The 110,705-nt window shown below is 63.4% G+C and carries 116 protein-coding genes and 2 pseudogenes (2 of these 118 running past the window's edge); 65 read left to right on the top strand and 53 right to left on the bottom strand.

The genetic code is table 11. From position 1 onward, the window contains the following. From lon to XH83_RS26060, 4 genes are all read right to left on the bottom strand, one after another. Positions 1–1,873: the 5' portion of an endopeptidase La gene (gene lon / locus XH83_RS26075; RefSeq protein WP_194403552.1), read on the bottom strand. Its footprint begins 509 nt before the window's first position; 1,873 of the gene's 2,382 nt are visible here — the first part of the coding sequence; the start codon lies at positions 1,871–1,873; the stop codon falls past the left edge of the window. Positions 1,874–1,881: 8 nt separating this feature from the next. Next, the gene (locus tag XH83_RS26070) at positions 1,882–2,265 is read right to left on the bottom strand and encodes an Hsp20/alpha crystallin family protein (RefSeq protein ID WP_194403551.1); all 384 of its coding nucleotides are present in this window, start codon (positions 2,263–2,265) and stop codon (positions 1,882–1,884) included. Positions 2,266–2,443: 178 nt separating this feature from the next. Beyond that, positions 2,444–3,007 (bottom strand): ferritin-like domain-containing protein, encoded by a 564-nt coding sequence (locus tag XH83_RS26065; RefSeq protein WP_194403550.1) that lies wholly within the window; start codon positions 3,005–3,007, stop codon positions 2,444–2,446. 112 nt (positions 3,008–3,119) lie between these two features. Then, positions 3,120–3,326 (bottom strand): hypothetical protein, encoded by a 207-nt coding sequence (locus XH83_RS26060; RefSeq protein ID WP_091966675.1) that lies wholly within the window; start codon positions 3,324–3,326, stop codon positions 3,120–3,122. A gap of 87 nt (positions 3,327–3,413) precedes the next feature. On the opposite strand from XH83_RS26060, the gene XH83_RS26055 reads away from it, so the two are divergent. The 3 genes from XH83_RS26055 (at position 3,414) to XH83_RS26045 (ending at position 6,650) form a co-directional block, all read left to right on the top strand. Continuing rightward, positions 3,414–4,040 carry a MarC family protein gene (locus XH83_RS26055; RefSeq protein ID WP_194403549.1) on the top strand — a complete coding sequence of 209 codons (627 nt, stop codon included), beginning with the start codon at positions 3,414–3,416 and terminating at the stop codon, positions 4,038–4,040. 156 nt (positions 4,041–4,196) lie between these two features. Continuing rightward, positions 4,197–4,850, top strand: a complete 654-nt coding sequence (locus XH83_RS26050) for an L-fuculose-phosphate aldolase (RefSeq protein WP_194403548.1) — start codon at positions 4,197–4,199, stop codon at positions 4,848–4,850. A gap of 12 nt (positions 4,851–4,862) precedes the next feature. Continuing rightward, entirely contained in the window at positions 4,863–6,650 is a 1,788-nt protein-coding gene (locus XH83_RS26045; RefSeq protein WP_194403547.1) for a chloride channel protein, read from the top strand. A gap of 54 nt (positions 6,651–6,704) precedes the next feature. Here the strand turns inward: XH83_RS26045 and XH83_RS26040 are convergent, their stop codons facing one another. Continuing rightward, positions 6,705–6,962, bottom strand: coding sequence for a DUF2798 domain-containing protein (locus XH83_RS26040; RefSeq protein ID WP_194403546.1), 258 nt, complete (start codon positions 6,960–6,962; stop codon positions 6,705–6,707). A 291-nt stretch (positions 6,963–7,253) separates the two neighbouring features. Between XH83_RS26040 and XH83_RS26035 the strand changes: the two genes are divergently transcribed. The 5 genes from XH83_RS26035 (at position 7,254) to uraD (ending at position 11,528) form a co-directional block, all read left to right on the top strand. Next, positions 7,254–7,661, top strand: coding sequence for a hypothetical protein (locus tag XH83_RS26035; RefSeq protein ID WP_194403545.1), 408 nt, complete (start codon positions 7,254–7,256; stop codon positions 7,659–7,661). Between the two features lie 1,262 nt (positions 7,662–8,923). Further along, on the top strand, positions 8,924–9,199 hold the full coding sequence (locus tag XH83_RS26030) for a hypothetical protein (RefSeq protein WP_194403544.1): 276 nt from the start codon (positions 8,924–8,926) through the stop codon (positions 9,197–9,199). A gap of 88 nt (positions 9,200–9,287) precedes the next feature. Beyond that, positions 9,288–9,701 carry a DUF3830 family protein gene (locus XH83_RS26025; protein ID WP_194403543.1) on the top strand — a complete coding sequence of 138 codons (414 nt, stop codon included), beginning with the start codon at positions 9,288–9,290 and terminating at the stop codon, positions 9,699–9,701. Position 9,702: 1 nt separating this feature from the next. Continuing rightward, positions 9,703–10,638 (top strand): allantoinase PuuE, encoded by a 936-nt coding sequence (puuE, locus tag XH83_RS26020; RefSeq protein WP_194403542.1) that lies wholly within the window; start codon positions 9,703–9,705, stop codon positions 10,636–10,638. Positions 10,639–10,640: 2 nt separating this feature from the next. Then, positions 10,641–11,528, top strand: a complete 888-nt coding sequence (uraD, locus tag XH83_RS26015; protein WP_194403541.1) for a 2-oxo-4-hydroxy-4-carboxy-5-ureidoimidazoline decarboxylase — start codon at positions 10,641–10,643, stop codon at positions 11,526–11,528. Here the strand turns inward: uraD and XH83_RS26010 are convergent. The 3 genes and pseudogenes from XH83_RS26010 to XH83_RS26000 all read right to left on the bottom strand — a co-directional run bounded on the left by XH83_RS26010 (position 11,525) and on the right by XH83_RS26000 (position 16,490). Next, positions 11,525–12,923: pseudogene (locus XH83_RS26010) on the bottom strand (nucleobase:cation symporter-2 family protein). The gene uraD and the pseudogene XH83_RS26010 overlap by 4 nt on opposite strands. Positions 12,924–12,945: 22 nt before the next feature. After that, on the bottom strand, positions 12,946–15,669 hold the full coding sequence (locus tag XH83_RS26005; protein WP_194403540.1) for a molybdopterin-dependent oxidoreductase: 2,724 nt from the start codon (positions 15,667–15,669) through the stop codon (positions 12,946–12,948). Then, on the bottom strand, positions 15,666–16,490 hold the full coding sequence (locus tag XH83_RS26000; protein ID WP_194408404.1) for an FAD binding domain-containing protein: 825 nt from the start codon (positions 16,488–16,490) through the stop codon (positions 15,666–15,668). The genes XH83_RS26005 and XH83_RS26000 overlap by 4 nt, the downstream gene beginning before the upstream one ends. 178 nt (positions 16,491–16,668) lie before the next feature. On the opposite strand from XH83_RS26000, the gene XH83_RS25995 reads away from it, so the two are divergent. Further along, the gene (locus XH83_RS25995; RefSeq protein WP_194403539.1) at positions 16,669–18,018 is read left to right on the top strand and encodes an 8-oxoguanine deaminase; all 1,350 of its coding nucleotides are present in this window, start codon (positions 16,669–16,671) and stop codon (positions 18,016–18,018) included. 106 nt (positions 18,019–18,124) lie between these two features. Here the strand turns inward: XH83_RS25995 and XH83_RS25990 are convergent, their stop codons facing one another. The 4 genes from XH83_RS25990 to XH83_RS25975 form a co-directional block, all read right to left on the bottom strand. Continuing rightward, entirely contained in the window at positions 18,125–19,201 is a 1,077-nt protein-coding gene (locus tag XH83_RS25990) for a BMP family ABC transporter substrate-binding protein (protein ID WP_194408403.1), read from the bottom strand. 77 nt (positions 19,202–19,278) lie between these two features. Then, positions 19,279–20,196: an ABC transporter permease gene (locus tag XH83_RS25985; RefSeq protein ID WP_194403538.1), complete on the bottom strand. Its 918-nt coding sequence runs from the start codon at positions 20,194–20,196 to the stop codon at positions 19,279–19,281. After that, a complete protein-coding gene (locus XH83_RS25980) occupies positions 20,183–21,271 on the bottom strand; it encodes an ABC transporter permease (RefSeq protein ID WP_194403537.1) in 1,089 nt (362 codons plus the stop codon). Before XH83_RS25980 ends, XH83_RS25985 begins: the two co-directional genes overlap by 14 nt. Beyond that, positions 21,258–22,844, bottom strand: coding sequence for an ABC transporter ATP-binding protein (locus XH83_RS25975; RefSeq protein ID WP_371746149.1), 1,587 nt, complete (start codon positions 22,842–22,844; stop codon positions 21,258–21,260). The genes XH83_RS25980 and XH83_RS25975 overlap by 14 nt, the downstream gene beginning before the upstream one ends. A 529-nt stretch (positions 22,845–23,373) precedes the next feature. On the opposite strand from XH83_RS25975, the gene XH83_RS25970 reads away from it, so the two are divergent. Continuing rightward, on the top strand, positions 23,374–24,477 hold the full coding sequence (locus XH83_RS25970; protein WP_194403535.1) for a hypothetical protein: 1,104 nt from the start codon (positions 23,374–23,376) through the stop codon (positions 24,475–24,477). Between the two features lie 155 nt (positions 24,478–24,632). Here XH83_RS25970 and XH83_RS25965 read toward each other — a convergent pair whose 3' ends face one another. Further along, positions 24,633–25,115: a nucleoside deaminase gene (locus XH83_RS25965; protein WP_194403534.1), complete on the bottom strand. Its 483-nt coding sequence runs from the start codon at positions 25,113–25,115 to the stop codon at positions 24,633–24,635. 177 nt (positions 25,116–25,292) lie between these two features. Between XH83_RS25965 and XH83_RS25960 the strand changes: the two genes are divergently transcribed. Next, positions 25,293–26,666, top strand: a complete 1,374-nt coding sequence (locus XH83_RS25960) for a hypothetical protein (protein ID WP_194408402.1) — start codon at positions 25,293–25,295, stop codon at positions 26,664–26,666. Positions 26,667–26,719: 53 nt separating this feature from the next. On the opposite strand, the gene XH83_RS25955 is transcribed toward XH83_RS25960, so the two are convergent. After that, positions 26,720–26,941: a hypothetical protein gene (locus XH83_RS25955; protein ID WP_194403533.1), complete on the bottom strand. Its 222-nt coding sequence runs from the start codon at positions 26,939–26,941 to the stop codon at positions 26,720–26,722. 349 nt (positions 26,942–27,290) lie between these two features. Between XH83_RS25955 and XH83_RS25950 the strand changes: the two genes are divergently transcribed. Beyond that, positions 27,291–27,473 carry a hypothetical protein gene (locus XH83_RS25950; RefSeq protein WP_194403532.1) on the top strand — a complete coding sequence of 61 codons (183 nt, stop codon included), beginning with the start codon at positions 27,291–27,293 and terminating at the stop codon, positions 27,471–27,473. A 19-nt stretch (positions 27,474–27,492) separates the two neighbouring features. Here XH83_RS25950 and XH83_RS25945 read toward each other — a convergent pair whose 3' ends face one another. The 3 genes from XH83_RS25945 to XH83_RS25935 form a co-directional block, all read right to left on the bottom strand. Beyond that, the gene (locus tag XH83_RS25945) at positions 27,493–28,869 is read right to left on the bottom strand and encodes a VWA domain-containing protein (protein WP_194403531.1); all 1,377 of its coding nucleotides are present in this window, start codon (positions 28,867–28,869) and stop codon (positions 27,493–27,495) included. A gap of 5 nt (positions 28,870–28,874) precedes the next feature. Beyond that, positions 28,875–29,822: a MoxR family ATPase gene (locus tag XH83_RS25940; protein ID WP_027562443.1), complete on the bottom strand. Its 948-nt coding sequence runs from the start codon at positions 29,820–29,822 to the stop codon at positions 28,875–28,877. Between the two features lie 145 nt (positions 29,823–29,967). After that, positions 29,968–30,168 carry a hypothetical protein gene (locus XH83_RS25935; protein WP_194403530.1) on the bottom strand — a complete coding sequence of 67 codons (201 nt, stop codon included), beginning with the start codon at positions 30,166–30,168 and terminating at the stop codon, positions 29,968–29,970. 226 nt (positions 30,169–30,394) lie between these two features. Here XH83_RS25935 and XH83_RS25930 point away from each other — a divergent pair, with 226 nt between their 5' ends. Then, entirely contained in the window at positions 30,395–31,369 is a 975-nt protein-coding gene (locus tag XH83_RS25930) for a quinone oxidoreductase (protein WP_194403529.1), read from the top strand. Positions 31,370–31,407: 38 nt separating this feature from the next. Here the strand turns inward: XH83_RS25930 and XH83_RS25925 are convergent, their stop codons facing one another. Together XH83_RS25925 and XH83_RS25920 are read right to left on the bottom strand one after the other, a co-directional pair. After that, a complete protein-coding gene (locus XH83_RS25925; protein ID WP_194403528.1) occupies positions 31,408–31,683 on the bottom strand; it encodes a hypothetical protein in 276 nt (91 codons plus the stop codon). A gap of 100 nt (positions 31,684–31,783) precedes the next feature. Next, positions 31,784–32,392 carry a S24 family peptidase gene (locus XH83_RS25920; protein ID WP_194403527.1) on the bottom strand — a complete coding sequence of 203 codons (609 nt, stop codon included), beginning with the start codon at positions 32,390–32,392 and terminating at the stop codon, positions 31,784–31,786. A gap of 166 nt (positions 32,393–32,558) precedes the next feature. On the opposite strand from XH83_RS25920, the gene XH83_RS25915 reads away from it, so the two are divergent. Both XH83_RS25915 and XH83_RS25910 read left to right on the top strand, forming a co-directional pair. Then, entirely contained in the window at positions 32,559–33,089 is a 531-nt protein-coding gene (locus XH83_RS25915) for a GcrA family cell cycle regulator (RefSeq protein ID WP_194403526.1), read from the top strand. 48 nt (positions 33,090–33,137) lie between these two features. After that, positions 33,138–33,713: a hypothetical protein gene (locus tag XH83_RS25910; protein WP_194403525.1), complete on the top strand. Its 576-nt coding sequence runs from the start codon at positions 33,138–33,140 to the stop codon at positions 33,711–33,713. 46 nt (positions 33,714–33,759) lie between these two features. Here the strand turns inward: XH83_RS25910 and XH83_RS25905 are convergent, their stop codons facing one another. After that, positions 33,760–34,116, bottom strand: coding sequence for a hypothetical protein (locus tag XH83_RS25905; RefSeq protein ID WP_194403524.1), 357 nt, complete (start codon positions 34,114–34,116; stop codon positions 33,760–33,762). 641 nt (positions 34,117–34,757) lie between these two features. Between XH83_RS25905 and XH83_RS25900 the strand changes: the two genes are divergently transcribed. Further along, positions 34,758–34,943, top strand: a complete 186-nt coding sequence (locus XH83_RS25900) for a hypothetical protein (RefSeq protein ID WP_194403523.1) — start codon at positions 34,758–34,760, stop codon at positions 34,941–34,943. Positions 34,944–35,084: 141 nt separating this feature from the next. Beyond that, a complete protein-coding gene (locus XH83_RS25895) occupies positions 35,085–35,426 on the top strand; it encodes a phasin (RefSeq protein WP_094972645.1) in 342 nt (113 codons plus the stop codon). Positions 35,427–35,602: 176 nt separating this feature from the next. Here the strand turns inward: XH83_RS25895 and XH83_RS25890 are convergent, their stop codons facing one another. From XH83_RS25890 to XH83_RS25880, 3 genes are all read right to left on the bottom strand, one after another. Beyond that, positions 35,603–35,920 carry a cytochrome c gene (locus tag XH83_RS25890; RefSeq protein ID WP_194403522.1) on the bottom strand — a complete coding sequence of 106 codons (318 nt, stop codon included), beginning with the start codon at positions 35,918–35,920 and terminating at the stop codon, positions 35,603–35,605. A gap of 290 nt (positions 35,921–36,210) precedes the next feature. Beyond that, positions 36,211–37,041: an alpha/beta fold hydrolase gene (locus XH83_RS25885; RefSeq protein ID WP_194403521.1), complete on the bottom strand. Its 831-nt coding sequence runs from the start codon at positions 37,039–37,041 to the stop codon at positions 36,211–36,213. 153 nt (positions 37,042–37,194) lie between these two features. Then, positions 37,195–38,991, bottom strand: a complete 1,797-nt coding sequence (locus XH83_RS25880; RefSeq protein ID WP_194403520.1) for a ShlB/FhaC/HecB family hemolysin secretion/activation protein — start codon at positions 38,989–38,991, stop codon at positions 37,195–37,197. 130 nt (positions 38,992–39,121) lie between these two features. On the opposite strand from XH83_RS25880, the gene XH83_RS25875 reads away from it, so the two are divergent. Together XH83_RS25875 and XH83_RS25870 are read left to right on the top strand one after the other, a co-directional pair. Next, positions 39,122–40,429, top strand: a complete 1,308-nt coding sequence (locus tag XH83_RS25875) for a FecR family protein (RefSeq protein WP_194403519.1) — start codon at positions 39,122–39,124, stop codon at positions 40,427–40,429. A gap of 58 nt (positions 40,430–40,487) precedes the next feature. Continuing rightward, entirely contained in the window at positions 40,488–43,232 is a 2,745-nt protein-coding gene (locus XH83_RS25870) for an EAL domain-containing protein (protein ID WP_194403518.1), read from the top strand. 133 nt (positions 43,233–43,365) lie between these two features. Here the strand turns inward: XH83_RS25870 and XH83_RS25865 are convergent, their stop codons facing one another. The 4 genes from XH83_RS25865 to ligD all read right to left on the bottom strand — a co-directional run bounded on the left by XH83_RS25865 (position 43,366) and on the right by ligD (position 47,308). Next, entirely contained in the window at positions 43,366–44,448 is a 1,083-nt protein-coding gene (locus tag XH83_RS25865) for a hypothetical protein (RefSeq protein WP_194403517.1), read from the bottom strand. A 313-nt stretch (positions 44,449–44,761) separates the two neighbouring features. Beyond that, positions 44,762–45,427, bottom strand: coding sequence for an SOS response-associated peptidase (locus XH83_RS25860; protein WP_194403516.1), 666 nt, complete (start codon positions 45,425–45,427; stop codon positions 44,762–44,764). 15 nt (positions 45,428–45,442) lie between these two features. Further along, entirely contained in the window at positions 45,443–45,856 is a 414-nt protein-coding gene (locus XH83_RS25855) for a hypothetical protein (protein ID WP_194403515.1), read from the bottom strand. Between the two features lie 528 nt (positions 45,857–46,384). Next, positions 46,385–47,308 carry a non-homologous end-joining DNA ligase gene (gene ligD / locus XH83_RS25850; RefSeq protein ID WP_194403514.1) on the bottom strand — a complete coding sequence of 308 codons (924 nt, stop codon included), beginning with the start codon at positions 47,306–47,308 and terminating at the stop codon, positions 46,385–46,387. A gap of 134 nt (positions 47,309–47,442) precedes the next feature. On the opposite strand from ligD, the gene XH83_RS25845 reads away from it, so the two are divergent. The 6 genes from XH83_RS25845 (at position 47,443) to XH83_RS25820 (ending at position 50,333) form a co-directional block, all read left to right on the top strand. Continuing rightward, positions 47,443–47,631: a DUF3606 domain-containing protein gene (locus XH83_RS25845; RefSeq protein WP_194403513.1), complete on the top strand. Its 189-nt coding sequence runs from the start codon at positions 47,443–47,445 to the stop codon at positions 47,629–47,631. A 255-nt stretch (positions 47,632–47,886) separates the two neighbouring features. Continuing rightward, positions 47,887–48,111, top strand: a complete 225-nt coding sequence (locus tag XH83_RS25840) for a hypothetical protein (RefSeq protein ID WP_194403512.1) — start codon at positions 47,887–47,889, stop codon at positions 48,109–48,111. Between the two features lie 164 nt (positions 48,112–48,275). Continuing rightward, on the top strand, positions 48,276–48,635 hold the full coding sequence (locus tag XH83_RS25835; RefSeq protein WP_194403511.1) for a hypothetical protein: 360 nt from the start codon (positions 48,276–48,278) through the stop codon (positions 48,633–48,635). 552 nt (positions 48,636–49,187) lie between these two features. After that, a complete protein-coding gene (locus XH83_RS25830; protein WP_194403510.1) occupies positions 49,188–49,532 on the top strand; it encodes a response regulator in 345 nt (114 codons plus the stop codon). Between the two features lie 160 nt (positions 49,533–49,692). Then, entirely contained in the window at positions 49,693–50,136 is a 444-nt protein-coding gene (locus tag XH83_RS25825) for a hypothetical protein (RefSeq protein WP_371746146.1), read from the top strand. Continuing rightward, entirely contained in the window at positions 50,133–50,333 is a 201-nt protein-coding gene (locus XH83_RS25820) for a hypothetical protein (protein ID WP_194403509.1), read from the top strand. Before XH83_RS25825 ends, XH83_RS25820 begins: the two co-directional genes overlap by 4 nt. An 84-nt stretch (positions 50,334–50,417) precedes the next feature. Here the strand turns inward: XH83_RS25820 and XH83_RS25815 are convergent, their stop codons facing one another. Beyond that, positions 50,418–50,678: a hypothetical protein gene (locus XH83_RS25815; protein ID WP_194403508.1), complete on the bottom strand. Its 261-nt coding sequence runs from the start codon at positions 50,676–50,678 to the stop codon at positions 50,418–50,420. Positions 50,679–50,930: 252 nt separating this feature from the next. On the opposite strand from XH83_RS25815, the gene rocF reads away from it, so the two are divergent. The 6 genes from rocF to XH83_RS40250 all read left to right on the top strand — a co-directional run bounded on the left by rocF (position 50,931) and on the right by XH83_RS40250 (position 54,344). Further along, complete coding sequence (gene rocF, locus XH83_RS25810) at positions 50,931–51,908, top strand: arginase (protein WP_194403507.1); 978 nt, start codon at positions 50,931–50,933, stop codon at positions 51,906–51,908. A gap of 428 nt (positions 51,909–52,336) precedes the next feature. Beyond that, a complete protein-coding gene (locus XH83_RS25805) occupies positions 52,337–52,729 on the top strand; it encodes a response regulator (protein WP_194403506.1) in 393 nt (130 codons plus the stop codon). Between the two features lie 188 nt (positions 52,730–52,917). Continuing rightward, entirely contained in the window at positions 52,918–53,235 is a 318-nt protein-coding gene (locus XH83_RS25800; protein ID WP_194403505.1) for a PilZ domain-containing protein, read from the top strand. A gap of 255 nt (positions 53,236–53,490) precedes the next feature. Continuing rightward, positions 53,491–53,829, top strand: a complete 339-nt coding sequence (locus XH83_RS25795) for a hypothetical protein (RefSeq protein ID WP_194403504.1) — start codon at positions 53,491–53,493, stop codon at positions 53,827–53,829. Between the two features lie 180 nt (positions 53,830–54,009). Beyond that, a complete protein-coding gene (locus tag XH83_RS25790; protein ID WP_246776326.1) occupies positions 54,010–54,216 on the top strand; it encodes a hypothetical protein in 207 nt (68 codons plus the stop codon). Positions 54,217–54,221: 5 nt separating this feature from the next. Next, positions 54,222–54,344: a hypothetical protein gene (locus tag XH83_RS40250; RefSeq protein WP_256438853.1), complete on the top strand. Its 123-nt coding sequence runs from the start codon at positions 54,222–54,224 to the stop codon at positions 54,342–54,344. Between the two features lie 39 nt (positions 54,345–54,383). Here XH83_RS40250 and XH83_RS25785 read toward each other — a convergent pair whose 3' ends face one another. Next, positions 54,384–54,728 (bottom strand): nuclear transport factor 2 family protein, encoded by a 345-nt coding sequence (locus XH83_RS25785; protein WP_246776325.1) that lies wholly within the window; start codon positions 54,726–54,728, stop codon positions 54,384–54,386. Between the two features lie 65 nt (positions 54,729–54,793). On the opposite strand from XH83_RS25785, the gene XH83_RS25780 reads away from it, so the two are divergent. Continuing rightward, positions 54,794–58,090, top strand: a complete 3,297-nt coding sequence (locus XH83_RS25780; protein WP_246776324.1) for a LuxR C-terminal-related transcriptional regulator — start codon at positions 54,794–54,796, stop codon at positions 58,088–58,090. Between the two features lie 140 nt (positions 58,091–58,230). Continuing rightward, positions 58,231–58,515, top strand: coding sequence for a hypothetical protein (locus tag XH83_RS25775; RefSeq protein WP_194403502.1), 285 nt, complete (start codon positions 58,231–58,233; stop codon positions 58,513–58,515). Between the two features lie 28 nt (positions 58,516–58,543). On the opposite strand, the pseudogene XH83_RS25770 reads toward XH83_RS25775, so the two are convergent. Both XH83_RS25770 and XH83_RS25765 read right to left on the bottom strand, forming a co-directional pair. Then, positions 58,544–59,227, bottom strand: a pseudogene (locus tag XH83_RS25770) (enolase C-terminal domain-like protein); the annotation flags it as partial. Positions 59,228–59,404: 177 nt separating this feature from the next. After that, complete coding sequence (locus tag XH83_RS25765; RefSeq protein ID WP_194403501.1) at positions 59,405–60,691, bottom strand: NRAMP family divalent metal transporter; 1,287 nt, start codon at positions 60,689–60,691, stop codon at positions 59,405–59,407. 244 nt (positions 60,692–60,935) lie between these two features. On the opposite strand from XH83_RS25765, the gene XH83_RS25760 reads away from it, so the two are divergent. Next, positions 60,936–62,390, top strand: a complete 1,455-nt coding sequence (locus tag XH83_RS25760; RefSeq protein ID WP_194403500.1) for an HWE histidine kinase domain-containing protein — start codon at positions 60,936–60,938, stop codon at positions 62,388–62,390. Between the two features lie 130 nt (positions 62,391–62,520). On the opposite strand, the gene XH83_RS25755 is transcribed toward XH83_RS25760, so the two are convergent. The 3 genes from XH83_RS25755 to XH83_RS25745 all read right to left on the bottom strand — a co-directional run bounded on the left by XH83_RS25755 (position 62,521) and on the right by XH83_RS25745 (position 63,905). Continuing rightward, positions 62,521–62,706, bottom strand: a complete 186-nt coding sequence (locus tag XH83_RS25755; RefSeq protein ID WP_194403499.1) for a hypothetical protein — start codon at positions 62,704–62,706, stop codon at positions 62,521–62,523. Between the two features lie 225 nt (positions 62,707–62,931). Further along, on the bottom strand, positions 62,932–63,558 hold the full coding sequence (locus XH83_RS25750; RefSeq protein WP_194403498.1) for a hypothetical protein: 627 nt from the start codon (positions 63,556–63,558) through the stop codon (positions 62,932–62,934). Positions 63,559–63,584: 26 nt separating this feature from the next. Beyond that, positions 63,585–63,905, bottom strand: coding sequence for a hypothetical protein (locus XH83_RS25745; protein WP_194403497.1), 321 nt, complete (start codon positions 63,903–63,905; stop codon positions 63,585–63,587). A 260-nt stretch (positions 63,906–64,165) separates the two neighbouring features. Here XH83_RS25745 and XH83_RS25740 point away from each other — a divergent pair, with 260 nt between their 5' ends. Next, positions 64,166–64,357 carry a hypothetical protein gene (locus XH83_RS25740; protein WP_194403496.1) on the top strand — a complete coding sequence of 64 codons (192 nt, stop codon included), beginning with the start codon at positions 64,166–64,168 and terminating at the stop codon, positions 64,355–64,357. Positions 64,358–64,369: 12 nt separating this feature from the next. On the opposite strand, the gene XH83_RS25735 is transcribed toward XH83_RS25740, so the two are convergent. Then, positions 64,370–64,561 (bottom strand): hypothetical protein, encoded by a 192-nt coding sequence (locus tag XH83_RS25735; RefSeq protein WP_194403495.1) that lies wholly within the window; start codon positions 64,559–64,561, stop codon positions 64,370–64,372. A gap of 131 nt (positions 64,562–64,692) precedes the next feature. Between XH83_RS25735 and XH83_RS25730 the strand changes: the two genes are divergently transcribed. Further along, positions 64,693–64,920: a hypothetical protein gene (locus XH83_RS25730; protein ID WP_194403494.1), complete on the top strand. Its 228-nt coding sequence runs from the start codon at positions 64,693–64,695 to the stop codon at positions 64,918–64,920. A 202-nt stretch (positions 64,921–65,122) separates the two neighbouring features. Here XH83_RS25730 and XH83_RS25725 read toward each other — a convergent pair whose 3' ends face one another. Continuing rightward, positions 65,123–65,893, bottom strand: coding sequence for an EAL domain-containing protein (locus XH83_RS25725; RefSeq protein WP_194403493.1), 771 nt, complete (start codon positions 65,891–65,893; stop codon positions 65,123–65,125). A gap of 357 nt (positions 65,894–66,250) precedes the next feature. Between XH83_RS25725 and XH83_RS25720 the strand changes: the two genes are divergently transcribed. After that, a complete protein-coding gene (locus XH83_RS25720; protein ID WP_063202881.1) occupies positions 66,251–66,499 on the top strand; it encodes a hypothetical protein in 249 nt (82 codons plus the stop codon). A 114-nt stretch (positions 66,500–66,613) separates the two neighbouring features. After that, complete coding sequence (locus XH83_RS25715) at positions 66,614–66,883, top strand: hypothetical protein (RefSeq protein WP_194403492.1); 270 nt, start codon at positions 66,614–66,616, stop codon at positions 66,881–66,883. On the opposite strand, the gene XH83_RS25710 is transcribed toward XH83_RS25715, so the two are convergent. Further along, positions 66,877–67,104, bottom strand: coding sequence for a hypothetical protein (locus XH83_RS25710; RefSeq protein WP_194403491.1), 228 nt, complete (start codon positions 67,102–67,104; stop codon positions 66,877–66,879). The genes XH83_RS25715 and XH83_RS25710 overlap by 7 nt on opposite strands. Continuing rightward, a complete protein-coding gene (locus tag XH83_RS25705) occupies positions 67,101–67,301 on the bottom strand; it encodes a hypothetical protein (protein WP_194403490.1) in 201 nt (66 codons plus the stop codon). Before XH83_RS25705 ends, XH83_RS25710 begins: the two co-directional genes overlap by 4 nt. A gap of 411 nt (positions 67,302–67,712) precedes the next feature. On the opposite strand from XH83_RS25705, the gene XH83_RS25700 reads away from it, so the two are divergent. After that, positions 67,713–67,961, top strand: coding sequence for a hypothetical protein (locus XH83_RS25700; RefSeq protein WP_194403489.1), 249 nt, complete (start codon positions 67,713–67,715; stop codon positions 67,959–67,961). A 114-nt stretch (positions 67,962–68,075) separates the two neighbouring features. Here XH83_RS25700 and XH83_RS25695 read toward each other — a convergent pair whose 3' ends face one another. Then, a complete protein-coding gene (locus XH83_RS25695) occupies positions 68,076–68,321 on the bottom strand; it encodes a hypothetical protein (RefSeq protein ID WP_194403488.1) in 246 nt (81 codons plus the stop codon). Between the two features lie 456 nt (positions 68,322–68,777). Here XH83_RS25695 and XH83_RS25690 point away from each other — a divergent pair, with 456 nt between their 5' ends. The 4 genes from XH83_RS25690 to XH83_RS25675 all read left to right on the top strand — a co-directional run bounded on the left by XH83_RS25690 (position 68,778) and on the right by XH83_RS25675 (position 73,253). After that, complete coding sequence (locus tag XH83_RS25690) at positions 68,778–69,551, top strand: DUF4261 domain-containing protein (protein WP_194403487.1); 774 nt, start codon at positions 68,778–68,780, stop codon at positions 69,549–69,551. Between the two features lie 59 nt (positions 69,552–69,610). Next, positions 69,611–70,237 carry an imm11 family protein gene (locus XH83_RS25685; protein WP_194403486.1) on the top strand — a complete coding sequence of 209 codons (627 nt, stop codon included), beginning with the start codon at positions 69,611–69,613 and terminating at the stop codon, positions 70,235–70,237. Between the two features lie 363 nt (positions 70,238–70,600). After that, positions 70,601–71,245, top strand: coding sequence for an imm11 family protein (locus XH83_RS25680; protein WP_194403485.1), 645 nt, complete (start codon positions 70,601–70,603; stop codon positions 71,243–71,245). Positions 71,246–71,627: 382 nt separating this feature from the next. After that, complete coding sequence (locus XH83_RS25675) at positions 71,628–73,253, top strand: hypothetical protein (protein ID WP_194403484.1); 1,626 nt, start codon at positions 71,628–71,630, stop codon at positions 73,251–73,253. A 135-nt stretch (positions 73,254–73,388) separates the two neighbouring features. Here XH83_RS25675 and XH83_RS25670 read toward each other — a convergent pair whose 3' ends face one another. The 3 genes from XH83_RS25670 to XH83_RS25660 all read right to left on the bottom strand — a co-directional run bounded on the left by XH83_RS25670 (position 73,389) and on the right by XH83_RS25660 (position 75,787). After that, positions 73,389–74,933, bottom strand: coding sequence for an FAD-dependent monooxygenase (locus tag XH83_RS25670; RefSeq protein WP_194403483.1), 1,545 nt, complete (start codon positions 74,931–74,933; stop codon positions 73,389–73,391). Positions 74,934–75,160: 227 nt separating this feature from the next. Further along, complete coding sequence (locus tag XH83_RS25665) at positions 75,161–75,505, bottom strand: response regulator (RefSeq protein WP_194403482.1); 345 nt, start codon at positions 75,503–75,505, stop codon at positions 75,161–75,163. A gap of 63 nt (positions 75,506–75,568) precedes the next feature. Beyond that, positions 75,569–75,787 carry a hypothetical protein gene (locus XH83_RS25660; RefSeq protein WP_194403481.1) on the bottom strand — a complete coding sequence of 73 codons (219 nt, stop codon included), beginning with the start codon at positions 75,785–75,787 and terminating at the stop codon, positions 75,569–75,571. A 460-nt stretch (positions 75,788–76,247) separates the two neighbouring features. On the opposite strand from XH83_RS25660, the gene XH83_RS25655 reads away from it, so the two are divergent. The 8 genes from XH83_RS25655 to XH83_RS25620 all read left to right on the top strand — a co-directional run bounded on the left by XH83_RS25655 (position 76,248) and on the right by XH83_RS25620 (position 82,292). Then, on the top strand, positions 76,248–76,580 hold the full coding sequence (locus XH83_RS25655; RefSeq protein WP_194403480.1) for a hypothetical protein: 333 nt from the start codon (positions 76,248–76,250) through the stop codon (positions 76,578–76,580). Between the two features lie 468 nt (positions 76,581–77,048). Next, a complete protein-coding gene (locus tag XH83_RS25650; RefSeq protein ID WP_194403479.1) occupies positions 77,049–77,675 on the top strand; it encodes a M23 family metallopeptidase in 627 nt (208 codons plus the stop codon). Positions 77,676–77,693: 18 nt separating this feature from the next. Beyond that, positions 77,694–78,077 (top strand): phage terminase large subunit, encoded by a 384-nt coding sequence (locus XH83_RS25645; RefSeq protein WP_246776323.1) that lies wholly within the window; start codon positions 77,694–77,696, stop codon positions 78,075–78,077. Then, complete coding sequence (locus tag XH83_RS25640) at positions 78,074–78,373, top strand: hypothetical protein (RefSeq protein WP_194403478.1); 300 nt, start codon at positions 78,074–78,076, stop codon at positions 78,371–78,373. Before XH83_RS25645 ends, XH83_RS25640 begins: the two co-directional genes overlap by 4 nt. 64 nt (positions 78,374–78,437) lie before the next feature. Continuing rightward, a complete protein-coding gene (locus XH83_RS25635; protein WP_194403477.1) occupies positions 78,438–78,866 on the top strand; it encodes a GNAT family N-acetyltransferase in 429 nt (142 codons plus the stop codon). A gap of 240 nt (positions 78,867–79,106) precedes the next feature. Further along, on the top strand, positions 79,107–80,372 hold the full coding sequence (locus tag XH83_RS25630) for a CaiB/BaiF CoA-transferase family protein (protein WP_194403476.1): 1,266 nt from the start codon (positions 79,107–79,109) through the stop codon (positions 80,370–80,372). Between the two features lie 141 nt (positions 80,373–80,513). Continuing rightward, a complete protein-coding gene (locus XH83_RS25625; protein WP_371746143.1) occupies positions 80,514–81,719 on the top strand; it encodes an acyl-CoA dehydrogenase family protein in 1,206 nt (401 codons plus the stop codon). Positions 81,720–81,728: 9 nt separating this feature from the next. Further along, positions 81,729–82,292: a flavin reductase family protein gene (locus XH83_RS25620; protein ID WP_194403474.1), complete on the top strand. Its 564-nt coding sequence runs from the start codon at positions 81,729–81,731 to the stop codon at positions 82,290–82,292. A 25-nt stretch (positions 82,293–82,317) separates the two neighbouring features. On the opposite strand, the gene XH83_RS25615 is transcribed toward XH83_RS25620, so the two are convergent. Then, positions 82,318–83,226 carry an NAD(P)-dependent oxidoreductase gene (locus XH83_RS25615; RefSeq protein ID WP_194408399.1) on the bottom strand — a complete coding sequence of 303 codons (909 nt, stop codon included), beginning with the start codon at positions 83,224–83,226 and terminating at the stop codon, positions 82,318–82,320. A gap of 166 nt (positions 83,227–83,392) precedes the next feature. Between XH83_RS25615 and XH83_RS25610 the strand changes: the two genes are divergently transcribed. The 6 genes from XH83_RS25610 (at position 83,393) to XH83_RS25585 (ending at position 89,679) form a co-directional block, all read left to right on the top strand. Continuing rightward, complete coding sequence (locus tag XH83_RS25610) at positions 83,393–84,376, top strand: ABC transporter substrate-binding protein (RefSeq protein WP_194403473.1); 984 nt, start codon at positions 83,393–83,395, stop codon at positions 84,374–84,376. Positions 84,377–84,428: 52 nt separating this feature from the next. After that, positions 84,429–86,123 (top strand): dihydroxy-acid dehydratase, encoded by a 1,695-nt coding sequence (gene ilvD, locus XH83_RS25605; protein WP_194408398.1) that lies wholly within the window; start codon positions 84,429–84,431, stop codon positions 86,121–86,123. 82 nt (positions 86,124–86,205) lie between these two features. Next, positions 86,206–87,051 (top strand): ABC transporter ATP-binding protein, encoded by an 846-nt coding sequence (locus tag XH83_RS25600; RefSeq protein WP_194403472.1) that lies wholly within the window; start codon positions 86,206–86,208, stop codon positions 87,049–87,051. Next, complete coding sequence (locus tag XH83_RS25595; RefSeq protein ID WP_194403471.1) at positions 87,048–87,833, top strand: ABC transporter permease; 786 nt, start codon at positions 87,048–87,050, stop codon at positions 87,831–87,833. The genes XH83_RS25600 and XH83_RS25595 overlap by 4 nt, the downstream gene beginning before the upstream one ends. After that, positions 87,833–88,597, top strand: a complete 765-nt coding sequence (locus XH83_RS25590) for an ABC transporter permease (protein WP_194403470.1) — start codon at positions 87,833–87,835, stop codon at positions 88,595–88,597. The genes XH83_RS25595 and XH83_RS25590 overlap by 1 nt, the downstream gene beginning before the upstream one ends. A 35-nt stretch (positions 88,598–88,632) precedes the next feature. Next, positions 88,633–89,679 carry a peptidase M29 gene (locus tag XH83_RS25585; RefSeq protein WP_194403469.1) on the top strand — a complete coding sequence of 349 codons (1,047 nt, stop codon included), beginning with the start codon at positions 88,633–88,635 and terminating at the stop codon, positions 89,677–89,679. Here XH83_RS25585 and XH83_RS25580 read toward each other — a convergent pair. Genes XH83_RS25580 through XH83_RS25560 form a run of 5 tightly spaced genes read right to left on the bottom strand, consistent with a single transcriptional unit; the run spans position 89,676 to position 95,403 of the window. Then, on the bottom strand, positions 89,676–90,668 hold the full coding sequence (locus XH83_RS25580; RefSeq protein ID WP_194403468.1) for a 3-hydroxybutyryl-CoA dehydrogenase: 993 nt from the start codon (positions 90,666–90,668) through the stop codon (positions 89,676–89,678). The two genes, XH83_RS25585 and XH83_RS25580, sit on opposite strands and share 4 nt — an antisense overlap. A 3-nt stretch (positions 90,669–90,671) precedes the next feature. Beyond that, the gene (locus XH83_RS25575; protein ID WP_194403467.1) at positions 90,672–91,760 is read right to left on the bottom strand and encodes an NAD/NADP-dependent octopine/nopaline dehydrogenase family protein; all 1,089 of its coding nucleotides are present in this window, start codon (positions 91,758–91,760) and stop codon (positions 90,672–90,674) included. Continuing rightward, the gene (locus XH83_RS25570) at positions 91,757–93,283 is read right to left on the bottom strand and encodes a class I adenylate-forming enzyme family protein (protein ID WP_194403466.1); all 1,527 of its coding nucleotides are present in this window, start codon (positions 93,281–93,283) and stop codon (positions 91,757–91,759) included. The genes XH83_RS25575 and XH83_RS25570 overlap by 4 nt, the downstream gene beginning before the upstream one ends. A 2-nt stretch (positions 93,284–93,285) precedes the next feature. After that, positions 93,286–94,575: an acyl-CoA dehydrogenase family protein gene (locus tag XH83_RS25565; protein ID WP_194403465.1), complete on the bottom strand. Its 1,290-nt coding sequence runs from the start codon at positions 94,573–94,575 to the stop codon at positions 93,286–93,288. Positions 94,576–94,587: 12 nt separating this feature from the next. Next, positions 94,588–95,403, bottom strand: coding sequence for an alpha/beta fold hydrolase (locus XH83_RS25560; RefSeq protein ID WP_194403464.1), 816 nt, complete (start codon positions 95,401–95,403; stop codon positions 94,588–94,590). Positions 95,404–95,596: 193 nt separating this feature from the next. Here XH83_RS25560 and XH83_RS25555 point away from each other — a divergent pair, with 193 nt between their 5' ends. The 4 genes from XH83_RS25555 to XH83_RS25540 all read left to right on the top strand — a co-directional run bounded on the left by XH83_RS25555 (position 95,597) and on the right by XH83_RS25540 (position 100,975). Beyond that, positions 95,597–96,358: an SDR family NAD(P)-dependent oxidoreductase gene (locus XH83_RS25555; RefSeq protein WP_194403463.1), complete on the top strand. Its 762-nt coding sequence runs from the start codon at positions 95,597–95,599 to the stop codon at positions 96,356–96,358. Between the two features lie 28 nt (positions 96,359–96,386). Continuing rightward, on the top strand, positions 96,387–97,223 hold the full coding sequence (locus XH83_RS25550; RefSeq protein WP_194403462.1) for an enoyl-CoA hydratase family protein: 837 nt from the start codon (positions 96,387–96,389) through the stop codon (positions 97,221–97,223). Between the two features lie 98 nt (positions 97,224–97,321). Beyond that, positions 97,322–99,673 (top strand): bifunctional salicylyl-CoA 5-hydroxylase/oxidoreductase, encoded by a 2,352-nt coding sequence (locus tag XH83_RS25545; protein ID WP_194403461.1) that lies wholly within the window; start codon positions 97,322–97,324, stop codon positions 99,671–99,673. Positions 99,674–99,724: 51 nt separating this feature from the next. Beyond that, positions 99,725–100,975 carry a flavin-dependent oxidoreductase gene (locus tag XH83_RS25540; RefSeq protein WP_194403460.1) on the top strand — a complete coding sequence of 417 codons (1,251 nt, stop codon included), beginning with the start codon at positions 99,725–99,727 and terminating at the stop codon, positions 100,973–100,975. Positions 100,976–100,984: 9 nt separating this feature from the next. Here XH83_RS25540 and XH83_RS25535 read toward each other — a convergent pair whose 3' ends face one another. Further along, a complete protein-coding gene (locus tag XH83_RS25535; RefSeq protein WP_194403459.1) occupies positions 100,985–101,443 on the bottom strand; it encodes a cupin domain-containing protein in 459 nt (152 codons plus the stop codon). A gap of 29 nt (positions 101,444–101,472) precedes the next feature. Next, positions 101,473–102,642 (bottom strand): ABC transporter substrate-binding protein, encoded by a 1,170-nt coding sequence (locus XH83_RS25530; RefSeq protein WP_194403458.1) that lies wholly within the window; start codon positions 102,640–102,642, stop codon positions 101,473–101,475. 257 nt (positions 102,643–102,899) lie between these two features. Here XH83_RS25530 and XH83_RS25525 point away from each other — a divergent pair, with 257 nt between their 5' ends. The 3 genes from XH83_RS25525 (at position 102,900) to XH83_RS25515 (ending at position 105,735) form a co-directional block, all read left to right on the top strand. Further along, a complete protein-coding gene (locus tag XH83_RS25525; RefSeq protein WP_194403457.1) occupies positions 102,900–103,418 on the top strand; it encodes a MarR family winged helix-turn-helix transcriptional regulator in 519 nt (172 codons plus the stop codon). Positions 103,419–103,565: 147 nt separating this feature from the next. After that, complete coding sequence (locus tag XH83_RS25520) at positions 103,566–105,257, top strand: benzoate-CoA ligase family protein (protein ID WP_194403456.1); 1,692 nt, start codon at positions 103,566–103,568, stop codon at positions 105,255–105,257. 19 nt (positions 105,258–105,276) lie between these two features. After that, entirely contained in the window at positions 105,277–105,735 is a 459-nt protein-coding gene (locus tag XH83_RS25515) for a RidA family protein (RefSeq protein ID WP_371746142.1), read from the top strand. 37 nt (positions 105,736–105,772) lie between these two features. Here the strand turns inward: XH83_RS25515 and XH83_RS25510 are convergent, their stop codons facing one another. Beyond that, a complete protein-coding gene (locus XH83_RS25510; protein ID WP_194403454.1) occupies positions 105,773–106,501 on the bottom strand; it encodes a CBS domain-containing protein in 729 nt (242 codons plus the stop codon). Between the two features lie 208 nt (positions 106,502–106,709). Here XH83_RS25510 and XH83_RS25505 point away from each other — a divergent pair, with 208 nt between their 5' ends. Beyond that, on the top strand, positions 106,710–108,563 hold the full coding sequence (locus XH83_RS25505; protein ID WP_194403453.1) for an alpha/beta hydrolase: 1,854 nt from the start codon (positions 106,710–106,712) through the stop codon (positions 108,561–108,563). Here XH83_RS25505 and XH83_RS25500 read toward each other — a convergent pair. Both XH83_RS25500 and XH83_RS25495 read right to left on the bottom strand, forming a co-directional pair. After that, a complete protein-coding gene (locus XH83_RS25500; RefSeq protein WP_194403452.1) occupies positions 108,560–109,531 on the bottom strand; it encodes a CHAD domain-containing protein in 972 nt (323 codons plus the stop codon). The genes XH83_RS25505 and XH83_RS25500 overlap by 4 nt on opposite strands. Beyond that, positions 109,518–110,705 carry the 3' portion of a bifunctional aminoglycoside phosphotransferase/ATP-binding protein gene (locus XH83_RS25495; RefSeq protein WP_194403451.1) on the bottom strand. 375 nt of this gene lie beyond the right edge of the window, so only the last 1,188 of its 1,563 coding nucleotides appear in the window; the start codon falls outside the window, past its right edge — the gene reads right to left on this strand; it ends in the stop codon at positions 109,518–109,520. The genes XH83_RS25500 and XH83_RS25495 overlap by 14 nt, the downstream gene beginning before the upstream one ends.

Here is a 110,705-nt window from a genome sequence, read left to right as displayed (position 1 = left end):
CGATGAACAGGATGTCGCCGCCAACAGGCGTCCAGGCAAGGCCGGTGGCCACGCCCGGAATGCTGGTGCGCTGCGCGATCTCGCCTTCGAAGCGCGGCTGGCCGAGCACCGTGCCGATGTCCTTCACCGTGATCACGACCTTCGCGGCCGTGCCCTCGGCGACCTGCACCGCGGCATGCCGGAACAGCTTGCCGATCTCGCGCTCGAGGTTACGCACGCCGGCCTCGCGGGTGTAGCCCTTGACCACCAGCTTCAGCGCCTCCGGCTCGATCTCGGCCTGCTCGGCCGAAAGGCCGTTGGCCTCCAGCTGCCGCCGCACCAGATAGCGCCGCGCGATCTCCAGCTTCTCGTCCTCGGTGTAACCGGCGAGGCTGATCAGCTCCATGCGGTCGAGCAGCGGACCCGGGATCTGGTCCAGCATGTTGGCGGTCGCGATGAACACCACGCGCGACAGGTCGAAGGGCACGCCCAGGTAATTGTCCCGGAACGTCCCGTTCTGCTCGGGGTCGAGCACCTCCAGCATGGCAGCCGAGGGATCGCCCTGCACGCCACGGCCCATCTTGTCGATCTCGTCCAGCATCATGACGCAGTTGCGGCTGCCTGCCTTCTTGATGCCCTGGATGATGTTGCCGGGCAGCGCACCGATATAGGTGCGCCGGTGGCCGCGGATCTCGGCCTCGTCATGCACGCCGCCGAGGCTGACGCGCACGAAGGGGCGATCCATCGCGCGTGCGATGGATTGGCCGAGCGAGGTCTTGCCGACGCCGGGCGGGCCGACGAAGCACAGGATCGGGGCCTTGCCCTGCGGGGCCAGCTTGCGCACCGCCAGATATTCGATGATCCGGCTCTTGATCTTCTCCAGCCCGAAATGGTCGGCATCCAGGATGGCGCGCGCCGCCTTGATGTCGATCGGCTTCTCCGCGGGCAGCGCCCAGGGCAGCTCGATCAGCCAGTCCAGATAGGTGCGGACCATGCCGGCCTCGCCGGCAGCCTCCGGCATGCGCTCGTAGCGGCGCAGCTCCTTCCTGGCGTGCGCGTCGGCCTCGGGCGGCATGTTGGCCTTGGCGATGGCAGAGGTCAGCTCGGCGACCTCGGCCGCCTTGCCGTCGCCTTCACCCAGTTGCCGCTGAATGGTCGCCATCTGCTCGCGCAGGATCGCCTCGCGCTGCCGCTCGTCGAAGGATGCCTTGGTCTTCTGGCCGATCTCGTTGGAGATGCGCAGCACCTCCAGCCGCTCGGCCAGGTGCTTGGACACCTTCTCGACGCGCAAAGCGAGGTCGATGGTTTCCAGGACCTCCTGCTTGTCCTGCGGCTTGATGTCCATGAACGAGGTCGCCAGATCCGCCAGCGCGCCGGGCGCACTGGTGCCCTGGAACATCGCGGCCAGCTCGGGCGGCGCCTGCGGCAGCAGCTCGATGGCCTCGATGGCCTGGCGCTGCAGGTTCAGGGCGCGCGCCTCGATCTCCGGCGAGGTCGTGGTCGGCTCGGGGATCTGCTGGAATCGCGCGACCGGGAACGGCGTCCCCGGCAGGAAGTCGAGCAGGCGCGCGCGCTGCACACCCTGGCAGACGATGTGGTGCGTGCCGTCGGGCGCGGTGATGTAGCGCACGATGTTGGCGATGGTCGCGACCCGGTAGAGATCGTCCGCTCCGGGCGCCTCGGTCTCGGGGCTGCGTTGCAGGACGATGCCGATCGGCCGCTGCTCGCGCAACGCCTGCTGCGCGGCGGCGATGGACTTGGCACGGCCGATCGTGATCGGTGCGATGGCGCCGGGGAACAGCACCATCTCGCGTACGGGGACGATGATCAGCGCGTCGTCGGGGATCTTCACGTCGTTATCAGTCTGTTCGTTGTTCATCTGTTCGGTGGCCATGATCGACCTCAGGATTTGGCAAGGCGCAGCGCGACGCAGCCGTCCATCACGAAGCGGCTGATGGCGTAGCGGCCGAGGGGCAATGCAATGCGGCGCTCGAAGCGCCCCTGCGGCAGTTCGAGCCGGTGGATGCGGGCGTTGCGGAGCTCCGGGGGCAGGGTGCGCTGGCCGGAGATGACGAGCACGCCGTCATGGATGACCGTCTCGACATTGTCCGGATTGACGCCGGGAAGCGCGATCAGGATCAGAAGCTCGTGCTCGGTCTCGAGCACGTCGATCGGCGGCTCCCAGCAGGCTTCCTGGCGGCCGAACTGCTGGCGCAGCCGGTCGGCGCGGGTCAGCGAGTCCAGGGCTTCGGACAGCATCCAGTCGAGGGGATTTTTTGGTTGCATGTTGGGGCTCAGGGGGTGGGAAAGCCTGCATATGGGGCCGGTTCCCGGGAAATCCAGTGCGGCGGCGCTGACGTGCCATGCGCTGTCGTGCGATTGAAAAACAAACGCCGCGGCCCTGGCCCAACGAGCAAACGCCGCGGCACAGGCCGCGGCGTTTCGTCATCGGCAGCGGCGCGCGTCAGGCCGCCGCGCGATACTCTTCTTCCGCTTCGAGGTTGATCACGGACGTGGCGAGCTCCGTCAGCGTGTGATCGGTCGCCTCTTCCTCGTCCAGCGTCGCCTGAAGCAGCCTTGCCGCGTCCGGCATGCCGAGCTCCTCGGCCCAGGTGCGCAAGGTGCCATAGCGCGAGATCTCGTAATGCTCGACCGCCTGGGCGGCCGCGAGCAGTCCCGCATCGAGCGCCGGGGCACCCTTGAAGTCCTTCATGATCTCGGCACCCTCGTCGGTGATGCCGTTGATGGCCTCGCAGGGCTTGCCGCGCGCCGGCTTGCCCAGCATCTTGAAGATCTGGTCCAGCCGCTTGACCTGGCCCTGGGTCTCCCGCAGGTGCTTGTTGAATGCGGCGGCCAGCTCCTTCGATTGCGCGGCCTTGGCCATCTTCGGCAACGTCTTGATGATCTTGTTCTCCGCGAAATAGATGTCCTTCAGCGTCTCCAGAAACAGGTCGCTGAGCATCTTCGGCGCCTGACGCGGTCGGCGCGCCGCGGTCTTCTTCGTCGTGCGTTTCTTTGCTTTAGCCATACATCCTCCTCATGAGGTGACACGGGAAGGCCTCGCCCTCCTCAATCCTCAGGCGATCAAAGCCGCTTCATGAACGAAAGTTCCAAACGGCTGAATTGCGCGCGGCGCTCACTCAGGTCGGACGCTTGTAGGGATCTTCCTGGCGCTGTCGTGCCTCGGTGTTGCGATCGAGCTGCGCCCGCTCGCTGCGCTTGAGGTGACCGGCCTTCATCACGCCATAGACGAGGACCCCGCCGAGCACGAACGCGCCGATGAACCAGAGCCAAAGCAGGTTGGCCGAGAGCTGGCCGAGGAGCATTCCGATTCCACTGTCGCTCATTGTCGTCTCCGGTGATTTGCAAAGCGGCTTTGCTGGGCTAAGTCAGCCCGGCCGCCATCGTTCCTGCGTCCAAGGACCACGCCGACCATGCTCGACTTCGCCCTGTCCGCCTTCGTGACGCTGCTGCTGGTTGTCGATCCGGTTGGCCTCGCGCCGGCCTTCATCGCGGCCACCGGGAGCATGCCCGACACGGCCAAACGCACGATCGCGTTGCGCGCGCCGCTGATCGCGGCCTCGATCCTGGTGATGATCGCGCTGGTCGGAAACTGGCTGCTGCGCCAGCTCGGGATCGGCATCCCCGCCTTCCAGATCGCCGGCGGGCTGCTGCTGTTCGGCGTGTCCTACCAGATGATCTTCGGCGATCGACCGCATCGCGAGGCCCGCGAGGCCGACAAGGCAACCGCGGAGCACGCCTCCGATGTCGCAGTGTTTCCCCTGGCCATCCCCATGATGGCCGGCCCCGGGGCGATCGCGACCACGCTGCTCCTTTCCGGTAGCGCCGATTATGGGGCAAGGCTCGCGATCATCATCGCCGTCGTCCTGTCGGTCTGCCTGCTTTGCATGCTGTGCTTCGTCTCGGCTCACCTGATCGCGAAGACCCTCGGACGCACCGGAAATGCCGTGCTCTCGCGCGTTCTCGGCATGCTGCTCGCGGCCTATTCCGTGCAGTTCGTGATCAACGGGATTGCGGCCGTCCGGGCCAGCCTGTCATAGGGCTGCGACGTCAGGTGAATCCGTTGATTTTGCCGCCCATTTCGTGATTTTGCCGGAAGGGCGCCGAGGCGGCACCCGATCCGGGCCGCTTTCGCTTGCACTGCCATGTTGCTTTGACGTACTTCCGGTCTAACAAGCCCATCGTCAGGAATCGGGATGTCGATGACAACGGACGGGGTCGCCAAGAGACAGGCCATCATCGACGCTTGCCGGCGCATGAATGCGCTCGGCATCAACCAGGGCACCTCCGGCAATATCTCCGTCCGGCATGTGGACGGGCTCTTGGTCACGCCGACCAGCGTGCCCTATGAGGCCATGACGCCCGAGCAGATCGTCTTCATGACCATGGACGGCGCGCATGCGCCCGATCAGAAGCCGTCGAGCGAATGGCGGTTTCACCGCGACATCCTGAAGTCGCGGCCCGACGTCAACGCCGTGGTGCACGCCCATCCGACCTATTGCACCATCCTGGCGATCATGGGCATGGAGATTCCGCCGGTGCACTACATGATCGCGGCGGCCGGCGGCGACAGCATCCGCTGCGCGCCCTATGCGACGTTTGGAACCGCGGAATTATCCGAACATGCGGTGCGGGCGCTGGAGGGCCGGCTGGCCTGCCTGCTCGACCATCACGGCATGATCGCGATCGGCAAGACATTGGACAAGGCGATGTGGCTCGCCGTCGAGGTCGAGACGCTGGCGCGGCAATATCACGGCTGTCTCCAGGTCGGGCAACCGCCGTTGCTCCCCAGCGAGGAGATCGAGCGGGTCCGCCAGCGCATGGCCGGCTACGGCCTGTCGGAAGGGTAGGGCAGGCAGAAAGTGTTCGTGCGGCTCAGGCATCTCGTCGATCGCAAGGGAACGAACCGGACCATGGTTCGGCTGCGCGCCCTCTTGCGTAGCAACGAGTTCTACCTGATCCCGCTGGCGCTGGTGATCGGCACGCTGGCCGGGGCGATCGTGACGCTGATGGCCGAGATCGCGCAGATCGCGCATGTGGTGATCTACGGCATCCCCATCGACGTGCGCCTCTCCTCCAATGCCTATGTGAGTCCGTGGGCGGCGCTGATCGCGCCTGCGCTTGGCGGGCTGGCGCTCGGCATCATGGAATGGTCGCGGCGGCGCATGAAGATCTCGAGCGCGGTCGACCCGATCGAGGCGAATGCGCTGCGCGGCGGCAATCTGTCGATGCGCGACAGCGTGGTGGTGTCGAGCCAGACGCTGATCTCCAACGGCTGCGGCGCCTCGGTCGGCCTCGAGGCGGGCTATACCCAGATCGGCTCGGGGATCGCCTCGCTGTTCGGCAAGTTTTTTAATCTGCGCCGCAACGATCTGCGCCTGATGGTCGGTTGCGGGGCTGCCGCGGCGATCGCGGCGGCGTTCGGCGCGCCGATCACCGGGGCCTTCTATGCCTGCGAGCTGATCGTCGGCGTCTATTCGGTCGGCAGCGCCGCGCCGATCCTGGCCGCCTCGCTCGCCGGCGCGCTGACCGCGCAATGGCTCGGCGGCGCGCCGTACTCGCTGGAGATCCCAAAGGTCAGCGCCGTCGGCGTCGAGCAATACCTGGCCCTGATCGGGCTCGCGCTGGTCACCAGCGGCGTCGGCATCGCCGTGATGCGCTCCTCGCCGATGTTCGAGCGGCTGTTCAAATGGATGCCGGTCTGGTTGCGACCGGTGACCGGCGGTCTCATCGTCGGCGGATTCGCGATCATCACGCCGCAGGTGCTGGCGGCCGGCCACGGCGCCATGGTGCTCGATCTCTTTCACGAGATGGCGATCGGCATGATCGCGCTGATCATCGCCTTGAAGGTGACGGCCTGCCTGATCTCGCTCGCCTCGGGCTTCCGCGGCGGTCTGTTTTTCGCATCGCTGTTCGTCGGCAGCCTGATCGGCAAGTTCTTCGCCGCGGTGCTGCTCCTGATCAGTCCGAACTTTGCGATCGATCCGCTGGTCGCGATGCTGACGGGCATGGCGACGCTCGGCGTCGCCATTGTCGGCGGCCCGCTCACCATGTCGTTCCTGGTGCTCGAGATGACCCGCAACGTCGACGTCACCGCCGTGGTGCTGGCCGGCTGCATCGTCACCTCGATCTGCGTCCGCTTCATGTTCGGCCATTCCTTCTCGACCTGGCGCCTGCATCTGCGTGGCGAGACCATCCGCAGCGCCAATGACGTCGGCTGGCTGCGCAATCTCACCGTGGAGCGCTTGATGCGCTCTGATGTCGGCAAGGTGCCCTCGACGACCACGATCGCCGCCGTCCGCCGCGAATTCGTGCTGGGCTCGCGGCCGGGCGTGGTTATCGTCAACAATGCCGACGAATATGTCGGTCTCGTCCTGCTGCCCGATCTGTTCTCCAACGACCTCGACACCATCGCCGACGAGATCCAGGTGATCGAGCTCGCCCGTCTGATCGACATCGTGCTGATCCCGGAAATGAACGTGAAGTCGGCGATGGCGGTGTTCGACGAGGCCGAAGCCGAGATGCTGGCGGTGGTCGATTCCACCGACAGCCGCAAGGTGGTCGGCTTCCTCACCGAAAACTTCGCCCGCCGCCGCTATGTCGAGGAGATCGACAAGGCGACGCGCGGCGTGCTGGGCGCGCTGTCGTAGGATCACAGAACCATGGGTGCGGGAGGGCGGCTCCATGCGCCGCCGTCCACGCCATTACCGCCCTGGTTGGGGCGGAGACGCGACAAGGAGCGTCACGATCCGCCGGACCATCGGTAGCACCACGAGCAGCGTCGGAAAGGCGACCAGCCAGGATAGCGCCCAGGCGCCCGGCCAGGTCGCGAGGAAGGCCGGCGTTGCTCCCAGGCTCCGAAGCGTCGAAATGACCGACACCACGGCCGTCATGAGGATGGACAGCACGAATGGCATCACGATCGGCGCATAGCGCGCCGGCAGTTTGCGAACCACAATCATCTGATTTCTCTTGGAAAAGGACGCGTCAGTCACGTTGAACCCATAAAATGGCATCGATCCCGACGGCGTCGGTTGATGCGTTGGTTCACGTGAAACGCTTACGGCGACCGAAAAACGGCGCGGCTGTTCATTATCCGCTCAGGTTGGAGGGCGCAAGCTGGGATGCGACCGTTCGATTTACAATCGTTCAAAGCGTGGCGGATTGCCGCGATCAGGAAACCATTTCAGTGGTTTGTGCGTTACATACTGTTTGCTTATCTATTTTTTGAGCCAGAACAGAGGAAGATCAAGATGAGTGATGGACCGAAGAGATCCGCAGCCGGCCGCAACACGGTCCTGGCCGCGCTCGCAGGCGTGGCGCTGCTCGCAGCCTCTGCGTCGCCCTCGGCCGCGGCGTCCCAGGGGTCGGCCCCGGCGGTGTCCGCAAAGGCTGCAGCGGCAGCCCAAGCTTCCTCCGACGTCACCGATTTCAGCGCAGCCCGGCGTCACCATTATTATCGACGCGGGCCGAACGCCGCCGGTCTCGCCTTCATGGGCCTTGCTGCGGGGGTGATCGGAGGCGCCATCGCCGAGAGCCGGCGCCAGGAGTATTACGAGAACCGCTATTACGGCCCGCGCCGTTACTACGGCGGCCCAGGCTATTACGGCGGCGGTGGCGGTCTCTATTACGACCCGGGCTACGGCTACCAGCCATATTAGACGGTCGTTTCGTCCGGATGAAGCCAACGGGTCGGCGCGAAGTGCCGCCCGGCGCAATCCGAGAGACAATGAGCGACTCCATCGCCGTCACCCCCGCGTGACGGCAGAGCCGCTGCCGCTGGATGTGCTCGCCTCTTCGGCGGGCCTTGAGGGATGACCGAGCGGGGGAGGTTGGCCTGTGTCGCCCTCGGTCAATCCGTCTCGCTAAAAACATTCCACTTTACCGAAATTCGGTTTTGGCGTATGTGTCGGCCATCCCGGCTCACCAAGAGGGGCGATCTCGAGGTCGTCTTGATCGCGAGCCGGGTTTGCGGTGGACGCGGCAGCGTCGGCGTGAGAGGTGCGGGCAGGGCGGGTAGTCCCTGTGAGCTCGCGGCCGCGTGCAGACGAACGGCGCTGCTAGGCTTCGTCTCGCCTGTAAGTTTCGCAGCTCCGTCGACGGGGTTGGAAATACTGCGGCGACATGGCGGGCCGTGCGTACGGCAAAACCGTGTGGTCCTGGCCGTCGTTGCTACGGTCAAGCCGGATCGAAGATGCGCGCGAGCCCAACCGGGTGGACGGCATCGTCAATTCGAACGGCGAGGGAGGCCAAAGGAAAGTTCGGCTCCCGGGAGAGCACGGCATAAGCCGTCCGACCACCGCGCAGGGAAGGCCGAGTGATCGGCACCACCTGTATGCTGCTGTGCGGTTTTCTGCGTGCGCGTGCAATTCGCGCAGCGGACCGCGGGTGTCTGTCGGCACCCGGCCTTCCCTGTGCCCTCTTGGATTTGAGGGTGCGAAGATGAAGCAAAGCTCGGGCGAAATCAGCCGCGAGGCTGCGAAGGTGTGTCTGCAATCTGAACTGCGTGCCACGCACGGGGATTTCGTAGGGCGGGGAGAGCGATGCCGTCGCGTCATCCTCCGTCATCGCGAGCGGAGCGAAGCATCCGGAAATCCATCCGCGGAGGGATTCTGGATTGCTTCGTCGCATCAGCGCAAAATTGCTCGGCAATCTTGTCGCGAGCTTCTCGCAATGACGTGGAGAGAGTGCCTCACACTCCATTCGCGTGCCCCGGACGCAGCGCAGCGCCCTTGCGATGCGCTGCAGAGCCGGGACACGAGATGACGTGCTGCGTCCTGCTCTTTCGTTCCGCCCCTGTCATCCGATGCGAAGCCCGCCGGCACACGCCGGTCAAATATTCGGCAATCATGCCCACTAGCGCCGATGGACTTGCCGGCCGCAATCCGGTTCAATGCATCAATTAAGCTTCCAGGCGACAACGATGTCGAGATATCTGCTGGTCCTGCTGCTGCTGGCCTCGCCGGTGGCGGCGCAAGTCAAGATGACGCCGAAGACCAATGCGGCGCATCCCGATCCCTGTGCCCCGATCGGGCGGACCGCGGATGGCAAGCTGGTGTATTCGATGAAATGCGAGACCCTGCCGACACCGCCCGCACCGCCGCCGCAGGCGGAACTGAAGGAGACGCCGGCGCAGGCAGCGGCCGAGCCGGAGGTCAGGCGGAGCGGCATTTTCGGCTGGTCCTACGACCGCAGGTGATGCGACCGGGCCACTTGCGCGAAGCGGGCGGGAGTGCTCTTGCTTGAGCGTTTCCCGGGGGCCACCCGGCCCGAGCCAGAGAGACGCGATGAGCAAACTCGTTATCCGCGCCGGCGAATTCAGCTTCGACGCCCGCTTCGAGGAGCAGCTGGCACCCAAGACGGTCGCCGCCTTTCGCAAGTCGTTGCCGTTCGAAAGCCACATCATTCACGTGCGCTGGAGCGGCGAAGCCGTGTGGATGCCGCTCGGCGATCTCGATTTCGGCGTCGGCTACGAGAATCCCACCAGCTATCCCGCGCCCGGCCATATCATCCTCTATCCCGGCGGCATCAGCGAGACCGAGATCCTGCTGGCCTATGGTGGCGTGCGTTTCGCGAGCAAGATGGGACAGCTCGCCGGCAACCATTTCATCACGCTGACCTCTGGCCTTGAGAATCTCGCAACACTGGGCAAGAGCGTGCTGTGGAAGGGCGCCCTGCCGATCCGCTTCGAGGAAGTCTGACTTGACCGATACCAATTACCCGCGCGATCTCCTCGGCTACGGCCGCAACCCGCCGCACCCGGAATGGCCCGATGATGCCCGCATCGCGGTGCAGTTCGTCGTCAATTTCGAGGAGGGCGGCGAGAACAACATCCTGCATGGCGACCGCGCCTCGGAAGCGTTCCTGTCCGACGTGCTCGGCGCCCAGCCGTGGCCCGGCCAGCGCCACGCCAATATCGAATCGATGTTCGAATACGGCTCGCGCGCCGGCTTCTGGCGGCTGTGGCGGATGTTCGGCGAGCGCAACTGGCCGACCACGGTGTTCGGCGTCGCCACTGCTCTGAAGCGCAACCCCGAGATCGTTGCTGCGATGAACGAGGCGGGTTGGGACATCGCCAGCCACAGCCTGAAATGGATCGAGCACAAGGACATGACCGAGGCGCAGGAGCGCGCCGAGATCGCGGAGGCGATCCGCGTCCATACCGAAGCCACCGGCACGCGACCGCTCGGCTGGTACACCGGACGTTCCTCGATCAACACCAACCGCCTGTTGATGGAGGAGGGCGGTTTCCTCTATCTCTGCGACTCCTACGCCGACGATCTACCCTACTGGATCAAGGGCGCGAACGGCAAGCAGCTCGTCATTCCCTATACGCTTGACGCCAACGACATGCGGTTCATCAACCCGCAGGGCTTTGCCGAAGGTGAGCAGTTTTTTACCTACCTCAAGGACGCCTTCGACGTGCTCTATGCCGAGGGGCAGACCGCGCCGAAGATGATGTCGGTCGGCCTGCACTGCCGCATCGCCGGCCGGCCCGGCCGCGCTGCGGGCTTGATCCGCTTCCTCGACTATATCGGCAAGCACGAGCGTGTCTGGGTACCGACGCGATTACAGATCGCGCAGCACTGGCACGCCAGGCACGCGCATCTTGCCGCCGACGCATTTGAGATCGGCTGATCATGTCGCAAATCTCTCTGTCCGATCTCAATGCCGCCACCAAGGCCGACTTTGTCGCCGCGCTTGCCAACGTCGTGGAATATTCGCCGTGGATCGCTGAGCAGCTCGCCGACAGGCGGCCATTCGCCGGCATCAATCAGTTGCACACGGCGCTGATGGGGGCGATCCAAAGCGCCGAGCCCGAGGTGCAACTGGCCCTGATCCGCGCGCATCCCGATCTCGCCAGCAAGACCCAGCGCGCGGCAGGGCTCACGGCGGAATCGACCGACGAGCAGAACAGCGCCGGCCTCGACCGGCTGTCGGATGCCGAATATGCCGCGTTCGAGCGCGTCAACAACGCCTACCGCGACAAGTTCGGCTTCCCCTATATCGTCTGCGTGCGCCGGCACACCAAGGACTCTGTGCTGCGCGATTTCGAGATCAGGCTGCGCAACATCGTCAAGACCGAGACGCGCCGTGCGATCGAGGAGATCGGCCGCATCTCGGCACTGCGGCTCGATCAGCTCGTCATTGCCGACGACAGGTTGAAGGTGCATGGCCGGTTGTCGACGCATGTGCTGGACAATCACATCGGCAGGCCTGCGGCCGGCATTCCGGTCGAGCTCGTGGAACTCGCAACGCTGGGGGAGAGCCGCGTCATCGCGCGCGCGGTCACCAATGCGGATGGCCGCACCGATCGGCCGCTGATCGGCGGCCGCCCGTTGCCGATCGGCCGCTACGAGCTCAGATTCAGCATTGCCGGATATTACGCCGAGCGCAACGTGCAGGTCACCGATCCGCCTTTCCTCGACGAAATCCCGCTGCGCTTCGCGATCAGCGAGCCGGAAGGCCACTATCACGTGCCGCTATTGGTGACGCCGTGGAGCTATTCGACCTATCGCGGCAGCTAAACATGCTGCGCGGATGAGGCGATCGCCGCGGCGTCCGTCTCCGCGGCCGCGCCGCCGCTCAGGCCGTTGAAGAAGGCATTCAGCAACACCGAGACGATCGCGCAGAGCAGGATGCCGGACTCCAGCAGCGGCTGGAGATCGTGCGGCAAATTCCGGAACAAGCCGGGGGCGGCGAGCGGGATCAGGCCGAAGCCGATCGAGATCGCAACGATGAAGAGATTGTAGCGGTTGTTGCGGAAATCGACCGAGGTGAGGATGCGCGCGCCTGTGGCCGCCACCATGCCGAACATCACGAGGCCTGCGCCGCCGAGCACGACCAGCGGCACCGCCTCGACCAGTGCGGCGAGCTTCGGCAGCAGCCCGAGCACCAGCATGATGCAGCCGCCGGTGATGGTCACCCAGCGCGAGCGCACGGCGGTGACCGAGACGAGGCCGACATTCTGCGAGAACGAGGTGTAGGGGAACGTGTTGAAGATGCCGCCGAGCAGCGTGCCGACACCGTCGGCACGCAGGCCGCGGCTCAGCGCCTCGCGGCCGACGGCCTTGCCGGTGATGTCGCCGAGCGCGAGGAACATGCCGAGCGATTCGATCATCACCACGATCATGACGACGCACATGGTGATAACGGGCACCAGATGGAATTGCGGCATGCCGAAGCGGAACGGGACGATGAGCGCGCCCCATGGGGCGGCGGTGACCTTGTCGAAATGCATCACGCCCAGAATGCTCGCGAGCACGGTGCCGGCGATGATGCCGAGCAGCACCGAGACATTGGCGAGGAAGCCGGCCCCCCCATTTGATCAGGCCGAGAATGAACAGCAGCACGAACAGCGAGATGCCGAGGCCCTGCAACTGTCCATAGGCCGGATTGGGAAAGCTGCCGGCCACGCCGTCGACCGTCCTGGTGAGCGTCGGCAGACCGCCACCGGCCCAGTTGATGCCGACGCGCATCAGGGAAATGCCGATGATCAGGATGATGCTGCCGGTGACGACAGGAGGAAAAAGCGGCAGCAGCCGGCTGACGAACGGTGCGACGATGATGCCGAACAGGCCTGCGGCGATGACGGAGCCGTAGATGCCGAGCAGGCCGATGTCGGGCGCTGCCGCCATCGACAGCATCGGACCGACCGAAGCGAATGTCACGCCCATCATCACGGGCAGGCGAATGCCGACGCCGGGGAAGCCGATGCATTGCACCAGCGTCGCGAGCCCGCAGGCGAACAAATCGGCGCTGATCAGGAAGGCGACATCCTCCGGCGGCAGCTTCAAGGCGCGTCCGACGATCAGCGGCACCGCGATCGCACCGGCATACATCACCAGCACGTGCTGGAGCCCGAGCGCCAAGAGGCGTGGGACCGGCAGGACCTCGTCGACGGGATGGACTTCGCTGGTCATGGATGAATCCCCCGAAACATTCCTAACCAAACTTGTCGAGCAGCGCCGGAAACAGCCGGTCCGGCTTGAACGGCGGCGCGGTGAAGCGGATGCCGGTGGCATCGGCAATGGCGTTGCCGAGCGCGGCGGCGACCGGATTGTACGGACTCTCGCTCATCGACTTCGCCCCCAAGGGACCGACGGTGTCGGATGTCTCGGCGAAGAACACCTCGGTGCGCGGCACGTCGGCGAAAGAGGGCAAATGGTAGTCGCGGAATTTCGCGTTGATGACGCGGCCGTTCGCGTCGATCACCATCTCCTCGTAGAGTGCGGCGCCGAGCGCTTGGGCGACGCCGCCTTCGACCTGGCCGCGGCACTGCATGGGATTGGCGACGACCCCCGCGTCGGCGGCGTGCACGCTCCTGAGAATCCTGAGCTCGCCGGTGCCCCGGTTCACGGCGACGCGAAAACCCTGCACGTTGAAGCCGACCGAGCGCGGCGTGCCGCCGGAATTGCCGTTGCCCGCGAACATGCGTCCGCGCTCGCGGCCGAGCTCCGCCAGCTCCGCAAAGGACATGCGCTTCACGCCGCTGACGACGGCATTGTTCTCGAGCACACAGGTCCCGACGTCGCACAGCCAGGCGCCGGCGGCGGCCGCCTTCAGCTCGGTTGCGAGCTGCATGGAGGCCGCATGCGTCGCCTTGCCGGCGACGAAAGTGCCCGCGCTGCCATAGGCGCCGGTGTCGTGGCCGCCATGGGCGGTGTCGGACTGGCGTAGGCCGATTTTGTCGACGGTGGTCGCAAGCGTGGTCGCCGCGATCTGCCGATGCACCGTGCTGGTGCCATTGCCAAACTCGGCGGTGCCGACGGTGAGGTCGAAGCCGCCGTACTCGTTGAGCGTGATCATGGCGTCGGCGAGATGGCCGGCCGGCGGCGCGGAGTCGATCATGGTCAGCGCGATACCGTTGCCGATCAGCCATTCCGGCGATAGGTCGGGCTGCGCGCCATCGGCCTGCATGGCGCGCTCGACGAGATCGAGGCACTGATCGAGCCCGTAGGAGCCGTAGACGACGTCGTGAAACTCGGACGGCGGCGGCGACACCATGGGATCGCCGGGCCTGACGATGTTGCGTCGGCGCATCTCGTAGGGGCTGATGCCGAGCTGCTTCGCCAGCTCGTCGATCGCAGCCTCGATCGCGATCTGCGATTGCGGCAGGCCATAGCCGCGAAACGCTCCCGCCGGCACCGTATTGGTGTAGACCGCAAAACCATCGACCCGCTTGTTCGGACAATTGTAGACGGCGATGGACTCCGCCAGGGCGTGGAACATCACGGGCCCGGCGTGATTGCCGTAAGCGCCGGTGTTGGAGAGCAAATCGAGCTGCAGCGCGGTGAGCTTGCCGTCGGCATCGGCGCCGGCCTTGATGTGCACCCGCATCGGGTGCCGCGTCGAGGTCGCGATGAACTGCTCCTCGCGGGTGAACTCCAGCTTCACGGGCCGTCCGGTTTTCAGCGCGGCGAGCGCCAGAATATCCTCGACGAACATCTCCTGCTTGCCGCCAAAGCCACCGCCGACGCGCTCGCAGAACACGCGGACCTTGTCCATGGGAAGCTGGAAGATGTCCGACAGCGCGCGGCGGGTCAGGAATGGCACCTGCGTCGAGGTGCGGACATTGAGCACGCCTGCGTCGTCCAGCCACGCGAGCCCGCCATGGGTTTCCAGCGCTGCATGCTGCACGCGATGACTGTGGAACGTTGCCTCATAGGTAACGGCCGATGTGGCGAGCGCAGAGGCAACATCGCCGAACTCGCCATGAATCTCTGCCGCAAGGTTACGCTGGGGATCGGCGATGCGGTTCGCGGTGGTGCGGTCAGGGTGAATGATCGGCGCGCCCGCCGCCATCGCCTGCTCGGGGTCGATCAGCGCGGGCAGAATCTCGTAGTCGACCTCCAGTCGCCGGCACGCCTCCTCGGTGGCGGCTTCGGTCTCGGCAACGATTGCGGCAACGCGCTGTCCGATGAAGCGGACGACGTCGTCGAGGATGCGGGTGTCCTCGGGGTCCATCCAATCCATCTCGTGCCGCGCGGTCGAGATCAGCACCGGTGGCGCGTCGTCGTGCGTGAGCACCGCGTGCACGCCCGGAACCTTCAGTGCCTCCGATTTGTCGATCGCGACGATCCTGGCGTGAGCATGAGGCGACCGCACCAGCTTGACGTGGAGCAGGCCGCCGATCGCTGTGTCGAACGTGTAGCGCGCAGCACCACGGACGATGTCGGGGCCTGCCGGGGCCGGCAGGCTGCGGCTGAAGGCGGCGCCGGGCCCGACGCTCGCCTCGACATTGGTCCTGCCAAGCAATGCATCCTCGATCGCGCGGTAGCCGGTGCAGCGGCAGATATTGCCCTTCAGTGCCGCGCCGAGATCGGTGCGCTGGGCCTGGTTCAGCGAGGCGCAGGTCAGGATCATACCGGCGGTGCAGAAGCCGCATTGAAAGCCCTGCGCATCGAGGAAGGCCTGCTGCATCGGATGCAGGCCGTGGTCGCCGCCAAGACCTTCGATCGTGGTCACGGGGCGTCCCTCGGCGCGGAATGCCGGGATCAGGCAGCTGTGCACCGGCTCGCCGTCGAGCAGCACGGTGCAGGCGCCGCAGTCACCGGCATCGCAGCCCTTTTTCACGCCGAAATGGCCGAGCTCGCGCAGGAACGTGCGCAGGCATTGGCCGGCGCGCGGCGCCTGCGCAAATGTCTTGCCGTTGATCTCGAAGCTCACGGTGTCGCTCCCAAGAGCTCGCAGCGGATCTCCTCGGCAAGCCGCACTGTCATGTGCTTGCGCCAGAGCGGCTGTCCGTGGATGTCGGTGTGGTACAGATCATCGGTGATCTGATGTGAAATCGCATCATGCAGCTCAGTCGCGTCCGGGGCGTCGCGAAAGGACAGCTGGATCGGCCGCACCGTCGAGGCGGTGATTGTCAGCAGCAGTGTGCCATCGGCATCGAGACTGCCGATGAGGAGGGCGGCCGAGCGGCCGACCGGCGCCAGTGAGATCTGGCGAAACGCCGTGCGGCGTTTCAACGCGGCAAGCGGAATATCGATCTGGCGAAGCAGGTCCCCAGGCGTCAGGCGGTTGCGTTGGTTGCCGGTGACAAAGCCGACGACCGGAATCTTCTGCTCACCGCCACCGGCCTTCCAGATGGTGCAGACGCCGTCGAGTGCCGCGGTGAGCGAGATCATTGGCCCTGCCGGCAACGACATGCAGAGATTGCCGCCGACGGTCGCCGTCTTCCAGATCTTGAACGAGGCAAGAAAAGCCCGGCAGCACTGGCCGATCAGCGGCGCTGCGAGCCAGTCGGGCGGGCAGGCGAAACCATCGAGCTGCGCGACGGTGCAGGTCGCGGCGATGCTGAGATTGCTGTCGGTCACCGTCAGCGCCGGCCATTTCAGATCGGTGAGATCGATCAGCCGTGTCAGGTGGGTTTGCGGTTCAGAGAACAGCCAGGTGCCGCCCGCGAGCCAAGCATCTCCTGCCGTCCAAACCGGCAGCTGTGCGCGCGTTTGCGGATGGGCGACCGCTGTGATGGTATTCAAATCCATGGCTGCGCCCACGCTTGCGTCGGGTGAATCGTCCAACGGAAAGTCTTGCAAGACCGGAGCCAAGTCGCAAGAAGAAGTCGCAGGAAGAAGTCGTAATGCCAAGTCGCAGCAAGACCGTGATTGGACCCGCCTCCGCCTCGCGGTCCCGTCGTCAGCGAATGTGAGGAGAAGCGGGATCATGAGCGATGCAAGGCCGATCTGGATCAGGGATCCCCTGGCCATCCTCGCCGACGGTGCCGAGCGTGGGATTGTGGTGACGGGCGGCCGGATCGTCGAGCTCGTGCCGGCCGGCGGCACACCCGCGACCGCCGATGTCGGGGTGTTCGATGCGAGCGAACACGTCGTGCTGCCGGGCCTGATCAACACCCATCATCATTTCTACCAGACCCTGACGCGGGCGCTGCCGGCGGCGATGGACCGCGAGCTCTTCCCCTGGCTCCAGGCGCTCTATCCGGTGTGGGCGCGGTTGACGCCGGAGTCGCTCGAGCTCGGCGTCACCGTGGCGATGTCGGAATTGCTGCTGTCCGGCTGCACCACCACGACCGATCACCACTACGTTTTCCCGGCAGGACTCGAGGATGCCGTCGACATCGAGGTGGCTGTGGCAAAGCGGCTCGGCGTGCGCGTCCTGCTGACGCGCGGCTCGATGAACCTGTCGCAGCGCGACGGCGGCCTGCCGCCCGACAACGTGGTGCAGGACGAGGACACGATCCTCGCCGACAGCGCGCGCGTGGTCGCAAAACACCACCAGCGCGGTCCGGATGCGATGGTGCAGATCGCGCTGGCGCCGTGCTCGCCGTTCTCGGTGACGACGTCCTTGATGCGCGCCACCGCCGATCTCGCGGGTAAGCTCGACGTACGCCTGCATACCCATCTCGCCGAGACCGAGGACGAGAACAAATTCTGCGAGCAGATGTATGGCTGCCGTCCGCTCGACTATCTCGAACAATGCGGCTGGCTCAACGCTCGAACCTGGCTCGCCCATGGCATCCACTTCAACGCGGACGAGATGAATCGCCTCGGCAAGGCGAAGACGACCATCAGCCATTGCGCGTGCAGCAACCAGTTGCTGGCGTCCGGCTGCTGTCCGGTCTGCGAGATGGAGGAGGCCGGCGTCGGGATCGGGATCGGCGTGGACGGCTCGGCCTCGAACGACGGATCGAACCTGATGCAGGAGGTGCGGGCCGTGTTCCTGCTGCAACGGGCCCGCTATGGCGTAACGAAAGTCAGCCACAAGGATGCGCTACGCTGGGCCACCACGGGCTCGGCGGCCTGCGTCGGCCGGCCCGAGCTCGGTGAGATCGCCGTCGGCAAGGCGGCCGATCTCGCGCTGTTCAAGCTCGACGAATTGCGCTTCTCCGGCCATGGCGATCCCCTGGCCGCGCTGGTGCTGTGCGGAGCCCATCGGGCTGATCGGGTGATGGTCGCCGGACAATGGGCCGTGATCGATGGCGCGATTCCGGGCCTCGATGTCCCCGATCTCATCCGTCGCCACAGTTCCGCGGCGCGGGCCATGCAGGCAGGATAGGGACAGAATTGAAAGAGGGGGCGACCACAAGTGCCGGGTGCTTCTGGCCACCCCCTCCGAACCTCCTCCGGGAGGAGCAGGTGTTTTAGTCAAAGCAAGAAGCGTGCTACTTGCCCGGCAGCTTGTCGTCGATGCCCTTGACGTAGAAATTCATGCCGAGGATCTGGCCGTCGTCGAGGTGATCGCCGCCCTTGCACTCCAGCGGCCTGCCGTCCTGCCCAATGATCGGGCACTTGAATGGATGCAATTTGCCCGCGGTGATCGCGGCCTGGGCATCCTCCGCCATTTTTTTCACGTCGTCAGGCATGTTGGTGTAGGGCGCCATCGCGAACATGTGGCTGTCGAGGCCGCCCCAGCTGTCCTCGGACTTCCAGGTGCCGGCAAGCTCGGCCTTGACGCGCTCGATGTAGTAGGGGCCCCAGGTGTCGAGGATCGAGGTGAGCTGGGTCTTCGGCCCGAACTTGATCATCTCGGAGTCCTGACCGAAGGCGAGCTTGCCGCGTTCGCTGGCAATCTGCATGGCGGCGGGCGAATCCGTGTGCTGCATGATGATGTCGGCGCCCTGGTCGATCAATGCCTTTGCGGCGTCGGCCTCCTTGCCGGGATCGAACCAGGTGTTGGCCCAGATGATCTTGACCTTGATGTTCGGGTTGATGGTCTGCGCCGCCAGGATCGTCGCGTTGATGCCGGAGACGACCTCCGGAATCGGGAACGAGCCGATATAGCCGAGCACGCCCGACTTCGACATCTTGGCCGCGATCAGGCCCTGGATGTAGCGGCCCTGATACCATCTGGCCGAATAGGTCGACATGTTCGGGTTGCGCTTGTAACCGGTGGCGTGCTCGAAATGCACGTTCGGATATTTCTTGGCAACCTTCAGCGTCGGATCCATGTAGCCGAACGACGTCGTGAAGATCAGCTTGTTGCCGGCGCGGACCAGTTGCTCGATGGAGCGCTCGGCGTCGGGACCTTCGGGCACATTCTCGAGATAGGTGGTCTCGATCTTGTCGCCCAATTCCTTGACCAGAGCCTGGCGCGCGAGATCGTGCTGATAGGTCCACCCCAAATCTCCGATCGGGCCCAGATAGATGAAGCCGACCTTCAGCTTGTCGGCGGCGGAGGCTGCACCGATGCTCCCGGCGAGCAGGAGCGTAGCGGCCAGCGCAAGACATGATTTCCTCATCATCGATCTCCAAACATCAGGGGTAACCACGATCCGCAAGCGAGCGCGCCCAATCGCGCCCGTCGCGAAAATGAAATTCAGCGGTCAGGAACGAACACTGTCCCGAGCGCGGCCGGTGCCGTCGAGCCGCCGCTGCGCGCGCGGGAGAGCAGAATCAGAACGATGATGGTCGCGAGATAAGGCAGCGCCGACATGAATTGCGAGGGAATGCCGACGCCCCAGCCCTGCGCATGCAACTGGAGGATCGTCACGGCGCCGAACAGATAGGCGCCGACCACGAGCCGGCCCGGCCGCCAGGACGAGAACACCACCAGCGCCAGCGCGATCCAGCCGCGGCCCGCGGTCATGCCCGGGATGAAGAACGGTGTATAGGCGAGCGGCAGATAGGCGCCGGCAAGGCCGGCGCAGGCGCCGCCGAACATCACGGCGAAGGTGCGGATGCGCAGCACGGGATAACCGAGCGCATGCGCGGAGACGTGATTGTCGCCGCAGGCGCGCAGGATCAGTCCAGCGCGCGTGCGGTACAGGAACCACCAGACGCCGACGACGAGTGCAATGGAGACATAGACGAAGGCGTCCTCGCCGAACAGCACGCGGCCGACCAGCGGGATATCGGTGAGGCCCGGAATGGAGAGATGAGCTGCCGGCGTGATGCGCTCGCCGACAAAGCCGGCGCCGATCAGTCCGGACAGCCCGACACCGAGGATAGTCAGCGCGAGACCCGTCGCAACCTGGTTGACGGCGAGCCCGAGCGCCATCAATGCGAAGATCAGCGACATCATCGTGCCCGCGACGATGCCGAGCAGCGCGCCAATGAAGATGGATCCCGTGAGCCAGGCGCCCGCAAAGCCGCAGGCCGCGCCGACGATCATCATGCCCTCGACGCCGAGATTGAGCACGCCGGCGCGCTCGGTCACGAGCTCTCCGGTCGCGGCGACCAGGAGTGGCGTCGACGCGGCGAGCACGGCCAGGACGATGGCTTCAACGAGTTCCACGGGCCACCTGACGGTTCGGCAAGACCAGTTTGAAGCGATAGAGGATCAAGGAATCGCAGGCGAGCACGTAGAACAGCAGAATGCCTTGAAATACCTTGGTGACGTCCAATGGGATCTTCATCGTGATCTGCGCCTGCTCGCCGCCGATAAAAGTCAACGCAAGGAAAAGGCCTGCAATCAATATACCAAGCGGATTCAGACGGCCGAGGAAGGCAACGATGATCGCCGTAAAGCCGTAGCCCGGGGAGATGCCGGGCTGGAGATGGCCGACGGGACCTGCAACCTCGATGATGCCGGCGAGGCCCGCGAGCGCGCCTGATACCGCGAAAGTCAGGATGATCAGCCGATCGGCCTTGAAGCCGCCGAACCGCGCCGCGCGGGGGGCTGCGCCGACGACACGGATCTCAAAGCCCTTGATGGTTCGTCCGAGCAGGATTGCGGCTGCCGTCACGACTAGAAGCGCGATGATGGAGCCGAGATGCAGCCGGCCACCCTCGATCAGCAGCGGGACGGTCGCCACCGGGTCGAACTCGGCCGTGGTCGGGAAATTGAAGCCGTGCGGATCGCGCCAGGGTCCGCGCACGAGATAGTCGAGAAAGAGGTCGGCGACATAGACCAGCATCAGGCTGGTCAGGATCTCGCTGGCACCGAACGCTACCTTGCAGATGGCCGGGATCAGCGCATAGAGCGCGCCCGCGGCAGCTGCAAGCACGAGCATCGCCGGCAACACCCAGGCGCCGGCGTCGGTGCCTTGCGTCCTCACCGCGATCCAGCTTCCGGCGACCGCGCCGATCAGGAATTGGCCTTCGGCGCCGATGTTCCAGGCATTGGCGAGATAGCAGAGGGACAGCCCGATCGCGATCATCACCAGTGGCGTCGCCTTCACCGCGATCTCCTGGAGCGAGTAGCCGTCGGTGAGGGGTGCGATGAAATAGGCGTGCAAGGCGAGCAGCGGATTCTTGCCGAGGATCGCGAACAGGATGATCATGGTCACGATCGTGAGGCCGACCGCGATCAGCGGCGAGACCAGCGCGATCGTGCCGGAGCGCTCGGCGCGCTTCTCAAGCACCAACATGCGCGGCCTCCTTCGGCTCCAGGCTGCTGCCGCCCATGAGAAGGCCGAGCTTTTCGCGCGTCGCCTCGCTGGCGGCGAGCGGCGCCGATAACCTGCCGTGGAACATCACGGCGATACGGTCGGCGATCTCGCCGAGTTCGTCCAGATCCTGGCTGGTCACGAGCACGGCGGCGCCCGCGCCTGCGAGATCGAGCAGCGCCTGGCGAATTACGGCAGCGGCGCCGGCATCGACGCCCCAGGTCGGCTGGCTCACGACCAGCACCGCGGGGTTGCGCAGGATCTCGCGTCCCACGATGAACTTTTGCAAATTGCCGCCGGAGAGGGACGCTGCTTCGGGGTCGCGCTTGGCCTTGCGTACGTCGAAGGTTTCGGTCGTACGGTCGACGATCCTCAGCGCGGCGGCCGCGTTGATGAAGCCGCGACGGACCATGCCGCTTGCGGCGTAACCGGTCAGCAGCGCGTTCTCCGAGAGCTTCATGCGGGGCGCCGTGCCATGGCCGAGCCGCTCTTCCGGGACGAATGCCGCACCCAGCTTGCGCCGCTCCGTGATGGAGAGATGGCCGGCGGCAATGCCTTCGATCACCACGGTGCCCGGATCCTTCGACCGCCGCTCACCAGACAGCGCGGCGAACAATTCGTCCTGGCCGTTGCCGGCGACGCCGGCGATGCCAAGGATCTCGCCGCCCTTCAGTTCGAACGAGATGTGCTCGAGACGCACGCCATGCGCCTCGGTTGGCGCCAGCGAGAGATCGTTGACCACCAGGCGCGGCACCGTCGTCTGTCGGTCGGCGCGAGCCTTCACTTCCTTGATCTCGCCGCCGACCATCATGCGGGCGAGCGAAGCTGCGGTCTCGCGCCGGGGATCGCAGGTCTCGACCTTCCTGCCGCCGCGCAGGATCGTTGCGGTATCGCAGAGCCGCTTCACCTCCTCGAGCTTGTGGCTGATGTAGAGGATGGCGCGGCCTTCGGATCTGAGGCGTTCCAGCACGATGAAAAGCTGATCGGATTCCTGCGGCGTCAGGACTGCGGTGGGCTCGTCCAGGATCAGGAATTTCGGATCCTGCATCAGCGCGCGGACGATCTCGATTCGCTGGCGCTCGCCGACCGACAATTGCCAGACCTCGCGCTTGGGATCGAGCGGCAGACCATAGGTTTTCGACACCTGCTCCAGCCGCGCCGACATGCCCCCGAAGGATTCTTGTCCGTCGAGGCCGAGCGCAACGTTCTCGGCGACCGTAAGATTGTCGAACAGCGAGAAGTGCTGAAATACCATGCCGATGCCTCGGTCGCGTGCTTCCGAGGGGCCGGACAGCACGATACGTTGGCCCTGCCAGAGAATCTGGCCGGCACTCGGCTGGATCAGCCCGTAGATCGCTTTGACCAGCGTCGACTTGCCTGCTCCATTTTCACCGAGGAGCGCGTGGATTTCGCCGGGCCAGATATCGATGTCGATGGAATCGTTGGCAAGGAAATCGCCATACCGTTTGGTGAGCCCGATCGTCCGCAGCAGCGGGGACTCGCCGGAATTCAGGCCGTCAGGTGTCGAATCCAACATTCGCTGATGCGCTTGCATGGTGAAGTGTCTCGATACTGGGCCAGTTTGAACGCCGGCGTAAGGTGTGAAAATGCGTCATCCCTTGCTCAACGCTTTGGCAGGGATCGGGTGGCGGTGCTCGAACGCCCTTGTCATCGCCCCGCGAGCGCGGCTCACGCGCGCGCTGTTGCAGATTTGTGACGGTTCAAGCCAAATCGGAACCGGCTAGGCAGACTTGACGTCGCAGTGAGCAAGATCGCGCCATTACGCTCATGCCCTGCGGATCGATGCAGCATCGGCTCCCTGACCATCGCGCACCGCAACATTCGCTCGACATAAAAGAAGAGGGAAATCAAACGGGAATGTCCGGCAATAGCCGGCTTCGCCCGGCCGCATGCCTCGGCGAGATGCCGCGCAAAGCCTTTTTGATTTCCAGGACGGAGCGCGGCCGCTTGCCGAAACAAGCGGCATGCCTTGGAAAAAGTTGAGGCTTCTCACTCCGGGAGATCGGCGCAAGTGTCGCACCCAAGGGCGTTCATTGACGTGTCCAAACTTGGGGGTATTCAGGATGTCGTTTCGCTTCAAGGCAGTGGCAGCAGCGGCGCTGTCACTTGCTACGCTGGCCACCGGTGGCTTAGCTCGGGCAGCGGATTTGCCGGTCAAGGCTGCCAAGAAAGCGCAGGACCTTCCGTTCTTCCTGGTGATCGATAATCGCGTCACGTTCTCGTATATCTTCAATGCCTCTCAGCCCGGTGCGTGGTCGTTCCGGCCCGATGGGTCGATCGACAGCAAGACCACCAAGCAGGTCTACTCGTTCACCCATTTTGACGCCTGGGCGTACGGCACGAACTTCTTCACCATCTCGATGTACAAGTCCGATCACAATGACCCGGCCGGGCCCTGCACCAATGCGGGCACGATCTTCGGCGCGCCGGCATCGTGCGCCGGTGCGACCGAGATCTACGGCCTGTTCCGCTCGACATTAGGCTGGAATGAGCTGTTCAACACGAAAGCCTTCACCGCGGGACCGCTGCACAATATCTCGTTCGAGGTCGGCATGGATGCCAACACCGAGAACAGGTATTTCGGCGCCGCCAAGCGCGACGTCGTCGGCGGTCTGCAGTTTGCGTTTGATCTGCCCTACAAGGGGTACCTCAACGTCGCGCCGCTGGTGTATTGGGAGTTCGCCAATCACAACGCGTTCAGCCAGTGCGGACTGTTCGGTCCGGACGTTCCCGGCGTGACCTGCATCGCGGACGGCAATACCTCGTTCAAGCCGACCTGGGCCGTCGAGATCAACTACTACATGGATCTCGGCTTCCTGCCGCCGAACATGCAATATTTCTCGATCAGCGGCCGCGCAGGCTGGTACGGCAAGAAAGGCACCGACACCGAACCGCTTCCCTACAGCCCGGCGAACGGTGTCTACAACACGGCTGTCGAGCTGAATTCGGAGCCGATCCGCTTGACCTTCGATGCCTCGAAGGCGGCCTGGGGCGACAAGTACTCCCACTTCGTGGACGTCTGGGTGGCTTACCGCTACTGGCAGAACAAGTTCGGTCTCGATCACAATCTTGCCGTCGGCTGTACCACGGCCGTCGGTGGCCGGACCGTGAGCACCGGGTCCTGCACCGAATCCTCGCTCTATTCCGGGATCTCCGTGAAGTTCTGATCGGTTGAGGTTTGCGGAAAGAAAGTAGGGTGGATTAGCCGCAGGCGTAATCCACCAACTTCGTTCGGCGAACGTGGAAGCGTGGCGGGTTACGCCAGCGGACTGCGCTTCGCGCAGTCGCTTTGCTAACCCACCCGACAGATCTGAGCTCGTGCCTACTTCGTCCACACGCCGTCGTGCAGCGCTTCGGCTTCGTCCTCGAGCGCCGGGCCTACGACCTCGGTCGGCCGCTGGCCGCTGGCAAAGACCTCGCGGCACGGCAGATCGAGGGTCGGATTCTCCGGATGGTTGCCGGTGACGCCGCGCAGGCGATGCTCGCTGAGGCCATAGACGACGCGGCCGATGCCGGCCCAGTAGATCGCGCCGGCGCACATCGCGCAGGGCTCCGCCGAGGAATAGAGCGTCGCTGTCGCCAGCACCTCGCGGCTGAGCGTGCGGCAGGCCTGGGTGGCCGCGAGACGTTCGGCATGCGCGGTGCCGTCGTGATCCGGCATGTAGCCGTTCTCGGCCTCGATCAGCACCTTGCCGCCCGCGACGACGATACAGCCGAAGGGATGATTGCCATGGGTGAGAGCGCGGCGGGCGACAGCGAAGGAGAGACGCAGAAAGTGTTCGTCGCGTTCGGATACACCGGCCATCGAACCTCCTCGGTGAGTGTCGCTCCGTGCCCGCCGATCACGGCAAAATCGGCGTCGCTGGTCGTGCTTCATACACCAATTCACCGTGGAACCGGAGGCCGGCGGTCATCTGGGCGAAATACGAATCAGCCATGCTCTGGATGGTGGCCGCACCATCGGAGTGACCCCCGGTCGCATATGAATAGCGATATCCCGTTGCCCTCAGAACGCAGAAACCGATTTTACCAAGGCACGGCTGCGACGTTTGTCGCCAATGCCCTCCAGGCGGTCAATTTTTTGGGGGATCGATTCCTGAGAAAATCGCCTCATTCGTTGTCGGCCATCGAGGACCTGTACCGGCACTCGATGGACAGCGCATTTTCGGTCACCGAGGCCTTCCTCGTCACGGGCGCACCACACGCATCCGCTTACTATCCCCGTGACTTCGCCTGGTTCTATCCTGACGTCCTCGACCCCGAAACCATCATGGATGCGCAGGATGCCGTGCGGCGAGCCCGGCTGCTCGACAGGAGCATCCGTTTGTTGCTGGAGGCGGTTCGCGCCGACGTCATCACGACGACCATCGTCCCGGCCGGACGCGGTCGATACCTCGGTGTGAATTACTTCTCGCGTCCGTCGGATACGCTGCTCGGCATTCTGGCCGGCCTGCAGCAGATGATCTCGGCCGATCAGAGGACGTCGTCCTATTTGGCGATGTCGCAATGTGCGCATGCCGGCCGCCTGCTGCTGGCCGAATATGGCGGTGACCTCAAGCGCGCGATCCTCAAGCTCGCAAGCGAGCTCGAGCCGTTCGGCCATGACGGCACCTCCTCTTTGCTGTGTGATACCCATCGCCCTCGCTCCGCCGCAACGGATACCCGCGCCGAGCGCCGGCGCTTCGTGACCAATGCCTGCGTCCACACGACCTTCGTGTGGAGCGTGCAGCTCGGCATCGTCGACGAGAACGAGCTGAAGAGGCTGCTCGGGCGCGATCTCGCGCAGTACAAGAAGGACCTGCTCCGTCTGTTCGGCAGAGACGGATACATCAGGCATTCTCTGGACGGTCCGGCGAGTTCGCCGGCGTCTTCGGTCGCGCTGGATTTTGTCAGCGTGCATCGCGGCTTCTGGGATCTGAACGATGCGAGCGAGCGAAAGCTGTTCGCGGCTACGGCGGATCTGATCATCGCCGAGCCGCGCTTTCGCATCCCCAGCACCTTCCACTTCCTGGTGTCTGCCGATAATCCGCGGAACAAGATGATCCACAAGATTGCGGCGCCTGCTTACCAGGGACGTTCTTCCTGGCCGACGTTCAACGTCGAATTTGCGGATCGCATGTTGGACTATGGTGAGTTTTCGGGGAGCGACACCTATCGTTCGTGCGCTCAGGGAATATTGAAGGACATTCGGACCGCGACCGAGCTGCACGGCGGATATCAGGAGCTGATCTCCGAGCAAGGTCTGAAGTATCGCACCTGGGCCTATAAGGGCGCGGTGGCTCACTCCTGGTTTCCGCGTTTCCTGTCGGTCTGGAGGAGGGCGTATGGATCGCCGCTCCTGCAGTGGAGCGACTGACCTGCGCGGCGATATGCCGGCAGGGAAGGTCGCTGAGGATCAGCGCGAACGGCTCACGCCACGAGATCCAGCAACCGGCACGATCCGCGCACGAGCACTTTGCGCCCGGCCGGCGTTATCGCAGGTACGCCGTCGTTGATGGCGACGAGGCCGAGCTCGACGAGGCCTTCGACGAGATAGGACTTCGAGAGGCGACGGTTCGACAGCGGGTTACGAAGTGTACGCAGCGCTTCCCACTGGTCCGGTGCAAGTTCGAAATCGAAATCATTGCTCATGTTGCCTCAAGAGATCGTGCCGTTCGCGCCTCTGTTACCGGCGCTGCATGAAGACCATGCGACGACAATGAGTCGGGAATTCGGTGGGCTGTTTAGAACGTCTCTTCACGAATTGCCGCACTTCGTTGCGACACGAGAAGTAGATCGTCTGATCGCGAATATCGTCCCCGTGGTTCGATCACTAATTGATGATCCGCAGTTGATGTTGCGCTGCGAGCTACCGCAGTGCACGGAAAGTATCGCTGTCCCATTATGTGTCGGGACATGCCCAGAAATCATGAAGCGGGCGATCCGGGATTCTGCTATTTTGATTCGCGGGGAATGACTTCACGTGGCAGGAGTGGAGTGCATGAACAGGCTCGTTGAAATTCGCAGTCAGGAAACCCTGTGCCGGGAGCGTGCGGCATTCGATCTTGATCGCCGGCTGTTCTGGCTCGCGCAAGCCGAGGAATGGGAGCAGCGCGCGCTCGACGAGATTGCTTATCACTTCCGGGAGTGCAACGTCGGCCAGGCGGAGCTTGTGCGAAACTGAGATTGGTCGCGAGCGAGAGCTACTGATAGGTTGCCACGATATCCGACACGGCGCGCTCGAGCTGTTGCGCGGTGGCGCACTGGCGCACGACGGTACAGAAGGTCGCATAGCGTGGCATCTCGGAATCGCCGAAGCCCCAGGCAAGCCGTCCTTCGGGATTGAGCCAGACCAGCCGCTTCGAGCGCTCTGAGATGCGGCGCAGGATGTCGGCGCGCGGATCGAGATTGTTGCTGCGGGCGTCGCCGAGCACGATCACCGTCGTGCGCGGCGTCAGCGCGCTCATGAAATCCTTCTCGAAATCGACCAGCGACGAGCCGTAGTCCGACGAGCCGAAGCCGACCTTGGACATGATCTCGGCCATCGCCTCTTCCGGCGCTTTCGCCTCCAGGATGTCGCTGACCTCGATCAGATGCGAGGAGAAGGCGAAGGAGCGGACGTCGTCGACCACTTCGTGCAAGGAGTGGATCAGAAGCAGGAAGAAATCGGACACTTGCGCGACCGAGCCGGAGACGTCGCAGAGCGCTACGATCTTCGGCCGGTCGCGGTGCTTGCGCTTCCACGCCGTGAGGAAGGGCACGCCGCCCCAGGCTGCGTTACGGCGCAACGTGCGGCGGACATCGAGATGGCCGCGGCGCTGTCGCTTGCGCGGCTTGGAATAGCGCTCGCGCAGGCGGCGCGCGATCTGGCGGATGAGGGCGCGCATCTCGGCGATCTGGCGCCGCTCGATGCGGGCAAGCGGCGCGTTGCGCAGGATCTCGTTGCGGAGGTTTTCGGCCTCCTCGCGGGCATAGAGCGCAAGCCCCTGCGAGACCGTATCGCGCACCGCCTCGCGCAGGGCGTCGAGGGCGGTACGCAGTCGCTCGGCCAGCGCCGGATTGGTCGCGGTCAGCTCGTCGAGATCGTCGCGCAGGCGCTGCAGGCCCATGGCGTCGAGGATGCGGCTGGAGAAGATGCCGCGCTGAGTGGAGTAGCGGATGTCGGACAGGGAGGCCGTACCGGAGGCGCTGGCGATGGCGGCTGCGAGCGCATTGCGGTCCTGCGACAGCAGCATCTGCGCAAGCGGACCCAAATCCTCGGGAGATTGACCTTCGCCCGGCTCGCTGGCCGAGCTGGAGGAGGGCGACTGATCTGCGTCCTGCGACGCGCCGTCGTCGGGCGTCTCGGGCTGATCCTGCCGCGGCTCAGGCTGGCTGAAGAAGAGGTCAAAACAGTCGCCGAGCGCGAGCTTCTCGTCCTGCGATTTGGCGAGCGTCAGAAGCAGAGCGTCGCGCAGCACGGCACGGTCGGAGATGCCGACTTGCGCGACTGCGCGCATCGCATCGATGCTTTCGGCAGGCGAAACGTGGACGCCGACGCCCCGCGCCGCCCGAAAGAAACGATGGAGGTTCTCGCGCATCGGCGTCAACCGAAGACGTTGGACCGTGCCGCCTTGGCGATGAAGGTCGTCACCTGCGGCGATGCGGCCTCGATGTCGGCTTCGTATTTCAGGAGCACGTTGAGGGTGTCCTTGACGATATCGGTGTCGAGCTCCGTGGCCTGCAGCAGCACCAGGACGCGCGCCCAGTCGATGGTCTCGCTGACAGAAGGTAGCTTCTTCAGATCCAGCGAGCGGATCTCGTGGATGAAGCCGACCATCTGCCGGCGCAGGGCCTGCGAGATGCCGGGCACGCGGCTTTCGACGATGCGCTCCTCGAGCCGTTGCTCGGGGAAGCCGATATGCAGATGCAGGCAGCGCCGCTTCAGGGCGTCACCGAGATCGCGCTCGCTGTTGGAGGTGAGGATGACGGTCGGCGGCGTGATGGCCGAGACGGTGCCGAGCTCGGGGATCGTGACCTGGAAGTCGGACAGGATCTCCAGCAGCAGCGATTCGAATTCCGCGTCCGACTTGTCGATCTCGTCGATCAGGAGCACGCAGCCGCCCGGCTGCTCCAGCGCCTGGAGCAGGGGACGCGGCTCGACGAATTCCTTGGAGAAGAACACGTCGCCAAAATCGTGGAGCTGGTCGAGCGCGGCATGCAGCGTCTGCGCACCGCCCAGGACTTCGCCGAGCTTGTCCTTGAGGATCTGCGTGTAGAGAAGCTGCTTGGCGTATTTCCACTCGTACAGCGCCTTGGCCTCGTCGAGGCCTTCGTAGCATTGCAGGCGGATCATCTTCATGCCGCGCCAGGCGGCGATCGCCTTGGCGAGCTCGGTCTTGCCGACGCCCGCGGGGCCCTCGACCAGGATCGGCTTCTCGATCTGCTGCGACAAATAGACGGCGGTCGCGATCTGCCGGCTCGCGATATAGCCCTGCGCGGCGAGGCCGCTCTCCACTGCCTCGATCGAGGTCGAGGCCTTCTGATCAGCCACGAAAGGGCGCTCCCAAAGGTCTTGCTTGGGGCTTGTTCTGCCTGCGTTCCCGGCAAAGAACAAGCCTCGTTTGGGAGACATCAGACCCGCATGAGCGGCGTTTTTTCCGCTGAACGCAAATAGTTGAGCGGTTCGCCGCTCGCGATCAGTGCCGCAGCACTTCCGGCTTGCGGATGGTCTGTCTGACCTCGGCGCCGCAATCGGCGCATTCATAGACAAAGTCGATCTTGGCAAGGCTCCAATGCGGCTCGACCTCGCGCACATACATCGGCAGGAAACCCATGCAGGTGGGACAATTCACGGGCGCGATTTCGACGTCCTGATGATGCTGTACATAAGCTGGCATCTCGGCTTTCCTTCGCATGCGACCCACCAAACCCGCGCAGAAGCTACTGCCGGTCGCCTCAGGCGCGTCATCAACTCTTTCGAACGGAGCTGGAACGGCGGAGGTTTGTCGCTCGCTGTGACATTCTTGTTACGTCACTGTACTGTAACGGGCAGACCGAATGCCTATTTCTGCGGCCAATCCGGTTTTTTCGGATCCTCACCCCAACGATAAGGGAGCAACGCCCATGACGCATGCCATTCGTTTTCACGAGACCGGCGGTCCGGAAGTCCTGGTCTGGGAGGAGGTCAGCGTCGGCAAGCCGGGGCCGGGCGAGGCGCGCATCCGCCACACCGCGGTCGGCCTCAACTTCGTCGACATCTACAACCGATCGGGCCTGTACCCGGCGCAACTGCCGAGCGGGCTCGGCAGCGAGGCGGCCGGAATCGTCGAGGAGGTCGGACCCGGTGTCACTGATCTGAAGCCCGGCGATCGCGTCGCCTACGGCGCCTCGCCGCTCGGGGCCTATTCCGAGGCGCGGCTGATCCCTGCGGACCGTTTGCTGAAGGTGCCTGATGGCGTCGACGACAAGACCGCTGCGGCGATGATGCTCAAAGGGCTCACCACGCAATATCTGATCCGGCAGACCTATCGGGTGAAGGCCGGTGACACCATCCTGCTGCATGCGGCAGCCGGCGGCGTCGGCCTGATCCTGAGCCAGTGGGCCAAGCACCTCGGCGCGACCGTGATCGGCACCGTCAGCAACGACGAGAAGGCCAAGCTTGCCAAGGCGCATGGCTGCGATCACGTCATCATCTACACCCGCGAGGATTTCGTGAAGCGGGTCGACGAGATCACGGGCGGCAAAAAGGTCCCGGTGGTCTATGATTCCGTCGGCAAGGACACGTTCCTGAAATCGCTGGACTGCCTCGCGCCACTCGGAGTCGCCGCTCTGTTCGGTCAGTCCTCCGGCGCGGTCGAGCCGCTCAATCTCGGCCTGCTGGCTCAGAAGGGCTCGCTCTACGTCACCCGCCCGACGCTGTTCACCTACGCCGCCAAGCGTGAAAACCTCGTTGCGATGGCAGGCGAGCTGTTCGACGTCGTCAAGTCCGGTGCGGTCAAGATCGAGGTGCACCAGACCTATCCGCTGAAGGACGCCGCCAAGGCGCATGCCGATCTCGCCGCGCGCAAGACCACGGGATCGACCGTGCTGACGGTGTAATGTCCGGCCGGACGTGGCGCAGGCGATCGCGCCCTGCGTCACGTCCGTTCGTGCTTGCGCAGGTCCCGTATGTGATCGAGGCGGGTTGCCTGCAGGTCGATATCTTCGGGCGGGATCTGGGGCAGGGCGGCCTCGCTCAGGATGGCCTCGGTGACGTCTTCGACGATATTTTCCGCGATCTCGTGGATGAACGAGACGTTCTGGTATTCACCCGAGGCGATGCGGGAGACGACCTCCCGTCTGGTGATCTCGGGATCGACGACGGCCTCGCGGCCGCGTCGTCCGTAGTCGATCATCACGACGAAATACTGCATGTAAACGGCCCTGCCGCGTCCCGTCACCGGGATCGCGGGCAGAGTATTTCTGAAAACCGGAATCTAGTCAACAGGAATTTCCGAATAACGGAAATCGACGTCACCTGCTCTTCTTGCGGGGGCGTGCCGACTTGGCGCGGAGCCGCTCGAGCTGCCCTTTGGGCATCGACAGGCAGATCTCCCCCACCCACTCCAGCTTGACGCCGACGATCGGCTTGGCATTGAAGCTGGTGAGATTGACGACTGACGGACTTTTTCCCCGCTCGATGGTCTTCAAATAACGCTCGCCGGTCTTGAGGCGGACCACGGCCTCCTCGCCGTAGAAGCTCGACAGCGGGTGACGCTGGTCCTTGTAGACCACGATCACGTCACCGCTCTCGTATTTGGGCAGCATCGAATCGCCGACGATCTCGAATGCGACGGTCTCTTCCATGATCGGGAAGGGCAGCGCTATGTCGCCAAGCCCCTCCGGCGGAACCTGCTCGTAATCCGGCTCGATCACGGCGCCGGCACCGACCCGGCCCATGATCGGCGCGAGATTGAGCTCGAGATATTCCATGATCGGAATGATCTCCGAAGCCTTCACCAGACGTTCGCCGCCGAGGATCTCCGAGACCGCGCCGGGCCGCACGCCCATGGCCGCCGCCAGGCCGCCCTTGCTCTTGCCCGTCTTCTCTAGGCCCCGCTCGATCATTGCAACGTCCAACATGATGATTCCCTCGATTGCGCACCGTCTTGCCTCTTGTAATCCGAAATTCGGAATTGATGCAATTATGAATATCAGAATTATTGCTTGACTTGATCTTCGGAATACCGGAATGTGTGTTTCGCCTCCTGGTCGTTCGATGAGAGGAGGCTGATCACAGGACAGCAATATGGAACCGGGCCATTGGCCGTCGGAGCATTCCGGCGCGCTTCGCGACTATATTCGCATGGGCATGTCTTATGCGGAGATCGGCAGACAGATTAACGCAAGGTTTGGAACGGCTTACACACGCAATGCGGTGATCGGCCGCGCCAAGCGGCTGGGGCTCGTCGTACCGGAATGGATTTCTAGTCCTTCGGTCGCGCCGTATTTGCCGGGTGAGGCTCCGGTTTCGCCGCGCCGCGCGGTGTTGCCGAACCTGAATTTGCCGCCGAAGTCCGCAATGAAGCCGGCGGCGCCTATCAAGTTGCGCTGCGTCGGCGTTCAGCCGCGCCTGATCCAGCTGGTCGAACTCGAGCCCGTTGACTGCCGCTATCCCTATGGCGGCGACAAGGACGGGGAGGAGATCGCCTTTTGCGGTCATCCCTGCCGGCCGGGCTCCAGCTATTGCGCGCCGCATGCGCGCCTGACGCGTCGCTCTGGTGCCGCGTCCGCCCATGCCCCCGGTCCCGTCGTGCTGAGGCTGGTCTCTGCGGCCTGACCTTCGTGCCACCCAGTTCAGTCGTCAATTTCGCAAAGGAGTATCCGAGTGGCGCGTGCCCAACGCAACAAGTCCTACAAATTGGCTCAGATCTACGACCGGCGATCCCGTGATGTCCCGTTCAACGCCGAAGTGGCGGAGGTCGAGGTCGACAATCCGTTGGCGCTCGATTCCGGCGAGAAGATCCTGGCCATCCGGTCGATCCGTGGTGATCCCTTGGGGCGGCTGCACGCACATCATCAGATCGACGAAGCGCAATACCGCGGTGGGCGAGCCTTCCAGAACGATTGGGAGCGGGCGGAGCGGGGGCCTCAGGCGGTGGATCCGACGAGGGAATATGTCGATGGCGCGCGTACGCGCGAGCCTGTCACCGACAGCCAGCGCCAAGCGGTGCTGCGGTTGAACCGGATCGAGCGCGAACTCGGCACCGACGGCGCCGCGCTGGTGCATGACGTGCTGGTGCTGGGCCTGACCATGGACCAGATCGGCGCGCGTCGCGCCGTCCGAACCCAGCGCTGGAACGATTATTTTTCGCGGCGTTTTCGCGAATGTCTGGACCGGCTGGCGCTGATCTACGGCTTTGCGACGGAAACGGGGGCACAACGGGCGCAGCGGCGCAGTTGAAGACGTCACGCCGGCGGCCTCGGCTGCCGGCGTGCCAGTCGGCTGCTTATGGATGCGGCACGATCTGGTAAGGCGTCGCGTACGGTTCGACGCGGAGCGAGGCGTTGGCCAGAAGCCCGATCTTGGCGGTCGGCGCCTGCTGCAATTCGCCGTTCGGGCCGCGATGCACGTTGTATTGCCAGACCGTGAGATCGCCCTTCTGCGCGAGCGCGTGCGCAACCGCGCTCGCATCATTGCCGCCGAGCCCCTTAAGTTCCTCCGCCGATAATCCGACGACGATTTCGTCCTTGATGGTGATGATCTTGAACAGGTTCATCTTGGTCTCCTGGGCCCATGCGCCTTGTATCGAGAGGGTGAAAAGCGCGACCGCGGCGCCCTTGATGAGATCGCAGCGAGAAAGCATGCCGTCGTCCTTTGGTGCTGACGCGCGCCCGAATCGAAGAGTCTTCAGCCATGGCGCCCGGTGTCTGCGTGGCCGTGTCGCAACGGCTTGGTCGCTCGCTCATGGACAATGGTTCATGGGCAGCACATATCCGGGCCGACGAGCGACGACCGCGCACAGATCGGGACGCTGGAGATCAGCTTGCGAGATCGATCTTGATTTCGTCGCTGTTACAACCGCCGGGGCCGGACTCAACAAATGCGTGTATGCTCCAGAAGAAGTCATGCGCAACCAATGTCCGTTCATGTCGGAAACAAGCAGAAACGTTGTGCCAATTGACAGCGGTCCGGGCAGTATGCGTGATTTATGCAGCTTCTTGACGCAGGTGGGTGACGGCGGTCGATATTCCTGTTATCCGGAATTGCCGTGGTGCGATGCAGACGAAGCATCACTACACCCATTGTTGGACTTGCCGGACGGGTTGTTCCTTGGCATAGTTGCAACCAAATGGTTGAGCCGGTTGTTGGACATGTCGTTCAGCGTGCCAGCCGGCCGGGGCCACCCGGCCGAGAGTTCGTCGCCATAGGTCCTGTTGTGGCGTCTTGTTGCGGCGTTCGGTTCTTGGGCGGATTGCGAAAGCCGATGCTTGTCATAGGTGCGAGATGAAGAACCTCGGTTTCGCGGCTGAATTGCAGCTCAAGCTCGGCGCGCCCACAAGCGGCACGGTCGAAAGTCTGCGCCTGCTCCGCGCGTTCCTGAAGCTCGCGCCGCGACAGCGTTTCGAGGTCATCAAGCTGGTCGAAGATCTCGCCACCGAAGAAGCCCTTCCCGAACACCCCTTGTCCTGAGCCCGGCCGCGCGCCGGCCTGATGCTGTCTCTTCGCCTCCCGCCGTAGCCGGACCGCCGGCGAGGTTTTCCCCGCGGCTGACCGCTGGAAGGCGGTCCAGCAAGTGTGGTATTCAGTAGGGAAAGCGGGAGGAGTGCGACCATGATCGAACCGAAGCTCGAAGTTCCGGCCGAACTGCGCGACCTGGCCGAGAAGACGATTGACCAGGCGGAAAAAGCATTCGGCATGTTTTTCGAAGCGGCCACCAAGTCGATGTCGTCCGTTCCAGGCGCGGGGACGGAGGTGTCGAAGCAGGCCCTGGTTTTCACCGAGCAGAACATGAAGTCGGCGTTTGAGCATGCGCGCAAGCTGGTTCATGCCACCGACCTTCAGGAGGCGATGCGAATCCAATCCGATTTCCTGCGCAGCCAGTTCACCAGTGCTGGAGATCACATGCGCCAGATGACCGGCAGTCTCATGCAACCGGGCAAGGGCAAGTCCTGATTATCGCGCCTGTCCACGGCGTACCCGCAAATTGGACTTGCGTGGCCGCGATCCGCATTTGCGATGCTGGGGCAGGTCCATGCGGACTACGGATGGCCTTGTTTGCCGTCCGGCGTCCCTTCTACTGGTCCCTGTCGGTCCTCCGGCAGGGATTTCTATGTGTGGCCGATGTCGTGCTAGCGCAGCGATGCGATGTAGGCCGCGATGTCGCCCGCTTCGGTGCGGCTCAAGGGGAAATTCGGCATCTTCGGGTGCGGATCGAGCAGGAAGAAGGCAAGCCTCTCCGGGCTGAAGTCTGCCTTGCGCGCGACAGAGACAAAGGAGGGGACGTCGGCGCTCGCCTGGGTTTGGCCGTTCGCGACGACATGGCAGCTTGCGCACCAGCGCTTGGCGAGGTCGGCACCGTGATTGGCATCGGCTGCGAGCGCAGACGATGTGCCGACGCTGGAGGTTACGGCAAGCAGCAGGCAGATTCGTCTCAAATGCTGGTGCATAGGGTAACCTTCATGCATTCGTTGGCGTCCGCCGTGCCTATCCGCAGCACGATCCCGGAAATTGTGAGAGATCAATGCGGGCGATGATCGACCGCAGCAGCTTGCGGACCGAGCGATAGAGATGCCGTACGAATGCCGGCATTCTCGCCGCGGGCAGGCCTAGGCTTCTTGCATCGAGGCCTTTCGTCTCAAGACTTTCGATAGAATGCGACACGTGTCTCTCCGAGGCCATGGGGGTCTTCTATCCCGCCGCCTCGGAGCCGCCTTGATCTGCCGCAAAGCGTTCCCGGCTAATAGTCGCCCGGATTCATGATCATCGGGCTTTTCGTATCGGCCGGCGCGAGCGCGCTGCTGGCGCTGTCGCGCAGGAAGCGGTCGAGCGTCTCCTGGATCTTCTCCTTGACCGAGTTCGGGCCACGATCGCTCATTTCCGTGTGCTGCGCGCCGGTGTGGACGATGTCGATGCCGCGCGCCTTGGCCTCCTCCGGCGTCGGCAGCACGCCTGGATCGGTCACGAAATGCGGGTCCTTCGACCGGAACGACAGGATCTTCATGCCGTCACTGACCACGAAAGGAACCCTGAGATTGTCGAGCGTGATCACTTTCGACACCAGCTCCGGGTGCTGATGGGCGACATACATGGAGACATCGCCGCCGTTGGAGTGGCCGACGAGGGTAATGTGGTCGTAATCGACGTTCTCCTGCTGCCTCTTCAGTTTATCCAGCACGAAGAGAATGTTGGCCTCGCAGCGGATATAGACGTCGCGCCGGCCGACATATTGCTGGCCGACATGGGTCGTCAGCGGCGGGTCGCTGGGCAGGTCCTGCTGGATGCTGGCGACCAGATAGCCGCGCGCGGCAAGCACATTGGCGAGAAAGGAATATTCGGTGGCCTTGACGGTATTGCCGTTACTGATGACGGCGAGCGGGAGTTTCCAGAGGCCGAGATTGGCCTTGGTCTCGTAATCGCGCCGTACCGCCAGGTCGACCGAAATCGGCCGCTGCCGCGAGGCGTCGAACAGCGCCAACGTCTCATGGCGGATCGCGAACCGGCTGACCAGGAGATATTCCCCGACGCCGAGGACGCAGAGAAACGCCAGGATTGCAAACACCTTCTTCATGGCTTGGTCTCAAATCACGTTCCGCTGAACATGGTCATTGGGAACTCCCGGATCGAGCGACCGTGATCAGGTTACGGGATTAAATTTAGGCAACTCTGTGAGCAAGGCTGCACTAGCCGTATGCCGGGGCGACGTGCGCAAACGACCGGGTGGCTAGAGACAGCCCGACCTGCCGCGTTCGGGGCAGAGCCGGAATGCGCTCGACAGCGTGAACAGGAAGCGGGGGCTGCGGCGCTCGTTGTCCGGCGCCCGATAGCTCAACGGCACGGCCACGCCGAGATCGGCCTGGAAATCGTCTGGCAGGAAGAAGCGTACACCGGCTCCGGCCGATGTCAGCGACAGGCCGTCGCTCAAACGGTAGCCGTCGTTCCAGACGGCCCCGGCGTCGCCAAAGGCATAGAGCTGATAGCCGGTCCAGTAGCGGAAATTGAGCTTCTGGTCGAAGCGCAGTTCGAGCGAGCCGGCAAGGCCGTTGTCGCCGCTGATCTCGGCTGCGCCATAACCCCGGCCGAAGGCCGCGCCGCCGAGATAGAATTGCTGCGAGGTGAACAGCGGCCGCGATGCCGTCTGGCTCGCCGCCGCCAGCTTGAGCGACCAGGCGTCGTTGAGTGTCTGGTAGCGCGTGAACCAGAGGTTCAGCACCGAGAAGTTCGAGGAGGCGCCGTCGCGCGACAGCAGATCGTCGCCGAAATGCGAGGCACCGAAGACGTCGAGGCCCTGGCGGTAGGTCAGCGTCGCGAAATTGGTGCCGCCGAAGTGATCCTGCAGTCTGTAGTCGGCGGTCAGGCTCGCGGTCCTGATGTGGTCGTTGTACCAGGAGCCGTAGAGGTCGTGCTCGGACACATTGCTGAAGGTCGTCGCCGCAGTCAGCGTGAGCGTAGAAGATTGTGATTGCAGCGGAATGATGCTGGCCCGCAGCTCGAAGGCCTCGGTCGTCGTGATGTCGCTGTCGAGGCGACGGGCATCGCCCGGTCGGACCGCGCTGTACAGAGCGGAAGCGCCGAGGCGTATGCCGTCGACGCCGACAGGCGCGTCATAGGACAGCCGCGCAAAGCCGAGCTCGCGAGGATCGTTGGCAATCGTCGACAGGTTGACGGCCAGCGTGTCTCCGGGCGTGAGGTAGGAGTTGAACGCGCCAGTGGCGTAGGTCTGCCAGGGGCCCACAGAGGACGATCCGAGATTGTCCAGGCCGAACGAGGAGAAGACGTGCCAGGTCTTCAAATAGACGGTGAGACGGAAGCGGCCGGACCCGCTGCCGATCTCTTCCAGCGCGCTGTCGGTGATCCGAACGCCCGGCCTGCCATTGATGAGGAAGAGCTGGCGCTCGAGTGTCGGGAGGCGCGACGGCTGCTCGGCGAGAACCGGCCCGAGCATCGGCCTGACGCCGAACTGGTCGGCGCCGTCGCCTTTCAGCTCGACCTGCACGATGGCACCTTCGATCACCTGGATCCGGACCCGGCCGTCGGCAATGTCCTGCGGCGGCACGATCGCCCGGCTCAGATGGAAGCCGTCGGCGCGGTAGAGATCGCTGATCGCGCCGGCGATCCCGGCGAGATCCGCCTGCGAGACGTTCTTGCCGAGATAGGGTTGATAGACTGCGGCAATGCGATCGTGGGAGACGGCGTGGGCACCGCCGACGTGCACGCCGCGCAGGACGAATTGCGGCCTGGTATCGCCGCCGGTGTTGGGCTGGCCAACCGTCGGCAGGCTGACCGGCGGGCGGTTCAGCGTTTCCCGTTCGGTTTGGTTTTCAAAGTATTTCTCGGGCTGGCGCGGATCGAAGCCAGGCTGGTTCGCCTGTTGTGCCAACGCCGGCGAAACTCCGGCGAGGATTGGCACCAACAGGGTCAGCGCGGTGGCCAGATGCCGCTTTCCAATGCACCCAGCGAAGCTTTCCCCGTAGTTCGACGGAGATGTTGCCCTGCGACGGTAAGGGATCATTAGGCGCATGATTTTTCATAGTTTTTTATGGTCAATGATTGGTTAATCCGGCCGCTTGGCTGGTCGCTTCCCGCTAATTCTATCTTGAGTGATTTCGGATACCCCTCACGCCTGGCTGTAACGCGGACTGAGGATCGTCATGCTCGGCAGAGTTGGAATGCGGTGTGCCTTCGTGGCGGCGCTGGCGCTTGGAACGGCTTCCGGCGCGTTCGCTGCGGAGGATGGCGTCTGGTCGATCAGCAAGGCCAGTGGTGAGGTATGGGTCGCTGCCGACGGCGCGCAACAGATCTCGCTGAACCAGGACGAGACGCTCAAGCCGGGCAATACCATCCGCACCGGCCGCAATGGCCGGGTGCTGCTCGTCCGCGGCGAGGAAACGATTCTGATCTCTCCCAACTCGGTGGTCGGCTTGCCCGCCGAGAAGAAGGAGGGGCTCTCGACCACGATCATCCAGCAGGCGGGGCAGATCCTGCTCGAAGTCGAGAAGCGCAACGTCAAGCACTTCGAGGTCGAGACGCCCTATCTCGCCGCCGTGGTCAAGGGAACGAAGTTCAGCGTCACCGTGGGTGCCGGCAGCACCAAGGTCGGCGTGCTCCGCGGCCAGGTCGAGGTCGCCGACTTCAGGACGGGGCAGATCGCCCAGGTCATGCCAGATCAGGCGGCCACGGTTTTCGAGCATGGCAAGGCCGGGATCAGCCTGAGCGGTCCAGGAACGTTCAACCCGATCGAGCACGGCAAGCCGCGCGCTCCCTCGATCGAGCGCATTCCGGTCCCGAAGTCGGGCCTGACCGCGCCGCGCAATGCCGCGAACGGCCGTGCAATCCATGCGCTCGGTCCGATCGACAAGGGGACCAAGGCAGCCGCTGCTTCGAAGCAGACGCATCAGGCGGCGGGACATCATGGTGCCAAAGCCGGCGTCGTGCGGATTTCGAGCTCGCTCGGCGAGGTCAAGCTGAACGTCCACAAGGTGACGCGTGGGCTCGCCCATGGCGTCGATGCTCCCGGTCAGGTGCGCAGGGCGAACGCCAACGCCGGAACCGAGACGGTCTGGAACGACAGCAAGGCCGGCACGGGCGCGTCCAACAGCGGAGGCGCGGGGGCCGGCAACAGCGCGTCGAATGCAGCCGCGGCCATCGCTGCAGCAACAGCCGGCGCATCGAGCGACAGCCCCGGCGCCAACAACGGAAATGGCGGTGGCAACGGCAACAACGGCAACAACGGCAACAACGGCAACAACGGCAACAACGGCAACAACGGCAACAGCGGCAACAACGGCAACAACGGCAACAACGGTAACAACGGCAACGGCGGCAACAACGGAAATAACGGCAACGGCAACGGCAACAATGGCGCCACCGGCAACGGCAGGGGCAACAACGGCAATGGCAACGGCAATGGCGGCGGCAACGGCAGCAATGGCCATGGCGTCGCCCACGGCCGACATTGAGGACATTTACTAGGGGATGAGGGGCGCACCTGCAGAAGCGGGGCGTGGGGTGGATCGGGTGAAACGCTATCGGCCGCATATTCTCGTCATGATCGCGCTTGCGATCGTGCTGTCCACGGGATGGCATGGTGCGCTTCGCAACGCGCTGACCGATCTACGGTTCGCCTGGCAATCACGTGAGGCCAGCGGCAAGGTCGTGGTGGTCGCCATCGACGCACCCTCCATCGATCAGATCGGCGTGTGGCCCTGGCCGCGCCGGCTTCACGCAGACCTGCTGCGCCGGCTCGAAGCTGCGGGCGCGAGCGACATCGCCTTCGATGTCGACTTCAGTTCGCCATCGGACCCGGCGTCCGACGAGGCTTTCGTCAAGGCGCTTCGCGATGCCGGCGGCTCGACCATTCTGCCGTCCTTCAAGCAGCCGACGCCGAACGGTGGCCCGGCCCACGTCAATCGCCCCCTGAAGCCGTTCAGCAACCAGTCCTGGCCCGCGATGGTGAACGTCGCAGTCGAATCCGACGGACTGGTGCGCCGCTATCCGGTCGGCGAGAAGATCGGCGATACCCTGATGCCCTCGATGGCCGTCGTGCTGGCCGGGCAGGATGCCAACCGGCGGCCGCCCTTCCTGATCGATTTCAGCATCCGTGCAGCCTCCATTCCAACCATCTCTTACGTCGACGTGCTGCGCGGCGATCCCGTGGCTCTCGATAAGCTGAAAGGCAAGAAGGTCATCGTCGGCGCCACCGCGCTCGAGCTCGGTGACCGCTTCAGCGTTCCCAACGGCAAGATCGTCTCGGGGCCGGTGCTCCAGGCGCTGGCCGCGGAATCGATCCTGCAGGGCCGGATGTTGCGCTGGACGTCCGATATCGGGATGATAATCGCGCTGGGATTGATCTCCCTGCTGATGATGTATTCGTGGCGCCGCTTCGGGCCGGGAATTCGCGTTGCAGCGCTCGTCGCTTCCGGGGCAGCCATGGGATCGGCCGCAGTTCTCGTCCAGGCGAGATGGCCCCTCGTCATCGACACGTCGCTGTTCCACATCGCGATCGTCGCCTACCTGACTGCAATTGCGCTGGACGAAATCGATTTCCGCGGTCTGCTCGGCCGCATTGCCGAGAGCCGCTTTCACCGCATCGCGATGTCGCTCGGCGACGGTCTCGTCTGCACCGACGAGGATCACCGGATCACCGTCTGGAATCCCGGCGCGAGCGCGATCTTTGGCTACACGCCGGCCGAGATGATCGGCCGCCCGTTCGAAACGCTTTGCGCCGTGCCGGCGGACGGCAACACGGGACCCTCCATGCACGACGCCGCGCGCCAGGCGCTGCTCGTTCCGGGCGGAGCGGTCGTCGTCGAGTTCGAGGGCCGGCGCAAGTCTGGTGAAACCTTTCCCGTCGAGGCGAGCTTCTCGGGTTGGCAGGGAACGGATGGCTTTCAATACGGTGCGATCCTGCGCGATATCTCGGTCCGCAAGCGCGAGGCCGAACGCGTCAAATATTTCGCCGAATATGACGCGCTGACCGGTCTTGCCAACCGCAACACGCTGCATGCCGGATTGGCCGGCATGATTGCGGATGCGGAGCGAGAGCCTCATGAGGTTGCCTTGCTCGTGATCGGGCTCGACGGCTTCCAGCGAATCAACGACATGCTTGGGCATTCGGCCGGTGACCTCGTGTTGCGGGCCGTCGCCGAGCGTCTCCGGATCGAAGTCGATGGCAAGGCGGTCGTTGCCCGGCTCGGCGGCGACGAATTCGCCATCGCGCTCGATTGCGCGGAGGCTGGTGAACCGATCGCGGCGTTCGCCGAGCGGATTGCACACGCGTTCGAAACGCCGCTTGCGACGGGCACGCGGCAGCACCGCGTCAGGATCAGCATCGGAGTTGCCGTCTATCCTGAAGGCGGACACAAGGCCGACGATCTCCTGAGCAATGGCCATCTCGCGCTCAGCCGTGCCAAGGCGACGCGGCGGGGCGGCCATGTGCTGTTCGAGGCTGCGATCAGGCAGGAGCTGGAGAACCGGCTGACGCTGGAGAGCGAGCTGGCGCTCGCCGCGGATCGCGGTGAGTTCGAGCTGTTCTACCAGCCCCAGGTTCGCCTGATCGACGGCAGCCTTGTCGGCGCCGAAGCGCTCATCCGTTGGCGGCATCCGGTGCGCGGCTATGTCTCTCCTGGAGAGTTCATGCCAGTGGTCAACACCTCGGCACTCTCGGAGCGGATCGCGAACTGGGTGATGGTGACCGCGTGCCGTCAGGCGCGTGACTGGGAGCTGTCGGGTAACGGCGTGCGTGTCGCGATCAACCTCTCGCCCTCGCAGCTTCATTCCGGCGATCTCGCCCATTCGGTTCAGGCATTGCTCGAGGCCACGGGGCTGACGCCGTCATTGCTCGAGATCGAGGTCACCGAAGACATTCTGCTCAATGACGAAAGTCGCGTGCTCGACATGTTCAAGCGGATCCAGCAATTGGGTGTCCGCGTCCTGTTCGACGATTTCGGCACCGGTTATGCGAGCCTGAGCTATCTGAAGAAGTTTCCGCTCGACGGCCTCAAGATCGACCGGTCGTTCGTGTTCGGCCTGCTCGCCAATTCCGACGATGCCGCGATCGTCGGCTCGACCATCGGGCTCAGCAAGCAGCTCGGCCTCACGGTCGTGGCTGAAGGCATCGAAGACCGCGCAACCGCCGACTTCCTGGTCAGCATGGGATGTGAGGAAGGGCAGGGCTATTTCTTCGGACGCCCGATGCCTGCTGGGGCGTTCGAAAAGCAGTTCCTGCTGGCGGCGGAGCTCGATTCTGTCAGCGCGGCCTGAGCGGCTGCTTGGGCGTTAACCGAGCATCGCTGAGGTCGTCACAATGTCGGTTGTTGGCGGAGAGCCGGACGCTGCACTGCGCCTTCCGTACCGCTGCTTTTGACCCGTAGCGGACAAAGTCTGATTGAACGTTCTAGAAATTCTGCCATCTCCAGAAGAACACAGCTTCGTCGCGCTCCGCAACATATTGGGGAATAGATAGTACAGGTATTTTCCGATCGAGTTGCTTGACGACCATGCCGTCGACTTCAAAGACCGGTGCGGCTGATGATGCCGGGATCCTGTATTCCAGATCGGCACGTGCATCCTGGCAGGCGCCGAAACCGTTCGTAGCTCCATCCCGATATTCGAGATTAAGAATGAAATCGCTATCGTTGCCGAGTGCGGATTTCCTCATTGGAAAGACTGATGTGAGGCCGCGCCACATTAGTGGATACATCTCAGATGGCCAAGAACTAGGAACGTGCGGTGGGATCTGCACGATCTGTCCGCTGCGCAGTGGCTGTCCGCTGTGGACATCGCCGCTTGACGAGCGCTCACGGCTGTATGTCCAAACAATCTCGCCTAGCGTTGACCGCTCCGTTTCCGTTGGCATCGTCCAGTACCGTGGTCTGTCTTGCGGCCACAGTTCGCGAAGCTTGACGCGCAGTTCTTCGGGCAGTTTGAGCCGAACGTAAGTCCAGCAGCTCGAAATATATTGGCCGAGTTCTGGCGGCGCTTGATTAGGAAAGTCATAGCCCCAAGGGCCAGGCAATACTCCCCTCTGCACATACTGCGTCGCTGATTTCTCTCGCCACGTTTCCCAGTCTTCCCGGGTCGCCTGCTCGATCCGCGCCCCGAAAAATTTTAGCCGGCTGAGCGGATTGTCATACGCATCCTCCGAGAGATAACCCACTCCCGCAGATAGATCGCCGACATCATCGAACCAGACCGCCAGCGGTAGTACATCCGGCGGAACCATTCCGTTTTCGGTGGTTGAGCCGCTGCAAAGGTGCAAGGTCCGGATCATTACAGCGTGGCCATCGCGTGTTGCCATGACCATCGCCCTCGGGTGGATGCTGGAGTCGTCTGACAATCCTGCAGATCGGGATCGCGTTATCCTGAGATTGCAAGCCACGACGTAGTCGAATGTAAGCCGTTCTCCGGTTTCCTTTATCTCGAAGTTTGCCTTCAGCCGGTAGAAGTAGCCGTTGTCCTTGACGTAGGTCTGCGACAACGGCTTTCGCAGGACCGATAGCACCTTAGGCAGCGCCGTAGTCATCCCAGCGGCGAGTATCAGGAGACCAGCAATTACTGTTATGAATTTGCGCAAAAGATGAGGTTCCGATGGGACAAATTTGGGGGCCAGCAAATGCTATCGCACGCGGAGATTGATACCTTCTTATGGCCAGCGGAAGACTCGTTTAGGTTAAGAAACCATGATCGACCCACTGACAGGAAGGTCTGCTGTTGGCCCTTCCCAGACCACACGCAAATGTCCGCTTTCGCGCCGCTACCGAGAGATCAGCGGACATAGCGGATTTATGAGTCTAGGATTGCCCTCGGGTGTCTTCCTTGTTACTCCCACGGACGACAATCTTTAGTTCGTTATCAGGGAGCGGACGCTGCAAGGATTTTGCTTCGTCCCACGGCGCACGCAACCACAGGTCCCACTCCTCGGGCGAAGTCAGGATCACCGGCATCGCTTTCGGATGAATTGGCTCGACGATAGAGTTTGGGCTTGTTGTGAGAAACCCATACACCTGATGCGGCCCCGGCACAGGCTTCGACTTCGTGCCGCGATCGCCGTTGAACGTCGTCCAGATGCCGGCGAATGCAAACAGCGGGCGTGCCTCCGCAAGCGCGAACCACACCACGTCCTTCTTCTTCGTCTCCGGGTTCGGCTCGGGCGCGTACTCGGCAAAGCTGTTGACGGGCACGAGGCACCGGTGCTCCGGCTTGAGCCAGGCACGCCAGTGCGGCGAGGCGGTGTTGCGGATGTTCGTCACCGGCGGGCCGCCGGTTCGCGGGGGCGGCGGCATGCCCCAGCGCATCATGACCAGCTCGCGCTCGCCACCCGCGTCGCGAATGACCGGGGCAGGGTAATCCGGAAACACGCCCGGCATTGGCGGCAGGTTGCCTTCGTAGCGCCGGACGATGCGGAAGAGGTCGGCAATGGCGGCCTGATTTGTCGTGATCGAATAGAGATTGCACATGAAGCAGATTTTGCCTTATCGCTCGCCCGGCCACCAGATCGAGGGCGGGTCACTGGCCGAAATCTTTGTCGGCCTCAGCGCTACAAGCGTACTGCGCTTGTACGCGTAACCTCGCAATTGCGTACAGTCCTTGCAGCGCATGTAGCGTTCGAGTTCATGGATCGGGGTCGTCTTCACACGTCGAATGATGTCCAGCGCGACAGTCTGATTGGTGTCGCAGCCAAGGCAGCGGACCTCAAGGTAGGGATATCCTCCATTGATCGCATCGCCAATCGTCGGCGATGGTTGCGCTGGACCTTTGTAGCCGAGCATGCGGTAATTCCACGCCTCGCAGGCCAGCTTATCGGCCTCTTTGCGCGCGTCCCTCGCCCGCTCGGCCGACATCTTGATCTGAGTGCCGAAGAGGTATTGGCGCGACTTCGTGGACATCCGATCATCAAGGCCATGAGCCAACTGCGTTGGCAAATTATCGATTCCTAGTAGGCGGGCAGGGCGGCCAGCCACTGCCCATCGTGGCTGTGGAAAAGAAGATCGTCAGATGCTCACCAACTGTCGACCTGTCCCTTTGCAATCAGCGCAAGCGCAATCTGGTCCGACAATCTCTGGTGCGAACTTTCCCCAGTTGCCGTCGCCCCCGCATTCGAGGCAGCGGATTTCGCCGGCCCCGCATCCGAGATCCCAGACGTCCGTTGCGACATTGGTGTCGCAATTACTGGCGCAGAAAACCCGCATCCCCGCGACTAGGGCGGCGTGCCTCTCAGTCATCTCCAAGGTCCTCATCCAAAGGATCGGGTCGATAGCCAGGCGGCATGGCTGGCGGGTTGGACGCGTCCGCTCGATTGCAGACGAGGCAAGGCATTCCTGCCCCGCACTCGCAGGCGCGCGGCCCGAACGCGGGCCTGTCCGGATGATTCTCGCAAACCCAGCGCTGATCGTCGCATTGCGCGCAATGCTGCATCAAAGGTCCTCCCGCAATCCCTTGAAGAATGGATGCCGCACCTTACCCTCGGCGGACTTGGCGCGGTACTCGACCTCGGCCAACAGCTTCGGTTCGACCCAGATGCCCTTGTGCGCGATACGCTTTGCGTAAGGCTGCGTTCTGCGGCGCAGCGGCTCCAGGCGCTTCTGCAATTCGGCGGCTGACGTCTTGTCGAACCCGTGGTCAACCTTGCCCGCGTAGACGAGGTCATCGCCCTTGCGGCGGCCGAGATAGATGCCGTCCCATTTGCCTTCGTCGAGCGCGAAGCCCGCGATGGTCAGGGTCTCGCGCTGCCGGCAGGTCGTCTTGACCCAATTGTTGCCGCGGCTGCTGTTGTAAGCACTGTCACGAACCTTGGAGACCACGCCTTCAAGCCCGACCTTGCAGGCATGGGCGAACATCTCGCGCCCGTCCAGCTCGAAGCTTTCGCTGAATTGTACGTCGGTGCCTGAAATGATCTTCTTCAGCTCGGCCTTGCGCTGAACCAATGGCAGGCTGCGGATGTCGCGACCGTTCAGGTACAGCAGGTCGAACGCGACCAACACGATCTTGGTCGACCTGCCCTTGAGCTCGTTTTGCAGGACCGAGAAATCGGTCGTGCCGTCGGCGGCGGGGACGACGACTTCGCCGTCGATGACAGCCGAGCCCGCCTTGATGTGCCAAGCGTCATCGGCGACTTTCTTGAAACGCTTGGTCCAATCGTGGCCGCGCCGGGTGTAGATGGTGACCGCCTCGTTGGCCAAGTGAAGCTGGACGCGATAACCGTCGAACTTGATTTCGTGAATCCACCGCTCCCCGGACGGCACCCTCTCGACGGAGGAAGCCAAGGCCGGTTCGATAAAGCGCGGCAACGGCGCCTTGACGCCGATCGCCGGGGACTTCCGCTGACGCTGAGACGCCACCTAACAACTCCACGCAACAAACTCTTTGATTCGAATCTTTCTGCGCCGATTCGTTCCGGGCGCGTCGCCGCTGCGGAGAGGTTTTAGGAACCAACTGAATCCTCTGTCGTTTTCGCAGTGCATGGAGGTGCACTATGGCTAAAGCAAAGAAGCAGACCGCTCGCGGTCGCAAGCAGGACCGCGCGCGCGTCGCGGGCGGACAGAAGTATGAAGTCAGCTACGAGGCAAAGAAGACGGGCCGCTCGGCATCCGCCGTGAAGAAGGCGGTTAAGAAGGTCGGCGGCAGCCGGAAGAAAGTAGAGCGGAAGCTGAAGGGGCGCTGAGCTTCGCCTTTAGGCTGAAGGTTTGCAGGCGGACGCTGACCGAGCGGAGTGTCAGCGTTTGGCCTTGAGGTGCCAATATCCGACCAGTGCTCGCCACTCGAAGATAATCACGGTGCCTCCGATCAACACCGTCCCGACGAGGGCCATGATCAAGATCATTCCCAGCATCGAATCACCTCGCCTTGTTGCGAGATTCCTAAGTACCAGATTCCTAGCTTATCTTTCTATGAACGATTGAAGCCTCAGGCCGGTCCTATGCCTCGCTACCATTTCGATTTGATCGATAGCACAACCGTTGCTGATCAGGGCGGACAATTGCTCGAAGACGAGTCGATGGCCATTGAAGTCGCGGACCGCCTTGCGCAGGAGTTATCAGTAGTGCGGCCCGAGCTGAGAGGCAAAGGCTACAAGGTGCTAGTCACCGATGCGGATGGCGAGCGTGTCCACGAAGCTCCTTTAGACAGGTTCAGATTGGTCTGATTGCGCCAACAAGAATCTCCGCAACTCAGGAACTGTAGCATTTGCAGCGGAATTGAGTTGCTGCCGGCTCGCCGCCGAGTTGGCGGAGCGGCCCCGGCCATACCCCCCATCCCCTGCGACGCCGGGGCCGTCTCTCCGCCAACGCGCAGTTTCGGAGTAAGCGTATGCGTTCATCGCCCTCGATCGTCCCAACCAATCGCCTCGACCGCGACATCTATTTGGTGCTCGAAGATTTTGGCGCACGTGCCGGCTGCTCCTGGCGCGAGACCGATGAACAGGACACCGACCGCGAGACCATCATTCGCGATCTGCTTTCCGGCCAGTACGCCTATCCGGTGCGGATCGTGATTTTCAATGCGATCGAGGGCCACGCGCGCGACGCGACCAGCGAGATTGCAGACGAGCTGGCAGAGGCTCTCGCCCGAAACGCCGAGATCACTCCGGCTTTGCAGGCGTTCGTCGAAGCAAACGCGACGCGGTCATTTGGACTTCAGCTAGCCCTTCCTCTACTCGGCGCGGCTTAAATACTGGGACTGACGGCGTAAGATGCGAAGCTGCGTTAGTTGCCCCGCGGGCATGGTCAAGTACTGGAGGCGAGCTTTTCGGCTTGGCCAGCAAATCAGAAATTTCCAACGCTCTTTCCGATTGATGAACGCGCCTCATGAGAAGCTCGCGTTGGGTGCCAGGCGGCAGCTCCTCAGCCGCTGCCCTGAACTTCGCGGCCTCCTCGATAAGACGTTCTCTAAAGGACTTAACTTGCTTTACGCGACGACGAACTGCGCACATTCGTCCTCTCTGCATTGCACAATTTTCTATGACCAAGCTTGACGAGAACTCAGGTCAAAATCATTTGTTCCACAATTGAAACGTCGTGCAGGCTCCCGGGATGCGGCGGGAGACAATGGATAAGAAATCTCTGAGTTGTGTCGCAGCGCCGGCGATGCGGTACCTTCCCAAGCTTTTGACTCCGATGCTAAATTGAACGACCGGCGAAACAATCCACATGTTTCGTTGCGAACGCTGCGGTGCGCAGTCGTGGCAGTTCTGACAAGGAGGGACGCAAATGAGGAGTCGATGTGGCTTCGGTGCTCCTAATTGAAGACGAAACGCTCATCCGCATGATGATTGCGGACATGCTAGCCGAGCTTGGCCATTCTTTAGTTGGGGAGGCCGGCGATCTGGCAGGCGGTTTGCAGCTCGCGGGTGCACCAGACATCCACGCCGCCATCCTGGACGTGCAGCTTGGCGCCGATAGCTCCGGACCGATTGCAGAAGCTCTGCAAAGCAGAGGCGTTCCATTCGCATTCGCTACCGGGTATGGATCGAAGGGTTTGCCTGAGAATTTCAAAAACAGTCTTGTTCTACGAAAGCCATTTCCGCTTGAAGAGCTTGAGCGCTGTTTGAAATTGCTCTTGGGCTGACACCGATTCGTCATTCTTGTGATTGACACGTCGGGCAAAACACCGACAGAATAGCATCATCGAGACGAGTTTTGTTTTGAGCCCGCGCCGGAAATTCCGCCGCGGGTTTTTTGCGTCTCGATCCCAAAACGACATAAGTGTTTTGAAAGGAATTTTCCAGATGACTGACCCAGTGAATATCAACCTTTTGTCCCAGAACGCGCTCGCGAGGGCCGCCGCTCGGCGAGCGGTAAAGCAACGCACGCTGACCGAAATCAAGTCCTTGGCACGGACGCATACCGCCCTTGCCATGCGAACTCTCGTGCAGGTCATGCGTGACAAGGAAGCGCCGGCCCATGCCCGCGTCGCCGCGGCGAGCCTCATTTTCGATCGCGGCTGGGGCAAGGCGCTGCAGCCGGTGTCCGGCGAAGACGGGAAGCCCGTCGAGTTTGTTCACCGCATCGAGCGGGTTATCGTTCGTCCCCGCGACAACGTGATCATGGAAGCGCAGATCGAGGAGACCGGGCAGCGCGTGCCGATCAGCGTTCTCGGGAGCCTTGGCGGGATATGCGATTCCGAAGCGGCCTATGAAGAGAGTTGGCTGAATTCACAGGAGCAGGCATGAGCGACATCCTTCAGAAGCTGCTTCAACCGCGTGTTGCGCCGAACCCAGAACCGGAATGGCCGAAATGGATCATGGAGGCGCTTGCGTACAAGCCGGAGAGACCCCCGGCGGTGCTGGACCCGCCGCTTAAAGCGGTCTCACCGGAAAGCGATGAGCGACGCAACATCCGGATACTACGTCGGGTATCCAACACTTGAACTGGGAAAGCCCGCGGGGATGCCGCGGGCTTCCGTATTAATGAGGCGTTTGGACGCTCGCCGAGGGTGCGTTCGCGGGAACAGCTATCGCCGCCGCGCGACCGCGACGCCAAAGAGAAATGCGACGAACAGGCTGGCGAGCGGCGCCTCGCGCGTGACCGCTGCGACCGTCGCAAGCGCTCCGCCCGGCTTGCGCGATTCCTCGATCGTAGAGGTGAGGCGATCGACGGTCGCATGCAGGCCTCCCGCGACTTCACCGATCGTGCGGGAGACGTCCGCCGCCGTATCGATGGCGCGCTCGGCCATGCCGGGTTGGGACGTGGACTGCGGTATCTCCGTGCTCACCTGCGCGACCTCCAAACCTTGATGGCGGAGGCCGGCACCTTTGGCTATCCGCGCGAGCGCTTGTTTTGAACAGCGGGTCTGGCGACCTTTGGCTATCCGCGACAGGCGCCGTCATGTAACGGCGGGTGCCGGCCTTGGATGAGCAATGCAGCGCGGGGGCTTTTGTTCCTCCCCGAAGCGAAGCGCCCCCGTGAAACGACGGGTGCGAATCTCTGTTAGGCTCGCTTCATCTTGTGACTTGAGGAGGCCGCCGTGACCGATCGGACCATGACGGATCGAGCCAGGCGCATCGCTTTGCTGGGCGCCCCCATCGACATGGGGGCATCGCAGCGTGGCACCTTGATGGGCCCCGCGGCGCTGCGAACCGCAGGCCTTGCGACACTGCTCGAAAGCCTGGATTTCGAGGTCGTCGACTACGGCGATGTTTCTGCAGGCGAGATCCGGGACCTCGCCGACAGGCCTCCGGAAAGAGCCAATCACTACCGCGAGATCCAGCGCTGGACACGCGCCCTCAGTCGCAAGGGCCATGAGATCGCGAAGACGGGCGCGCTTCCGATCTTTCTCGGCGGCGATCACACGCTGTCCATGGGATCGGTCAACGCCATGGCGCGTCATTGGCAGGAACGTGGAAGGGAGCTGTTCGTGCTCTGGCTCGATGCCCATGCCGATTACAACACGCCGGAGACGACTGTTACCGCGAACATGCACGGCATGTCGGCCGCGTTCCTGTGCGGCGAACCCGGCCTCGACGGCCTGCTCGGCGACGATCCGCGCGCCTCGATCCAGCCGGACAGGCTCGATCTGTTCGGCGCACGTTCGATCGACAAGCTCGAAAAGGAGCTGATGCGCGCGCGCCGGATCAGGGTGGTCGACATGCGCCAGATCGACGAGTTCGGCGTCGCCGTGTTGATCCGGCGCGTCATCGAACGGGTCAAGGCCAGCAACGGCGTGCTGCACGTCAGCTTCGACGTCGACTTCCTCGATCCGTGCGTGGCGCCGGGTGTCGGCACCACGGTACCGGGTGGCGCGACCTATCGCGAGGCCCACCTGATCATGGAGCTGCTGCACGATTCCGGCGTAGTCGGGTCGGTCGACATCGTCGAGCTCAATCCCTTCCTGGATGAGCGCGGCCGGACGGCGCGCACGGCCGTCGAGCTGATCGGCAGTCTGTTCGGCCAGCAGATCGTCGACCGAACGACGCCGAGCAACGCGATCGCGCCGGGCGAGTGAAGCGGTGGGTGGCAGCGTTAGAAGAACGCAAGGCCGTCGGACTGAATGAGTACGGCGTTTAGTTCCCTCGGCACTGGCTGTCAGACCGGGAGACTGGACTCGCAACTTTGAACCGCCCTACAATATGTCGGGAAAAAGTGGCAAGGCCGTTCCGGCGGATGTTGGAATTCCGAGCTTACATCATCGATGAAGAGGGCCACGTGACTGGCCGTATCGACCTGGTTTGCGAAGACGAGGAGACTGCTCGTCATCGTGCCCAGCAACTTGTTGATGGTCACAGCGTGGAGCTGTGGCACCGCGACCGTAAGATTGATCGGTTTGATCCTCCTCCACGCCAATGACAGGGCACGACGCATCTTCTTCCAGCGGAACTTTTGTTCACTTGTGAACTTAGCACTCGCTGCAATGATGCAGCCGGAGTGGAGAAAGTGCAGAACGCTTCATTGCTTACTCTGGTGGTCGAGGACGATCTCCTGATCCAGGACCTGGTTGCCGGTGCCCTTGAGGAAGGTGGATTTGAGGCCGAGGTTGTCGCCTCAGGTGAGGAAGCAATCACGCTCCTCAAAGAGGACCCTGCAAAATACCGAGCGCTGCTGACCGACATCCATTTGAAGGGCAAGCTGACGGGCTGGGACGTCGCAAAGATCTCCCGAGAGCTCAATCCGGAGATGCCCGTGGTCTACATGACAGGCGCCGCAGCCAACGAGTGGCCCTCTCACGGCGTGCCGAACAGCATTCTCCTGAACAAGCCATTTGCGCCGGCGCAGGTTGTTACGGCCATATCGAACCTGCTCAACCAGGTGCCTCCGCCCCAAGAGTAATGCGCCGAGGTGAGGTGTTTCTGGCGGACCAGCCCACGATCGAACCCAACGATCCCATTCCGTCAGCTTGAAGGTGCAGTGTGCGCTGCACAGCAACTTCTGATTTGCAGCATCAGCTTGGCCCTTTCACCAACCGTCAAGGTCCTGCGCTTAGCTTCTGGTTTGCTCCTGCGGTCTACAGGTCGTTTATGAGTGAAGCACAAGAACAGGACGGGAAGCGCGTTACCTTCGAGCGCCCCATAGAGGCGCGCCTCATGGCCATCGACGGCACGTGGCAACGTCCCTGCAAGATCCACGACGTATCCGAAACCAGCGCGAAGCTCGTGATCGACGGCTCGATTACGGACATCGGTCAAAAAGAATTCTTCCTGGTGCTGTCAGCAACCGGGCTCGCCTATCGACACTGCGAACTCTCCTGGGTTAACGGCGAGTTTGTCGGCGTCCAATTCATCAATAGAGGGCGGGCAGCAAAGCGCGCACGACGCGGCGAAACCTTGGTGGCTTGAGATAAGTGTTCCCACCCCTCTGTGTGCCTTAGATGGAGCAGTGAGTTCTCGCGCCCAAAATCGGAGTGGAACCTTCCTGCAATTGCCAAGTTTTCCCGGTGCCCTTCCCCAAGGGCGACCCCGAATGGCCCCAGCTCCGATGCCCCCACATTCCAGCGAGCTGGGGCCTCTTTTTCCCGAGACCGGGCGGCGACGCGGCCGGACCTTGCCGACGCGTCATCGTTCCGGAGCGCAGGCGCGATATAGGCGGACACCATGAAATGGATGCTTGTGGTCCTGGTGGGCGGCGTCGCGCCGGTCAATACCGATCTCGTCTTCGACAAGTTCGCCGATTGCCTGTCGGCCGAAGCGCAGATGCGACAGCATTACTCTGATGCGTTCGATGCCTGGGACCGTTTAGCCGCGGCGAGAATAGACCGGCGTAGCGACTATAAGAAGGCCCGCGACCTCGAGGCGAAGAGATTGCTGAGCAACGTCGGCACCTGTGTGCCGCACGGCGGGGGCGATTCCGTTGCGCCGGCGGAGCCGCCCAAGCCGCCCGCCGCGCCGTCGCAGCAACCTGCCGCGCCATCGCAGCCGGCACCGCGACCTTAGCGAAACGCCGCGCTTCATCGAACAAGGCCGCGCTCATGGAGCGCGGCTGCATCCGGGATGCGAAGCGCTGACCTGTGGTGATGTCAATCCGTTCGACTAAAGACAACCGGGAAAAACTGGAAACTTCCGGGACGCCTTGAGTTGGCAGCGATGGATCAGTTGCCCTGGAGAGCAAGCACCGTGGACGACGCCGTCTTGAAGAACGCTACCGAGACCGCCTGGACGGTGTACCGGGCACGGCATCCCGATGTCGATTTGTTCGACAACCGACGATGCCTGCTGGAACGCCATTTGCTCAGGAGAAAGGAAGAGTGCGAGAGCGATGCCGAAGAACTCGCCAGCCTTGGCATAGCCTACCTCAACCGGCTTCCGGGCGAGGAATGTTGACGAGCATGAAACTGCTCGTCGCGCGCCTGGCCGGTGGAAGCACAAGGCCGATCTGGACGCTGCTCGCGATCTCCTGCCTCATCGCGGCGGTGATCGTGAGCGCCTTGCGCGTCATCTTCGAGAATTAGTGGACGCAGCACAGATTGCCGGTCCGATTGCGCCCCACGCTAGGGCAAGGGACGACAGTCCACGACCTTGATCCTGCCGGAGGTGTCAAACGCCAAGGCTGTGCTCATCACACCCGCGCTGGTGGCGTAGGAGATCACGGTTCTCTCGTCCGAAGGATTGAGGTCGTCCAGCGTGCCCGCCGGATATTTTCGGAGATGATCGGTCCAATAGGCGCGAAGGGCTGCGCGGCCGGTAACCGTCTGGACGCCGCTGCAGCCGCAATGCACCACGGCATCGTCGGCATGAAGGTCCAGGATCGCATCGACATCGCCGGCGCGATAGGCGTCTAGCCAGTCCACCGCAACGGCCATGGGGTCAAAGGAGTAAGGGGTCACTGCTGCCATCCAAAATTTGTCTTGGGAACTAAATCGATTGAACTTATTTTATTATCCGACCCGGCCACGGCCATATGCCGAAGGACATAGAGGACCGGGCCGAGGCGAAGTCGATGTTGGACGCGTCCGCAAGGCAAGGGATCTCTAAGCCGATCCGGCTTGTGCTCGTCGATAGGCAACCGATCGTTCTGCAGGGACTGAAGTCGGTCCTCGGGACACAGAGGGATTTCGATGTCGTCGCGTCGATCGGCGACGGGGCAAGCTGCCTCGAAGCCATCAGGAACTTGTCGCCCGACGTGGCCCTGATCGCCGATACCCTGCCGGACCTGACAGCAGCCGACATCCTCGCGATCGCGAAAGCCGAGAAGTTTTCTACCCGCCTGGTGTTCTTTACCGAATCCGACAATCAAGATCTGACCGCAGCGATCGCCGCCGGCGCCTGCAGCGCAATTTCGAAATATGCCGCTCCCGGCGCCATGCTGCGGTCGCTGCGGCTGATGGCCAGGAGCGGATTGTCGCTCGAGCAGGCTGATCTCGCGCCCACCGGCACGGAGGCTGATGGCCCCGGCAGAATCGAGAAGATGCTGGAGCTATTGACGCCCCGGGAACGTCAGATCGTCCGGCTGGTCTCGGAAGGGATGTCGAACAAGGAGATCGCGCGCCGGCTCGACGTGTCCCAGGGAACGGTCAAAGTCCATCTGCACAACATCTTCCAGAAGCTCGAGATCACCAACCGAACGGTGCTTGCGACCATCTCTTGGTTGCAACGCACCTCCGGCTTCGCCGCGCTCGCTCTGGCCTTTCTGGCGTTCGCCATTTTGGACGAGCTCAAGGCCTCCGAAGCGAACGACGATTTTGCGCATGACGAGGGCCACGGTCAGAGCGACGAACACGCCGGCCATGAGGTCTGGAAAAAAGCCATCCTTGCGCATCTCGTCATCTCGAAATCCGGGGATGCGCCTGCTCTCACCGAGAGGGACTTGCTGGCCAAGGCAAGCCAGGCCGCGACGCCGACGGTGGCAGTGGAAGCGCTGCGCGCCGTTGAACAACTCTTGGGCTCGAAGGTGTGGAAAGAGGGCGGTTCTGTCGGATCGGGCACGCCAGGCCTTGCTGCGCTTTTGCCACGGGGAGCGAACAGCACGCCAGCCGGAAGTGATCCCGACGCAGAAGATCATCTTCCGCGGTCTGCCTTCCATCCGGCGTCGATGCCCGCAGGCTATGGCACCTTCGCGGCTCTCGCCGCGGCATTGATCTACGAACTGAGCGATTCTCAGCACGGAGCGCAGGCGCGTGAGCTGGATCCGGCTTCGATCGACAGCTTGCTGGCCGGCATCGGCGAGACTGCGACGACCAAGCTCGCCGCGATAACGCATGGCGGCGCCAATCACGCAGCGAACTTGCACGCAGCGAACTCGGCATCGGATATCCTTCCGCATGATTTGGGCCGGGCTGCCGGCTTTGCGACCGGAGACGTCCCGCAACAAGACGTTCGCGGGCAGGTTGGCCCGAACGCCGCGAGCGACAGCGGCCCGAAAATTGACGGCGCGCTGGATCCTGGTCCCGTTTCCGGTCCCCGCGGAGATGACCTCGACCAATTGACGGGTGGCAATGTCGAGAACGTCGTTCATCGCAGCGCGATCGATTCCAAATCCGGCTCTTCCGATCCCGTCCTGGATTCCGCGTCAGGGCCGAACAGGATCAATCTTGCGGCCTTCGGGGCGCTCGCTTGTCTGCATCTGACGGCCGCGGTCAAATCGATCCCGCCACATACCCTTGCGTGGATCTACGATCCCGCAACCAATCAAACGATCGTCTATGTGAATCCGACCGATCGGGTGCTCGATGTCGGGGATCGCGGCCTGCTGGAAGTCCATCTGCAGGGAATTGTATCCGTCGCGCATGCGGATGCCGTTCACAACTCGGATGGCGCAGCTGTCGCGGTGACCCTGGAGCAGCTCGAACACGCGCTGATATCGGTGGCCGCAATCGATGAGACTGATGTGAGTGCGAGCAGCGGCCGCGCGAGCGAGAGTTCGCCGGGGACCGCCGGCGTTTGGAGCGCTTCGGCCGATGATGGCTTGAGCTTCCAGTTCGCAAACATTCGGACTGGCTCCGGGACGTCGGCAAAGTCGGGCACCTTCGCGCGCGATTCGGCGGATACGACGGAGGAGGGTGCCGGTGCGTCCGGTATGTCGGCCTACGGGTCATCAGCCCCGCCCGATCATGGCGCGACATCTCCGGCAACCGAGAATCTTGGCTCAAAGAGCGGTCCGGCCAGTCCGAACAATGGCGCTTCATGGATCGCGCAGAACGAGATTGGCCCGCCTGGCCTCTCGACGGCTGATGGCGTCAGCCATGGCAATTCCGAGCACGCTTCAAACCAAGGACAGGGAGCGGGCGAGGCCGAGACGGAGTCCAAACCCGGTAACGACGCTGACCACAACAGTGAGCACCATTCCCAGGCTCCGGACAGTCCGCCAGGGCAAGCGAAAAAGGCAGACCCCGGCGGCGCCGACCACGGCAATTCGGGCCACTCGGCCAAAGCAGCGGAAGCAGGCGAGAGTGGCCTAAATGCCGGCAACACCGAGCATGGTCACGCGCCGCACGAGGGGAAGCCCGGGCCTGCCAAGGCCGCGAACACGGAAATGGCCGAGGCCAAGCCGAAGCCGGACCACGGCGTCGGCCACGACAAGGCGCATCCTTCCCAGGCTGCGGAGAGTCCGCCCGAAGCAGCGAAAAAGCCAGACGCCGGCGGCGCCGACCACGGCAATTCGGGCCACTCGGCCAAAGCAGTGGAAGCAGGCGAGAGCCAGCCAAAGGCCGGCGACACCGAGCATGGTCACGCGCAGCACGATGGGAAGCCCGGGCCTGCCAAGGCGGCGGAGGCCGAGATGGCCGAAGCCAAGCCCAAGCCGGACCACGGCGTCGGCCATGACAAGGAGCATCCTTCCGGGGCTTCGCACAGTTCGCCGGCAGCGGTAGAGCCGGGCGCCGCCGACCACGGCAATTCGGGCCATTCAACTTCGAATGACAGCGCCGCAAGTCACGGCAACGCGGGCCACGACACGTCGCAGCACGCTGCCCATTCCGGGGCAAATGCATCAGAAGCGGGTCCGCCGGCAAAAGCGGCGTCCGGGTTCGGCGGCGCTGATCACGTGTTTCGCTTCGATAGCGGGGCAGCTCCTTCCGCGCTCGCCCCGGCCGTCGAATTCAAAGACCCTAGCGCTGCGCAAGCGATGCCCGGCGAGACAGACGCGCCCCAGATGCTCGCCGAAATCGTCCCCGTCGCGCTGGACGAGCACGCGGCCGATCACGGCGCGAATGGTCCGCATCACGGCATTGGACAAACGGCCCACGACTGGCTGATTTGAAACGGGGCGCTCTCATTGCCCGGGCAGGAGCGCGATGCGGACCGCATTCACGCAATCCGGTTGGAACCTGCCTGATGGAAGCTGGAACCCGGAGGGGCGCCTTTGAATTAACCTGCGAGAGAACAACAGCGGATCTTGTGATGAAAAGCCGTCGTTTCGCCTACTCCATGTCCCACGCCCTCCGCCATCCCGGTGTGATCGCGCTGATCGTGGCAGGCGTGACGATTGCGGCCATGCTGATTGTCGACCACGGTCCCTGGAATCGCGCCAAGACCCAGCCGGCCCATGTTGCGATGTATGCGACCACGGGCGAAGCAGCGCGGGCGGCGGGCGCCAAGGTGCTCCCGACCACTCCGAAATCGCCCATCGAGCCGGCGCGGCCGGGGCCCAAGACCTCCCCGGTCGTCAATCCCGTGACGCCGTAATCCCGTCGGCGCGTCTCCTCAGCTCCTGTCAGCTCTTGCGACCGTAATTCAAAAGCCCGCCGCTGGTCTTCGGCGGGTGAGCGCGCAAGGCCTCCTCGTTCGGTTCGGTGCCCCAGCCGTGCCTATCAGGCACCACGAGATAGCCGTTCTCGATCTCCGGCTCATGGGTGAAGAGCTCGCGGTCCCAGGCGAGACGATCGATGTCGATCTCCATGATGCGCAGGTTCGGCACGGCGGCGCAGAAATGCGCGTTCGTCATCGAGCAGAGATGGCCGTAGAAATTGTGCGGGGCGACGTTGACCTCGAAGGCTTCCGCGGCGCCCGCGATCTTCATCGATTGCCAGACGCCGTTCCAGGGCGTGTCGATGATCGCGACGTCCATGGCCTGGGCGTGGAAATAGGGCAGGAATTCGCGCAAGGACAGCAGCGTCTCGCAGGATGAGATCGGATGCGGGCTCTGCCTGCGGATATAGCCGAGGGCTTCGGGATTGAAGCTGTCGATCTCGACCCAGAACATGTCGATATCGGCAATGGTGCGCAGGATCTTCAGGTAGCCTTCGGTCTTGGCGTTGAAATTGCAATCCAAGAGGATCTCGACGTCGGGGCCCGCGCCGTCGCGGATCGCTTCCAGATGCATATGCAGGTCGCGCAGGATCTTGCGGTCGACGTTGATCTCGGGCGTGAAGGGTGAGCCGAAGCCGGGACGCCAGCCGGCCGATCAGCACGTCGCGCAAGGGGAGCGCTAGCGCGGCGGGCGAAGACGTTTCTCGTCCTTGGGGGACAGCGATGCTTTCGATCGATCAGTTCTTGCGGCTCATGAGCGTGCCGGCCGTGTTCGCGGCCCTCATCATCGCCTCGCAGATCTCGGCGGCGCTGTCGCCGGTCTAGCTCACTCCATCACCGACGAGCCGAGCAAGGCGAGGACGGCCAGCGCCATCAGCGCGGTGCCGAGCCAACCCAGCCAGATCAGCCACGACCGGGCGCGGAAGCGGCCCATAATCGAGCGGCTCGAGACGATCAGCATCATCATCGCCATGATGGGGACGGCGACGATGCCGTTGAGCACCGCGCTCCACACCAGCATGTGGATGGAGTCTATTCCTGTGAAGCCGAGGCCGAAGCCGATGATGGTTGCCGCGGCGATGATGGTGTAGAAGCCGGCCGCCTCGTCCGGCTTGGCCTCCAGCGTGGCGCGCCAGCCGAAGATCTCCGCGACGCCATAAGCCGCCGAGCCCGCCAGCACCGGGATCGCGAGCAGTCCCGTGCCGATGATGCCGGTCGCGAACAGCGCGAAGGTGAAGTCCCCGGCGAGCGGCCGCAGCGCTTCGGCCGCCTCGGTTGCCGAACTGATCTTGGTGACGCCGTTGGCATGCAGCACGGAGGCCGTGGTCAGGATGATGAAGAAAGCGATGCCGTTGGACAGCAGCATGCCGGACAAGGTGTCGGTCTTGATGCGGTCGAGCTCGTGCGTGCCGCCGCGCTTGAGCTCGCGGAGCGGCTTGTCGCGCTTGCCCTGGTTCATCTCCTCGACCTCCTGCGAGGCCTGCCAGAAGAACAGATACGGGCTGATCGTGGTGCCGAGCACGGCCACCACCATCATCAGATAATCGGCACTGACATTGGCCTTGGGCCACACCGCGGCGAGCAGCGCCGTGCTCCACGGGATCTTCACGGTGAAGGCGGTCGCGACGTAGGCGAACAGCGCCAAGGTGAGGAACTTCAGCACCGGCGAATAGCGGCGATAGGGCAGGAAGACCTGCAGAATGGTGGAGCCCGCCGCGAAGATCAGCGCGTGCTCGTGGTTGAGCCCGCCGATGACGAGCGAGAGCGCTTCGGCCATCGCGGCGATGTCGGCGGCGATGTTGAAGGTGTTGGCGGCAACCAGCATGGCGACGAGGCCCAGCACCGCCCAGCGCGGCGCGACCTTCATGACGTTGGCGGCGAGACCCTTGCCGGTGACGCGGCCGATCTGCGCGCTGACGAGCTGGATCGCGATCATGAACGGCGTGGTGAGAAACACGGTCCACAGCAGCCCGTAGCCGAATTGCGCGCCGGCCTGCGAATAGGTGGCGATGCCCGACGGATCGTCGTCGGCGGCTCCCGTGACCAGGCCCGGTCCCAGCCGTTGCAGCAGCGTCGGCGCGGATTTCGTCGGGGTGAGGGCGTCGTCGCTCATGGAAGGGGAGACCTCGATCGGGGGCACCTTCAGCAAATGCAAGGGACGGAACGATGGTTCCAAGCGCGCCCGTAGGGTGGGACTTCTGATAAAGCTAACCGCTCATCCAAGACGTGGTGACGTCGCGCTCAGGGCTTGGAAGGCGCGCGCAACGCCGCAAGCGCGCGAAGGTTCCGCGCTCCAATCGAAATAAAGCGGCGGCCGATTGCGTTGCCGCCTGTGCGGTTTCCCGTTACCTTGCCTTATGTCCCTCCTGAACTTTCAGCTCCCGGCACCGACACCGACGCTGTTCGCTTCGTTCCTGACACTGGACCAGGCGATTCTCGATGCGCTCCCGATCGGCGTCTATGCCTGCGACGTCGAGGGACGGATCGTTCGCGTCAATCACCGCGCCGTCCAGCTTTGGGGCCGGGCGCCCAAGCTCGGCGACGTCGCGCAGAAGTTTTGCGGTTCATTCCGCGTCGAGACCCTGGACGGCGATTTCGTCCCGCCCGAGGAGACGCCGATGGCGCAGGCCGTGCGGACCGGCCAAAGCTTCGAAGGCGTCGAGGCGGTCGTTCTCAATCCCGATGGCAGGCGGTGGGTGGCGCGCGTCAACGTCGCGCCTCTGCGCGACGAGGACGGCGAGATCGTCGGCGGCATCAATTGTTTCCTGGACGTCACCCACGAGCACGACATGCGGCTTGCGCTCGAGCGGCAGCAGCGCACTTTCGACCTCGCCATGATCGCCTCCAGAATGGGAACGTGGCGCTACACGCTGGCGGACAACATCTGCATCTATGATGCCAATGCCCAGGCGCTCTACGGGCTGACCGAGGCGCGGTTTCTGCACGACAAGGACGGCGTCGAGGCCAAATTCCATCCTGACGACATGGAGCTGATGTGGGCGCGCGTCGCCAAGGCGCTCGATCCCGCGGGCGACGGCCGCTACGACGTCGAGTACCGGGTGAAGCAGTGCGACGGCAGCTGGCGCTGGCTGAGCGCCTGGGGCCTGGTCGAGTTCGAAGGCGAGGGCGCCGCGCGCAAGCCGGTTGCGATCGCCGGCGCGAGCCGCGATCTCAATGAGCTGAAGCAGGCCGAAGAGCTGCAGCGGCTGCTCACCAACGAGCTCAATCACCGCGTCAAGAACACGCTGGCCACGGTGCAGTCGATCGTCAATCAGACGCTGCGCAGTGCGGGCGACGTCGAGGCGGCGCGCAGCATCGTCAATGCGCGTTTGCTCGCGCTGTCGGGCGCCCATGATCTGCTGACCGCGCGCGCCTGGTCGGGCGCCGATCTCACCGATCTCGTGGCCCGCGCCGTCGCGCCGTTCCCGTCGGGTCAGATCGTCCGCGATGGTCCCTCGCTGGTGGTTTTGCCGGCCCAGGCCCTGGCGCTCTCGCTGGCGTTGCACGAGCTCGCGACCAACGCCGCGAAATACGGCGCGCTGTCCCGTCCCGAAGGCCGGGTCGATATCAGCTGGGACGCGCGGGACGGCCAGGTCGATCTGAGCTGGCGTGAGAGCGGCGGCCCGCCCGTGGGTCCGCCGAGCCGCCGGGGATTCGGCAGCCGCCTCATCGCGCTGGCGAGCCGGGATCTCGCCGGACGCTTCCGCCTGGAGTTCGAGCCCGCCGGCGTTCGCTGCCTGATCTCGGCTGCCCTCGCGACGAGCGGCGAGGGATCCGGTCCGCCGCAATGGGAGGCCGGCGACCCCGTGTGAAAAATCCGAATCCATATTCGGATTGGTCGAAAACCGGTTGACCGTCGGGCGACACAATGGTATAAGTCGATGATCGCCAGAGGCCGCGACGGCTCCCCCGCCGCAGCTGCGCCGGATCGCGCGAGCCCGCCTACTTGATGCTGACGAACATCCCCCAGGCGGCGGCCAGCGCGGCGCCGGTGAAGAGCAGCACGGGATTGTCGCAGAAGGCGCCGCCATATCTGCAAACGTCGGAGCCGAATTGTCCGAGCTCGTGATGGCTCGCCGAATAGAACAGTCCCGACAGCACCAGCAATGCAGCGGCGACGAAGTACATGGGCGATCTCTCCGAAGCTCTCCCGGTCGGGTCCGTGCAAGGAGAGCAAGCGACCTGCTCCAGCATGGCGCGAACAGCTTTCATTCCGCCAAATCCGATGCGCCGGATTTTGTTAAATTTGGCACTAAATGCCTGTTTTTCCCCGACGCGACAGGGTGCATCGTGCTCGCGCGAAAAAAGGCCCCGCACCGCGGGGCCTTTGTCGTCGAAGGATTTGACGGGAGCTTATCGCCGCACGCCCGTGCCGTAGAGCTCGCGCTCCCGGCCGACGTCCTCCGGAGAGAGCGGCGGGCTCGCCGCGTCGAAGTCGGTCCAGCCGGACTTCTGCCAGGCCGCGCTGCGGTCCTGCAGGTTCACGGACCTCTCGTGGAGCAGTGCATCGAGGCGGGCGCGGTCCTGGTCGGGCACGCGCGCGGACACCAGCGTGCCGCCGCGGCGAACGCCCTCGGCATAGCGCGAGGCGTCTTCCTTGGAGACGCCGGCCTCCGTCAGGGCGCCGACGATTCCACCCGTTGCCGCACCGGCGGCTGCGCCGGCTGCAGTCGCGGCGAGCCATCCTGCGGCCACGACCGGACCGAGGCCGGGAATGGCGAGCAGGCCGAGGCCGGCGAGCAGGCCTGCCGCGCCGCCGAGGCCGGCGCCGATGCCGGCACCCGTGCCGGCGCCTTCGGCGCGATCGTCCACGCCGTCGCGGTCACGATCGACCTTGCCGGAGCGTGAGCCGTACCAATTGTCGGAATTGTTGGCGACGATGCTGATGTCGGAGTGCGGCACGCCGGCTCCCTCGAGCCGGGTCACGGCGCGCTCGGCGTCGGCATAGGTGTCGTAAAGGCGGGAAATGGTGGTTGTCATGTGCATGATTCCTTACTTGGTCGTCCTTACTTGGCGGGGTTCACGTTGCCCTGGAAGTCCAGGCTGACGTCGGTCTTGCTGCCGGCCTTGTCGGCCTTGCCGCGCCAGACGCCCTGGTCGTCCTTGTGCAGTCCGGACACGTTGGAATATCCGGCGCCCTCGATCCGCGACTTCGCCTGTCCCTCAGTGAAGCTGTTGCGGCCCTCGACCGGCTTGTTCGAGTTGTTGTGGTCCGAGCTGTTGACGGCGTTGTTGCCCGGCCCGCTTTGCGCGGGTTGGGATTGCGCGCCTGCGGGCACGGCTCCGAGCATCAGCAGGGTTGCGGCTAGTAAGGTAAGACGTCTCATTTTTTATTCTCCGGCGGTGAATGTGCCGGCGACAACACATGAGATTCGAATTGGTTGCTGCGATAAAAGCTTGCCGAGTGCCGCAGCATGATCTTGCTGCGATCGCGCGCGCCCGATGAGGACGCGAGGAACGATTGCCGCGATATCCCGTTTGCGCGCTCGGCCTTCGGCCGGCAGGCCGTCAGCCGGCGCACCGCGTAGGAACTTCGCCTTTGGCGGCCGATTGTCTCGCTTTCATGACGCGCGAGGCAGCTCCAACCATGCAATCACGCTATCCATTGTTGAAGAGGTGGACAGCGGAAGAGCATGAGCGGTTGAAAGCCATGGCTGAAGCGGGAAGGCGGCCCGACGAGATCGCCCTCGCGCTGAACCGGAGCGAAGCGGCTGTGCGGGTGCGGGCCTGGCAGCACGGCATCGCGCTGCGCACAATCACCGCGAAGCGCGGCACATGAGCTGCGCCGTACTCACTTCGCAGGTGTTGCCTCGGCTTGCGTCGTGGCGGGCTCCCAGGGGGCGGGAAGGATGACGCGGATCGGACGCGCCTCGGCGGCTTGAGCCACAGGCCGCACCTGGTCCTTGGCGGGCTCGGCCAGCGCCACGGTCATCAGGGCCATCAGCATCGCCAGCGCCGTCGTCACAAGTCTCAGATCCAGCATCGCAGCCTCCAGGGTCGCCGCGTCAACGCGAGCCCCGGCCGTTGGTTCGAACGATAACCGGGAACAAGTGGCAATATTTGAAGTTTGAAGAAGACGGATCCCGGATCACCGGGCCACTGGAGGAGGACACGATGAACATCAAGACCATCATTGCCGCTGCCGTGCTGACGTCATTTGCCGCGCCTGCGTTCGCGCAATCGTTCTACGTGGTGCAGGACGTCAAGACCAAGAAGTGCACGATCACGGAGTCGAAGCCGACCACCACCGAGACGACGGTTGTCAGCGGCGATACCGTGTACAAGACCAGGTCTGAAGCCGAGGCCGGCATGAAGACCGTCAAGGTCTGCACGTCGAACTAAGGAGACAAGCGATGCCCGTACTTCTGCTTTGGGCCGTGCCGGCCGTCATCGTTCTGGGCGGCGGCGTCTATCTGATCGGCCACATGCACTGAGACGAAACCTGCTGCGCAAGCAGCAAGCAAAAGCCCGCGTGGAGCGATCCGCGCGGGCTTTTGACGTCTTGTGTCGCTGACCGGGACAATCCGGAAAAGCCGGATCCAGCTCACCCCGCGAGCGACACGTCGATCCGCTCGAAGCCGCGCACCGTCGGCAGTGACATGAGGCCGGGCCTCGCGAAATGATAGCCTTGAAACAGCGCGATGCCGGCGGCGCGCAGGATGGTGAGCTCGGCCTCGTTCTCGACGCCCTCGGCCAGGACCGTGATGTCGAGCTCGCGCGCGATCTGCGCGAGGCCTGCGACGATGACCTGCTTGGGCCGGCTGAGATGGATGTCGCGGAGCAGCTCCATGTCGATCTTGATCAGGTTCGGCTGCAGGCGGGCGAGCAGGCCGAGGCCGGCATAGCCGGCGCCGAAATCGTCCAGCGCGGTCCAGAAGCCGAGCGCCTTGTAGGCGCGCACGATGTTCTCGACATGCGCCGGATCGCTCATCCGCTCGTTCTCGGTGAACTCGAACATCAGATTGGAGGCCGGAAAATTCGCGCGGCGCGCGGCTTCCAGCGATTTCTGGATGCAGGCGCGCGGCTCGTACACGGCGTTCGGCATGAAGTTGATCGAGAGCCGCGTATGCGGATCGGCAAACAGCCGGCCGGCGGTTTCGATCGCCATGACGCGAGCGGCCTGGTCGAAGCGGTAGAGCTGGTTGTCGGTGAGCTGGCTGAGCACGCTGTGCGCGCTCTCGCCGTTCGGGCCGCGCACCAGCGCCTCATAGCCCCAGATCCTGTTCTCGCTGACGTCCACGATCGGCTGGAACGCCATCTTGAATTCGAACGGCAACTCCGTCCCGTCGGCACATCCGGCGCACTTCACGGCCATCTCTCAAAACTCCCCGCAGGCCCATCACCTGCGTGGGAATTTATGGCGCGGGCGTTAAGGAATAGCGAAGCGCGACGAGGGCGGCGTCAAGGGCGTTTCCCATGTTCAATTGTGGACACAAGCAGGCCGGCCACGCCGTCAGCCCGCGACGAAACACGCCTGAAACAGTGCTGAAACCCGATTGTCCTGAACTGCGGGCGCCCGCGGCCCGACCAACGGAGCGAACAGGAGAGACAATCATGATCCAGATCGGTTCGAAGGAAGAAGTCGCGTTCTTGCTGGCGCTGTTCGGCACCCACACCCAGCCGGTGAAGCGGCCGAAGCCGAAATCGCGGCAAGGGTGAGAGGCTTAGATCCATGCCAGGTTTGGCCGAATGCCAGAGCCTGCTCAGGCTCCTGATCGCCAGGGGCGATCCCAAGGCCATCCCGCTCGCCAAGGGCGCCATCGATCAATATCTGAACACGGCGCCCGTGAGCTGTCGCGGCCGCGGATTGCGCGTGCTCCAGCGCGACGCGCTCGACCAGCATGATGTGGCGGTCGGCGTGCAGCGCTCCTTCGCCGAGACGGTGGACGCCTATATCGCGTGCAAGCTCGCGGAAGAGTAAGAGCTGCGCCGGGAGGCGCAGTCAGTTCCCGGAACTCCCTGGCTCCAATAGATTTTCGATGGGCTTGCAACCTTTGTCCCCTCCCGGGCCTCTTACGGACAAAGGAATACGCATATGGCGCGATATTACTTCGACTTGACCGACGAGCACGGTGCCGCGCTCGACGAAGAGGGGCTGGAGCTGTCCAACATGCGCGCGGTCCAGGCCGAGGCCGCCAAGTCGGTCGGAGACATGGCGCGCGACGCCATCATTTCCGCACCGGCGACCGGCGGACGGCGGAGGATGGCGATCGACGTTCGCGACGCCGGCGGGCCCGTCATGCAGGTGACATTCAGCTTCGCGATCGAGACGTTCAACGCACGAACGCCATCCGGCGATCATTGACGCGTCAGCGTCGGCCGCGATGGCTGCGGCGGCAACGGCCAGGATTGCCCGGACTCGAGCACGGCGATCTTGCGCCCGAGCTGCCAGACCTCGACCTTGCCGTGCCGCGTGAACTGCCGCGCGAAGGCGAGGGCGGTCTCGTCGGACGCGGCCTCGAAGGCTTCCGCCGAGCGGAAGACGCCGTTCTCGCCGACGAGATAAGCGCGATATTGCTGGCTCATGTCGGCGCCCTCAGGCCGGGCGAGCGAAGCCAGGCGTCGATCTGCATGGCGGCCTCGTCCTGCCGCGCCCGGCGCAGCAGCATCTCGCGGCGGCGCCCCGGCGACAGCGCGCGCGCCTCTTCGCGGCAGCGGATGGCCTCGTCGGCCAGTCGTTCGTTGAGTGTCTTGATTTGTTTGAAACGACGCCGTTTCAGCATGGCGTACTCTCCTCGCGGGATAGAAGGCGGGAGCGCGATTGGCGTTCTCATCACCGGTCTCGTGCCACGGGCCTTGCGGTGATGGATGAAGCCTAGTCCTGCTGCGGCGGAGAGTCTGTATCTTTTGATACGTGCGCAAATTAAATTTCGAGGCGAAGTCTGAGCCTGTTGAGCGACTTACTCAATTTGAGTGCGGGGCGGGATTCCGGTGTATCAGCCGTTGCCTTGCGGGCCATGCGCACAAGGAAATACATGCGCCGGCTCGAGCGCGAAGCGGGAGCTGTCGACGGAGCCGGCATCCGATAGGCTTCTTGAGAAGGTCGGCAGCGGCCGGAAGAAAGTTGAGAGCAAGCTGGGGCGAAAAGGAACACGCGCGGGGAGGTAAAGTTTTCCTCGGGGGAGGATACGTTGATGAAAGCAGCAGCACTCGGGCTAGCGATTTTGTTAGCCGCCTCGTCCTATGCCTCGGCCCACACGCCAAAGCGGCATCATCATCATGGCTGGTCCAGGTCGATGAACATGATGCCCGGACCCGGACGCTCGGCCGCCCGCAGTGATCCGAACGGCACGGCCGCCGGCCCGACCAGCGTGAGTGGCACGGGCTCGTCCAAGTTTGGCGGCCAGATACCGGGAGCACCGGGCGCGACCCGCCAGCCCTGACGACAATCTTCGTCGATGGAGACCGAAGTCGTGCCGCAACGAGCGGCACGACTTCGATGATATTTTCAAGGAACGCTCGAGCCGCTGGCAGATCCCGTACCGGCAGCTGCAGGCCTATTCGTGACCGTAGTATTGTCGGTTGCACTGGTGACGGCCTCGCTCATAGCTCGCCTCCCGGTAGGCCGGTCCTTTCATGACGCTGCTCACATCAGCGAGCATCCGTGCTTGCTTGAGACACTCGACGTAAGGTTTGTTCGAGAGCCAATCGAGTCCGAGGCCGCCAGCGTGAGACATCTGGATGGAGGCAACGAACGAACTGATTCCGACGATGGCGAAGAGAGCCGCGCGGGAGACGGTCATGGCGTATTTCCTTGTGCCTGGGTAATCGCACAGAGACAATGGCGTGCCGCACGTCTGAAATATGTGCTGCCCATCACATCCGCTGAAACGACGTTCCATCTTGAAGCCGCCAGCGATCACTTTCTCCACGCGTGAGAACGTCGACTCGTGAATGAGCATGGAAATACATGCGAAAGTTCGAGCGCGAGGCGCGCGCGCTGTTGAAGCAGCCCTCATCCGATACGTTTCTCGCAGGCAGGACAAGGGAGGAGGCTGTTCGACGGTCGGAAGGCGATGCCGGGCGATGCCCGCGCCGGGGGGCCCCGTGTTCTTTGGTCCCGGTCCTACGCCAAAAGTCTCCAGAGCGAACATCGATTGACAATGTTCCCTTTTTGTTCTAAGTCGTGTACTTTCAACCTCTGGGCGATGCGCCGAAGTATCGGTTGCAATCCAGATGATTTCTTGCGGGGCAGTTGAATGAGTAGCTCGCTTCTTTCTTTCATCTTGTTGGACGATCCGGCGACACCGGACATGTCTGCGGTCACCAAGGTCCTTCGCGCCCGACATCCGGAATTGACGACCGAGACCTTGGGAGACGGAGCTGCGCAGGCTCAGGCAAACTCTCCGCTCATTCGCTGCGGCAACGCGCTTGTCGCGGTCATGTCGATGCCGGCACCCATTCCGCACGACCAGGGCCTGTGGGCGCGCGCGGCCACGACCTGGCCGGAGAGCAAGGCGGTGGCGGCCCGGCATCGCGGCCATCTGATCGTATCGATGCTCGGAAAAGGTGAGCAGCCGCTGGTTGCCGCGCGCGGCACGACGGCGGTCATCGGCGCGTTGATTGCGGCGATGCCGGAAGCTTGCGGCGTGGTATGGGCCGGCCGGGTCGCGCGGCCCGCCGAACTCTGGCTCGAAACCTCCCGCGATGCATTCGCGCCTTATCCCGACTATCCCTTCAGGCTGTGGGTCGACATTCTTCCGTTCCGGTCAGGAGCGAAGATCGGCGCGGTCACGATGGGCCTGTCCGCGTTCGTCGATCGTGAGATCGAGTTCGTGACGGCCAAGCTCACGCTTTCGGCGTTGTTTGACAAGGTCGCCGGGCTGTCCGCGTATCTGATCGAGCATGGCAGCGTGGTGAAGGATGGCGACACGATCGGGGCAACTGCAAACGAGCGCATCCAGGTTCGTTACACGAATTCCGATGCGTTTGGCGGGCTGCCGGTGTTTTACTGTACCGATGCTTCCGTGTAGATGAGCAGCATCGGCACACTGCGCCGGCGTACGACAGACTTTCGTAAACGAGAAGATTGATGGTTGGTTCTCCACCAAAGAAGCGCCGGGTCAAGGCAAAGGATCGAAAGTTCCATGTCGCCGGCATTGGCGGGTTCCACACGGCGCCGGGGTGGAAGATGGAAAATCTCGCAGCTCTCACAGGCGGACGCCAGGTGCTCATTCCGCCGCAGGAGCGGGGCTTCATGCCTTTCCCTGAAACTCCGCGGCTTGTCATCGACAGGTCTCTCGACCGTGCTCCCGCGGATTGGGAGCTGTTTCACGACTATCGGCTTGTTTCCGACCGGATGAAGAGCCTTCTCGAGACATTGGATTCAGAAGGAGTTCGTTTCGTCAGATGCGAGACCCGGTACCAGGATGGCCGTGCGGCGCCGACCTACTGGCTTTGTGATGTCATCAGGGTTCTCGATGCCGTCGATGAAGAAAAGTCGGTTCTTGAGATCGAGTATCCGACGCCCGGTCGCAAGGTTTACAATCTGAGAAGAAGAAGCAGCCTCATTTTCAAAGAGGATAGTGTTGGGGAGGCTCATATCTTCAGGCTTCTTTTCTATCCCATGGTCGTATGCGAACCAAGTGCTGAAGGATGCGTGCAAGGAGGCGGGCGTCAGGGGCATTGGATTCACCGATACGACGGAGTATTGAGCTGATGCGCTTCGGTCGCCGATCTTGAAGTCATTCGCGCAAAATCCAGTTAAGGCAATTGCTCGTTGACACGTCGGGCAAAACACCGGCAGAGTGGCATCATTGAGATCTATTTGAATGATGCTCGCGGCGCGCTGCGGGCTTTATTTTTGTGGCCGGCACTCTGCATGGCGTCATCACAACGACGCAGGTCAATCGCGTCTAATGATTTGAGGGCAATGTACGTCTGGTGAACCAGCGAGAGACGCGAAAGCGCCGCTATGACGCAAAGAGGTGGCGAGTTCGTGTGGTAGTGGGCCGGAGTTGCCGTTCGGAAAGAACTGAGGGACTCATTTTCACTGAGACCCAAAAACTGGCAGCATATTAAGATGAGCAATGGACAGCCGAAGCAGAACAAACGCTCCTCGTTGCAGAAGCGTAAATTCTACAGAATGGACTTCTATCGAACCGGCAACCCCTGTGATTTCCAAATTACGAACGACCCCCAATCGCTAGAGCCGGGGCACTTGTCGGATTTCGCGGGGCCGACGCCACGCGTCACATTCAACCCGCGACGTCGTCGGCCTCGAGATTGTGAACTCTGGTATTCGTTCTGGCTTATCTCTGACCGTGCTAAGATCGTGTTTGAGGCCGTGGATCCCGAGGCATTTTCCTTTGTTGTCTGCGACGTGCATGTTCCAAACGGGGTCTGGGACGGACCTCGCTACTGGTTCTGCGACGTGCGTCGCTCTCTCGACGCGCTGGATGAGGAGCGATCGCGGTTGACCATCGGGATTTGCGACGATCCGATCTACCGAGACTTCGGTCAAAAGTACTATGATTTTTTCGGAGATGTTGAACTCGTTTTCAAGGACGAGCTGGTTGGCGATGCGCACGCGTTTCGAATGGCGTACGCCAGACAATGTGTCATATTTGACCAAGCGATGAAAAATGCCTGGAAGGCAGCAGGCCTCAGGGGCATGTTGTTCGAAGAAGTGTCCTATCTCCCTCTGATCGCGTCCCGAAGAGTTTGAGGATGCTCTACCGATCACGGATTGGCCGAGTCACTAATCCGCGTTCGTCGTGGATACGCTTGCCAAGTGTGAGTTAGACGCAGTTCCGCCTGAAGTCTGACGATCGGTGTCGCTCCTCGTCGACGGGGCAGCGATGCTCCAGGCGTTAGCCCGCCGTGGCGATCCTCTCCAGACGTCATCGAAGCGCGCCTGAACATCGAACTACTCCGAGACTCCTCCCAATCTCTGATCTGCCCCGTGACACCGCGGGCGGACCTGCGAGCCCGGTTAGCGGCTGCATGCCTCGCATGCAGTGGCTGAGCTGCGTCCGAGATTTGGTGAGCTCTCGCGAAACTCAATCCCAACTCAACTCACGCAAGAACCACTCGAGCATCGGGGCGATATGTCAATTCTTGCTCTTCACCACATGATTCCGAGATTATTTGTCAATCATCGTGCGTTTCGCGACATCGATATACAAGCATTGGGAGTCTACTCCCCCGCAAATGAAATCTATCTGCCAGTGGCATATGAACTGGCCGCGAGAATGGGCATCTCGCCGCATCCGGGTGGGCACACCCCCCTTTACTACGGTGCCATCAAGTGCGTCTTGGATCGAATCGCCGAAACTCCCGAACCGCACATTCGAGCGATGAAGATAAGAACGCTCATGGATGCGATGCGCGTAGGTTTTGGCAATGGTGATCTCTACACGAACTTGCCCAGTGGAATGACAACCGAAGAGGTTAAGAAGCGTATCGACAAGGTCATCAAGGGCAACGAGACCTATCTCGAGCGCTATCCGGATCTGCATCAAAGCATCAGAGATAGTGAACAAAGGGGTCTTAAGACCGGACAGGACCATCAACTGGTATGGTCTGCAATACTAGGTGATCCGCGAAGAGAAGAACTGCTGCGCCAGGCAATTGAGAGTGATCCAAGCGTCAGTATCACGTCCGGTAACAGACATCTGGGCGGAACGCCTTACTCCAAGTTTGCACCCGTCGATGATACTTTTCACATCCCGCCGACGACTCCGACCAGCCCAGCCGACGTCCCTTCACCGCCACCCTTCATCCCTCCTTCTCTCTGGTGGCTTAATCAGCCAGAGGGGTTTACACCGAGTGATCCGCGCTTCACAGGCCAATTGCCGCCTTACCCGATGCCGGGTCGAGACGAGCAACAATTCGATCAACTGCCTCCGACGGCAGCGGCCCCGGAAGATCCTTTGGTCCTCCGATCCGATCCGGCGTCTGGAGCGTGGCTGCCGTTCTATGAAAATCCTTTGGCCGGCGGCTCATTTGTGGGGCAGAATCCTATGCCTTTGTTGGCCGGAGCTGCGGCGGCCGGCTTAGCGGCTCCCCTAATTCCCCCCTGGCTGCTGACCCTTGGGGGCTTCTTGACGCTCTCGCGCATTGCCAACGCGCAGGACAGCAGCTCGGATGCGAAGTTTGGCGCCGCTGCTTCTGGCGAAGGAGTGCTCTCAAAAAGCGCGACTGCGTCAGACACCTTGGCCAGCGGCCTCAAAGAAACGGATCACGGTGGCGGCTATTTGAGCTCATCAACGTCCGGGTCGCAACTTCGCAGAGCTTCCCCCCTCGTTTCCGAGGCACACGCTAATTCTTTCGCGGATCGCTTTGGCAATTGGACCAGCACGCCAAGTGGCACCGAGCCGACCGAAGGTCCGTCTGAAACCGCACCTACACCCAGCGCGGGATCAGTCCCGCCCGAGGAAATCCGGCGTCTAGCCCGTTTCAACGCATCGAACGCGGGCAGCGTGTTCACGTCGGGCGGTGCGCCGGTCCCGTATCTGCCTTCCACCGAATTCAATGAGCGGTTTGGCAGTTGGACCGCGCCCACCGCTGACGGCAATCAGCCGCCGGCAGGCAAGCCGATTGGCGCGTTTGTGGATGAGCCAAGCTACCTCATTCCGCCCCCGATCTTCGGAGTGGAGGGCACTGGCAATCCGCGCAATGACGCTGAAGAGTGGTTCTCGCGCTGGATACGGCCATTCATTCATCCTGAGTGAAGCCGACCGTGATGGCGAGCATGCGTTAGAGGTCGCCCGTTTGACGCGTCGGGCAAAACACTGGCACGATGGCATCATCGAAAAGTTTGGATTGAGCCCGCGGGAAAACCGCGGGCTTCTTTATTTGGAGCGGCGTCACTTCCTGCATTGCGCAACACCTAGCCCAAACCACCGCCTCAACGCATCGGCGAGTCCGTGCTCAGTCTGATCCCCCACCCAAGCCACGTGCCCGTCGGGCCGCACCAGCACAACACTCGGCGCAGTGACCCGCCGGATCGCCGGCAGCTCCCACCCGCCGTCGTAGTCAGCATCGACGACATCGACGCGATCCGCCCACGCCGCCGCATCGATGTCGCCGCCCTTGCCGAAATTGAGCAGCACGCCGCGCGCGCCGTGCAGCAGCGTGAACAGTCTTCGCTTGCCGCCGTCGACCGTCAGGTCGAGATCGGGCATGCGCCGGCCGAGCAGCTTGTGGCCTTCGCCGAGATCGTAGGCGATGTCGAGCCCGCTCATCATCGCGCCAAAACGCCGGCGCGGCTCGTCCATGGCGAGCAGCTCGGTGATCGCCTCGCGCGCGGCCTTGCGGCCGTCGTCGCCGCGGCGGAGCAGGGTGATCTGCGCCATGGTGTTCTTCAGCACGCGCGCGGCCACCGGATGGCGCTCGGCATGGTAGCTGTCGAGCAGGTCGGCGTGCGCGACGCCCTTGACCCTCTGCGCCAGCTTCCAGCCGAGATTGACGGCGTCCTGCACACCGAGGTTGAGGCCCTGTCCGCCGACGGAGTGATGGATATGCGCGGCATCGCCGGCGAGCAGCACGCGGCCCTTGCGATAGCATGCCGCCTGCCGCGCCGCGTCGGTGAAGCGGGAGATCCACGCCGGATTGTGCACACCGAAGTCGGTGCCGTAGACGGCAATTAGCGCCTCGCCGAGATCGCGCAAGGTGGGCTGGCCGGTGCGATCGAGCGTCGCTTCGGTGACGACGACCAGCACGCGGCCGCTTTCGGCCGTGCTGAGGCCGTGAAAGCCGAGTGCGTCGTGACGCAGGCCCAATGCCGGCGCCTCGCTCATCTCGACCTCGGCCATGAGGTTGCTGAGCGTCGGATCGAAGCCGGGGAAGTCGATGCCGGCCGCCTTGCGCACCAGGCTGCGGCCGCCATCGCAGCCGACCAGATATTTTGCGCGTAAGCGCGCGCCGCCGGACAGCGTCACGTCGATTCCGGCCTCGCTTTCCACGAAGCCCGTGACCTCGCGTTCACGATAGAAGCGGACGGCGAGCTCTTCGGCCCAATCGGCCAGGATGCGCTCGATGCGGGCCTGCCGCAGCTTGAGCCCGTAAGGATGCCGCGTCGGGAGATCGCTGATGTCGAGCCGGGTCCAGGCAAAGCCGGCGAGCTGGAGAATCTCGCCTTCGCGCAGGAAGCGGTCCGCGATGCCGCGCTGATCGAGCATCTCGATGGTGCGGGCGTGCAGGCCGCCGGCGCGCGTCTCGACGATCGCCTGATCGGGGCGCCGCTCGACGATGGCGACATCGATACCGGCAAGCGCGAGCTCGGCGGCCAGCATCAGCCCGGTCGGGCCACCGCCCGCGATGACGATTTCGTGCTCGGGCGTTGCCGGGTTCCCGGTACGGCCTGGTTGCGTACGGCCTCGCGAACGGGAGATGGGAAGCTGTGAAGGCATGTCGTGACCCCTCGACCTGGTGTTGGGTCGCGGGTTCTACGGCAGGGTCGGGGGCTTGAAGCAAGCCCGTTGCGCACCACATATCGAGTTGGGAGGAGGGGCTTTCTCTTCCGCTATGCCTTCGTTGACACGTCGGGCAAAACACCGGCATATTGGCATCATCGAAAAGAGTTTGGTTCAGCCCGCGCGGAGCGATCCGTGGCGGGTTTTGTTTTGCCGGCCGAGCTTCAGCAGATGCCGGTGGTTCGCTGCATGACGTCGGCGAGTTCCTCGAACGAGAACGGTTTTCTGATCATCGGCAGGCCGCCGCGCCGCGGCTCGCGGCCGGAGAGTTGCAGGATCTTCAGCTCCGGCTTGCGGCGTCGCGCGAGCTCGGCCAGCTCATGACCGTCCATGCCGGGCATGTTGATGTCGGTGATGAGAATGGAGATTTTCTGGTTTTGCCGGAGACGGTCGAGCGCGTCCGCGCCGCTGTCGGCGCTGATCACCTCGCAGCCGAGCTCTTCCAGCATGTCGACGACCACGTCGAGCACGGCGGGATCGTCGTCTACAACCAGGACGGTGTGGGTCATCGCACAAGACGTTCCTTCTGACGGGGGAACAACGCGTGTGTCGCAGGGGAAGTTCCTGCTGGCCTAGTCGTCCTTCGACAAATCGCCGGGCTTGGTAGGAAGCTCGATGGTGCCGCCGTCGCCGTGCACGAGGTCGCGGCCGCTGTCCGCAGGCTCGCCGGCGTCTTCGATGATCGCCTCCTGCAGATCGCGCGCCTTGTCGAGGCGCGGCTTGTTATCGCTGCGCGGGCCGGCACCTGCCCTGTTGCGCGAGGTTTGCGGTGATGTCGCCTTGGATGTCATCGGCTGATCCTCCTGACGGGCTAACTTTGGCCGCGCCGGTAAGTTCGTTTGACACGTCGGGCAAAACACCGGCATCATGACATCATCGAGACGAGTTTGATTGACCCGCGCGGACATCATCCGCTGCGGGTTTTTTCGTCTCGATTCCAGAAATCGGACGGTGGCCGCGCATCCGGCCACGCACTCGACGTCATGTTCATGGAGCGCCGATCGGCGCGCCGCCGTCCGAACCATTGCTGGCCGTGCACGCGCGAACGTGCCGGCCCGTGGCGCAGGGGCCGATGGCCCGCGCCGCTGCGGTCTCCGGAAGACACGGAGATAGGGTTCGCGCCCGAAACGATCGCGCTTCGCCTGGCGCGATCTGCCGCGCATTTTCTTCGCATGGAGGGATGATGACTGCCTATCTGATCTCGCTCGCGCTCGCGGGTCTCGTTACCATCGTGCTGTGGGAGATGGTGTCATGAGCGAAGACGTCGAACACGGGCCCGCCGGCGAGCCGTCTCCCCCACCGGCGACGAAGCCAAGGTCCAGGGCGCGCACGCCGGCCGACATTCGCGCGCTGGCGCGGGGGCACACGAGGACGGCGCTGAAGGTGCTCGTCGGCATCATGCGCAGCGATGACGCCACGCCCGCCGTGCGCCTCTCGGCGGCCAACGCGCTCCTCGATCGCGGCTGGGGCAAGGCCGCCCAGCCGATCGAGGGCGGCGAAGACGGCGCCGTCGAAACGATCCACCGGGTCGAGCGCATCATCGTGCGCCCGGACGACGCACCCGGCGGAGGAGAACGAGGGTGAGAACGACAGAACCTCACCAGGTCGTCATGGCGTCTTTCATCGAATTCTGCACAATCGCGACCTTGAATCGTCGGAATTGTTCGTGATTCAGGCTGGGCTGTCCGACTTTGCGGAGGGGCCAATGTGGACGAAGGAGAGCCGCGGTCACTGCAACCCCGGCCGGCGACGCGATCCCGGCGATTTGACAGATGAGAGATCGGCGTCGGCAGGGCCGTTGATTGCATCAGCCAAGCGCGGGAGCAATCAGTCCGGGGAGGCCGGTCATGGACACTGAGTCATTGCTCGAGGCGATCCCTACGATCAATTATCTCGCAACCGCCGCGTCCATCGTGTGCGTGCTTCCAACAGCTAAGTTTCCTCGAGCCGCTGCTGAAACCTGCGCGCCACAAGGGTTAAGGTCGCTGCGACAATGCAGCCTCAGGTCAAAAGGCTCGTCTGAACACGAACCATCCGGAATTGCGGTCTCCCGTGAATGGTGTCGTTGAGCGCGCCGGTGACGATCAGTGGGGGGCGATCTCGATCAGGGACAATAGCGGCTTGCGGCACCAGATACTCCATACCAACGCGCGGCACGTTAAGGTGGGCGATGTAGTTGCGGCGGGTCAGGTGATTGGCGCGATGGGTAACACCGGTCTTTTTGATAAGAAGGGCAATCGGGGGCAGCACCACGTCCATTATCAAATCAAGGATCCCGCAGGCAATGTTCTTGACCCTGGCGCGTTTGCTGATGCGCTGGGACCGTTCGATCCAATTCCTGCGCCGGCTTACATCCCGGAGTATCAGCGTTATCTGCAAAACGCGCATATGGTGCCGGGGACCCGCCCCGAAGATGTGCGGGTCTTGACGAGAATGCCTGCAGCAACCCCGAACCGATCCGGGTTCGACACAAAGCCGCCGAAGATTTCGAACGTCGGCCCCGCATCCACGCTCCCACCAGCCGCGCAGAAACAGCTCGGAGGGCTCTTCGGGCTTTGGCCGCCATTCTCTGAAAACCCGATCTCTCCTGACCTGAGCCAAACCCGGCAAGGACAATCTGAAACCCCCGACCGCGAAGACTGGTCCGCGATGTGGCGCAGGCGCACCGGCCTGCCCTAGGGCGAGCGAGCGTAGCCATTGTCCATCCTGAAAATTCCAACGGCGAAGATCTTCGAGCCGCTGCTGAAACCTGCGCGCTACAAGGGCGTTTATGGCGGACGCGGCTCGGGGAAATCGCATTTCTTCGGCGAACTCCTGGTCGAGACCTGCCAGGCCGAGCGCGGCACGCTCGCGGTCTGCATTCGCGAGGCACAGCGCACGCTGGCTCAATCGTCCAAGCGTCTGATCGAGGGCAAGATCGCGAGCCTGAGGCTCGGCCACGGCTTCAAGCTGTTCAGCGACAAGATCGAGACGCCCGGCGACGGGCTCATCATCTTCCGCGGACTTCAGGCCAATCTGGTCGTCTCCTTCTACTTCGCCAAGCGCGGCTTCGAGAATGTCGCGAGGATCATCAAGCGGTGAAGATTCTGGACGAAGAGATTCGGGTGATTGTCGCGCAGACACTGGCCGAGCAGCAAAAGGTTCAGCAGGAGAGTGTCGACGCGATCGTATTGAAGGCGGTGGCATCAGTCCTGGCCTCATTCGGGATCGAAGACGATGACCGGAAAGAACTCAGAGCCGATTTCCAGCACCTGCGGCGCTGGCGAAAGAGCGTTGAACAGGCGCAGAGTTACACTTTCAAGGCTGTGATCACGGTCATCGCCACCGGTTTGATGGGGGCTGTCTGGCTCGGCGTCAAAGTCGTGCTGGGCAAGTGAGCCTTGATCGCCATGGAGTCGCAGGTCGCGCACCCGCAATGGCCCCTGCCAATAGGCTATCCCCATGTACAGAATTCGGATCGTCGACGCGGACGATGACGAGACTGCCGAAACCCTCGGCGATTTGCACCGGCTGACATTCTTCGATGGGGCCGTCATGCCGCAGTTCGACTCGGGGGCGTGGTGGATCGCCTACCACGATGATGATGCAGTCGCCTTCGCTGGCGTCGTACCGTCCACGCATGCGCGCAATAGCGGGTATTTCTGCCGGGTCGGAGTCTTGCAGCGGCACTGGGGACGGGGACTCCAACTCAGGCTGATGCGGGCGATCGAAGTGCGAGCGCGACGCCTTGGATGGGACAGCATCGTCTCCGATACGACGGACAATCCGGTGTCTGCCAACAATTTCATGCACGCAGGGTATCGGCTTTACGAGCCCGAGGCGCCCTGGGCCTGGTCGCATACGCTTTATTGGCGAAAGTGGCTGCGCTGAACGATTGGACCGGGTTTCCCGTCATGCGGAACGCGGCTCTCTCGAACCGGAATGGCTGCGAAACACGCCAAGCCTTCGTACGCTCGAAAATGTCTAACGGCCCGGCAGCTTGACCGCTGCCGGGCCGTTTTTGCGTTCGGATGAAGGGAGCGAGGCACTTGCGAAGTCGGCGGCGCCGGGCTTTAAGTTTGCTCTTACAGGAAATTCGGCGGCAATAAGCCGATGTAAGGAGCGCGATCGATGCCCACCAAGCCTCAATTGCCGGAACGTTCTTCGCGAGGGATGGGAGGGCCGACTGCGCTCGATGGTCTCCTGGTCGTCGATTTCACCCGTGTCGTTGCCGGGCCGGCCTGCACGCAGACGCTCGCCGATTTTGGCGCGCATGTCATCAAGATCGAGAATCCCGACGGCGGCGACGACACGCGCGCCTATGAGCACGCCGAGATCGGCGGGGAGAGCGCCGCCTATCTCAGCCTGAACCGCAACAAGCGCGGCATCGCGCTCGACCTTTCCGTGCCGGAAGCCCGCGAGATCGCGTTGGATCTGATCCGCAAGGCGGACGTGGTCGTCGAGAATTTCTCAAGCGGGGTCATGAAGAAGTTCGGGCTCGACTATGGGGCCGTCGCATCACTCAATCCAAGGCTGGTCTATTGCTCGATCTCCGCCTACGGGCGCTCTGGACCGTTTGCCTCGCGCCCTGGATTCGATCCCATCACGCAGGCGGAGAGCGGCTTCATGTCGCTCAACGGATTTGCCGACGGCCCGGCGGTTCGAACCGGCCCGCCCATCGTGGACATGGCGACGGGAATGTCTGCCTGTAACGCCATCCTGTTGGCGCTGCTCGCGCGGGACCGGCTCGGCCGCGGGCAACATGTCGAAGTCGCTCTATTCGATATCGCAATGGGGATGACTGGCTTCTACGGTATGGCCTATCTCATCAACGGCGAAAACCCCGGCCGGTTCGGCAATTCGCCGAGTGGGTCTCCGACCGTCGGCGTTTATGAAGCCTCTGACGGGCCACTCTACATGGCTTGCGCCAACGACAGGCTCTATCGCCGGCTCGTGGTCGAGGTGTTCAACCGTCCAGATCTCATCTCCGAGCCGCAGTTTGCAACGCGCAAGGCCCGGTCCGAGAACAAGGAGCTGTTGCGCGCGGCCATCGCGGAGGTCTTTGCCAGCGATACTCTCGAGAACTGGATGGCGAAGATGAAGCAGGCCAATATTCCGGTCGGCTATCTCCGGACGGTCGAAGAGGGGTTCAACGCCCCCGAGGCTCGCGAGCGCCAGCGCTTGAACCGGATTGCGCATCCGACGGCGGAATGGGTGCCCAACATCGAGCCGCCGATCACCATGAGCCTGACCGGTGCAGTCGATCCCGTCGCGGCCCCGCTGCTGGGCGAGCATACCGAGGACGTCTTGCGTAATATTCTCGGTTATGACGAGCGTCGGATCACGGAATTCACGCGGAAGGCAGTCTTTGGCGCGAGCAAGCCTTCGACGGGCTAGGCCCGCGCGGTTAGTCCCTATAGCACGAAGCTCCGCGGCTTGCGGACCGATGCCTGGCCGCATTGGCTTGATTTGACGAAGGGGTGGCCGCATAAATACGTAAAGTGAGGGACACGAATGGCGCCTGGTCGAAAGCCGAGCATGGGTCAGCCCACCGGGGCGGAAGCCGGCGAACGCGCCCATGAGGACATGATTGCGAAGGCTCGGGCTCTCGTGCCGCGACTACGCGAGCGGGCTGCGCGGACGGAGGAGCTGCGGCACCTCCCGCCGGAGACCGAACGTGATCTCCACGATGCCGGATTGTTTCGAATGCTCCAACCTGCACGGATCGGGGGGGCCGAGCTCGATTATGTCGCACTCGTCGACTGTGCCGAGTTGCTCGGACAAGCGGATGCGTCGGTCGCCTGGAATCTCGCAAATCTGGCGAGCCATCACTGGATGCTCGGCATGTTCGAGCAGAAGGCGCAGGAGCTGGTCTGGAGCCGTGATCCGGACGTGCTGATCGCATCCTCGTTCATTTTTCCCGCCGGACGCGCGACGAAAGTCGAGGGCGGATACCAGCTGCGCGGCAGCTGGCCCTTCTCCTCCGGCGTTGCCTCGTGTGAATGGAACATGCTTGCGAGCGTGGTCTACTCTGACGACGAGGCGGATGGCATCGAGTATCGCATCTTCCTGTTGCCCAAAGGCGACTACACCGTGTTGGACACCTGGAATGTCGCGGGACTGCGGGGGACCGGATCTTGCGACGTGGAGGTAAGGGACGCATTTGTGGCGGACCATATGACGGTCGCTGTCGGCGATCTCGCCGGTGGCCCGACACCGGGAAGCAAGATCAATCCAAATCCGCTCTATGCGCTCCCTGTCTTCTCGCTGTTCCCGTACGTCCTCTCCGGTGTCGCACTGGGAAACGCGCAGGCATGCCTCGACGATTATACCGAAGTCGCACGTCATCGTATTTCAACCTACAACCGTGCCAAATTGAGTGACTTTCAGAGCACCCAGATCAAGATCGCGGAGGCCTCGGCGAAGATCGACGCCGCGCGCCTGATCATGCGGTCGGCGTGCCTCGATGCTATGGAGGACGCGCGGCGCGGGCACACGCCCGACATGGCGACCAAGACCCGATATCGACGTGACGGATCTTTTTCAGTGAACTTGTGTACGGACGCGGTCTCGATGCTGTTTGCCGCGAGTGGCGCGCGCGGCCTGTTCACGACCGGCGTGTTGCAGCGGCAATTCCGCGATGCTCACGCGATCAACTCGCATCTCGCCTTCAATTTCGATGCGGCCGGGACCAATTATGGACGCGTGGCGCTGGGCCTGCCGTCCGAGAATCTCACGCTGTGAGGCCGGCTGATGAATGATCTGCCGAGGCAGCCGGCCAGCCCCGATCCCGCCAATGAGTTCGCGAGCGACAGCTCGTCGATCGATCCGCGCGACTTTCGCAACGCGCTGGGAACCTATGCAACGGGCGTAACGATCATCACCGCCGCGGCGCCCGACGGCAAGCCCTACGGCCTGACCTGCAATTCGTTCGCTTCCGTTTCGCTCAATCCTCCGCTGGTGCTGTGGAGCCTCGTCGTCTATTCATCGAGCCTCACCATTTTTCAGAACGCCAGCCATTTCACCGTCAACGTGCTTGGCGCTTCGCAGCAGGCTCTCGCGAGCAAGTTCGCCAAATCCTCGGACGACAAGTTTACCGGTGTAGACTGGACGCCGGGGCTCGGCAACGCGCCGGTGCTTGCCGAGAGCGTCGCCAACTTTCAATGCCGCTCCGTGAACCGCTATTATGGCGGCGACCACGTGATCTTTCTCGGTGCGGTCGAGGCCTATACCTATAACACGACGGAGCCGCTGCTCTTCGCGCGGGGGGCGTTCGGAAGATTTCTCGCGGACGACGAGCGCAAGAAGTTACCCTAGCGTGCGTCGGGTCGCGCTCGACTGCTTAGCGGTCTGTTCCTGAAAGCTTGTAAATCTCCAGCGCGTCCGCTTCCGCGCCGCGCGCGGCCTTGGCCAGCCGGAAAAGCTGTCCCGCAAGCGAAGCCATCGGCACCGGCGTCGACGTCGCCTGTGCCACGTCGGCGACCGTATCGAGATCCTTGAGCATCGTGGCAATGTGCCCCAGCGGTGGCGAGTGAATGCCTTGAACCATCCGCGGCACGAAGAGCTGCAGCGGAATGGAGTCCGCAAAGCCGCCGGCAAGCGCTTCGGGCAGGCGATTGGCATCAATCCCGGCGTTGACGGCGAAGCGCGTGGCCTCCGCCAGCACGGCCATCGCGCAACCAACGATCACCTGATTGCACAGCTTGGTGGTCTGGCCGGCGCCGGTCGGGCCCATGTGGGTGAGCCTGCGCGCCATGGCGAGCACATAAGGGCGTACCCGCTCGATATCGTCCGCCTGTCCGCCGGCCATGATCGCAAGCGAGCCTTCCTCGGCACCCTTCGTCCCGCCGGACACCGGTGCATCGATCCAGCCGGCGCCATTGGCGTCTTTCAGGCGCTTGGCGAGATCGCGTGCCGCGTCGGGGTGTATCGATGAAAAGTCAACGACGAGCTTGCCGGCGCCGGGCGCCGCTGCCAGCCCTTCCGGTCCGAAGATCACCTCCTCAACCGCGGCTGCGTCCGTCACGCACATGAAGACGATATCGGAGTTCACCAGGAGATCGCGAGGTGTGACTGCGCGCTTGGCGTCGGCTTCGAGGAGCGGCGCCACCTTGCCCTCCGAGCGGTTCCAGACGGTCACCTGATAACCGGCCCCGAGCAGGCGCCGGGCCATCGGCGTTCCCATCAGCCCCAGGCCGAGATAGCCGAGTCTCTCGGCGCCTTGCGGGTTTGCCTTGCTCGCATCAGCCATAGGTTGCCTCCCTCTGTCGCAGTGCGACGCCGCCTTACCATACATGGCGCATCGGACGGCAAAACCGCTTGGTTCGCATGGCTTGCCTGAATGTTTGAACCATGAAACATTTGAGGCGATCGGGTTGGGTGGCGCCCGTCGGCGCCGGAGCAGCGGAGTGGGCACGATGCGAACCGTTTCGAAGTGGATCCTGGCTTTGGGGACAGCGGCCGCCGTGAGTGCGGGGGTAAGCCCATTATGGGCGCAGCAGACGATCCGCGTCGGCTGGACGATTCCGGCCGAGGAATCCAAGTACTGGATGATGCGCCGCCCGGCCGAATTTCCCAATCTCGGCAAGGCCTACAACATCGAATGGACCCAATTCCAGGGCACCGCGCCGATGACGCAGGCTCTGGCCGCCGGCGCGCTGGACTGCGCGACGCAGGCGCCACTGTCGCTGTCCAACGGTGTGGTGGGCGGCAATCTCAAAGCCTACATCGTCGCGCAGCACGTGTTCGAGAAGCCCGGTGGTTTCTCGGTCTATTGGGCCGTCAAGGATGACTCGCCCATCAAGACAATCGCCGACCTCAAGGGCAAGACGGTCGGCATTTCCGTGATCGGCGGCGGCACGCAAGGTCCGTTCAATCTGCTCCTGAAGCGGAATGGCGTCGATCCCGCCAAGGACATCAAGCTGGTCGAGGTCGGTTTCGCGGTCTCCGAAGATGCGCTGCGACAGGGCCGCGTCGATGCGGTCAACATGAATCAGCCGTTTGCCGCACGCGCGGAAGCGAAGGGCGGCACGAGGAAGCTGTTCTCACTGTCGGAGGCCATGCCGAACATCGTGCACATCCTGGAAGCCTGCCGCGCCGATTTCGTCGACAAGAACCCTGAGGTGGTCAAGGCCTATGTCCGCGATATCACCTCGGGCATGAAGAAGGCACTGGCGAACCGCGAAGAGACCCTCAAGGTCGTCAATGAAGTGCTGAAGGCGCCTATTCCCGTGCTCGAGACGTACCTGCTCAAGGACAACGATTTCGGGCGTGATCCAGGCGCGGCGCCGAATTTCCCAGCGATCCAGAAGATGCTGGATATCTACGCGGAGACCGGAATGCTGCCGAAATTGGATGTCGCGCAGTTCAAGCATCCGACGATCGTCGCTCCGCTGGAGTAGGCGGGCGAACCATCCGAATAAGAAGGTCGTGAGGCACGAAGAAGTTGCGCGCATGAAGAAGTTGCGATCACGGGTGACGACAGACGGCCTCGACCGGGCGCCGCATCGGGCCTTCATGCGCGCCATGGGTCTCGACGACGCTGCGATTGCCAAGCCGATGGTTGGTGTCGTCAGCATGAAGGGCGAGCAGACGCCCTGCAATATGACCCACGACTTCCAGGTGGCTGCAGCCAAAACCGGCATCGAGGAAGCCGGTGGCACGCCGCGCGAGTTCTCGACCGTGTCGGTCTCTGACGGCATCAGCATGAACCACGAGGGCATGAAGTTCTCGCTGTTTTCGCGCGAACTGATCGCCGACTCCATCGAAGCTGTCGTCCATGGTCTGGCCTATGATGCGCTGATCGGATACGGCGGATGCGACAAGACGCTTCCCGGCGTGATGATGGGCATGGTTCGCTGCAACGTGCCGTCCATCTTCATCTACGGCGGCAGCGCGCTGCCGGGGCGCGTGGATGGGCGTACGCTGACGGTGCTCGACTCCTATGAAGCCGTCGGCAGTTTCATGACCGGCGAGATCGACGGCGCCACGCTCGAGCGGATCGAGCGGGCCTGCCTGCCCACGGTCGGCGCGTGCGCCGGCCAGTTCACCGCGAACACCATGGGCATGGTCTCGGAAGCGATGGGGCTGACCATTCCCAACGTCTCGATGGTGCCGGGCGTCTATGCCGAGCGTGCGCAGATCTCGCGGCGGGCGGGGCGCCTCATCATGCAGATGCTGGAGCGCGGCGGGCCTTTGCCGCGTGACATCGTGACGCGGAAGTCGCTCGAGAATGGCGCGGCGATCGTCGCGGCGACGGGCGGCTCGACCAACGCCGCGCTGCATCTGCCTGCGATCGCGAACGAGGCCGGTATTGCCTTCACCATCGATGACGTTGGGGAGGTCTTTGCCAGGACGCCGCTGATCGGAAACCTGCGCCCCGGAGGCAAATACACGGCAAAGGATGTCTATGACATCGGCGGCGCCGCCGTGGTGATCCGCGAACTGATCCAGAGCGGACACATCGATGGCAGCTGCATCACCATCACAGGGCGTACGCTCGCCGAAGAATACGGCGCGGCGAACGCGCCGGACGGCGAGGTGGTTTACGCGTCCCGTGCCCCGATCATGCCCGATGGCGGCGTGGCAGTGCTGAAGGGTAATCTCTGCCCGGACGGCGCAGTGATCAAGGTTGCCGGCCTGAACAGCCAGCTCTTCGAAGGCGTGGCGCGCGTGTTCGAGGATGAGGAAACCTGCGTCAAAGCGGTTCGCGATCGCACATACGCGGCGGGTGAGGTTCTCGTGATCCGCAACGAGGGACCGGTCGGCGGTCCCGGCATGCGTGAGATGCTCGGCGTCACCGCGCTGATCTACGGGCAGGGCATGGGCGAAAAGGTGGCGCTGATCACTGATGGCCGATTCTCCGGCGCCACCCGTGGCATGTGCATCGGCTACGTGGCTCCCGAAGCCTTTGTCGGCGGGCCGCTGGCGCTCGTTCGTGATGGGGACAGGATCCGGATCGATGCCGCAAACCGGCGGATGGATGTCCTGCTCGATGAGCAGGAACTCGCCGCACGGCGACGCGACTGGAAGCAGCGTCCGCCGCGTCACCGCGCAGGCGCTCTTGCAAAATATGCGCGGCTGGTTGGGCAGGCGCCAGGCGGAGCCGTGACGCACGAAGGTCCCGCAGAATGGCCGTGGTTCGAATGACGCGCCGCACGGGTGCGAAAACGGCCGCCGGTCTGGCAGGTTTCTTGCTAAGCTCGTGTCTCACGGTAAGGCGAGCGACGGAATGACGGCAGTGCTGGCGAGATCAAGCGAACGGGTGAGTCCGGTGACATCGGAAAGGCCGGCATCTGCAATCATCGAGATCGACTGCGTCTCGCAGGTCTTTCAGACCTCGGCGCGCAAAGACCACGTTGCGCTTTCGGATATCTCGCTGACGATTGAGGAGGGCGCTTTCGTCTCCATCCTTGGTCCGTCGGGCTGCGGCAAGTCGACCCTGCTTTATATCGTCGGCGGCTTTGTCAGCCCGACCCGCGGCGCGGCGAAGATGAAGGGACAGGCGATCACAGGCCCCGGTCCGGATCGTGGCCCGGTGTTCCAGGAGTTTGCGCTGTTTCCCTGGAAGACAGTGCTTGGCAACGTCATGTATGGCCCGCGCCAGCAGGGCGTTCGCGCCACCGAGGCTGAGGCACAGAGCCGGGCGTTGATCGAGATGGTCGGCCTCAAGGGTTACGAAAACTTCTATCCGAAGGAGCTGTCAGGCGGCATGAAGCAGCGCGTGGCGTTGGCGCGGACGCTTGCCTATCATCCCGAAGTCCTGCTGATGGATGAGCCGTTCGGAGCGCTTGACGCGCACACAAGGACGCGCCTGCAGAACGACCTTCTCAACATCTGGGAACGCGACCGCAAGACGGTGCTGTTCGTTACCCATTCGGTCGACGAAGCAGTCTTCCTGTCCGACAAGGTCGTGATGATGTCGAAATCTCCCGGCCGCATCCGCGAGGTCATCGACATCGATCTGCCGCGGCCGCGCCGCCGCAGCGAGCTGTTGCTCGACCCGCGCTATCAGAAATATGTCGTCGATATCGAGCGCATGTTCGATGAAAGCGATGAAATCGGGCCTGCCTCATGATGTCGCCGGCCGCTTTCACCAGACGCGCCGCTCCGGTGCTGGCCTGCATCGGGCTGCTCGCGGTGTGGCAGGTGGCCTCGCTCGCGCTGAAGAACGACAGTTTTCCGACGGCCATCGAGGCGATCCGGGCCATTCCGGATATTCTCGGTGACAGGGAATCCCTGATCAACATCCTGGCTTCGCTTCGCCGCATGGCGTTCGGATTTGGCGTGGCCGTGCTGGTTTCGATTCCGCTGGGCCTGTTGATGGGACGCAGCCGAAGCGTTGCTGCCTTCTTCAATCCGCTCCTGATGGTGATTTACCCCGTGCCGAAGGCCGCCTTGATGCCGATCATCATGCTGTGGCTGGGCGTCGGTGACATCACCAAGACATTGGTGATCTTTCTCGGCGTCAGCCTTCCCGTGATCTATCACAGTTTTGAGGGCGCCAAGGCGGTCGAAGAGAAGATGCTGTGGTCAGGTGCCGCGATGGGGCTGTCACCGGCGCAGCGCCTGGTGCGGATCGTGCTGCCCGCGGCGCTGCCGGAGATCCTCACCGGCTGCCGTACGGGACTTGTGCTGGCGCTGATCACGATGATCACCAGCGAGATGATCGCCCGTCAGTCCGGCGCCGGCAACATCTTGTTCAATGCGCTCGACATGGGTCAATACGACACCGTATTCGCGATGATCATCATCGTAGGCGCAATGGGCATTTGTTTCGATGCGATTTTCGAGAAGGTTCGGGCCCGGCTTGTGCGTTGGTCCGAGCCTCAGTTCGACTTGCCGCTGAGCTTCTCGTAATGGCACGCTTTTTGTCCCCGAACATCCTCCTTGGAATCGCCCCGATCGTCCTGATCGTCGCCCTTTGGCAAGGGTTGGTGTCATTCGGCTTTGCGCCGGCGGTCTTGTTGCCGCCGCCGGGCTTCGTCTTCAACCGGTTGCTCCAGCAGCTCGCGACGTGGACGTTCCAACAGGAGATTGTGGCAACCCTCATTCGGCTGTTTGCCGGCTTTGCGATCGCGGTCGTGCTCGGCGTCAGTCTCGGCATTGCGGCCGCCGCCAGTCCCGCGATCAATGCCGTGGTCCGGCCGATCGTACGCGTCCTGGCCCCATTGCCCAAGGTCGCGCTCTATCCGGCGCTCCTGCTCTTGCTCGGATTTGGCCATGGGTCGAAGATAAGCTTGGTGACCGCGGACGCGCTCTTTCCCATTCTGCTTTCGACCTATTACGGTGCGTCGACCGTCGAGCAGAAATTGATCTGGTCGGCCATGGCGGCGGGGACGCGGCGCACCGAAATCCTGTTCAAGGTCGTACTGCCGGCAGCGATGCCATCGATCCTGACCGGATGCCGGATCGGACTTGTCATTTCGTGCATCGTGGTGTTCTTGGCCGAGATGATCACGTCGACGGACGGATTGGGACACGCGCTCGTGACTGCGGCCCGAACCTTTCAGGCCGTCGACATGTTCGTGCCGCTGATCACGATCTCGCTGTTGGGATTGATCCTGAACGCCCTGCTGGGCGCGCTGCGGTCGTACCTCTTGCGCGGCTTCCCAGAAGCGTGATCCGACCGAAAAAGAAACAAGACCGGGAGTGAGCCATGCTGGCAGATCGCATCGAGGCAAAATGGATCGACGCATTCTGCGAGATTTTCGAACGATGCGCCGTCAAGGCTGGCGATACCGCTGCAATTCTCTCAGAGACCCAGTCGCGTGCGCTGAATGTGCACTTGGCGGAGCTCGCACTGCTGCGCATGGGCGCGCGGCCGTTTCATGTGGTGATGCCGACGCCGCGTAACCGGAATATCGTCCCGGTTCGTTCCACCGGCGCCAGCGAGGCGATCCAGAAGCTCGGTCCGGTCATCAGTGCGCTGCAACAGGCGGGCTTCGTGGTGGATTGCACCATCGAAGGCTTGATGCACGCGGTGGAGACGCCGGAGATCCTCAAGGCCGGCGCGCGCATCCTGGTGATCTCCAACGAGCATCCCGAGGCGCTGGAGCGGATGGTGCCGGATTCCGCGCTGGAGAAGCGCGTTCGGGCCGCGGCGAAGATGCTGCGTGGGACCAAGCGGATGCGCGTGACCTCGAAGGCCGGCACGGCGCTCGACGTCGATATGGTCGGTGCCTCCACCGTCGGCGTATGGGGCTGGACCGACAAGCCCGGCACGCTGGCGCATTGGCCTGGAGGCATTGTCGTCAGCTTTCCCAAGAGTGGGACCATCAACGGCACGCTGGTGATGGCGCCAGGCGACATCAATCTCACGTTCAAGCGCTATCTGGCGTCGGCAGTGAAGATGACGTTGAAGGACGACTATGTCGTCGAGCTGGAAGGCGAGGGGACGGATGCCGCGATGATGCGCGCCTACCTTGCCGCCTGGGGCGACCGCGAGGCCTATGCCGTGTCGCATGTCGGCTTCGGCATGAACCCTGGCGCGCGCTACGAAGCGCTGTCGATGTACGACCAGCGCGACACCAACGGGACGGAGATCCGTGCAGTCTCCGGCAATTTCCTGTTCTCGACCGGCGCCAACGAATTCGCCGGCCGCTACACGGCGGGGCATTTCGATCTGCCGATGATGGGAACGACGATCGAGCTCGATGGCGTTGCCGTGGTCCGGGAGGGCGTGCTCCAGGATATTTTCGGCTAGTTGCGGTCAAGCACCGGCGGGCGGGCCAGCTCGAAGTGGCGGAGCAGGTCGACCATGGCCTGGAGCCGCTTGACGCGGTAGGCATCGACGTCCATCCCGGAATAATCGAGAAAGCCTGCGCCCGTGCGCAGGCCGATCCGTCCCTCATGCATGTTGCGTGAAATGACGTCCGGCGCGCGATAGCGGTCGCTACCGAGTGCGCCTTCGAGATAGCGGCTTGCGTAATAGAGGATGTCGCCGCCGCCCCAGTCGATGAATTCGAGCAGGCCGAGCACGGCGTAGCGGAAGCCGAAGCCGTAGCGGATCGCCTTGTCGATCTCCTCCGCGCTGGCGACACCTTCCTCGACCATGCGTGCGGCCTCGTTCATCGCCAGCGCCTGGATGCGCGGAACGATGAAGCCGGGCGTCGCGGCGCAGACCACCGGCACCTTGCCGATGCCTTCGAGCAGAGCCTTGACCTCGTCGACGATGGCGGGATCGGTGGCATTCCCGGGCGAAATCTCGACAAGCGGGATCAGATAGGCCGGATTGAGCCAGTGCACGTTGAGGAAGCGGCGGGGGTTCACGATCGCGCCGGAGAGATCGTCGACGAGGATGGTCGACGTCGTCGATGCGATGATGGCGTCAGGGCTGACCTGCTTCGAAGCCGCCCCCAGCACTTCGCGCTTGAGCTCGACGACCTCAGGAACCCCTTCGAAGATCATGCCGGCTTCTGCCAATGCTGCGCCGCTCTCGCTCGCTGGCACCACCGTCACGCGCGCGATCAGCGGATCGACATCTGCGTCGGTCAGCAGCCCCAGCTTCGACAGGCTGGCGAATGTCTTCCTGACCTCGCCGAGCGCGTCTGCTTCCAGCTTGGCAAAGTCCTCCGTGGAGCGAGCCTTGACGTCGATCATCGTGATCCTGTGACCGGCATAGGCGAACGCGACGGCGATGCCGCGGCCCATGCGGCCAGCGCCGAGACAAGCAATATTGGCGCGATGGGTCATCGGTCAGAAGCCATTGCGAAGCAGCGTCTGCAATTCAGCTTTGCCGAGATTGTCGAGCCCCAGCGTCTCGAGGGTCCGGCCACCTCGCGCAAAATCCTCGCCGCAGACTGCGCCGCCGATCGATAAAAACGCCTTGGCCAATGGGGTGGCCACGCCAGCCAGGCCGGCGACGGACACCAGCAGCGACAACCCAAGACGCAAATCCTCCCGCATATAGCGGTGCTCGGTCAACACGATCCGTTCGCGCCAATCGCCGGAATCGGTCAGCCGGTCGTGCGAGCCGCGGCCGTACATCCAGATCTCGCCCTCCCTGGCGTAATGATGAGCGAGCGGAAAATGCGGCGCGCCATAGCCGAGCGCTTCGCGAACGGCGATCCGTTCGGCGTCGAGCGCGTCCGTGACCCGCCGGATCGCCGCTTGCGTGCCTTCCTTGTGGATGTCCCAGCGCTCGAAATGCTCGATCGGGCCGACGTTCATCACGATCAGCGGCGGATGGATGATCGGGCCGGCATTCATCAGTGCGCCGGACAATGCGTCTCCGCACGGCTCGATCGCATCGGGGAAAGCCCGCCCGATCACTTCGAGCGCGTGCGGCGCCTGGTCGAGCGGGAACACGCCGACCGGCAGCCGCTTGGCGCGGATGGTGATGGCGACCTCGAACGGTCCGTGCTTGCGCGTCAGCCAGGGCAGGGTACCGGTTTCGGCAAAGCTTGCCTTTGCATGGTTGCCCGCATCCCGCGCCGCCTGGGCGAAGATCATCGAGCCGAATGTCGCCGGCGGCAAGAAGACGACCTGACCATCCCGCAGATGCGGGGCGAGCAGGTGAGCGATATCCGCTTGCGCGAAGGCAGGAGCCGGACACACGATCAGCTCGGTGCCGTCGACGGCCTCGGCCATATCGTTCGTGACCAGCGCGAGTTTCACGTCGTGGCGGCCGTTGTGATCCTTCACCAGGATGCCCGAGCCGGCCGAACGATGTGCCGCGACCTGTGCGGCATCGCGGCGCCAAAGCCGCACCTCATGCCCGGACAGCGCAAAATCGCCTGCGGCCGCGAAGGAGCCGTTCCCCCCACCCAGAACTGCGATCTTCAAGATGCTTCTCCTTGCGCGCGTGACTGCGCATCGAGTTGCTTCAGCAGGAAATGCTGGACCTTGCCCAGCGCCGTCCGCGGCAGGTCGGTGACGAAAACGATGTCGCGCGGCACCTTGTAACGGGCGAGCTGCGCCTGGACGTGCGTTCTGAGCTCATCCGCGTCGAGCCGGCAGCCGGATTTGCGGATCACATAAGCAACGGGGACCTCGTCCCAGCGCGGATCGGGCCGTCCGATCACGGCGCATTCGCTGACATCGGGGTGTTCGAGCAGGACGCGCTCGACCTCGGCCGGGTAGACGTTTTCTCCGCCCGAAATGATCATGTTCTTCTTGCGGTCGCGCACCCAGAAATGGCCGTCGGCATCGCACAGGCCGATATCGCCGGTGCGATACCAGCCGTCGTGCAATGCGTCGCGCGTGGCGGTCTCATTGCCCCAATATTCGAAGAACACGTTGGGGCCACGCACCGCGATCTCGCCCGGTGTGCCCGCGGGTACTTCGCTGCCGGAATGATCGACCACCCTGGCTTCGCAGCACAGGCCGGCGAGGCCGGTCGATCCCGGCCGCGACAGATCGCCGCCGAGCCGCGTGTAGATGGCGATCGGGCAGGTCTCCGTCGATCCGTAGACCTGGAGCACTGGGACATCTCGAGCGACGAAGCGCTCGATCAGGTGTGGTGGGACGATGGTCGACCCGGTGGCGACGGCCTTGAGCGATGAAAGATCAGTGGCTGTCCAGGCCGGATGCTCGCTCACCGCCTGGATGATGGCAGGCACCATTACGGTGAGCGTCGGCCGCTCTTGTTCTATGGTCGCAAGCGCGGTATCCGGCGTGAAGCGCGCGTGCACCGTAACGGTCGCGCCCAGCTGCAGCGCGGGCGTGGTTTGGATGTTGAGACCGCCGACGTGGAAGAACGGCAGCACGGTCAGCACATGATCGTCCGACGTCATGTTGTGCATGTGCTGGCTCATGACGCCGTTCCAGAACAGCGCCTCCTGGCGCAGCACCGCGCCCTTCGGCCGTCCAGTCGTCCCCGATGTGTAGACGATCAGCAGGGGACATGAGAGATCCGTGTGCGGGTTTCGGCTGGTGCCGTCACTGCGCGTCAGCAGACCTTCAAACGTCATGCCGCGAGGCGGCGCAAAGTCGAGGCCGACAACGGACGTCCCCGGTGCGAGCTCGGAAAGGACGCTTGCAAATGCCTGTTCGAGCACCAGCACCTTGGCGCTCGCGTCGGTGAGAATGAAGAGCTGCTCAGCGACGGCGAGCCGCCAGTTCAGCGGCACCAGCATCGCCCCCAGCCGTGCGCAGGCATAAAGCAGAACCAGATAATCCGGCCGGTTCAGGCTGAGGATGGCGACGCGGTCGCCGCGGCCGACGCCGAGTTCCTGCTTCAACGCCGTTGCGGTCCGCTCGATGCGCGCGGCGAACGCCGCATAGCTCAGCCGTTCGCCCTCGAAGACAATGGCCGTCTTGCCTGGCGAGAACGCCGCGTTGCGATCGATCAGACTGCAGAGATCCACCGTCAGTCGTCCGTCTCGCCGGCCTCGTACAGCGCCTCGCGCCCGATCCGGTCGAGGCAGAGCTCGGCGGTCCAGGGCAGCATCAGCGAGCCGCAACGGCTGTCGCGATAGATCCGCTCCAGCGGCAGCGAGCGGAGCATGGCCTGGCCGCCGCAGGTTCGGATCGCGAGCGCGGCGAGCTCATTGGCGCCCTCCATCACCGAGTATTGTGCGGCATAGGCCCGCAACACCTGTTCCTTGCTCGGATTGGCGCAGGCCTCGGTGACGGCCTGGAACCAGATCGCCTTGATCTGCTCGAGCTTGATCTGCATCTGCGCGACCGCGATCTGCTTGGTCGGATACATCCGGCGCTTGACCGGCGGCATGCCCGGCACCTCGCCGCGCAGATAGCGCACGGTGAAATCATAGGCGGCTTGCGCCAGGCCCATATAGGTTGGCGACAGAGTCAGAAACATGTGCGGCCAGCGCATCGCGGCCTGGAAGTAGACGCCGCGCGGCATCAGCGCGGAATCCTCCGAGACGAACACATCCTTGAACAGCAGTGTGCGCGACACCGTTCCGCGCATGCCGAGCGGGTCCCAGTCGCCGACAACCGAGACGCCTTCCGATTTGGCCGATATCGCGAGGTAAAGCGTGTTGCGGCGAGACGCCTTCTCACCTTCCTCGATCTCGGTGCAGAGCACGCCGTAATAGTCGGCGTGGCCCGAGAGAGACGCAAAAATCTTCTTGCCGTTGACGATCCAGCCGCCCGCGACTGGCCTCGCTTCGGTGCCGAACGCGACGCCGCCCGCAGCCGCCGCGCCGCCTTCCGAGAAAGGCTGCGAATAGATCGCTCCATCCTCGACGATGCGCTTGTAATGGATCGCGCGCCGTCGTTCGTGCTCGGCGCGAGTGTCCGCATCCATGTCGAGATCGTCAGCGAGTGGGCCCGACCAGAGGGTCGAGCAGACGTGCATGTTCCAGGTCAGTGCAGTCGCGCCGCAATAGCGGCCGATCTCGGCGGCTGCGAGCGCGTAAGTCTGGTAGTTTGCGCCGAGTCCGCCATGCTTCTTGGGAACGGCAATGCCGAGCAGGCCGACGCGGTGCAAATCGCGATAGTTCTCTGACGGAAAGATTGCCTCGCGATCGTAGGTGGCGGCGCGGTCGGCAAACACGGTCTGCCCGATCTCTCTTGCGCGGGCAATGATGCCGGCCTGCTCGTCGCTGAGGCGGAAAGCCACGGGATCGAAGATCGGGGCGTCCAGCGCGACCTTGCCGGTCGTGCCGATCGTCTTGCTGACTTGCATGGTCATCGCGCAGTCACCTTACGCTTTGGTCGTGACGGAATTCAGGAAGCGGCCGAGTGCCTCGTCGAAGGCATCAGGACGCTCGAGATTGGCGAGATGGCCGACGCCGGCGAGCTCGACATATTCGGCCCCCGGGATGTAGGTCGCCGTCTTTGCCATCATCGGCGCGGGCGCGTTGTTGTCTCTGGATCCTGACAGCAACAATGTCGGAACCGAGATATCCTTCAGCGCGCCGCGCTCGTCAAAGCCTATAAGAGCGAGCATCATGGCGCGATAGCTTGCCTCCGGCACGCTTGCCATGCACTCGCGCGCAAGCTCCATCCCTCGGGGATCCGGATCATCGCCGACGAGTTCCTTCACCAGCGACGGCGCCAGCGAGGTCATCGTCTCGCCGCGGTCGAGCGGGCCGAGCCGCGCTGCGATGAACGATTTCTGCCAGTCGCCATCGGCCTTGCCGAAAGCGGGGCTGGTCTGCGCCAGCACAACCGCGCGTGCCAATTTCGGGGATTGCGCCAGCCATTTCTGGACGATCATGCCGCCGATGGAATGGCCGACCAGAATGGGTCTGGTTGCACCGAGTTGCTCGATGAATTGTTGGAGCGCCTCCGCCAGGGCAGTGATGCTGACGCTGGCCAGCGGCGCCGATCCGCCATAGCCCGGCATGTCCCATGCGATTGCGCGGAAGCGGCTGCCGAAGGTGGCAAGCTGCCGTCGCCAGGCGCGTGCCGCGCCGCCGATGCCATGCAGGAAGATCAGAGGGATGGCGCCCGGGTCGCCGGCGGCTTCATAGGCGAAACCTCCGTCCTTTGTTATCATCGGCACAGGCTGCGACACGCGACATCCTTTTGCTTAGGCTCCGATGCTAACAGGCCTTTCGGGGATGGGAAGCGATAATTTTATACTTAAAGCAATTTTCGGGCCGCCTTCGTGTCGTGGCATTCGCGAGCGGAAGGCGGCATTCATTGCAAAAATTTGAAGGTTAAAATATATCGGAGGAACGATCACCAGGATCCGAGGGAGCCCGCGCATGTCCGGATTGCCGCACTCGCCGCACGCGCTGGTGACCGGTGGCGGTCGCGGCATCGGCCGCGCGATCGCGGCGGCTCTCGTCGGCGCCGGCGCCACCGTGACGATCGTCGGCCGGAACGCCGCGGTCCTCAACGACGCCGTCAATGCAGACGCTGCGCATTTTGCGGCTGCCGCCGACGTCGCGAACGAGGCCACCCTGCAAGCCGCCATCGCCGAGGCCCATGCGCGCAAGCCGATCGATATCCTGATCGCCAATGCCGGCAGCGCTGAATCTGCGCCATTCGCGAAATCGGACGGCGCCCTGTTCGCACGCATGATGGACATCAATTTCATGGGCGTGGTTCATGCCATCCACGGCGTGCTGCCGGGGATGAAGGATCGTCCCTATGGCCGCATCGTCGTGATTGCGTCGACGGCGGGGCTCAAAGGCTATGCCTATGTCAGCGCGTACACGGCGGCCAAGCACGCAGCCGTTGGTCTGGTTCGTTCACTTGCCCTCGAGCTGGCGGGCAGCAACGTGACCGTGAATGCGGTGTGCCCAGGGTTCACCGACACGGATCTCGTCGCCGGCAGCATCGACAACATCATGAAGAAGACGGGACGGAGCCGCGAACAGGCGATCGCCGAGCTTGCCAAGCACAATCCGCAAGGACGGCTGATCGCGCCTCAAGAGGTGGCGGACGCCGTGCTTTGGCTGTGCGGCAAGGGCGCCGGCGCGATCACCGGGCAGGCGATCGCAGTTGCAGGCGGCGAAATCTAGCGCGCGAACAAACACCTGAGGAGATCGCATGAGCAGACCAGCCAATCCCGTCACCGTGCCGCTCGCGGATTACTCGCCGCAGCACTTCCTTTTGGCCGTGGTCGACGGCGTTGCGACGGTCACGCTCAATCGGCCCGAACGAAAGAATCCGCTGACGTTCGAGAGCTATCGGGAATTGACCGATTTCTTCCGCGCCTGCGCGTTTGACGACGAGGTCAAGTCCATCGTCGTCACTGGCGCCGGTGGTAATTTCTCGTCCGGCGGGGATGTATTCGAGATCATCGGCCCGTTGGTGAAGATGGATACCAAGGGGCTGACCGCTTTCACGCGCATGACCGGCGACCTCGTCAAGGCGATGCGGGCCTGCCCGCAGCCGATCGTGGCCGCCGTCGAGGGCATCTGTGCCGGCGCCGGGGCGATCGTGGCCATGGCCTCGGACATGCGTCTCGTGGCGAGCGGCGCCAAGGTCGCGTTCCTGTTCAACAAGGTCGGCTTGGCCGGCTGCGACATGGGCGCCTGTGCGATCCTGCCGCGGATCATCGGACAGTCCCGCGCCTCCGAGCTGCTCTACACCGGCCGCTTCATGACCGCGGAGGAGGGCGAGCGCTGGGGCTTTTTCAGCCGTATCGTCACCCCCGAGCAGGTGCTGCCCCAGGCGCAGCTGCTGGCCAAGCAGATCGCGGAAGGGCCGACCTTCGCCAACACCATGACCAAGCGGATGCTGGCCATGGAATGGGCGATGTCGGTGGAGGAGGCGATCGAAGCGGAGGCTGTTGCCCAGGCCCTGTGCATGACCACGGCTGATTTCGAGCGCGCCTTCGAGGCCTTCGCCAACAAGGTCAAGCCGGTCTTCAGGGGCGATTAAGCCGGCTTTTCGTCTGGCCTCGCCGCCAACGGGGACTTGCGCGAAATTATTTTATGCTTAAAATAGTTTCCGTGGCCGGTTGAATTGGCGAGGCTCCCATGAAAGTCGCGATCATCGGTGGTGGACCTGCGGGTCTCTACGCTGCGATCCTGCTGAAAAAGCAGCGCCCTGGCGCCGACATCACCGTGTATGAGCGCAACCGGGCCGACGACACGTTCGGCTTCGGCGTGGTGTTCTCCGATGCCACGCTGGACAATTTCGAAAAGCACGATCTGCCGAGCTATCGCCGCATCACCCAGGAGTTCGCGTACTGGGACGATATCGCCGTGCATTTCCGCGGCACCGTGCACCGGGTCGGCGGCAACGGCTTTTGCGGCTGCTCGCGGCGCAAGCTGCTTCTGATCTTGCAGGACCGAGCCCGCGAGCTCGGCGTCGCCCTGCACTTCGAGGCGGACGTCGACGACGAATCCCGCTTCGCCGATGCCGATCTCGTCCTGATCGCCGACGGCATCAACAGCCGGTTTCGCGAGAAATACCTCGATCATTTCCAGCCGGAGGTCGACGTCCGCTCCAACAAATTCGCCTGGATGGGCTCGACCAGACCGCTCGACGCCTTCACCTTCATCTTCCAGGAGACCGAGTGGGGCCCGTTCATCGCCCACGCCTATCAATATGAGGTCGGACACTCGACCTGGATTTTTGAGACCGATCCTGAGACCTTCGAGCGGGCCGGCCTGACCGGGCTGGACGAGACCCAGTCCGCCGCGCGCATGGCCGAGATTTTCGACTGGTTCCTCGATGGGCACAAGCTGCTCACCAATCGCTCGATGTGGCGCAATTTCCCGATGATCCGCAGCAAGCGCTGGGTCAAGGACAACATGGTGCTGCTCGGCGATGCCAAGGCGAGCGCGCATTTTTCGATCGGTTCTGGCACCAAGCTCGCGATGGAAGACGCCATCGCCTTGGCGGAAGCGATGGAGAAGGCTCCCAGCATCAAGGCGGCGCTCGATGTCTACGAGCACGGCCGCCGCGAGGAGGTCGAGAAGACCCAGCACGCCGCCGACGTCTCCCTGGTCTGGTTCGAGCATGTCGACCGCTTCTGGGATTTCGATCCCGTGCAGTTTGCCTTCGGCGTGATGACGCGCTCGAAGGCGATCACCTACGATAATCTCAAGCTTCGCGCGCCGGATTTCGTGGCCGAAGTCGAAAAGTCCTTTGCAAAGCAGGTCCGCGACAGCGGCTTCGATGTCGATACCCAAAAGCCGACGGTGCCGCTGTTCCAGCCGTTCCGGCTGCGTGAGATGGAGATCGCCAATCGCGCCGTGATGTCGCCGATGTGCATGTATTCGGCCAAGGAGGGTGTGCCGACCGATTTTCACCTCGTGCACTACGGCTCGCGTGCGATCGGCGGTGCCGGCCTGATCTTCACGGAGATGACCTGCGTCAGCCGCGAGGCCCGCATCACGCCCGGCTGCGCGGGTCTGTGGAACGACGAGCAGGAGACCGCCTGGCGGCGCATCGTGGATTTCGTCCACGGCAATTCGGCCGCCAAGATCTGCCTGCAACTCGGCCACGCCGGCCGCAAGGGTGCGACCAAGCTGATGTGGGACGGCATGGATCGTCCGCTGGACGAAGGCGGTTGGGACGTGGTCTCGGCTTCCCCGCTGCCCTATTTCCCCGACAGCCAAGTGCCGCGCGAACTCGGCCGCGCCGGCATGAACGAGGTGAGGGACGCCTTCGTCGCGGCGGCCGAGCGCGGCGAGCGCTGCGGCTTCGACATGTTGGAGTTGCACTGCGCCCACGGCTATCTGCTCGCGAGCTTCATTTCGCCACTGACCAACACCCGGACCGACGCGTACGGCGGCTCGCTCGAAAATCGTCTGCGGTTCCCGCTTGAGATCTTTGAAGCGCTCCGCGCGGTCTGGCCGTCGCATAAGCCGATGTCGGTGCGTATCTCCGCGACCGATTGGGCGGAAGGTGGCATCAATGGCGACGACGCCGTTGCCATCGCGCGCGCCTTTGCCGAGGCGGGTGTCGATCTCGTCGACGTCTCGACCGGCCAGACCGTGCGGGATGCGCAGCCGGTCTACGGCCGTATGTTCCAGACGCCGTTCTCGGATCAGGTCCGCAACGAGGCGCGCGTGGCCACGATGTGCGTCGGCAACATCACGACAGCGGACCAGGCCAACACCATCCTGGCCGCAGGCCGAGCCGACCTCGTGGCGCTCGGCCGGCCGCATCTGGTCGATCCGTTCTTCACCATGAAAGCTGCGGCCTGGTACGGGGCAGAGAACACGTTCTGCCCGCCGCAATATATGCCCGGAAAGGATCAGGTTTTCCGCAACAGCGTGCGCGACCGGCAGGACCTGGACGAGCTGCGAATTAAGGCTAAGCCCAAGACCCGGGCCGAGCTCAAGGCGGAGGCGACAAAGCCGCTTGCGGCGGAGTGACCGCCCGTGCGACGTTAACTCGTTGCCTGTGTTTCGAGTGGAGTAAGGGCGATGAAGGCGATTATCGTCGGTGGCGGCATTGGTGGTCTCACCACGGCATTGATGCTGCGCTCGCGCGGCCTCGACTGTGAGATCTTCGAGCAGGCCGACACTATTCGGGAGCTCGGGGTAGGCATCAACACGCTGCCGCATGCCATGCGGGAGCTCGCCGGATTGGGCTTGCTTCAGAAGCTCGACGACGTCGCGATCCGTACGGATCAGCTCTATTATCTCAATCGCCACGGCCAGGAGGTCTGGCGCGAAGCGCGCGGCATCGACGCCGGCCACGACGTGCCGCAATTCTCGATCCATCGTGGCCGTCTCCAGAGCGTCATCCATCGTGCCGTCGAGGAGCGGCTTGGAGCGGACGCCATTCACACCGGCTGCCGGCTCGGCGCCTTCACGCAGGACGAGGGCGGCGTCACCGCTTACTTCTTCGATCGTGCCGGCGCGCACGTCCACACCGCCCGCGGCGACATCCTGATCGGCGCCGACGGCATCCACTCCCGCGTCCGCGACACGTTGTTCCCGAACGAGGGCCCCCCGTGCTGGAACGGCCTGATGCTGTGGCGCGGCGCGCGCGACTGGCCGCTATTCCTCACCGGCAAATCGATGATCGTGGCCGGCGGCCTCAACGCCAAGGTGGTGATCTATCCGATTGCGGAAGGATCGAGCCCGGCGAGCCGCCTCACCAATTGGGCCGTGCTGGTGAAGGTAGGCGAGGGCAATGTGCCGCCACCTCGGAAAGAGGACTGGTCGCGTCCTGGCCGACGCGAAGAGCTGATGCCGCACGTCGCGCGCTTCTCGGTGCCTTATATCGACGTGAAGAGCCTGATCTCGGCGACGCCCGAATTCTACGAATATCCGACCTGCGACCGCGATCCCTTGCCGTATTGGTCGTCCGGACGCGTGACGCTGCTGGGGGACGCCGCGCATCCCATGTATCCGGTCGGCTCCAATGGCGCCTCGCAGGCGATCCTCGACGCGCGGTGCCTTGCCGACGCGCTGGTGCGCGCCGAGCATCCGCGCCAGGCGTTGCTCGAATACGAGAAGAGGCGCCTGCCGATGACGGCCGATATCGTGCGTTCCAACCGGCGCGGCGGCCCCGAGGGCGTCATCGACACCGTCGAGCAGCTCGCGCCTGATGGCTTCGACAATGTCGACAACGTGCTGAGCTACTCCCAGCGCGAGGCCATCGTGCGCGGCTATGCCACCAAGGCAGGCTTCGCCGCCGTGCCGGGGCTTGCGGCGGTGCGCGCCTGAGGCCCGCCGCTAGCCGGCGCCGGGAGGCGGCGGCAGGAAGTGGATGTTGAACTCGGCCGCCATTGCCACCACGTCCTCCGGCTTCTGCTCCTTCATGTTGTGAAGGCCCCAGAACAGGTCGAACAGTTTTTTGGTCGGTGAGACCCAGAACAGCACTTTTGCGGTCTGCTCCGACTTGTTGAAGATGCCGTGCGGCACGCCCATGCCGAGGCGGATCAGGTCGCCGGCGGTCGCCTGCGCCTCCGAATTGCCCAGCACGAAATCGAGCTTGCCCTCCAGCATATAGAGATACTCATCCTGGTCGGGATGGATGTGCGGCGGCACGAACGTGCCGGGCGGCAAGGTCGCATGCCATGAGAAACTATGCTCGGTCTTGCTCTTCGGCACGTAGGTCTGGCCGAGAATATTCCAGGAAATCCCCTGAATGCCCTCATTGGCCCGCGTGATGCCGGTGATTTCGCTGCTCATTGAAGTCCTCCCTTAACGCGACGCTCGGCTCAGTTCGCAGCCTTGCAGTCCTTGGCGTAACGGTCGCCGTAATTCTCAAAAACCTTCTGCACGATCTCCGTCTGGAATTTGCCGTCCGGACGCTTGGCGACCTTGGTCAGGTAAAAGTCCTGGATCGGATAGCCGTTGGTGTTGAACTTGAAGGCGCCGCGCAGCGAGGTGAAATCCGCCTTCTTCAGTGCGGCTCCCACGGCATCCTTGTTCGAGAGGTCGCCCTTCACGGCCTTGACCGCACTGTCGATCAGCATCGCAGCATCGTAGGCCTGGAAGGCGTAGGTGCCGGGCACGATGTTGTAAGCGGCCTCGTAGGCGGCGACGAACTTCTTGTTCTGGGGATTGTCGAGGTTGGGCGCCCAGTTCGCGCCACCGAACATGCCGACTGCCGCATCTTGTTGCGCTGGCAGGGTCGATTCATCCACCGTGAAGGCCGAGAGCACCGGAATGCTGTCGGCGAGGCCGGCCTGTCGGTATTGCTTGACGAGATTGACGCCGAGGCCGCCCGGCATGAAAGTGAACAACGCATCGGGCTTCTGCGAGGAGATCTTGGACAGCTCCGGCTGGAAGTCCAGCGTGTTCAGCGGCATGTAGGATTCTTCGACGATCTCGCCCTTGTAGTCGAGCTTGAAGCCCGCTACCGAATCCTTGCCGGCCTGATAGTTCGGCACCATCAGGTACATCCGCTTGTAGCCGCGATCCTGCGCGACCTTGCCGAGGATCTCGTGCACCTGATCGTTCTGGTAAGAGGTCACATAGAAGAACGGGTTACAGTCCTTGCCGGCAAAGGTCGACGGACCCGCGTTGGGGCTGATCAGAAAGGTCTTCGATTCCGTGATGGGCCGGTGGATCGCCTGCAGGATGTTGGAGAAGATCGGGCCGACCACGAAGTCGACCTTGTCGCGCTCCAGAAGCCCCTTGATCTTCGTTACGGCCGCATCCGGCTTGAGCTCATCGTCGACCACGACAACCTCGACATCGCGGCCGCCCATCTTGCTGCCGAGATCCTTCACCGCAAGTGCAAAGCCGTCGCGAACTTGCTGACCCAGTGCGGCGGCAGGTCCCGACAGGGTCACCACCACACCCAGCTTGATCTTCTCCTGGGCGAGAGCGGGATCGAGTCCGAGCAGCAGCGCCAGTCCTGCCAAGGTCAATTGCGTCTTCATGGTCTCTCCCCCAATACGCTTACGCCCAATGCTGTAGCTTGGTCTTATCCAAGCTTAGTCTGATGACGGCGTCCGCGGCAAGCAAACCGAAGCGGCGCACCTTGCGTGGTGCGCCACGCCAACTGCCGCATGCAAGCGGCGCGCCAATTACTTGAAGCCTAAAGAAATTCGTATGCGGTCGATTGTTGCAGCTTTGGACTTGCGGCCGGCTCCGATTTATTTGAAGCTCAAAACGTTGGGAATCCGTGCCGGCGCCAATGCCCGCCGAGAGTGACTGCACCGAGATGCTCGATTCCGAGACCAAGGCCGTCGAAACGCCGGAAGACCACGCCGACGAGCTTCGGCTGTGGTTGCGCCTTCTGACCTGCACGACATTGATCGAGGGCGAGGTTCGCGGCCGTCTGCGGCAGCGGTTCGACGTCACGCTGCCGCGTTTCGATCTGATGGCCCAGCTCGACAAGGCGCCTGACGGCATGACCCTGTCCGATGTCTCCAAGCGCATGATGGTGTCGAACGGTAACGTCACCGGGCTCGTCGAGCGCCTTGTGGAATCCGGGCATCTCGATCGTCGTACCTCGGAAACCGACCGCCGTGTCCAGGTGATCCGCCTCACGAAACTCGGTCGCGCCGAGTTCCGCCGCATGGCTGCGGAGCACGAGACCTGGATCGCCGATCTGTTCGCCGACCTCACGCCGAAGGACGTGCGCGAATTGATGCGGCTGCTCGCCAAAACCAAGGCGTCGGCGCAAAAATCGGCCGCGCGCCGGCGGCCGTAAGGGCGGGGCCGGCTGGCCGCCCAATCCCTTTTGCCGCAGGAAAAAGCACCGGATGTCCAAAATCCGCTATTGCGCCAAATTGTTTTAAGCCTAAAATGTTTTCCAGATCGTGCTGCCGGGTGCAATCCATGCTGAAAGGAGCGTGCGATGGCCAACGCCGCCAAGGTTCAAGTGACGGGCTCCCATGACGGCAACGCCGCGACGGTCCATGTCGATAAGTTTGCGCAGCAGCATCTGCCGCCGCGCGAGCTGTGGCCCGAATTCATCTTCACGCGGCCGGAGCTGAACTATCCGCCACGATTGAATTGCGTGAGCTACTTCCTCGACCGCTGGGCCGAGCAGGGCCATGGCGATGCGCCCTGCGTCATCAGCCCCACCGTCAGCTATACCTATCGCGAGCTGCAAGCCCTGGTGAACCGCATCGCCAATGTGCTCGTCGGCAAGCTTGGTCTCGTCACCGGCGGCCGCGTGCTGCTGCGCTCCGCCAACAATCCGATGATGGTTGCGACCTATCTCGCAGTGATCAAGGCCGGCGGCATCGTGGTGGCGACCATGCCGCTGCTCCGCGCCAAGGAGCTGTCGTACCCGATCGAGAAAGCGGAGATCGCGCTCGCGCTGTGCGACGGCAAGCTTGCCGAGGAGATGGAGAGAGCGAAAGCTGCGGCGCCTAAGCTGAAGCGGGTTGTCTATTGGGGCAACGGCGCGGCGGACTCGCTCGAAGCGCTCATTGCCGATGCGAGCGCGGAGTTCAGGGCCGTCGATACCGCCTCTGATGACGTCTGCCTGATCGCCTTCACGTCCGGCACGACAGGCGATCCCAAGGGCACCATGCATTTCCATCGCGACATGCTCGCGGTCTGCGACGGGTATGCGCGCAACATATTGCGGGCCGAGCAGAAAGACCGCTTCGTCGGTTCGGCGCCGCTCGCCTTCACCTTCGGCTTCGGCGGCGTGCTGTTTCCGATGCATATCGGCGCCTCCTTTGTCGTGCTGGAGAAGACGACGCCGGACGACATTTTGACGGCGATCGAGCAGTACAAGACCACCGTCTGTTTCACCGCGCCCACGGCGTATCGCGCGATGATCGGCAAGCTCGCCGGCCGCGACATCTCTTCGCTGCGCAAATGCGTCTCCGCCGGCGAGACGTTGCCAAAGCCGACCTTCGACGCCTGGCTCAAGGCCACCGGCATCAAGTTGATGGACGGCATCGGCTCGACCGAGCTGCTGCACATCTTCATCAGCGCGACAGAAGATGAAATTCGTCCGGGTGCGACGGGCAAGCCCGTTCCGGGCTATGAGGCCAAGATCGTCGACGACGATGGCCGCGACGTGCCGCCGGGCACGATGGGCAAGCTTGCGGTGCGCGGGCCGACCGGCTGCCGCTATCTCGCTGACGAGCGCCAGCGCAAATATGTCCAGAACGGCTGGAACATCACCGGCGATACCTATCTGATGGATGGCGACGGCTATTTCTGGTACCAGTCGCGCTCCGACGACATGATCGTGTCGGCCGGCTACAATATCGCGGGCACCGACGTCGAGGCGGCCTTGCTCACGCATCCGGCGGTCGCCGAATGCGGTGTGGTCGGCGCCCCGGACGAGGCGCGCGGCATGATCGTGAAGGCCTATGTCGTCGCGGCGTCCGGCGTGACACCCGATGCACAGCTCGTGGCCGAGCTGCAGGAGCATGTCAAACGCGAGATCGCGCCGTATAAATATCCGCGCGCCATCGAGTTCGTCGCGCAACTGCCGAAGACCGAGACCGGAAAATTGAAGCGCTTTGCACTGCGGCAACTGGCGCAGGCCGCCGCCACGTCCTCGGGCGTCGCGGCGGAATGAGAAGGATGGAGAATTGTCCGTGACGACGCCGAAAGGCCCGCAACTCGCGGTACTGCCGACAGCGGCTGAGGATGAAACCCCTGCGCGGGTCCAGGTGCTCCAGCCGTCGGGCTGGCCGATGCCGAAGGGCTATGCCAATGGCATGGCCGCCGAAGGGCGCATCGTCGTCACCGGCGGGGTAATCGGCTGGGATGCTGAAGAGCGTCTCGCCGACGGCTTTGTCGCGCAGGTTCATCAGACCTTGAGCAACATCGCCGCGATCCTGAATGAGGCTGGTGCCCGGCCCGAGCACCTCGTGCGGCTGACCTGGTACGTCGTCGACATGGACGAGTACCTGTCCAACCTGAAGGAGCTCGGCAAGATCTACCGTGCCATCCTCGGCGCACATTACCCAGCGATGGCGCTGGTCCAGGTGGTGCGCCTCGTGGAGAAGGCGGCGCGCGTCGAGATCGAGGCCACCGCCGTCATTCCGCGCTGAGGCGCGCTGGCTCAGCGCGTCTTGTCAGCTTGACTTGTCAGCTTGCCTTGGCGAGCTCGTCATCCTCGGGCGAGTTCAGATAGATGCCCGACATGGTGTCGACCCAGCACAGATGGTCGTGCACCTTCTTCACGCCGTCGACGTTCTCCGCGGCGACCATTGCGGCCTGCCGCGTGCGCTCTTCGGTGATGACTCCGCTGAGGTGAACGATACCGTCGCGGACGATCACGTTCAGCCCGAACGGGCACCACTCGTTCTTCTCCATGGTCTCGATGATGCGGCTGCGGATGTGATCGTCGTCCGCCGTCGGATCCGGCACCTCGCGGGCCAGCCCCGCCACCGCCTGCAGCAGATTGGCGCGCGAGACGATGCCGACGACCTTGTCGCCGCGCACCACCGGCAGCCGCTTGACGTTGTTCCGCTCCATGAGGTCGACGATCTCCGCAAGCGCCGTATCCTCCGTGATGGTGACGGGCGTGTCGGTCATCACTTCCGAGACCTTGCGGCCGTGCTCATGGACGAAATCGCTGGCGGATTTGCCTGGACCCAGGATGAATCGCAGCCAGCGTCCGCGCTTGCGCCCGGTGCCGATCTCACTGCGGCGGATGAAATCGCCTTCAGAGACGACACCGACCAGCTTGCCGGTCTCGTCGACCACGGTGAGGCCGCTGACATGCCGCTTCAGCATGATATTCGCCGCCTCGACGATGCTGGTGTCGGGGGTAACCGAGATGACCGACCGGGTCATGATCTGGTGGGCGCGCATGGACAACTCCGCTGGCTTGTCGAATTTCGATGGGCGAAACTAGCTCCGGCGTCGGGCTGCGGCTTGACTCAGGTCAATGGGAGGAGCCCGCCCGCTCCGATGAAGCAATTGTGATCCCCGCCGGGATTTGATGCAGCTCAACGCGTACGGGAGGCCTCGCCATATCCTGCCGCCGACGTCGAACAGAACCCTTCGGGAACATTGAGCCATGAGCGTCGTGCAGATATTTCCACGGACCGAAGAGCCGGTTGTGCAGGCTCTTCCCGTCAATCCCGCTGCTGGTCCCGAAGCCTCGACGGCGAGTTCGGAAAAGCATGTGGAAATGCCGGCTGCCGCCGATCCTTTGCCTGCGTCGGAGCCATATCCGCTCGACCGCGCGTTTCACGCGATGCTGGCGCGGTTCACGGGCGGCATTTCGCCGCTGGCCCTGTCGCTCGCCTGGCTCGACTGGAGCGCGCACCTCGCTGCTGCGCCGCAGCGCCAGATGGAGATTTCCCGCAACATCCTTCGCGATGCCGGCCGGCTGGCAGAAGCCGCCGCGCACGCGGCATCGCCGGAGCAGAAGCCTTGGTCGGTGATCCAGCCGCAGGGACGGGATCGCCGCTTCAGCGGACCGCAATGGGAGACCGCGCCGTTCAATCTGCTCGGGCAGGGGTTCTTGCTCACCGAGCGGTGGTGGCACGATGCCACGACGGGCGTGCGCGGCGTGTCGCATGCCAATGAAGCCATCGTCGAGTTTTCGATGCGTCAGATGCTCGATATGTTGGCGCCCTCGAATTTTGCGGCCACCAATCCGAAGGTGCTGGAGAAGGCGTTCCAGAGTGGCGGGGAGAATTTCGTCTTCGGCTGGCAGAACTGGTGCAGCGATCTGATGCGCCTGCTCACCGGCTCGAGATTGGCGGATGACGGGCAGTTCATAGTCGGCAAGACAGTGGCGGCTTCACCCGGCAAGGTGGTCTATCGCAATGAGCTGATCGAGCTGATTCAGTACTCTCCGGCCACCGCGCAGGTCCGGCCCGAACCGATCCTGATCGTGCCGGCCTGGATCATGAAATACTACATTCTCGATCTCTCGCCGCAGAACTCGCTGGTCAAATATCTGACCAGTCAAGGCTTCACTGTATTCGCGATCTCCTGGCGCAATCCGGATGCGAGGGATCGGAATCTCGCCTTCGACGATTATCGCAGGCTGGGCGTCATGGCGGCGCTGGACGTGATGGGTAAGATCATGCCGGGTCGGAAGACCCATGCGCTCGGCTATTGTCTGGGCGGCACGTTGCTGTCGATCGCCGCCGCCGCGATGGCGCGCGATGGTGATCATCGCCTCGGCACGGTCACTCTTCTTGCGGCCCAGACCGACTTCACAGAGGCCGGAGAGCTGACGCTGTTCATCAATGAGAGCCAGGTCGCCTTTCTCGAAGACATGATGTGGCAGCGCGGCTATCTCGACACGACGCAGATGGCCGGGGCCTTCCAGCTGCTGCGCTCCAACGAATTGATCTGGTCGCGGCTGTCGCACGATTATCTGATGGGCGATGGCGCGCCATTGAACGATTTGATGGCCTGGAACGCGGACGCCACGCGATTACCGTATCGCATGCATTCGGAATATCTGCGAAAGCTGTTCCTCGACAATGATCTGGCCGAGGGGCGTTATCACGTCGGCGGCCGGAGCGTTTCGCTGTCCGATATTCACGCGCCGATGTTCGTAGTTGGCACGCTCGCCGATCACGTGGCGCCGTGGCGATCCGTCTACAAAATCCACTATCAGGTCGATGCCGACGTGACGTTCCTGTTGACCAGCGGCGGCCACAATGCCGGTGTCGTCGCGCCTCCCGATGAGCCCGGCCATTTCTATCAGGTGCTGACCAAGGCTGCCGATGCGCCTTATGTCGGTGCGGACGAATGGCTGAAGCTGGCTTCGCGCGTTGAAGGATCGTGGTGGCCGGAATGGGCCGAATGGCTGGCGGCGCGCTCCGGCGCGCCCTGCGATCCGCCGCAGATCGGAGTTGGAGACGCCGCGGAACTACCCGATGCGCCGGGGGACTACGTCCACACCTAAGTCTCCGGCTCGGAATTCGGCGCGAGGTCCGAGGAGCGGAATGGCTTGGTCTTGTCGAGTTTGCGGTAGGCCGTCGAGGCCTTCCGCAACAATTTCTTCTCCCGCTTGCGGTCGAGGAAACGATGGCCGGCCTCGAGGCCGGCGCCGTTCAGCGATGCCGCCAGCGCTTGTCCACGTGCATCGTCGTTCAATTGTCCGAGCGAGCGCTGTGCCTTGCGCAATTGCTTGAGGATGGACTTTTGCGTGGCTGCCGCCTCATCGGCGAACAAGTCCTGGAGCGACTCGACCGAATAGGTCATCCGCTTGTTCAGGAGCCGCAGCTTGTGGCGTTTCTCGACGTCGAGCTTGCGGAGCTTGCGCGCTTTCTTGAGCAGCGTCGTCTCCCACGCGGTCAGCCGCTCCGTCGCATGTTCGGCGAGCGTGCAGCGGCGTAATCGGATGGCTTCCTTGCTGCGCCGGGTCGACCAGGGCCCGCTCTCGATCCAGGCGGAGGTCTGCTCGACAAGGCGGCGATAGCGCGCGGATTGCAATGCGCGCGCCAGCTGGCGGTGGCTCTCGGCGCGCTTTTCGCCCCAGTGCTGCAGCTCGGCGACCTCTGAAAGCTCGCCGTCGCTTTCGGCGATGACCCGCTCGATCGCCACATCGAGGTCCCGGACCATGCCGAGCTGGCCGTTCAGCCATTTCAGCTCCGCCCAGACATGTGGCCGCAGGGCGTCGTCGACCATCGGCGAGAAGAAGCGGATGGCGGTGCGCAGATGCGTCAGCGCGATCCGGATCTGATGCAGCGCGTCGGGATCGCCGCGGCAAGTGCCGTCATGCTGGGCGAGGACGGAAGCGAGGTGGCGGCGCGCGATGATCCGGAACGCCGTATCGCAGGCCATGCCGGGGCTGAGGCGGCCGGGCAGGGCATTGCGCCGCGCCGCCGGCGTGATGCGAGCGGTCGTCGCGGACGTGCTAGGTCGTGCCATCTTTGCCCGCGCCAATCAGATTGCCCTGTTTGCCTTCAGCGATCGCGTTCCGACAGGTCTGGAACGTCTGCTCTGGTGTCCCGGATGCATCGATGGTCGCCCAACCGATATGGCCGATATTATAGTGCTCCTGCTGCGCGGCAACCTCTTGCGTGGCATCGGATGCGTCGCCCCGCCGGTTTCCGATCCGCATCTGCCGGGTCGCGAGGTCTGCGACCAGAAACAGGCCGTGCAGCGGCACGTTGCGCTCGCGCGCCAGTGCGGCGATCGCGTCCCGTTCGTCCTCGCGGGCAAACACGCCGTCGATAACAGCCGAATGGCCTTGCGCCAGCACCCGCCGGGCGAGCTGCACCAGCGTGTCATAGACGCGCGCCGCATGCTCCGGCGTGTAGGCCGACGGCGGCAGGCGGTGGGTGTCCTCGACCCCGAACATCTGCTTGCGGACGAGGTCGCTGCGCAGCACGACGGCTCCTGGCGGCGGCGCGACGAGGGGCGCAAGCGCTTGCGCCAAGACCGTCTTGCCGGTGCCTGACAATCCGGCCACCGCAATCAGGCGCGGCGCAGCAGGATGTATCAGTATCCTGGCAAGATCAAAATAGCGCCGTGCCTGGTCGAGAATGCCGGCGTCATCGGTATGCGGCGGCCTCAGCCGCGCCAGGGCGACCTGGGCGCGGATCGCCGCGCGGATGGACGTGAACAGCGGCAGGGCCGAGAGCGCGTCGAGATTGTCGGCGGGCGTCGCGGCGAGATAGCGGTTCAGGACGATGTTGGCCGCCCGTGGCTGATCGTGGTGCAACAGGTCCATCAGCGCAAATGCGAGATCGTAGAGCACGTCCACGGTCGCCATCTGCGCGTCGAACTCGATGGCGTCGAACAGCACGGGCAGTTCGTCGATCAGCACGATGTTCGCCAGATGCAGGTCGCCATGACAGCGCCGCACGAAACCCTGGCGGCCGCGCTCTTTGAGCAGGGGACGGAGGCGCAAAAAGGCCTCGCGCGAAGCCTGGCTGAGCTTGTCGATGTCTCCCGCGTCGAAATGGCCGCCGGCCTGCAGGCCGTGGCTGTTGCCGTCGATCAAGGCGGGAATGGACGAGATCCATGCTTCGCCGTCGGCGCAAGTCGCCGCGCCATGGGAAGCCACGATCGCGTCGGCAGCAGCCGAGGCGAGCTTGGC

This window comes from Bradyrhizobium sp. CCBAU 53351, assembly GCF_015291745.1.
In the GTDB taxonomy this organism is placed as follows: domain Bacteria; phylum Pseudomonadota; class Alphaproteobacteria; order Rhizobiales; family Xanthobacteraceae; genus Bradyrhizobium.
The sequence above is the reverse complement of the archived record's forward strand: the minus strand, read 5'-3'. Positions and strand labels throughout refer to the sequence as shown.

What these genes read in the sequence shown, in the direction of transcription:
- XH83_RS25975 (WP_371746149.1), bottom strand. Translation starts at nt 22,844, where the DNA reads ATGCAAGCGCATCAGCGAATGTTGGATTCGACACCTGACGGCCTGAAT.
- XH83_RS25660 (WP_194403481.1), bottom strand. Translation starts at nt 75,787, where the DNA reads ATGACATCCAAGGCGACATCACCGCAAACCTCGCGCAACAGGGCAGGT.
- XH83_RS25580 (WP_194403468.1), bottom strand. Translation starts at nt 90,668, where the DNA reads ATGACCCATCGCGCCAATATTGCTTGTCTCGGCGCTGGCCGCATGGGC.
- XH83_RS25785 (WP_246776325.1), bottom strand. Translation starts at nt 54,728, where the DNA reads ATGGCAGCAGTGACCCCTTACTCCTTTGACCCCATGGCCGTTGCGGTG.
- XH83_RS25535 (WP_194403459.1), bottom strand. Translation starts at nt 101,443, where the DNA reads ATGAGCAGCGAAATCACCGGCATCACGCGGGCCAATGAGGGCATTCAG.
- XH83_RS25585 (WP_194403469.1), top strand. Translation starts at nt 88,633, where the DNA reads ATGCTGGCAGATCGCATCGAGGCAAAATGGATCGACGCATTCTGCGAG.
- XH83_RS25775 (WP_194403502.1), top strand. Translation starts at nt 58,231, where the DNA reads ATGAAAAGCCGTCGTTTCGCCTACTCCATGTCCCACGCCCTCCGCCAT.
- XH83_RS25510 (WP_194403454.1), bottom strand. Translation starts at nt 106,501, where the DNA reads ATGCGCGCCCACCAGATCATGACCCGGTCGGTCATCTCGGTTACCCCC.
- XH83_RS25795 (WP_194403504.1), top strand. Translation starts at nt 53,491, where the DNA reads ATGAAATGGATGCTTGTGGTCCTGGTGGGCGGCGTCGCGCCGGTCAAT.
- XH83_RS25520 (WP_194403456.1), top strand. Translation starts at nt 103,566, where the DNA reads ATGGCCAACGCCGCCAAGGTTCAAGTGACGGGCTCCCATGACGGCAAC.
- XH83_RS25530 (WP_194403458.1), bottom strand. Translation starts at nt 102,642, where the DNA reads ATGAAGACGCAATTGACCTTGGCAGGACTGGCGCTGCTGCTCGGACTC.
- XH83_RS25885 (WP_194403521.1), bottom strand. Translation starts at nt 37,041, where the DNA reads ATGAAGAAGGTGTTTGCAATCCTGGCGTTTCTCTGCGTCCTCGGCGTC.
- uraD (WP_194403541.1), top strand. Translation starts at nt 10,641, where the DNA reads ATGTCGCAAATCTCTCTGTCCGATCTCAATGCCGCCACCAAGGCCGAC.
- XH83_RS25665 (WP_194403482.1), bottom strand. Translation starts at nt 75,505, where the DNA reads ATGACCCACACCGTCCTGGTTGTAGACGACGATCCCGCCGTGCTCGAC.
- XH83_RS25710 (WP_194403491.1), bottom strand. Translation starts at nt 67,104, where the DNA reads ATGAGCCAGCAATATCGCGCTTATCTCGTCGGCGAGAACGGCGTCTTC.
- XH83_RS25720 (WP_063202881.1), top strand. Translation starts at nt 66,251, where the DNA reads ATGCCAGGTTTGGCCGAATGCCAGAGCCTGCTCAGGCTCCTGATCGCC.
- XH83_RS25960 (WP_194408402.1), top strand. Translation starts at nt 25,293, where the DNA reads ATGAATAGCGATATCCCGTTGCCCTCAGAACGCAGAAACCGATTTTAC.
- XH83_RS25880 (WP_194403520.1), bottom strand. Translation starts at nt 38,991, where the DNA reads ATGCGCCTAATGATCCCTTACCGTCGCAGGGCAACATCTCCGTCGAAC.
- XH83_RS25950 (WP_194403532.1), top strand. Translation starts at nt 27,291, where the DNA reads ATGAACAGGCTCGTTGAAATTCGCAGTCAGGAAACCCTGTGCCGGGAG.
- XH83_RS25820 (WP_194403509.1), top strand. Translation starts at nt 50,133, where the DNA reads ATGAGCGACATCCTTCAGAAGCTGCTTCAACCGCGTGTTGCGCCGAAC.
- XH83_RS25970 (WP_194403535.1), top strand. Translation starts at nt 23,374, where the DNA reads ATGTCGTTTCGCTTCAAGGCAGTGGCAGCAGCGGCGCTGTCACTTGCT.
- XH83_RS25705 (WP_194403490.1), bottom strand. Translation starts at nt 67,301, where the DNA reads ATGCTGAAACGGCGTCGTTTCAAACAAATCAAGACACTCAACGAACGA.
- XH83_RS25670 (WP_194403483.1), bottom strand. Translation starts at nt 74,933, where the DNA reads ATGCCTTCACAGCTTCCCATCTCCCGTTCGCGAGGCCGTACGCAACCA.
- XH83_RS25635 (WP_194403477.1), top strand. Translation starts at nt 78,438, where the DNA reads ATGTACAGAATTCGGATCGTCGACGCGGACGATGACGAGACTGCCGAA.
- XH83_RS25595 (WP_194403471.1), top strand. Translation starts at nt 87,048, where the DNA reads ATGATGTCGCCGGCCGCTTTCACCAGACGCGCCGCTCCGGTGCTGGCC.
- XH83_RS25700 (WP_194403489.1), top strand. Translation starts at nt 67,713, where the DNA reads ATGAAAGCAGCAGCACTCGGGCTAGCGATTTTGTTAGCCGCCTCGTCC.
- XH83_RS26000 (WP_194408404.1), bottom strand. Translation starts at nt 16,490, where the DNA reads ATGGATTTGAATACCATCACAGCGGTCGCCCATCCGCAAACGCGCGCA.
- XH83_RS25890 (WP_194403522.1), bottom strand. Translation starts at nt 35,920, where the DNA reads ATGCACCAGCATTTGAGACGAATCTGCCTGCTGCTTGCCGTAACCTCC.
- XH83_RS25900 (WP_194403523.1), top strand. Translation starts at nt 34,758, where the DNA reads ATGAAGAACCTCGGTTTCGCGGCTGAATTGCAGCTCAAGCTCGGCGCG.
- XH83_RS25690 (WP_194403487.1), top strand. Translation starts at nt 68,778, where the DNA reads ATGAGTAGCTCGCTTCTTTCTTTCATCTTGTTGGACGATCCGGCGACA.
- XH83_RS25825 (WP_371746146.1), top strand. Translation starts at nt 49,693, where the DNA reads ATGACTGACCCAGTGAATATCAACCTTTTGTCCCAGAACGCGCTCGCG.
- XH83_RS25500 (WP_194403452.1), bottom strand. Translation starts at nt 109,531, where the DNA reads ATGGCACGACCTAGCACGTCCGCGACGACCGCTCGCATCACGCCGGCG.
- XH83_RS25675 (WP_194403484.1), top strand. Translation starts at nt 71,628, where the DNA reads ATGTCAATTCTTGCTCTTCACCACATGATTCCGAGATTATTTGTCAAT.
- XH83_RS25915 (WP_194403526.1), top strand. Translation starts at nt 32,559, where the DNA reads ATGGAACCGGGCCATTGGCCGTCGGAGCATTCCGGCGCGCTTCGCGAC.
- XH83_RS25565 (WP_194403465.1), bottom strand. Translation starts at nt 94,575, where the DNA reads ATGACCATGCAAGTCAGCAAGACGATCGGCACGACCGGCAAGGTCGCG.
- XH83_RS25625 (WP_371746143.1), top strand. Translation starts at nt 80,514, where the DNA reads ATGGGTCAGCCCACCGGGGCGGAAGCCGGCGAACGCGCCCATGAGGAC.
- XH83_RS26025 (WP_194403543.1), top strand. Translation starts at nt 9,288, where the DNA reads ATGAGCAAACTCGTTATCCGCGCCGGCGAATTCAGCTTCGACGCCCGC.
- XH83_RS25995 (WP_194403539.1), top strand. Translation starts at nt 16,669, where the DNA reads ATGAGCGATGCAAGGCCGATCTGGATCAGGGATCCCCTGGCCATCCTC.
- XH83_RS26065 (WP_194403550.1), bottom strand. Translation starts at nt 3,007, where the DNA reads ATGGCTAAAGCAAAGAAACGCACGACGAAGAAGACCGCGGCGCGCCGA.
- XH83_RS25845 (WP_194403513.1), top strand. Translation starts at nt 47,443, where the DNA reads ATGGCTAAAGCAAAGAAGCAGACCGCTCGCGGTCGCAAGCAGGACCGC.
- XH83_RS25855 (WP_194403515.1), bottom strand. Translation starts at nt 45,856, where the DNA reads ATGTCCACGAAGTCGCGCCAATACCTCTTCGGCACTCAGATCAAGATG.
- XH83_RS25600 (WP_194403472.1), top strand. Translation starts at nt 86,206, where the DNA reads ATGACGGCAGTGCTGGCGAGATCAAGCGAACGGGTGAGTCCGGTGACA.
- XH83_RS25725 (WP_194403493.1), bottom strand. Translation starts at nt 65,893, where the DNA reads ATGGCCGTGAAGTGCGCCGGATGTGCCGACGGGACGGAGTTGCCGTTC.
- XH83_RS25990 (WP_194408403.1), bottom strand. Translation starts at nt 19,201, where the DNA reads ATGAGGAAATCATGTCTTGCGCTGGCCGCTACGCTCCTGCTCGCCGGG.
- XH83_RS25935 (WP_194403530.1), bottom strand. Translation starts at nt 30,168, where the DNA reads ATGCCAGCTTATGTACAGCATCATCAGGACGTCGAAATCGCGCCCGTG.
- XH83_RS25930 (WP_194403529.1), top strand. Translation starts at nt 30,395, where the DNA reads ATGACGCATGCCATTCGTTTTCACGAGACCGGCGGTCCGGAAGTCCTG.
- XH83_RS25590 (WP_194403470.1), top strand. Translation starts at nt 87,833, where the DNA reads ATGGCACGCTTTTTGTCCCCGAACATCCTCCTTGGAATCGCCCCGATC.
- XH83_RS25505 (WP_194403453.1), top strand. Translation starts at nt 106,710, where the DNA reads ATGAGCGTCGTGCAGATATTTCCACGGACCGAAGAGCCGGTTGTGCAG.
- XH83_RS26030 (WP_194403544.1), top strand. Translation starts at nt 8,924, where the DNA reads ATGTCGAGATATCTGCTGGTCCTGCTGCTGCTGGCCTCGCCGGTGGCG.
- XH83_RS25680 (WP_194403485.1), top strand. Translation starts at nt 70,601, where the DNA reads ATGAGCAATGGACAGCCGAAGCAGAACAAACGCTCCTCGTTGCAGAAG.
- XH83_RS25925 (WP_194403528.1), bottom strand. Translation starts at nt 31,683, where the DNA reads ATGCAGTATTTCGTCGTGATGATCGACTACGGACGACGCGGCCGCGAG.
- XH83_RS25920 (WP_194403527.1), bottom strand. Translation starts at nt 32,392, where the DNA reads ATGTTGGACGTTGCAATGATCGAGCGGGGCCTAGAGAAGACGGGCAAG.
- XH83_RS25980 (WP_194403537.1), bottom strand. Translation starts at nt 21,271, where the DNA reads ATGTTGGTGCTTGAGAAGCGCGCCGAGCGCTCCGGCACGATCGCGCTG.
- XH83_RS26055 (WP_194403549.1), top strand. Translation starts at nt 3,414, where the DNA reads ATGCTCGACTTCGCCCTGTCCGCCTTCGTGACGCTGCTGCTGGTTGTC.
- XH83_RS25800 (WP_194403505.1), top strand. Translation starts at nt 52,918, where the DNA reads ATGAGTGAAGCACAAGAACAGGACGGGAAGCGCGTTACCTTCGAGCGC.
- XH83_RS26040 (WP_194403546.1), bottom strand. Translation starts at nt 6,962, where the DNA reads ATGATTGTGGTTCGCAAACTGCCGGCGCGCTATGCGCCGATCGTGATG.
- XH83_RS26060 (WP_091966675.1), bottom strand. Translation starts at nt 3,326, where the DNA reads ATGAGCGACAGTGGAATCGGAATGCTCCTCGGCCAGCTCTCGGCCAAC.
- XH83_RS25955 (WP_194403533.1), bottom strand. Translation starts at nt 26,941, where the DNA reads ATGAGCAATGATTTCGATTTCGAACTTGCACCGGACCAGTGGGAAGCG.
- XH83_RS40250 (WP_256438853.1), top strand. Translation starts at nt 54,222, where the DNA reads ATGAAACTGCTCGTCGCGCGCCTGGCCGGTGGAAGCACAAGGCCGATC.
- XH83_RS25730 (WP_194403494.1), top strand. Translation starts at nt 64,693, where the DNA reads ATGAACATCAAGACCATCATTGCCGCTGCCGTGCTGACGTCATTTGCC.
- XH83_RS25735 (WP_194403495.1), bottom strand. Translation starts at nt 64,561, where the DNA reads ATGCTGGATCTGAGACTTGTGACGACGGCGCTGGCGATGCTGATGGCC.
- XH83_RS25965 (WP_194403534.1), bottom strand. Translation starts at nt 25,115, where the DNA reads ATGGCCGGTGTATCCGAACGCGACGAACACTTTCTGCGTCTCTCCTTC.
- XH83_RS25740 (WP_194403496.1), top strand. Translation starts at nt 64,166, where the DNA reads ATGCAATCACGCTATCCATTGTTGAAGAGGTGGACAGCGGAAGAGCAT.
- XH83_RS25860 (WP_194403516.1), bottom strand. Translation starts at nt 45,427, where the DNA reads ATGTGCAATCTCTATTCGATCACGACAAATCAGGCCGCCATTGCCGAC.
- XH83_RS25525 (WP_194403457.1), top strand. Translation starts at nt 102,900, where the DNA reads ATGCCCGCCGAGAGTGACTGCACCGAGATGCTCGATTCCGAGACCAAG.
- ilvD (WP_194408398.1), top strand. Translation starts at nt 84,429, where the DNA reads ATGAAGAAGTTGCGATCACGGGTGACGACAGACGGCCTCGACCGGGCG.
- XH83_RS25745 (WP_194403497.1), bottom strand. Translation starts at nt 63,905, where the DNA reads ATGAGACGTCTTACCTTACTAGCCGCAACCCTGCTGATGCTCGGAGCC.
- XH83_RS25610 (WP_194403473.1), top strand. Translation starts at nt 83,393, where the DNA reads ATGCGAACCGTTTCGAAGTGGATCCTGGCTTTGGGGACAGCGGCCGCC.
- XH83_RS25555 (WP_194403463.1), top strand. Translation starts at nt 95,597, where the DNA reads ATGTCCGGATTGCCGCACTCGCCGCACGCGCTGGTGACCGGTGGCGGT.
- XH83_RS25540 (WP_194403460.1), top strand. Translation starts at nt 99,725, where the DNA reads ATGAAGGCGATTATCGTCGGTGGCGGCATTGGTGGTCTCACCACGGCA.
- XH83_RS25615 (WP_194408399.1), bottom strand. Translation starts at nt 83,226, where the DNA reads ATGGCTGATGCGAGCAAGGCAAACCCGCAAGGCGCCGAGAGACTCGGC.
- XH83_RS25780 (WP_246776324.1), top strand. Translation starts at nt 54,794, where the DNA reads ATGCCGAAGGACATAGAGGACCGGGCCGAGGCGAAGTCGATGTTGGAC.
- XH83_RS25750 (WP_194403498.1), bottom strand. Translation starts at nt 63,558, where the DNA reads ATGACAACCACCATTTCCCGCCTTTACGACACCTATGCCGACGCCGAG.
- XH83_RS25905 (WP_194403524.1), bottom strand. Translation starts at nt 34,116, where the DNA reads ATGCTTTCTCGCTGCGATCTCATCAAGGGCGCCGCGGTCGCGCTTTTC.
- XH83_RS26070 (WP_194403551.1), bottom strand. Translation starts at nt 2,265, where the DNA reads ATGCAACCAAAAAATCCCCTCGACTGGATGCTGTCCGAAGCCCTGGAC.
- XH83_RS25755 (WP_194403499.1), bottom strand. Translation starts at nt 62,706, where the DNA reads ATGTACTTCGTCGCCGCTGCATTGCTGGTGCTGTCGGGACTGTTCTAT.
- XH83_RS25760 (WP_194403500.1), top strand. Translation starts at nt 60,936, where the DNA reads ATGTCCCTCCTGAACTTTCAGCTCCCGGCACCGACACCGACGCTGTTC.
- XH83_RS25655 (WP_194403480.1), top strand. Translation starts at nt 76,248, where the DNA reads ATGAGCGAAGACGTCGAACACGGGCCCGCCGGCGAGCCGTCTCCCCCA.
- XH83_RS25715 (WP_194403492.1), top strand. Translation starts at nt 66,614, where the DNA reads ATGGCGCGATATTACTTCGACTTGACCGACGAGCACGGTGCCGCGCTC.
- XH83_RS25685 (WP_194403486.1), top strand. Translation starts at nt 69,611, where the DNA reads ATGGTTGGTTCTCCACCAAAGAAGCGCCGGGTCAAGGCAAAGGATCGA.
- XH83_RS25620 (WP_194403474.1), top strand. Translation starts at nt 81,729, where the DNA reads ATGAATGATCTGCCGAGGCAGCCGGCCAGCCCCGATCCCGCCAATGAG.
- XH83_RS25550 (WP_194403462.1), top strand. Translation starts at nt 96,387, where the DNA reads ATGAGCAGACCAGCCAATCCCGTCACCGTGCCGCTCGCGGATTACTCG.
- XH83_RS25630 (WP_194403476.1), top strand. Translation starts at nt 79,107, where the DNA reads ATGCCCACCAAGCCTCAATTGCCGGAACGTTCTTCGCGAGGGATGGGA.
- XH83_RS25875 (WP_194403519.1), top strand. Translation starts at nt 39,122, where the DNA reads ATGCTCGGCAGAGTTGGAATGCGGTGTGCCTTCGTGGCGGCGCTGGCG.
- XH83_RS26035 (WP_194403545.1), top strand. Translation starts at nt 7,254, where the DNA reads ATGAGTGATGGACCGAAGAGATCCGCAGCCGGCCGCAACACGGTCCTG.
- XH83_RS25545 (WP_194403461.1), top strand. Translation starts at nt 97,322, where the DNA reads ATGAAAGTCGCGATCATCGGTGGTGGACCTGCGGGTCTCTACGCTGCG.
- XH83_RS25695 (WP_194403488.1), bottom strand. Translation starts at nt 68,321, where the DNA reads ATGACCGTCTCCCGCGCGGCTCTCTTCGCCATCGTCGGAATCAGTTCG.
- XH83_RS25835 (WP_194403511.1), top strand. Translation starts at nt 48,276, where the DNA reads ATGCGTTCATCGCCCTCGATCGTCCCAACCAATCGCCTCGACCGCGAC.
- XH83_RS26050 (WP_194403548.1), top strand. Translation starts at nt 4,197, where the DNA reads ATGTCGATGACAACGGACGGGGTCGCCAAGAGACAGGCCATCATCGAC.
- XH83_RS25840 (WP_194403512.1), top strand. Translation starts at nt 47,887, where the DNA reads ATGCCTCGCTACCATTTCGATTTGATCGATAGCACAACCGTTGCTGAT.
- XH83_RS25945 (WP_194403531.1), bottom strand. Translation starts at nt 28,869, where the DNA reads ATGCGCGAGAACCTCCATCGTTTCTTTCGGGCGGCGCGGGGCGTCGGC.
- XH83_RS25895 (WP_094972645.1), top strand. Translation starts at nt 35,085, where the DNA reads ATGATCGAACCGAAGCTCGAAGTTCCGGCCGAACTGCGCGACCTGGCC.
- XH83_RS25765 (WP_194403501.1), bottom strand. Translation starts at nt 60,691, where the DNA reads ATGAGCGACGACGCCCTCACCCCGACGAAATCCGCGCCGACGCTGCTG.